Source organism: Sporosarcina sp. Y1004 (genome assembly GCF_057669665.1).
The window spans coordinates 114,630-229,972 of sequence record NZ_JBYHFQ010000001.1 but is presented as its reverse complement, the minus strand read 5'-3'; the positions used below and the strand labels follow the sequence as shown (position 1 = coordinate 229,972).

116 protein-coding genes, 3 pseudogenes and 1 riboswitch (2 of these 120 cut by a window edge) are annotated in these 115,343 nt (G+C 40.4%); of the genes and pseudogenes, 90 read left to right on the top strand and 29 right to left on the bottom strand.

The window, feature by feature from the left end; genetic code table 11:
* On the bottom strand, positions 1-230 hold the start of the coding sequence (gene rpoN / locus AC25Y6_RS01265) for an RNA polymerase factor sigma-54 (RefSeq protein WP_488141801.1). Its footprint begins 1,084 nt before the window's first position; 230 of the gene's 1,314 nt are visible here — the first part of the coding sequence; its start codon is at positions 228-230; its stop codon lies off the left edge, out of view.
* A gap of 205 nt (positions 231-435) precedes the next feature.
* Positions 436-1,539, bottom strand: a complete 1,104-nt coding sequence (locus AC25Y6_RS01260; RefSeq protein ID WP_488141800.1) for a M24 family metallopeptidase — start codon at positions 1,537-1,539, stop codon at positions 436-438.
* Positions 1,540-1,773: 234 nt separating this feature from the next.
* Here AC25Y6_RS01260 and desA point away from each other — a divergent pair, with 234 nt between their 5' ends.
* The 6 genes from desA to kynA all read left to right on the top strand — a co-directional run bounded on the left by desA (position 1,774) and on the right by kynA (position 7,652).
* Positions 1,774-2,826: a Delta(5) desaturase DesA gene (gene desA / locus AC25Y6_RS01255; RefSeq protein WP_488141799.1), complete on the top strand. Its 1,053-nt coding sequence runs from the start codon at positions 1,774-1,776 to the stop codon at positions 2,824-2,826.
* 94 nt (positions 2,827-2,920) lie between these two features.
* A complete protein-coding gene (locus AC25Y6_RS01250) occupies positions 2,921-4,051 on the top strand; it encodes a sensor histidine kinase (RefSeq protein WP_482104839.1) in 1,131 nt (376 codons plus the stop codon).
* 1 nt (position 4,052) lies between these two features.
* On the top strand, positions 4,053-4,664 hold the full coding sequence (locus tag AC25Y6_RS01245; RefSeq protein ID WP_482104838.1) for a response regulator transcription factor: 612 nt from the start codon (positions 4,053-4,055) through the stop codon (positions 4,662-4,664).
* 263 nt (positions 4,665-4,927) lie between these two features.
* Positions 4,928-6,193: a kynureninase gene (gene kynU, locus AC25Y6_RS01240; RefSeq protein ID WP_488141798.1), complete on the top strand. Its 1,266-nt coding sequence runs from the start codon at positions 4,928-4,930 to the stop codon at positions 6,191-6,193.
* Positions 6,190-6,837 (top strand): arylformamidase, encoded by a 648-nt coding sequence (gene kynB / locus AC25Y6_RS01235; RefSeq protein WP_488141797.1) that lies wholly within the window; start codon positions 6,190-6,192, stop codon positions 6,835-6,837. The genes kynU and kynB overlap by 4 nt, the downstream gene beginning before the upstream one ends.
* Entirely contained in the window at positions 6,834-7,652 is an 819-nt protein-coding gene (kynA, locus tag AC25Y6_RS01230; protein WP_482101740.1) for a tryptophan 2,3-dioxygenase, read from the top strand. The genes kynB and kynA overlap by 4 nt, the downstream gene beginning before the upstream one ends.
* A gap of 73 nt (positions 7,653-7,725) precedes the next feature.
* On the opposite strand, the gene AC25Y6_RS01225 is transcribed toward kynA, so the two are convergent.
* A complete protein-coding gene (locus tag AC25Y6_RS01225) occupies positions 7,726-9,747 on the bottom strand; it encodes a metallophosphoesterase family protein (protein ID WP_488141796.1) in 2,022 nt (673 codons plus the stop codon).
* A 176-nt stretch (positions 9,748-9,923) separates the two neighbouring features.
* Here AC25Y6_RS01225 and AC25Y6_RS01220 point away from each other — a divergent pair, with 176 nt between their 5' ends.
* From AC25Y6_RS01220 to dsdA, 3 genes are all read left to right on the top strand, one after another.
* Positions 9,924-10,091, top strand: coding sequence for a hypothetical protein (locus tag AC25Y6_RS01220; protein WP_482101738.1), 168 nt, complete (start codon positions 9,924-9,926; stop codon positions 10,089-10,091).
* Between the two features lie 113 nt (positions 10,092-10,204).
* Positions 10,205-11,092 carry a D-alanyl-D-alanine carboxypeptidase family protein gene (locus tag AC25Y6_RS01215; RefSeq protein ID WP_488141795.1) on the top strand — a complete coding sequence of 296 codons (888 nt, stop codon included), beginning with the start codon at positions 10,205-10,207 and terminating at the stop codon, positions 11,090-11,092.
* A 162-nt stretch (positions 11,093-11,254) separates the two neighbouring features.
* Complete coding sequence (gene dsdA / locus AC25Y6_RS01210; RefSeq protein WP_488141794.1) at positions 11,255-12,577, top strand: D-serine ammonia-lyase; 1,323 nt, start codon at positions 11,255-11,257, stop codon at positions 12,575-12,577.
* A gap of 109 nt (positions 12,578-12,686) precedes the next feature.
* Here the strand turns inward: dsdA and AC25Y6_RS01205 are convergent, their stop codons facing one another.
* Positions 12,687-13,421, bottom strand: a complete 735-nt coding sequence (locus tag AC25Y6_RS01205) for a YqcI/YcgG family protein (protein ID WP_488141793.1) — start codon at positions 13,419-13,421, stop codon at positions 12,687-12,689.
* A 148-nt stretch (positions 13,422-13,569) separates the two neighbouring features.
* On the opposite strand from AC25Y6_RS01205, the gene AC25Y6_RS01200 reads away from it, so the two are divergent.
* Positions 13,570-14,421 carry a dimethylarginine dimethylaminohydrolase family protein gene (locus tag AC25Y6_RS01200; RefSeq protein WP_488141792.1) on the top strand — a complete coding sequence of 284 codons (852 nt, stop codon included), beginning with the start codon at positions 13,570-13,572 and terminating at the stop codon, positions 14,419-14,421.
* A gap of 96 nt (positions 14,422-14,517) precedes the next feature.
* On the opposite strand, the gene AC25Y6_RS01195 is transcribed toward AC25Y6_RS01200, so the two are convergent.
* Positions 14,518-15,144, bottom strand: coding sequence for a flavodoxin family protein (locus tag AC25Y6_RS01195; RefSeq protein ID WP_488141791.1), 627 nt, complete (start codon positions 15,142-15,144; stop codon positions 14,518-14,520).
* A gap of 235 nt (positions 15,145-15,379) precedes the next feature.
* Here AC25Y6_RS01195 and AC25Y6_RS01190 point away from each other — a divergent pair, with 235 nt between their 5' ends.
* From AC25Y6_RS01190 to AC25Y6_RS01175, 4 genes are all read left to right on the top strand, one after another.
* The gene (locus AC25Y6_RS01190; protein ID WP_482104827.1) at positions 15,380-15,823 is read left to right on the top strand and encodes an Lrp/AsnC family transcriptional regulator; all 444 of its coding nucleotides are present in this window, start codon (positions 15,380-15,382) and stop codon (positions 15,821-15,823) included.
* Positions 15,824-16,045: 222 nt separating this feature from the next.
* A complete protein-coding gene (locus AC25Y6_RS01185; protein ID WP_488141790.1) occupies positions 16,046-17,650 on the top strand; it encodes a gamma-glutamyltransferase family protein in 1,605 nt (534 codons plus the stop codon).
* Between the two features lie 98 nt (positions 17,651-17,748).
* Positions 17,749-18,252, top strand: coding sequence for a chromate transporter (locus AC25Y6_RS01180; RefSeq protein WP_482104931.1), 504 nt, complete (start codon positions 17,749-17,751; stop codon positions 18,250-18,252).
* Complete coding sequence (locus AC25Y6_RS01175; RefSeq protein ID WP_482101731.1) at positions 18,249-18,785, top strand: chromate transporter; 537 nt, start codon at positions 18,249-18,251, stop codon at positions 18,783-18,785. Before AC25Y6_RS01180 ends, AC25Y6_RS01175 begins: the two co-directional genes overlap by 4 nt.
* Positions 18,786-18,941: 156 nt before the next feature.
* Here the strand turns inward: AC25Y6_RS01175 and AC25Y6_RS01170 are convergent, their stop codons facing one another.
* Together AC25Y6_RS01170 and AC25Y6_RS01165 are read right to left on the bottom strand one after the other, a co-directional pair.
* Positions 18,942-19,076: a hypothetical protein gene (locus AC25Y6_RS01170; protein WP_488141789.1), complete on the bottom strand. Its 135-nt coding sequence runs from the start codon at positions 19,074-19,076 to the stop codon at positions 18,942-18,944.
* Between the two features lie 75 nt (positions 19,077-19,151).
* Positions 19,152-20,453 carry a GTPase gene (locus AC25Y6_RS01165; RefSeq protein ID WP_488141788.1) on the bottom strand — a complete coding sequence of 434 codons (1,302 nt, stop codon included), beginning with the start codon at positions 20,451-20,453 and terminating at the stop codon, positions 19,152-19,154.
* Positions 20,454-20,608: 155 nt separating this feature from the next.
* Between AC25Y6_RS01165 and AC25Y6_RS01160 the strand changes: the two genes are divergently transcribed.
* The 6 genes from AC25Y6_RS01160 to AC25Y6_RS01135 all read left to right on the top strand — a co-directional run bounded on the left by AC25Y6_RS01160 (position 20,609) and on the right by AC25Y6_RS01135 (position 27,108).
* Complete coding sequence (locus AC25Y6_RS01160; RefSeq protein WP_488141787.1) at positions 20,609-20,854, top strand: hypothetical protein; 246 nt, start codon at positions 20,609-20,611, stop codon at positions 20,852-20,854.
* 89 nt (positions 20,855-20,943) lie between these two features.
* Positions 20,944-21,324: a hypothetical protein gene (locus tag AC25Y6_RS01155; RefSeq protein WP_488141786.1), complete on the top strand. Its 381-nt coding sequence runs from the start codon at positions 20,944-20,946 to the stop codon at positions 21,322-21,324.
* A 153-nt stretch (positions 21,325-21,477) separates the two neighbouring features.
* Entirely contained in the window at positions 21,478-21,882 is a 405-nt protein-coding gene (locus AC25Y6_RS01150) for a (deoxy)nucleoside triphosphate pyrophosphohydrolase (protein WP_488141847.1), read from the top strand.
* Between the two features lie 25 nt (positions 21,883-21,907).
* Positions 21,908-24,802: a DEAD/DEAH box helicase gene (locus AC25Y6_RS01145; protein WP_488141785.1), complete on the top strand. Its 2,895-nt coding sequence runs from the start codon at positions 21,908-21,910 to the stop codon at positions 24,800-24,802.
* Positions 24,803-24,977: 175 nt separating this feature from the next.
* Positions 24,978-26,381 (top strand): deoxyguanosinetriphosphate triphosphohydrolase, encoded by a 1,404-nt coding sequence (locus AC25Y6_RS01140; protein ID WP_488141784.1) that lies wholly within the window; start codon positions 24,978-24,980, stop codon positions 26,379-26,381.
* Positions 26,382-26,406: 25 nt separating this feature from the next.
* Entirely contained in the window at positions 26,407-27,108 is a 702-nt protein-coding gene (locus AC25Y6_RS01135) for a hypothetical protein (protein WP_488141783.1), read from the top strand.
* Positions 27,109-27,188: 80 nt separating this feature from the next.
* Here AC25Y6_RS01135 and AC25Y6_RS01130 read toward each other — a convergent pair whose 3' ends face one another.
* Both AC25Y6_RS01130 and AC25Y6_RS01125 read right to left on the bottom strand, forming a co-directional pair.
* The gene (locus tag AC25Y6_RS01130; RefSeq protein WP_488141782.1) at positions 27,189-27,437 is read right to left on the bottom strand and encodes a hypothetical protein; all 249 of its coding nucleotides are present in this window, start codon (positions 27,435-27,437) and stop codon (positions 27,189-27,191) included.
* Positions 27,438-27,785: 348 nt separating this feature from the next.
* On the bottom strand, positions 27,786-29,033 hold the full coding sequence (locus AC25Y6_RS01125; RefSeq protein WP_488141781.1) for a DUF4153 domain-containing protein: 1,248 nt from the start codon (positions 29,031-29,033) through the stop codon (positions 27,786-27,788).
* A 740-nt stretch (positions 29,034-29,773) separates the two neighbouring features.
* Here AC25Y6_RS01125 and AC25Y6_RS01120 point away from each other — a divergent pair.
* The 6 genes and pseudogenes from AC25Y6_RS01120 to splB all read left to right on the top strand — a co-directional run bounded on the left by AC25Y6_RS01120 (position 29,774) and on the right by splB (position 36,783).
* Entirely contained in the window at positions 29,774-30,220 is a 447-nt protein-coding gene (locus tag AC25Y6_RS01120; RefSeq protein WP_488141780.1) for an RNA-binding domain-containing protein, read from the top strand.
* A 127-nt stretch (positions 30,221-30,347) separates the two neighbouring features.
* Positions 30,348-31,688: a cyclic 2,3-diphosphoglycerate synthase gene (locus tag AC25Y6_RS01115; RefSeq protein WP_488141779.1), complete on the top strand. Its 1,341-nt coding sequence runs from the start codon at positions 30,348-30,350 to the stop codon at positions 31,686-31,688.
* A gap of 228 nt (positions 31,689-31,916) precedes the next feature.
* Positions 31,917-33,041 (top strand): annotated as a pseudogene (locus AC25Y6_RS01110) (plasmid pRiA4b ORF-3 family protein).
* A gap of 86 nt (positions 33,042-33,127) precedes the next feature.
* Positions 33,128-33,382, top strand: coding sequence for a hypothetical protein (locus tag AC25Y6_RS01105; RefSeq protein WP_488141778.1), 255 nt, complete (start codon positions 33,128-33,130; stop codon positions 33,380-33,382).
* Between the two features lie 135 nt (positions 33,383-33,517).
* Positions 33,518-35,344 carry a hypothetical protein gene (locus tag AC25Y6_RS01100; RefSeq protein WP_488141777.1) on the top strand — a complete coding sequence of 609 codons (1,827 nt, stop codon included), beginning with the start codon at positions 33,518-33,520 and terminating at the stop codon, positions 35,342-35,344.
* Between the two features lie 410 nt (positions 35,345-35,754).
* Positions 35,755-36,783: a spore photoproduct lyase gene (gene splB, locus AC25Y6_RS01095; protein ID WP_482101714.1), complete on the top strand. Its 1,029-nt coding sequence runs from the start codon at positions 35,755-35,757 to the stop codon at positions 36,781-36,783.
* A gap of 74 nt (positions 36,784-36,857) precedes the next feature.
* On the opposite strand, the gene AC25Y6_RS01090 is transcribed toward splB, so the two are convergent.
* Positions 36,858-37,352: a CarD family transcriptional regulator gene (locus AC25Y6_RS01090; RefSeq protein ID WP_482101713.1), complete on the bottom strand. Its 495-nt coding sequence runs from the start codon at positions 37,350-37,352 to the stop codon at positions 36,858-36,860.
* 142 nt (positions 37,353-37,494) lie between these two features.
* Here AC25Y6_RS01090 and AC25Y6_RS01085 point away from each other — a divergent pair, with 142 nt between their 5' ends.
* Positions 37,495-37,923, top strand: a complete 429-nt coding sequence (locus AC25Y6_RS01085) for a MarR family winged helix-turn-helix transcriptional regulator (protein ID WP_482101712.1) — start codon at positions 37,495-37,497, stop codon at positions 37,921-37,923.
* 78 nt (positions 37,924-38,001) lie between these two features.
* Here AC25Y6_RS01085 and AC25Y6_RS01080 read toward each other — a convergent pair whose 3' ends face one another.
* Positions 38,002-38,361, bottom strand: a complete 360-nt coding sequence (locus tag AC25Y6_RS01080) for a carboxymuconolactone decarboxylase family protein (RefSeq protein ID WP_482101711.1) — start codon at positions 38,359-38,361, stop codon at positions 38,002-38,004.
* Between the two features lie 181 nt (positions 38,362-38,542).
* On the opposite strand from AC25Y6_RS01080, the gene AC25Y6_RS01075 reads away from it, so the two are divergent.
* The 3 genes from AC25Y6_RS01075 to AC25Y6_RS01065 all read left to right on the top strand — a co-directional run bounded on the left by AC25Y6_RS01075 (position 38,543) and on the right by AC25Y6_RS01065 (position 41,670).
* On the top strand, positions 38,543-38,821 hold the full coding sequence (locus AC25Y6_RS01075; RefSeq protein ID WP_482104812.1) for a hypothetical protein: 279 nt from the start codon (positions 38,543-38,545) through the stop codon (positions 38,819-38,821).
* Between the two features lie 287 nt (positions 38,822-39,108).
* Positions 39,109-40,803 carry an alpha-keto acid decarboxylase family protein gene (locus tag AC25Y6_RS01070; protein WP_488141776.1) on the top strand — a complete coding sequence of 565 codons (1,695 nt, stop codon included), beginning with the start codon at positions 39,109-39,111 and terminating at the stop codon, positions 40,801-40,803.
* Between the two features lie 306 nt (positions 40,804-41,109).
* On the top strand, positions 41,110-41,670 hold the full coding sequence (locus AC25Y6_RS01065) for a signal peptidase I (RefSeq protein ID WP_482104810.1): 561 nt from the start codon (positions 41,110-41,112) through the stop codon (positions 41,668-41,670).
* Between the two features lie 153 nt (positions 41,671-41,823).
* Here AC25Y6_RS01065 and AC25Y6_RS01060 read toward each other — a convergent pair whose 3' ends face one another.
* The gene (locus AC25Y6_RS01060) at positions 41,824-42,612 is read right to left on the bottom strand and encodes a helix-turn-helix domain-containing protein (RefSeq protein ID WP_488141775.1); all 789 of its coding nucleotides are present in this window, start codon (positions 42,610-42,612) and stop codon (positions 41,824-41,826) included.
* 374 nt (positions 42,613-42,986) lie between these two features.
* Between AC25Y6_RS01060 and AC25Y6_RS01055 the strand changes: the two genes are divergently transcribed.
* From AC25Y6_RS01055 to AC25Y6_RS01045, 3 genes are all read left to right on the top strand, one after another.
* The gene (locus AC25Y6_RS01055) at positions 42,987-43,427 is read left to right on the top strand and encodes an SRPBCC domain-containing protein (RefSeq protein WP_488141774.1); all 441 of its coding nucleotides are present in this window, start codon (positions 42,987-42,989) and stop codon (positions 43,425-43,427) included.
* 158 nt (positions 43,428-43,585) lie between these two features.
* Complete coding sequence (locus tag AC25Y6_RS01050; RefSeq protein ID WP_482104807.1) at positions 43,586-44,053, top strand: Imm30 family immunity protein; 468 nt, start codon at positions 43,586-43,588, stop codon at positions 44,051-44,053.
* A 435-nt stretch (positions 44,054-44,488) separates the two neighbouring features.
* On the top strand, positions 44,489-45,700 hold the full coding sequence (locus tag AC25Y6_RS01045) for a NupC/NupG family nucleoside CNT transporter (RefSeq protein WP_482104806.1): 1,212 nt from the start codon (positions 44,489-44,491) through the stop codon (positions 45,698-45,700).
* An 87-nt stretch (positions 45,701-45,787) separates the two neighbouring features.
* Here AC25Y6_RS01045 and AC25Y6_RS01040 read toward each other — a convergent pair whose 3' ends face one another.
* A complete protein-coding gene (locus AC25Y6_RS01040; protein WP_482104805.1) occupies positions 45,788-46,102 on the bottom strand; it encodes a DNA primase in 315 nt (104 codons plus the stop codon).
* A 349-nt stretch (positions 46,103-46,451) separates the two neighbouring features.
* Here AC25Y6_RS01040 and AC25Y6_RS01035 point away from each other — a divergent pair, with 349 nt between their 5' ends.
* The 11 genes and pseudogenes from AC25Y6_RS01035 (at position 46,452) to AC25Y6_RS00985 (ending at position 52,864) form a co-directional block, all read left to right on the top strand.
* Positions 46,452-46,973, top strand: coding sequence for a SecY-interacting protein Syd (locus AC25Y6_RS01035; RefSeq protein ID WP_488141846.1), 522 nt, complete (start codon positions 46,452-46,454; stop codon positions 46,971-46,973).
* A gap of 367 nt (positions 46,974-47,340) precedes the next feature.
* Complete coding sequence (locus AC25Y6_RS01030; protein ID WP_482104804.1) at positions 47,341-47,715, top strand: immunity 22 family protein; 375 nt, start codon at positions 47,341-47,343, stop codon at positions 47,713-47,715.
* Between the two features lie 36 nt (positions 47,716-47,751).
* Positions 47,752-48,081, top strand: a pseudogene (locus AC25Y6_RS01025) (DUF4274 domain-containing protein); the annotation flags it as partial.
* Positions 48,068-48,190, top strand: coding sequence for a T7SS effector LXG polymorphic toxin (locus tag AC25Y6_RS01020; protein ID WP_482104928.1), 123 nt, complete (start codon positions 48,068-48,070; stop codon positions 48,188-48,190). The pseudogene AC25Y6_RS01025 and the gene AC25Y6_RS01020, both read left to right, overlap by 14 nt.
* Positions 48,191-48,256: 66 nt before the next feature.
* Positions 48,257-48,493 carry a hypothetical protein gene (locus AC25Y6_RS01015; RefSeq protein ID WP_482104803.1) on the top strand — a complete coding sequence of 79 codons (237 nt, stop codon included), beginning with the start codon at positions 48,257-48,259 and terminating at the stop codon, positions 48,491-48,493.
* Positions 48,494-48,536: 43 nt separating this feature from the next.
* On the top strand, positions 48,537-48,845 hold the full coding sequence (locus AC25Y6_RS01010) for a hypothetical protein (protein WP_488141773.1): 309 nt from the start codon (positions 48,537-48,539) through the stop codon (positions 48,843-48,845).
* Positions 48,846-48,950: 105 nt separating this feature from the next.
* Positions 48,951-49,802 (top strand): hypothetical protein, encoded by an 852-nt coding sequence (locus tag AC25Y6_RS01005; protein WP_488141772.1) that lies wholly within the window; start codon positions 48,951-48,953, stop codon positions 49,800-49,802.
* Position 49,803: 1 nt separating this feature from the next.
* Positions 49,804-50,154, top strand: coding sequence for a transposase (locus AC25Y6_RS01000; protein ID WP_482104800.1), 351 nt, complete (start codon positions 49,804-49,806; stop codon positions 50,152-50,154).
* A gap of 364 nt (positions 50,155-50,518) precedes the next feature.
* Positions 50,519-50,968 carry an SMI1/KNR4 family protein gene (locus tag AC25Y6_RS00995; RefSeq protein ID WP_482104799.1) on the top strand — a complete coding sequence of 150 codons (450 nt, stop codon included), beginning with the start codon at positions 50,519-50,521 and terminating at the stop codon, positions 50,966-50,968.
* Between the two features lie 279 nt (positions 50,969-51,247).
* Positions 51,248-51,766 (top strand): hypothetical protein, encoded by a 519-nt coding sequence (locus AC25Y6_RS00990; protein WP_482104798.1) that lies wholly within the window; start codon positions 51,248-51,250, stop codon positions 51,764-51,766.
* A 480-nt stretch (positions 51,767-52,246) separates the two neighbouring features.
* Positions 52,247-52,864 carry an NUDIX hydrolase gene (locus tag AC25Y6_RS00985; protein WP_482104797.1) on the top strand — a complete coding sequence of 206 codons (618 nt, stop codon included), beginning with the start codon at positions 52,247-52,249 and terminating at the stop codon, positions 52,862-52,864.
* Positions 52,865-52,959: 95 nt separating this feature from the next.
* Here AC25Y6_RS00985 and AC25Y6_RS00980 read toward each other — a convergent pair whose 3' ends face one another.
* Positions 52,960-53,490, bottom strand: coding sequence for a thioredoxin domain-containing protein (locus tag AC25Y6_RS00980; RefSeq protein WP_482104796.1), 531 nt, complete (start codon positions 53,488-53,490; stop codon positions 52,960-52,962).
* A gap of 454 nt (positions 53,491-53,944) precedes the next feature.
* Here AC25Y6_RS00980 and AC25Y6_RS00975 point away from each other — a divergent pair, with 454 nt between their 5' ends.
* From AC25Y6_RS00975 to AC25Y6_RS00925, 11 genes are all read left to right on the top strand, one after another.
* Positions 53,945-55,135: a DUF4317 domain-containing protein gene (locus AC25Y6_RS00975; protein ID WP_482104795.1), complete on the top strand. Its 1,191-nt coding sequence runs from the start codon at positions 53,945-53,947 to the stop codon at positions 55,133-55,135.
* Positions 55,136-55,218: 83 nt separating this feature from the next.
* The gene (locus AC25Y6_RS00970; RefSeq protein ID WP_488141771.1) at positions 55,219-55,635 is read left to right on the top strand and encodes a VOC family protein; all 417 of its coding nucleotides are present in this window, start codon (positions 55,219-55,221) and stop codon (positions 55,633-55,635) included.
* Between the two features lie 493 nt (positions 55,636-56,128).
* Positions 56,129-57,385 (top strand): cytosine deaminase, encoded by a 1,257-nt coding sequence (codA, locus tag AC25Y6_RS00965; RefSeq protein ID WP_482104793.1) that lies wholly within the window; start codon positions 56,129-56,131, stop codon positions 57,383-57,385.
* A 175-nt stretch (positions 57,386-57,560) separates the two neighbouring features.
* On the top strand, positions 57,561-57,932 hold the full coding sequence (locus AC25Y6_RS00960) for an iron chaperone (protein ID WP_482104792.1): 372 nt from the start codon (positions 57,561-57,563) through the stop codon (positions 57,930-57,932).
* Positions 57,933-58,166: 234 nt separating this feature from the next.
* Positions 58,167-58,874, top strand: a complete 708-nt coding sequence (gene pnuC / locus AC25Y6_RS00955) for a nicotinamide riboside transporter PnuC (RefSeq protein ID WP_488141770.1) — start codon at positions 58,167-58,169, stop codon at positions 58,872-58,874.
* Positions 58,867-59,898, top strand: a complete 1,032-nt coding sequence (gene nadR / locus AC25Y6_RS00950; protein ID WP_488141769.1) for a multifunctional transcriptional regulator/nicotinamide-nucleotide adenylyltransferase/ribosylnicotinamide kinase NadR — start codon at positions 58,867-58,869, stop codon at positions 59,896-59,898. The genes pnuC and nadR overlap by 8 nt, the downstream gene beginning before the upstream one ends.
* Positions 59,899-59,979: 81 nt before the next feature.
* Positions 59,980-60,687 (top strand): DNA alkylation repair protein, encoded by a 708-nt coding sequence (locus tag AC25Y6_RS00945; protein WP_488141768.1) that lies wholly within the window; start codon positions 59,980-59,982, stop codon positions 60,685-60,687.
* Positions 60,688-60,851: 164 nt separating this feature from the next.
* Positions 60,852-61,061 (top strand): hypothetical protein, encoded by a 210-nt coding sequence (locus AC25Y6_RS00940; protein WP_488141767.1) that lies wholly within the window; start codon positions 60,852-60,854, stop codon positions 61,059-61,061.
* Positions 61,062-61,543: 482 nt separating this feature from the next.
* On the top strand, positions 61,544-62,224 hold the full coding sequence (locus AC25Y6_RS00935) for a hypothetical protein (RefSeq protein WP_488141766.1): 681 nt from the start codon (positions 61,544-61,546) through the stop codon (positions 62,222-62,224).
* Between the two features lie 125 nt (positions 62,225-62,349).
* Positions 62,350-62,820: a GNAT family N-acetyltransferase gene (locus tag AC25Y6_RS00930; RefSeq protein WP_488141765.1), complete on the top strand. Its 471-nt coding sequence runs from the start codon at positions 62,350-62,352 to the stop codon at positions 62,818-62,820.
* Between the two features lie 1,084 nt (positions 62,821-63,904).
* Entirely contained in the window at positions 63,905-64,393 is a 489-nt protein-coding gene (locus tag AC25Y6_RS00925; protein ID WP_488141764.1) for a hypothetical protein, read from the top strand.
* A 144-nt stretch (positions 64,394-64,537) separates the two neighbouring features.
* On the opposite strand, the gene AC25Y6_RS00920 is transcribed toward AC25Y6_RS00925, so the two are convergent.
* A complete protein-coding gene (locus AC25Y6_RS00920) occupies positions 64,538-65,431 on the bottom strand; it encodes a sulfurtransferase (RefSeq protein ID WP_482104784.1) in 894 nt (297 codons plus the stop codon).
* A gap of 326 nt (positions 65,432-65,757) precedes the next feature.
* Between AC25Y6_RS00920 and AC25Y6_RS00915 the strand changes: the two genes are divergently transcribed.
* The 7 genes from AC25Y6_RS00915 to AC25Y6_RS00885 all read left to right on the top strand — a co-directional run bounded on the left by AC25Y6_RS00915 (position 65,758) and on the right by AC25Y6_RS00885 (position 73,446).
* Positions 65,758-66,198, top strand: a complete 441-nt coding sequence (locus AC25Y6_RS00915; RefSeq protein WP_482104783.1) for a cell wall hydrolase — start codon at positions 65,758-65,760, stop codon at positions 66,196-66,198.
* A gap of 330 nt (positions 66,199-66,528) precedes the next feature.
* Positions 66,529-67,143, top strand: a complete 615-nt coding sequence (locus AC25Y6_RS00910; RefSeq protein ID WP_482104782.1) for an MEDS domain-containing protein — start codon at positions 66,529-66,531, stop codon at positions 67,141-67,143.
* Positions 67,144-67,318: 175 nt separating this feature from the next.
* A complete protein-coding gene (locus tag AC25Y6_RS00905; protein ID WP_488141763.1) occupies positions 67,319-67,804 on the top strand; it encodes a DUF4306 domain-containing protein in 486 nt (161 codons plus the stop codon).
* A 158-nt stretch (positions 67,805-67,962) separates the two neighbouring features.
* Positions 67,963-70,119: a peptidoglycan D,D-transpeptidase FtsI family protein gene (locus AC25Y6_RS00900; RefSeq protein WP_482104780.1), complete on the top strand. Its 2,157-nt coding sequence runs from the start codon at positions 67,963-67,965 to the stop codon at positions 70,117-70,119.
* 127 nt (positions 70,120-70,246) lie between these two features.
* Positions 70,247-70,945: a VOC family protein gene (locus AC25Y6_RS00895; RefSeq protein ID WP_488141762.1), complete on the top strand. Its 699-nt coding sequence runs from the start codon at positions 70,247-70,249 to the stop codon at positions 70,943-70,945.
* A gap of 91 nt (positions 70,946-71,036) precedes the next feature.
* Positions 71,037-71,573 carry a GNAT family N-acetyltransferase gene (locus tag AC25Y6_RS00890; RefSeq protein ID WP_482104778.1) on the top strand — a complete coding sequence of 179 codons (537 nt, stop codon included), beginning with the start codon at positions 71,037-71,039 and terminating at the stop codon, positions 71,571-71,573.
* A 313-nt stretch (positions 71,574-71,886) separates the two neighbouring features.
* The gene (locus AC25Y6_RS00885) at positions 71,887-73,446 is read left to right on the top strand and encodes a malate:quinone oxidoreductase (RefSeq protein WP_482101672.1); all 1,560 of its coding nucleotides are present in this window, start codon (positions 71,887-71,889) and stop codon (positions 73,444-73,446) included.
* A gap of 133 nt (positions 73,447-73,579) precedes the next feature.
* Here the strand turns inward: AC25Y6_RS00885 and AC25Y6_RS00880 are convergent, their stop codons facing one another.
* Together AC25Y6_RS00880 and AC25Y6_RS00875 are read right to left on the bottom strand one after the other, a co-directional pair.
* The gene (locus tag AC25Y6_RS00880; RefSeq protein WP_482101671.1) at positions 73,580-73,729 is read right to left on the bottom strand and encodes a hypothetical protein; all 150 of its coding nucleotides are present in this window, start codon (positions 73,727-73,729) and stop codon (positions 73,580-73,582) included.
* A 350-nt stretch (positions 73,730-74,079) separates the two neighbouring features.
* Positions 74,080-74,625 (bottom strand): ECF transporter S component, encoded by a 546-nt coding sequence (locus tag AC25Y6_RS00875; protein WP_488141761.1) that lies wholly within the window; start codon positions 74,623-74,625, stop codon positions 74,080-74,082.
* A gap of 348 nt (positions 74,626-74,973) precedes the next feature.
* On the opposite strand from AC25Y6_RS00875, the gene AC25Y6_RS00870 reads away from it, so the two are divergent.
* On the top strand, positions 74,974-75,882 hold the full coding sequence (locus tag AC25Y6_RS00870; RefSeq protein WP_488141760.1) for an alpha/beta hydrolase: 909 nt from the start codon (positions 74,974-74,976) through the stop codon (positions 75,880-75,882).
* Positions 75,883-75,962: 80 nt separating this feature from the next.
* Here the strand turns inward: AC25Y6_RS00870 and AC25Y6_RS00865 are convergent, their stop codons facing one another.
* On the bottom strand, positions 75,963-76,622 hold the full coding sequence (locus AC25Y6_RS00865; protein ID WP_482101668.1) for a hypothetical protein: 660 nt from the start codon (positions 76,620-76,622) through the stop codon (positions 75,963-75,965).
* Positions 76,623-76,858: 236 nt separating this feature from the next.
* On the opposite strand from AC25Y6_RS00865, the gene AC25Y6_RS00860 reads away from it, so the two are divergent.
* Positions 76,859-78,316: a protein adenylyltransferase SelO gene (locus AC25Y6_RS00860; RefSeq protein WP_482101667.1), complete on the top strand. Its 1,458-nt coding sequence runs from the start codon at positions 76,859-76,861 to the stop codon at positions 78,314-78,316.
* Positions 78,317-78,427: 111 nt separating this feature from the next.
* On the opposite strand, the gene AC25Y6_RS00855 is transcribed toward AC25Y6_RS00860, so the two are convergent.
* Positions 78,428-79,618: a coenzyme F420-0:L-glutamate ligase gene (locus AC25Y6_RS00855; protein WP_482101666.1), complete on the bottom strand. Its 1,191-nt coding sequence runs from the start codon at positions 79,616-79,618 to the stop codon at positions 78,428-78,430.
* 120 nt (positions 79,619-79,738) lie between these two features.
* Between AC25Y6_RS00855 and AC25Y6_RS00850 the strand changes: the two genes are divergently transcribed.
* The gene (locus tag AC25Y6_RS00850; RefSeq protein ID WP_488139968.1) at positions 79,739-80,629 is read left to right on the top strand and encodes a LysR family transcriptional regulator; all 891 of its coding nucleotides are present in this window, start codon (positions 79,739-79,741) and stop codon (positions 80,627-80,629) included.
* Positions 80,630-80,871: 242 nt separating this feature from the next.
* On the opposite strand, the gene AC25Y6_RS00845 is transcribed toward AC25Y6_RS00850, so the two are convergent.
* Positions 80,872-81,693, bottom strand: a complete 822-nt coding sequence (locus tag AC25Y6_RS00845; protein WP_488141759.1) for a cytochrome c oxidase assembly protein — start codon at positions 81,691-81,693, stop codon at positions 80,872-80,874.
* Positions 81,683-82,192, bottom strand: coding sequence for a DUF2243 domain-containing protein (locus AC25Y6_RS00840; RefSeq protein ID WP_482101663.1), 510 nt, complete (start codon positions 82,190-82,192; stop codon positions 81,683-81,685). Before AC25Y6_RS00840 ends, AC25Y6_RS00845 begins: the two co-directional genes overlap by 11 nt.
* Before the next feature lie 621 nt (positions 82,193-82,813).
* On the opposite strand from AC25Y6_RS00840, the gene AC25Y6_RS00835 reads away from it, so the two are divergent.
* From AC25Y6_RS00835 to cdaS, 6 genes are all read left to right on the top strand, one after another.
* Positions 82,814-83,599, top strand: coding sequence for an SDR family oxidoreductase (locus AC25Y6_RS00835; protein WP_482104770.1), 786 nt, complete (start codon positions 82,814-82,816; stop codon positions 83,597-83,599).
* A gap of 332 nt (positions 83,600-83,931) precedes the next feature.
* Positions 83,932-86,595 carry a DEAD/DEAH box helicase family protein gene (locus AC25Y6_RS00830; protein ID WP_488141758.1) on the top strand — a complete coding sequence of 888 codons (2,664 nt, stop codon included), beginning with the start codon at positions 83,932-83,934 and terminating at the stop codon, positions 86,593-86,595.
* 74 nt (positions 86,596-86,669) lie between these two features.
* Positions 86,670-87,587, top strand: a complete 918-nt coding sequence (gene hprK / locus AC25Y6_RS00825) for an HPr(Ser) kinase/phosphatase (RefSeq protein ID WP_482104768.1) — start codon at positions 86,670-86,672, stop codon at positions 87,585-87,587.
* Between the two features lie 727 nt (positions 87,588-88,314).
* Positions 88,315-89,550 (top strand): Alp7A family actin-like protein, encoded by a 1,236-nt coding sequence (locus AC25Y6_RS00820; protein WP_488141757.1) that lies wholly within the window; start codon positions 88,315-88,317, stop codon positions 89,548-89,550.
* An 11-nt stretch (positions 89,551-89,561) separates the two neighbouring features.
* A complete protein-coding gene (locus AC25Y6_RS00815) occupies positions 89,562-90,089 on the top strand; it encodes a hypothetical protein (protein WP_482101658.1) in 528 nt (175 codons plus the stop codon).
* Between the two features lie 896 nt (positions 90,090-90,985).
* Positions 90,986-91,612 (top strand): sporulation-specific diadenylate cyclase CdaS, encoded by a 627-nt coding sequence (gene cdaS, locus AC25Y6_RS00810; protein ID WP_488141845.1) that lies wholly within the window; start codon positions 90,986-90,988, stop codon positions 91,610-91,612.
* An 81-nt stretch (positions 91,613-91,693) separates the two neighbouring features.
* Here cdaS and AC25Y6_RS00805 read toward each other — a convergent pair whose 3' ends face one another.
* The gene (locus AC25Y6_RS00805) at positions 91,694-92,254 is read right to left on the bottom strand and encodes an NADPH-dependent FMN reductase (RefSeq protein ID WP_482101657.1); all 561 of its coding nucleotides are present in this window, start codon (positions 92,252-92,254) and stop codon (positions 91,694-91,696) included.
* Positions 92,255-92,782: 528 nt separating this feature from the next.
* Here AC25Y6_RS00805 and AC25Y6_RS00800 point away from each other — a divergent pair.
* The 8 genes and pseudogenes from AC25Y6_RS00800 to wrbA all read left to right on the top strand — a co-directional run bounded on the left by AC25Y6_RS00800 (position 92,783) and on the right by wrbA (position 99,332).
* Positions 92,783-93,358 carry a histidine phosphatase family protein gene (locus AC25Y6_RS00800; RefSeq protein WP_488141756.1) on the top strand — a complete coding sequence of 192 codons (576 nt, stop codon included), beginning with the start codon at positions 92,783-92,785 and terminating at the stop codon, positions 93,356-93,358.
* 340 nt (positions 93,359-93,698) lie between these two features.
* Positions 93,699-93,805: riboswitch (TPP riboswitch) on the top strand.
* 79 nt (positions 93,806-93,884) lie between these two features.
* Positions 93,885-94,715, top strand: a complete 831-nt coding sequence (thiD, locus tag AC25Y6_RS00795; protein WP_488141755.1) for a bifunctional hydroxymethylpyrimidine kinase/phosphomethylpyrimidine kinase — start codon at positions 93,885-93,887, stop codon at positions 94,713-94,715.
* The gene (thiE, locus tag AC25Y6_RS00790; RefSeq protein WP_488141754.1) at positions 94,708-95,367 is read left to right on the top strand and encodes a thiamine phosphate synthase; all 660 of its coding nucleotides are present in this window, start codon (positions 94,708-94,710) and stop codon (positions 95,365-95,367) included. The genes thiD and thiE overlap by 8 nt, the downstream gene beginning before the upstream one ends.
* A gap of 54 nt (positions 95,368-95,421) precedes the next feature.
* Positions 95,422-96,624, top strand: coding sequence for a DUF3238 domain-containing protein (locus AC25Y6_RS00785; RefSeq protein ID WP_488141753.1), 1,203 nt, complete (start codon positions 95,422-95,424; stop codon positions 96,622-96,624).
* A 196-nt stretch (positions 96,625-96,820) separates the two neighbouring features.
* A pseudogene (locus AC25Y6_RS00780) lies at positions 96,821-97,195 on the top strand (amino acid ABC transporter permease); the annotation flags it as partial.
* Positions 97,192-97,920: an amino acid ABC transporter ATP-binding protein gene (locus AC25Y6_RS00775; RefSeq protein ID WP_482101650.1), complete on the top strand. Its 729-nt coding sequence runs from the start codon at positions 97,192-97,194 to the stop codon at positions 97,918-97,920. The pseudogene AC25Y6_RS00780 and the gene AC25Y6_RS00775, both read left to right, overlap by 4 nt.
* A gap of 105 nt (positions 97,921-98,025) precedes the next feature.
* Positions 98,026-98,643, top strand: a complete 618-nt coding sequence (locus tag AC25Y6_RS00770; protein ID WP_482101649.1) for an alpha/beta hydrolase — start codon at positions 98,026-98,028, stop codon at positions 98,641-98,643.
* A 74-nt stretch (positions 98,644-98,717) separates the two neighbouring features.
* A complete protein-coding gene (gene wrbA, locus AC25Y6_RS00765; RefSeq protein ID WP_482104758.1) occupies positions 98,718-99,332 on the top strand; it encodes an NAD(P)H:quinone oxidoreductase in 615 nt (204 codons plus the stop codon).
* A gap of 158 nt (positions 99,333-99,490) precedes the next feature.
* On the opposite strand, the gene AC25Y6_RS00760 is transcribed toward wrbA, so the two are convergent.
* Positions 99,491-101,302: a helix-turn-helix domain-containing protein gene (locus AC25Y6_RS00760; RefSeq protein WP_488141752.1), complete on the bottom strand. Its 1,812-nt coding sequence runs from the start codon at positions 101,300-101,302 to the stop codon at positions 99,491-99,493.
* A gap of 218 nt (positions 101,303-101,520) precedes the next feature.
* Between AC25Y6_RS00760 and AC25Y6_RS00755 the strand changes: the two genes are divergently transcribed.
* The 5 genes from AC25Y6_RS00755 to AC25Y6_RS00735 all read left to right on the top strand — a co-directional run bounded on the left by AC25Y6_RS00755 (position 101,521) and on the right by AC25Y6_RS00735 (position 105,595).
* Entirely contained in the window at positions 101,521-102,228 is a 708-nt protein-coding gene (locus AC25Y6_RS00755) for a DUF5058 family protein (protein WP_488141751.1), read from the top strand.
* A gap of 22 nt (positions 102,229-102,250) precedes the next feature.
* Positions 102,251-102,982: a small-conductance mechanosensitive channel gene (locus tag AC25Y6_RS00750; protein ID WP_488141750.1), complete on the top strand. Its 732-nt coding sequence runs from the start codon at positions 102,251-102,253 to the stop codon at positions 102,980-102,982.
* Between the two features lie 77 nt (positions 102,983-103,059).
* Complete coding sequence (locus tag AC25Y6_RS00745) at positions 103,060-104,277, top strand: M20 family metallopeptidase (RefSeq protein ID WP_488141749.1); 1,218 nt, start codon at positions 103,060-103,062, stop codon at positions 104,275-104,277.
* A 228-nt stretch (positions 104,278-104,505) separates the two neighbouring features.
* Entirely contained in the window at positions 104,506-104,856 is a 351-nt protein-coding gene (locus tag AC25Y6_RS00740) for a PadR family transcriptional regulator (RefSeq protein WP_482101643.1), read from the top strand.
* On the top strand, positions 104,834-105,595 hold the full coding sequence (locus AC25Y6_RS00735; protein ID WP_482101642.1) for an HAAS domain-containing protein: 762 nt from the start codon (positions 104,834-104,836) through the stop codon (positions 105,593-105,595). The genes AC25Y6_RS00740 and AC25Y6_RS00735 overlap by 23 nt, the downstream gene beginning before the upstream one ends.
* A gap of 63 nt (positions 105,596-105,658) precedes the next feature.
* Here the strand turns inward: AC25Y6_RS00735 and AC25Y6_RS00730 are convergent, their stop codons facing one another.
* The 5 genes from AC25Y6_RS00730 to AC25Y6_RS00710 form a co-directional block, all read right to left on the bottom strand.
* Positions 105,659-106,201, bottom strand: coding sequence for a hypothetical protein (locus AC25Y6_RS00730; protein ID WP_488141748.1), 543 nt, complete (start codon positions 106,199-106,201; stop codon positions 105,659-105,661).
* Between the two features lie 378 nt (positions 106,202-106,579).
* Positions 106,580-107,200: a SurA N-terminal domain-containing protein gene (locus AC25Y6_RS00725; RefSeq protein WP_488141747.1), complete on the bottom strand. Its 621-nt coding sequence runs from the start codon at positions 107,198-107,200 to the stop codon at positions 106,580-106,582.
* Positions 107,201-107,293: 93 nt separating this feature from the next.
* Entirely contained in the window at positions 107,294-108,709 is a 1,416-nt protein-coding gene (locus tag AC25Y6_RS00720) for a sensor histidine kinase (RefSeq protein ID WP_488141746.1), read from the bottom strand.
* Entirely contained in the window at positions 108,706-109,410 is a 705-nt protein-coding gene (locus tag AC25Y6_RS00715; RefSeq protein WP_488141745.1) for a winged helix-turn-helix domain-containing protein, read from the bottom strand. The genes AC25Y6_RS00720 and AC25Y6_RS00715 overlap by 4 nt, the downstream gene beginning before the upstream one ends.
* Positions 109,411-109,524: 114 nt before the next feature.
* The gene (locus AC25Y6_RS00710) at positions 109,525-110,691 is read right to left on the bottom strand and encodes a S1C family serine protease (protein WP_488141744.1); all 1,167 of its coding nucleotides are present in this window, start codon (positions 110,689-110,691) and stop codon (positions 109,525-109,527) included.
* Between the two features lie 286 nt (positions 110,692-110,977).
* On the opposite strand from AC25Y6_RS00710, the gene adh reads away from it, so the two are divergent.
* On the top strand, positions 110,978-112,519 hold the full coding sequence (gene adh / locus AC25Y6_RS00705; RefSeq protein ID WP_488141743.1) for an aldehyde dehydrogenase: 1,542 nt from the start codon (positions 110,978-110,980) through the stop codon (positions 112,517-112,519).
* 24 nt (positions 112,520-112,543) lie between these two features.
* Positions 112,544-112,906, top strand: coding sequence for a DUF779 domain-containing protein (locus AC25Y6_RS00700; RefSeq protein ID WP_482101629.1), 363 nt, complete (start codon positions 112,544-112,546; stop codon positions 112,904-112,906).
* A 53-nt stretch (positions 112,907-112,959) separates the two neighbouring features.
* Here AC25Y6_RS00700 and AC25Y6_RS00695 read toward each other — a convergent pair whose 3' ends face one another.
* Positions 112,960-113,352, bottom strand: coding sequence for a thiol-disulfide oxidoreductase DCC family protein (locus AC25Y6_RS00695; RefSeq protein ID WP_482101628.1), 393 nt, complete (start codon positions 113,350-113,352; stop codon positions 112,960-112,962).
* A gap of 199 nt (positions 113,353-113,551) precedes the next feature.
* On the opposite strand from AC25Y6_RS00695, the gene AC25Y6_RS00690 reads away from it, so the two are divergent.
* The 4 genes from AC25Y6_RS00690 to AC25Y6_RS00675 form a co-directional block, all read left to right on the top strand.
* Positions 113,552-113,734 (top strand): hypothetical protein, encoded by a 183-nt coding sequence (locus tag AC25Y6_RS00690; RefSeq protein WP_488141742.1) that lies wholly within the window; start codon positions 113,552-113,554, stop codon positions 113,732-113,734.
* A gap of 718 nt (positions 113,735-114,452) precedes the next feature.
* A complete protein-coding gene (locus AC25Y6_RS00685) occupies positions 114,453-114,869 on the top strand; it encodes a hypothetical protein (RefSeq protein WP_488141741.1) in 417 nt (138 codons plus the stop codon).
* A gap of 54 nt (positions 114,870-114,923) precedes the next feature.
* Positions 114,924-115,109 (top strand): histidine kinase, encoded by a 186-nt coding sequence (locus AC25Y6_RS00680; protein ID WP_482101624.1) that lies wholly within the window; start codon positions 114,924-114,926, stop codon positions 115,107-115,109.
* A 132-nt stretch (positions 115,110-115,241) separates the two neighbouring features.
* Positions 115,242-115,343, top strand: the start of a protein-coding gene (locus AC25Y6_RS00675; protein ID WP_488141740.1) for a biotin transporter BioY. Its footprint extends 495 nt past the window's final position; only the first 102 of its 597 coding nucleotides appear in the window; its start codon is at positions 115,242-115,244; its stop codon lies beyond the right edge, outside the window.

Sequence of the window (115,343 nt, the reverse complement as noted above, 5' to 3'; positions counted from 1 at the left end):
TCCATGGGCATCTCGGAACCGCCGAAAGAGGAAGATTGTCGATGCAAACGTTCTTCGTGGACTGGTTTCTCTTCTTTTTCCTTCAGTTCGATAATTGGGTTTTCCAGCTCCTGCTCCCTGATATATTGCTCAAGTTCATGAGTGGAATATTGTAGTAGTTCAATAGCTTGTCTTAACTCAAAAGTCATTAATAGATTCAGTTCCTGCCGTTGCTGGAGTCCAAGTTCCATGATGATTCCTCCTTTTGGTTCTGAAAAGATGTATGCGCTTTCATATAGTGTTTTTCTAATTGTAGCATAGGTAGTTCTAAATTTCGATGCAGAATTTGAATTTTCACACTAGTTCAATAGAAAAAAGCCCTTGTACGTGTTTGGTAGAGGCAATACATGAAAGCCGTCCAACGACACATACAAGAACCTATTTGTCATGAATCACTTATAGAATTTGCAGTTGTTTCGGGAACGAAGACAATACTTCCGCTTTCCCGTCTTCATTGATATAGACAATGTCTTCGATACGAACACCGCCGACATTCGGGATATAAATACCGGGTTCAATTGTAAAGACAAGCCCCACTTCCGCAATCTGCTCATTGTTTTCATGAATGGAAGGCTCTTCGTGCACTTCAATCCCCAATCCGTGCCCGACACGGTTATTGAAATACTCCCCGTAGCCACTAGTGGTGATGACATTTCTCGCTGCGATATCGAATGTTTTTACTGGTACGCCTGCTTTGACGGCATTGATGCCGGCTTCATTGGACTTCAGAACGATGTCGTAAATTTCTCGTTGTTTATCCGAAGCTTCACCGATTATGAAAGTCCTCGTAATATCAGAACAATAGCCGTCTTTGATGACGCCGAAATCAATCAGCAAATAGTCACCTTGTTGAATTTTACGTTCACCAGGAGAACCATGCGGCAATGCTGCTTTTTCACCGGTAAGCACGATAGTCGAGAAAGAAGGACCATCTGCACCGAATTTCCTCATCAAAAACTCCAATTCTGCCGTAAACTCGGATTCGGACATTCCGATTTCCACTTTCTTAATGCCTTCTTCCAAAACCTTTTCAATGATTTCAATTGCCGTCCGTAATTTTTCGATTTCTTCTTTAGATTTCTTCATTCTTTGTTTGTTAATGAATTGCTGTACATCAATGACTTGTACACCTGGGAAAAACGCCAGTAAACTAGTGTACCGATCATAACTCAGCGCTTTGGCTTCAATTCCAACTGTTTCCGAAAGCGTTTCAACCGATTCACGAACAACCTCGAAAGGGACTTGCTCGTCTGAAATCGCAATGATTGTCGTAACATCGGAGTCTAGCATAGCGGCATCCTTGTCCAATGCCGGTACGAACAGATAGGTTTTATCAGTTTGCGTGTCGATAAACAAAGACATGAATCTTTCATGGGGATCTGAGTTGAACCCGGTATAATAATAAACATTTGCTGGCGATGTAATCATAACCGCACCGATATTGTTCTCAGTGAGATGCGCTGTCAAAAGCGATCGTCTTTCTTCATATATAGTAGCCATAGTGGAAACCTCCTAAGTAGGTATTACTAATAATTATGCAAGAAGGGTATCTAGTTAGCAAATAATGATAGTCACTTGGAAATCTATGCTTGTGAATTAATTCACAATAAGTGACACTTGTCATATCGATAATCATGACATCTATGCCTTCTGTAAAGTCGGATATTTCTTTATCATTAGATTCAAGATAGTGAATCAGAAAAAGTACATCAGATTGAAGGAGGATCACTCAACATGTCTAAAGAAAAAACAAAGCAGTTACACAAAGACGTTGCCCCTTTTGCGAAGTCAGATAAAAAGAAAAGTATTATACAACTTATCAATACAGTCCCACCATTGCTAATCCTATGGTTCTTGGCTTACCAGAGTTTGTCGGTTTCGATCTGGCTAACACTTGGACTTTCTGTGATTGCATCAGGATTCGTCATTCGGACGTTTATCATCTTCCATGATTGCACGCATGGTTCATTCTTCCAAAACAAAAAAACAAATGACATCGTCGGTACCATTACTGGCATCCTTACACTGTTTGCTTATGAAAAGTGGAAACGTGAACACTCAATCCATCATGCAACAAGCTCGAATCTCGACAAGCGCGGCACAGGTGACATTTGGGTCATGACGGTTGAAGAGTATGTAGAAGCATCGAAATGGCATCGTTTTGGTTACCGGTTATACCGAAATCCAATCGTCATGTTCGGTTTTGGACCGCTTTTCCTTGTACTTATCTCAAGCCGTTTCAACCGCAAAGATGCGCGTAAGAAAGAGCGCAACAATACGTATTTGACGAACGTAGCACTTGTTGTCATTTACACAGGTATGATCTTACTTGTTGGATGGCAGGCATTCCTTCTCATTCAAGGAACAATTATGTTCGTTGCAGGAGCACTTGGAATTTGGTTGTTCTACATTCAACATACGTTTGAAGATTCATATTTCGAAGAGGAATCTGAGTGGGATTATGTGAAAGCTGCTATTGACGGCAGTTCATACTACAAGTTACCACGTGTGTTACAGTGGGCTACAGGAAATATTGGTTTCCATCACGTCCATCACTTGTCACCACGTGTTCCCAATTACAACTTGGAAATGGCACATGAATCGACACCACCTCTTCATGTGGCAACAACGATTACAATCAAAGAAAGTATTTCGTCAATCCGATACCGGTTGTATGATCCTGAGAAGAAAAGATTTATCGCATTTAAAGACGTAAAGCATATGATTAAATCAGCAAGTCCTTCTATTGATCTGAAACCGAAACGCACAAGTTTCGACCAGAAATAATAGCGAAAGCAGTCATCTCTTTAGAGGATGGCTGTTTTTTTTATCCGGAAATTTGGTACAATGGTAAGTATAGACAGGACGGTGAACGAACGGTATGCAAAGTTGGTATAGTATCTTCCCGAAAAATCCATGGGTCAGTATTTACGCTTGGGTTGTATTTTGTTTTCTTCCGTTCTTTTTCATCTTTAGATCATCTTCTCCACTTGAAATAACGATTGGCATTTCGTTGTTATTATTATTTTTCCTGTCCTACATGTTTTCATTCAAATCGAAGAGCGGACTCGTTTATATGTGGATCAGTTTTGAAATTGTGATTAACGTTGCGATGACGCTGTTATTCGGTTATGTTTATTTGTCCATTTTCACTGCATTTTTCATTGGTAATATAAAAAATCCAATTGGCTTTTTTGTTATTTACGGGTTACATATTGCGATTACAATTTTTGCGATTGTCATAGGATTCTTCATCGAAATTGAATTGTTCATCTCGCAAATCCATTTCATCCTCATTTGCGTAATTGGTACAGTGTTGTTGCCATTTAATCTTTACAACCGCAATAAACGTGAAAATCTGGTTGATCAATTAGAAAATGCGAACGAACGCATTTCAGAACTGATTATCCTGGAGGAGCGTGAACGAATTTCCCGTGATTTGCACGATACACTCGGTCAAAAGTTATCGCTGATTGGCTTGAAAAGTGATTTGGCCGGAAAGCTGGTATCTCGTGATCCGAGAGCGGCTGAAAGAGAACTGCGGGATATCAGGCAGACTGCAAGTACAGCATTGAAAGAAGTCCGTGAGTTAGTGGCGGGCATGCGGTCGATGAAGCTTGAAGATGAAGTGATTCGCATTGAGCAGATGTTGAAGGCGGCCGAAATGGATTACACAATCGAGGGCAACCCCTCATTCACCAACATTCCTGCAATTGTTGAAAGTGTATTGAGCATGTGCTTGAAAGAAGCGGTGACCAATGTCGTGAAACATAGTTTCGGAAAGACGTGCTGTGTATCGTTTGAACAATTGCCAAATGAATTCGTTATCAATGTAGCAGACGATGGAATTGGCATCACGAGAGGCGGAGAAACCTCGCCTGGTAATGGTTTGACTGGAATGCGCGAACGACTTGAGTTTGTCAACGGAAGCCTTCGAGTGGAGGGTGGCGAAGGAACGAAATTATCGATTCGTGTTCCTGCAGTCATACAACATATTATGGAGAGTGATTGACGTGATACGTATTGTCATAGCGGAAGACCAAGGGATGATGCTTGGAGCGCTTGGATCCTTGTTGAATATGGAAGATGATATGGAAGTGGTCGGCAAAGCAAAAAACGGACAAGAAGCAGTTGCCCTCGTACGGGAGCACCAGCCAGATGTCTGTATTATGGACATTGAAATGCCTGTAATGACGGGACTCGACGCCGCCGAAGCTTTAAAAAGTGAGCCATGTAAAATCATTATCCTAACGACGTTTGCCAGAGCCGGCTATTTTGAACGTGCTCGAAAAGCGGGTGTGCGCGGCTATTTATTAAAGGATAGTCCGATTGAGGAGCTCGTCAATTCAATTCGGACAATCATGGACGGCAGACGGATTTACGCGCCGGAACTCGTCGACATCGCTTACGGCGATGGGGACGAAACTGAAAACCCGCTGACGGAACGTGAAACCCAAGTTCTTAAACTCATCGCAGACGGCAAGACAACGAAAGAAATCGCAGGGGATCTATTTTTAACGCCGGGTACAGTACGAAATTACATTTCTGCAATTTTGGATAAACTCGACGTCGGTAACCGGATAGAAGCCATTTCTCGATTTAAAGACAAGGGCTGGTTTAAGTAAGTGGATACATATGAAGAAGGAGGCCGGCAGCGATGTCGGTTTTTTTGTTTTTTATTGGAGACCGCCCAAAAACCGAAGTATACCGCCCAAAACCTGGAGCAAACCGCCCGAAAATCGAAGTAAACCACTCATATCCCGGAGCGAACCGCCCGAAAACCGAAGCAAACCGCCCAAACCCCCTACACTATCCCCTCATTACACACCCCACCCAATATGTTACACTTTCACTAATAACGGAAACTTCGCACAAGGGGGAAACGAACATGTTTGGAGTCGAATATGCACAGGGGCTTGACGATAAAGACGGTTTGGCTCATTACAGGAGTGAATTTTACTTACGCAAAAACACCATTTACATGGATGGTAATTCACTCGGTTTGTTGTCGAAAAGAGCGGAGCGCACGCTGCATGACTTACTGGATTCTTGGAGAAATTTAGGCATCGATGGATGGACGGAGGGGGACAATCCTTGGTTTTATTTGTCTGAGTCGGTTGGGGAGAAAATGGCACCACTTGTAGGCGGATTGAGCAATGAAGTGATTGCAACTGGTTCTACAACGACAAATTTACATCAGTTGGCGGCCACATTTTACAAACCTTCCGGAACGAGAACAAAAATTCTCGCGGATGAACTCAATTTCCCTTCAGACATATATGCATTGAAAAGCCAACTCCTGCTTAAAGGATATGACCCTGCCGAACACCTTGTCCAAGTGAAGAGTGAGGAAGGCAGATTTTTGCGTGAAGACGATATTATCGAAGAGATGACAGATGACATTGCACTCATTGTCCTACCGGCTGTTTTGTACAGAAGCGGACAAATTCTAGACATGGAAAAACTTGCAAAGGCGGCGAACGCAAGAGGCATCCCAATTGGTTTTGATTTATGCCATTCGATTGGTTCGGTTGAACATGAATTGCATGACTGGGGAGCGGATTTCGCATTTTGGTGTACGTACAAGCATTTGAATGGGGGACCTGGTTCGGTTGCAGGATTGTTCGTTCATGACAAGCATTTCGGTAAAGCGCCTGGATTAGCAGGATGGTTTGGTTCGAAAAAGGAATCGCAATTCGATATGAATCATACAATGGATCCAGCGATGGATGCCGCGGCCTATCAAATCGGGACGCCGCATGTACTTAGTCTGGCGCCGGTTATTGGTGCGCTTGAACTGTTTGACGAAATAGGCATTAAACGTATCCGCGAAAAATCGCTTCAACTTACGGATTATATGCTGAAACTCATTCAACAAGAACTGTCTGCGCATGGTTTTGTCATTGGAAATCCAATTGACGATACGCGTGGGGGGCATATCTTATTGGAACACGCTGAGGCGGCGCGCATTTGTAAAGCGTTGAAAGAAGCCGGTGTTATTCCAGATTTCCGTGCGCCAAATGGCATTCGACTTGCGCCGGTCGCACTATACAATTCTTTCGAAGACGTCTGGCAAACGATTCAAAAGTTAAAAGTGATTATGGATGAAAAACACTATGAAAAGTTTGAGAACAAAAGGGGTGTTGTCGCATGACTGGGAAATGGATTGATATTTCACAACCATTGCATAATGAGATTGCCGAATGGCCGGGCGACACGCCGTTTTCTTACGAGGTCGAGTACTCAAAGAATGAAACAGGATCCGTCAATATTGGGAAACTATCTACTAGTACGCACATGGGAACACATATCGATGCGCCATTTCATTTTGACGATAATGGATTGAAAGTGCTTGATTTACCGATTGAATTATACATCGGACGTGCACGTGTTGTTGATGTTTCAGGAAAAGAAAGCATTGGTCGTGCAGAACTGGAAGGCATTGATTTCGGCGGGGCTGAACGGGTTTTATTGAAAACAGGAAGCCGTCCTGATCCGAACGTGTTCCCAGAGACCTTTACGTATTTACGGACAGATATTGGAGCGCTTTTGAAAGAGCGAGGCGTTCGACTTATCGGTGTGGATACGCCATCTGTTGACCCGGAAACAAGCAAGACAGTCAGTGCGCATCATGCGCTCAATGACAACGGAGTTATGATTTTGGAAAACATTGACCTCAGCAAAGTGGATGCTGGCGATTATGAGCTGATTGCACTGCCACTTCCCATAAAAGAAGGTGACGGCAGTCCTGTTCGTGCTGTGCTGCGTGCTATCGAGGGGAGTCGACAATCGTTATGACGGAAAAAGGAATTCACACAGATTTCAAAGATACGATGACATATGGGGAGTATTTGAATCTGGATACATTGCTGTCGAGCCAGCAACGCTTGTCCGGCCATCATGATGAGATGCTGTTCATCGTTATCCACCAAGTGAGTGAACTGTGGATGAAGCTGATTTTGCATGAACTCAACACGGGTATTGAATTAATTGAAAAAGACGAACTGCCGGAAGCGTTTAAAATGCTGGCACGCGTATCAAAAATTCAGACGCAAATTATTCAGGCATGGGATGTATTGTCAACGTTGACGCCTGCTGAATACATGGAATTCCGGGACAGTTTGGGGCGTGCATCGGGTTTCCAGTCCTACCAGAATAGGCTTATCGAGTTTGCCCTCGGTTACAAACAATCGCATATTTTGAAGATTTACGAGAAAGATACTGAACTTGTGAGTCGCCTTGAGACGGCTTTCCGTGCGCCGGGTATTTACGATGTAGCGATACGTGCGCTTGCGAGAGCCGGCTTCGCCATTAATCCAGAACTACTCGACCGCGATTTCTCTGTTACGTACAAAGGGGATGCGTCGGTAGCTGCTGCGTGGCTTGAAGTCTATCGCAATGTAGATGATCACTGGGATTTATATCAGCTGGCGGAGAAGCTAGTCGATATCGAAGACAGCCATCAGCAGTGGCGTTTCCGTCATATGAAAACCGTTGAACGAATCATCGGTTTTAAAATGGGGACGGGCGGTTCGTCGGGTGTCAATTACTTAAAGGCTGTTCTCGACCACCAGTTCTTCCCAGAGCTATGGGATGTACGGACAAAGTTGTAAATGGGAAAACTCCGCCAACTATTTTTTGTCGGCGGAGTTTTTTTATAGGGTGGTCAATCAAACTAAGTAGATGTCACTCCAATCTTTCAAATGAAATTTTCTCTTCGTTCACTCGAAGAAGCGAATTCTGCAAGAAATTTTCATGAATCGATAGAAATCCAATATTATTCTTTGTTTCAACAATCGCGCCATTTCTCATCGACACATAACGGAGCTCCTCTTGCCACTCCGCACTGTCCGGGCATTTAGCACCTTCTTTCCCGTTGACAATCTTCAAGTTTTCATCGCAATAGCGCTGTATTTTCTTCCCTTTTCGCTTTTGAGCATTTAGCAAAATTGCCATTCTCATACAGAATCCCCATACACCCCTAAAACTCATATTATTTGAAGGACTGCTTGTAAATTGCACAATATCGGCAACTGTACCGGTTTTAGACGTTATATGTGAAGTGACGGCAGAAGCATAATGGACGTCACCCGATAAAATAATACAGCGAGAAGGCTGCCATTTGAAAATGGTTCGGATAAAATCATTGAACCCTTTCCCGTTATATTTCCATGCTTCAAAATCGAATCCTTCATCAACCGGAATCCCTAGTGCACGAAGGGGATAGACGTATGCATGAAGAATAGATTCAATCAGACCAATGCCGTAAAAAGGCGTCGGAGAGATGATAATTAGTGGGTTGCCCTTTTTCCAACCGGATGCGACGAGCGTCTCAGACACAAAACGCCACCCCTCGGGACCGATCAGCCGAGGACTTCGGACACTTTCTTTGACCATCCAGCCTACTTTTACCGGTTGTGGCGCATCGTCAAAAGAACGCAATGTACGCGTATTTAGAAACAAGGCAGCGGGATTGGTAGGCGCTACGAAGTGCCAATAACGGAAATCCCAAAGGTGTTCCGTCCACTCTTCATATGCAGGTGTATCGGCAATAAACCCGTCGACATGATTGCCCATCGACAGTAGGAACTCCTCCGCGAACCGTTGTGGTTCATTGCCCCAACCTTGAAAAGCCCAGTAAGCGAACAATCCGTTTGTGATCACATGTTTCCCTAAAGGTGATTGTGCAACGCGATCACGCCAATTGGCCGATAAATTCCAATCGTCCGTTACATCGTGGTCATCAAAGATCATATACGTAGGAACATTCGCAAGTAATCTTCGAACCTGATGGAGCGCTCCGATTGTTTGGAGAAGGTCTTCGCTTTGCCGGTCGTATCTCGCCTTGCAGCGCGCCCATTCCGCCTCATCATCCGGCAACATGAAATGATAGCCATCCGTTTCAAGGATTTCATCAAATGAAGGGATGCAAGCGGTTTCCCATAAGCTTGGGCTCCAGGACAGTAAGTACATAGCGGCATACTCACCGAATGTCATTAGATGATTGCCGGCATTTGTAGCTGTAAATCGGCAAAACTGTTCCATGATGAATTGCCTGCCGTTGACTTGCACGGATGATATACTAAATGGTTTATCTGCAAGCCGGCTGTCCAGCTGAGTTAAATCTTCTTGTCTATTTAAGCTCCCTGCAACTGTCTGGATAACTGGGAACAAAGGATCTGCTACATCATCCGCATAGATTTGATCGCCGAGAAGGAACAGAGCGCTTGGTCGTTTCTCCAAGTCTTGCTGGGTATTCTTTATAAGTTCATCCCCTGCCGCAAGTGCATCTTCGCCTTTCCCGTGTAACTTTCTACATGAAGCATAGAGGAAGTTCGAGGTTTTACCGGCGGGGATGAAAAATGAGGGATAAGCAAGATCACCGTAAGTGATGGATTGCTCTTTATTGTCTGAAGTTAAACCGAGGCTTGCAAAGGTGTAAGAATCTATTCCATTATGGAAAAACAGGTCATACCCGAGCAACGTATCTACCGGGAAGTTTCCGTTTATTTGTACGAGGTAAATGAAAAGCTGCTGTCCAGCACTAATGGAAGAGGTGCGCGTCCTTGTAGGAAGCTTAGCCTCAGTAGAAATAACATAAACGGAAGCATCAATATCAAAAGGCTGGCTTGTTGCGATCCAAATTGTAACCGAATCGGCTTCAACTCTTCGCAAAATAGGGCCCGCAAGTATCGTTGTTAGTTTCATTTTAAGCACCGCCATTACCTGAGTTGTTCTACTAGCATATTCGCAACGGACGGGGGTGGTGTGTGCTGTTGGATCGACTCATTTAGGAAATAGAACTGTAAATGGAACATTCTTTTGAAGTGTAAAATGGTAGGATTAACGTATTGAGATAACCACTTAGAAAAGAGGGGCTAGAAATGCGTTGGATACTAATAATTGTATTGGCAATCGCGTTAGAATTCTTTGTGCGTTTTTTAACAAAAAACATGGAAGATAAAAAGAAAAGGGAGAAACTGCTTGCGCTTATTTGGTTTGGATTTGGTGCGATTTTAGTTGTGGTATGGCTAATCGGTCGATTCCTATAGATGGCATGTATAGAGAAACTTAAGGAAATCTTCATAATCACGCTAAGAGAATCTTCATGATTAGGGTTCATTATTAAGGGAATGAACCCTATCGACTGAAAAGGCGGGAAAAGATGAAGAAATTAATTTTTATACTAGTGCTAGTTATACTTAGCGTAACGGTTGTATTAAAAACGAAGGAAGCAACCCCGGAAATAGTAGAGTTAAATGTTGCTGCGAAAGCAATCATTCTAATAGATGCCGAAACAGGGAAAGTGATTTATGGAGAAAATAGTGCAGAATCGTTACCAATCGCAAGCATGTCCAAAATGATGACACAGTATCTTGTCCTAAACGCCGTCAATAGCGGCACGCTGTCATGGGATAGTACATACAATCCAAGTGAAGCAATTCAAAAAGTCATGGGGAAATCCGCAGCGGTCAAACTTGGGATGACTGAAGGCAATACTTATTCATTGAAAGAACTGTTTACTGCCATGACTGTAAACTCCGCGAACGATGCTGCAATGGCGCTAGCCGAAATGGTTAGTGGAACCGAAGAAGCGTTTGTTGAATTGATGAATAAACAAGCCAACAGTTTCAGATTGAAAGAGACAACGTTCTTCAATGCGAGCGGCCTGGATGGCGATTACATTGGCAAAGGACCTGAACAAACGAATCGTGCATCTGCCCGTGATGTTGCAGTCATTGCACAAAAGCTGATTGCCAAATATCCTGAAGTGCTCGACTTTACAAAGATGGCGAGTTTTAAAACAAGTGACGGCGCTACATTGTGGAGTACAAATTTAATGTTGGCAGGTATGCCACAAGCAATGCCAGGGATTGATGGATTGAAAACTGGTTACACAGATCAAGCTGGATCCTGCTTTGTCAGCACTGGCGTATTTGACGGGCGACGAATTATCTCGGTCGTCATGGATGTTGAAGCAAATGGCGAAGATACGACGACCCCAAGATTCGATCTAACTAGAGAGCTGATTGAGAAATTAGTTATGGAATAATGGGGAGAAATCAAATTTACTGAAAAGCAAACTCAATCATCAATCCAAAAAAATCAAGAAGAGTAGCCCTGCCACCCATGGAAGGGCTATTTTGATTGGCGATTTTAAGGCGCACATCATGATATACTGTTGTTACAAAATTGAAAAAAAGAGGCGATAAACATGATGGATAAAACACAAGTCAATGAATGGATAACAAAATTACCGCTCATCGAGCAGATGGTAGCGCGTGAAGAAGTATTGTGGCTCAATCCCTTAATCGAATCGTCAACAACAGGCCTTGTGAAAACAGGCGTGACAGCAGCAGACGTGAAAGACGCATCTGATCGTCTAAAGCGTTTTGCACCGTACATCGAGCTCGTTTTTCCGGAAACAAAAGCATCTAATGGCATTATTGAATCGCCGATTACCGCCATACCCAATATGAAAGATGCGCTTTCCAATGCATACGGAACAACAATTAAGGGAGAGCTACTCCTGAAAGAAGACAATGCACTTCCCATTTCAGGTTCTATCAAAGCACGTGGTGGTATTTATGAAATACTAAAACATGCCGAAACACTTGCGATTGAACATGGATTGATAACGACAGAAGGGGACTACAGTAAATTTGCAGAACCTGAATTCGGTAACTTGTTTGCTAAACATAAAATTGCTGTTGGCTCAACAGGGAATCTAGGTCTCAGTATCGGCATCATGAGCGCTAAACTAGGTTTCAATGTCACAGTTCATATGTCTGCAGATGCAAAGCAGTGGAAGAAAGACATGCTGCGTGAAAAGGGTGTAACGGTCGTTGAATACGCGGACGACTATAGCAAAGCTGTTGAAGAAGGACGTCGTCAGGCAGATGCAGATCCTTTATGTCATTTTGTCGATGATGAAAATTCACTCGATCTGTTCTTAGGTTATGCAGTGGCGGGAGAACGCGTTGCAGACCAGTTGAGAGCTCGAGGTACAATCGTTACTGAAGACAACCCACTTTACGTTTACCTGCCATGCGGTGTTGGTGGAGGACCTGGAGGTGTAGCGTTTGGATTGAAGCTCGCTTTCGGTGACGCAGTGAGTTGTTTCTTTGCAGAGCCAACACATTCCCCGTGTATGATGCTTGGCATGATGACCGGTCTTCACGATAATGTTTCCGTTCAAGACTTCGGGCTCGACAATAAAACAGCCGCTGACGGACTTGCGGTTGGCACAGCATCTGGTTTTGTCGGAAAAACGATGGAACCTTTACTAGCTGGCTGTTACACAATAGCAGACGGAACAATGTTCAAGTTATTGAAGCTACTTGCAGATACAGAAAGCATTCGACTTGAACCATCTGCACTTGCGGGGATGACTGGCCCGATACAAGTCATTAACAAGAATATTCCAGGCGCAAATTCCTTAAACACAACTCATCTCGTGTGGGGAACAGGCGGTAGTATGGTGCCCGAATCTGAAATGAATCTGTACTATGGGATGGCGGAAATGGAAGGGAAATGAACGGGAAATAATTCGAGCTATTTCCCGGGAAATGGACAGTATTCGGGAAATAATTGCAGAAAATAAAAAACCTCACAGAAGTGTGAGGTTTTTTAGGTTTGTATGGGATTTACTGCATCTCCTTATGTGAAAACGGACATTTACCTTGAATCGGTTCCACGTCATCGCCAATGAAAAACTGTTTCCATTCATTATGCTCCGGATCTCCAAAATGACTGATGTCGGGGTGTTTCGGAAGCTGGTCCCAAACTTCTACGCGTTCGCGTACCTTTTCACGCGACATCACACCGCCCTTTTCTGTTCCTTTCAGCCCTTCGAAGATTCGCCGCGGCTGGAAACCGAGCACCATCGCATTGCCAAGATCTCGCGTTTTCCGTTGCTTATAAGCTGGTGCATTGCCAAAAACAAAAATTGGTTCACCGTGGAAACGAAAATCCCATAAGTGGTGCGCAGGATCTCGGGGACTATCAGCAGGCCATTCAATGTCATCTGCCCCATGCAAATACTGTAATATTTCCCAGAACTGCATCCGGTAATCTTCTAAAGAGCCTTCATTTTTAAACGGTTCTACAAAAACGAAGAGACCATGTCGCTTATGCTCGGGGTTCTCGAATAGTGCTAAAAATGCCTTTAATGTCGCTGGCAAGTTGGACCAGTCGTCTTGTGTCACATATCCATAACGCAATTCACCCTTTAACTCTCCACCCATACCGAAATAACAAGGAAACGATTTGTCTGTCACCGTTTCATGGAATGTTTGGTATTCTTTCAACAACCAATCAGGTAAATCCGTTCGCTCCGCAAAATCCTCTTTTGTCAATAAAGCATTATCTAACTGAATCATTGTTTCTCCCCCAATCTACTAATTCTTTAATCTTTCACCTTCCCTCTAGTTACAGAAATTAAACAAAAAATGTTTGAAAATGAAGCATTAGGGAAACGTATAGAAGACGAAAATATAGAAAATGAAAAAATCAATTGGAGGAACGATGATGAATTCCCCTATAGAAGATACCGCGACAACTCAATGCAATACTGAATATGATACGCTTCTCCGTGTCATCCTATGTCAGCCGAAATTTATGGCTATTGAAGAAGTCATCAATGACGTACAGAAAAAGTACGAAGATGAAAATATAAACATTGAATTAGCCATGAAACAGCATAACGAATTTGAAAAACTCCTTAAAGCGCATGGAGTGGAAGTCATTAAATTGCCTTCATCCGAAAAGTTTCCAGAGCAAGTTTTTACCCGAGATATCGGTTTTACTGTGGGTGAAGATATTTTTGTAGCAGAAATGGCAAGTGATATACGCAAAGGGGAAGAGGAAGCACTTGAGGAATGGCTGGACGATGAAGATATTTCGTTCCAAACCACTACGAGTCAAGTTGAAGGCGGCGATGTCATTGTAGATCGCGGCACGCTGTTTGTCGGTATTAGCAGTCGAACTTCGATTGAGGCCGCTGAGAAACTAAAGGTGGATCTACCGGATTACACCATTATCCCTGTCCCTTTTAATGAGAAGTATTTACATCTCGATTGCGTATTTAATATCCTTTCACCTGAAGTCGCGCTGATTTTCAGAGAAGCGTTTGACCAGAGAATTATTGACTATCTTGCAGAAAACTATAAACTGATTGACGTTTCCGAAGAAGAACAATTCACAATGGGCACAAACGTCCTATCCATTGGGGACAAAAAAGTGTTCAGTCTCCCACAAAACAAACAAGTCAACGCTCAAATCCGTGCACATGGTTTTGAAGTCATCGAAGTCGAATTCGATGAAATTATTAAATCCGGCGGCTCTTTCAGGTGTTGTTCAATGCCTGTCAATCGAGAATAGAATTGATGAAAAACCTCACAGCAGTGTGAGGTTTTTGTATGTCCGGTTTTCATATTATTTTGCTAATCACCGTATTTTCATCTTAGGAGTTTTGCTTCAGCTTTCAAGCAAATTCCCTTGCGCTGGAATCGGATGTTCTTTCAGCATTCTGGCTAGATGGATTGTATTATAAGCAAGCATTTCAACATGTTTTTTAGTGAAATCATTCGTTTGCCCGGCGGCAATATAAGATGGACCAGGTCCTGCTTCGCCAACCCAATATGTATCGACATTTGGAGGGATGACAAACCCCATATGCGATAACCCATATAGAATGGAAGCGGCGGCGTGCTTTGCTCCGTCCTCATTACCTGTCACAACGACGCCACCCACTTTATTGTAATAAATGGCTTGTCCTTCCTCATTGGTCTCTCCGCTGCTTCCATACAATCTCTCAATGGCAAGCGTTGCAATACTACTTTTTTCCCCAAGCCAAAGCGGTGTCCCGATAATAAGAATATCCGCCGCCTTTACCTTTTCAAACAGTTGCGGCCACTCATCACCATCGCCCATATCAGGACTCATTCCGTAGGGAATTGTGTAATCCGTTAATCTAATGATTTCTGTTACCACATTTTCGTTGTCAAAAATTTGGCAGACCTTCTTCGCAAGGGCCTCCGTATTTGATTCCTCCTCAGAACTTTTCAATGTCGCATTCAAAATAAGTGCTTTCAACGCTCCCATCAAAATCCTCCTCTTTCCACCAATTTGTCTTCTACTCAACTAGTACCCTATGAAACCAAACAAAAACGTAAACAAATTGGCAATCTAATTGAAACGCTCACTAATCAGCGCACCTCTTGAAAGGCTGTACTTGACCTTTACTTAGCCAAAGTGCATATTGGAACTATACATTTCGAATCACATTGTACGTATTTTATATGGATAACTAGACATTGTGGTAGGGAGGAAATCGGAAATGGATGCTACCGATAAAAGAATTTTAGAGCTGCTTATAGCCAATGGACGTCTTTCTTACGTGGATATAGGTAAAGAACTTAATTTATCACGTGTTGCCGTACGTGAAAGGGTTCATAATCTCCAAGACAATGGGGTTATTGAGCGCTTTACAGTCGTCGTGAATAGTGAAAAAGTGGGGAAGGGTGTTTCAGCATTCTTCGAAGTGGACTGCGAACCCGCGTCCCTAGTGAGCGTTGCACAGGCGCTCGCCGACAATCCCTCTGTTGCTAGCTGTTATCAAATGACTGGCCCATCAACGCTTCATATGCACGTATTAGTTAATGACTTTACCGACCTGGAGAAGTTCATCAATGAAGAACTATATGCACTTGATGGAATAACGAGAGTGGAGAGTCATATCTTACTTCGGAGATTTAAAAGTCGTGCGGGCTTGAAATTGTAAATCGGACGGAAAAAAACCTATTCTCGTATAGGTTTTTTTATTTTGTGAATCGAAATAGCTATAAGTTTTATAAAAACCATGTATTGCTTTAACTGAATCTTTGTTTTATACTCGTGACAACCATATTTATAACATTTGTTAAGTGAAATTTGGTTTTTGATTAACAAATGGTTCAATAATGCACGATTTAGCAGAAAATAAAATTACCCGAGGAGGGCTTTCATGGATCACTTATATCATCCGTTCCAATCACAGCGACATACAGGATTTGCTCGAAAAGGAATGGTCGCTACATCACAGCCACTTGCAGCGAATGTAGGATTAGCCATTTTACAAAAAGGAGGCAATGCCATTGATGCTGCAATTGCAACAGCGGCAGCACTCACTGTCGTCGAGCCAACTTCAAATGGCATAGGGGGCGATGCGTTCGCACTGGTCTGGGTGAAGGATAAATTGTACGGACTAAATGCATCTGGACCTGCACCATCGACATTAACGGTGGAAGCAGTTAAAGCACTGGGTCACGATAAGATGCCGACTTACGGGATGGTTCCAATTACAGTGCCTGGAACGCCCGCCGCGTGGGCAGAACTGTCACGCAGGTTTGGAAAGCTGCCTTTGAAGGAAGTGCTGGAGCCGGCCATTCGTTATGCAGAAGAAGGTTTCCCACTCACACCTATCCTCGGCAAGTACTGGGAATCAGCCTATAAAGAGTTTAAAAAGCAATTCAGCGGAGATGAGTTCAATGCTTGGTTCGAAACGTTTGCACCAGATGGCCGTGCACCTAAAATAGGTGAAATGTGGTCTTCTCCAGGTCATGCAAAGACACTTCGAGCCATTGCGGAAACTGAAGCACGTGATTTTTATGAAGGTGAAATTGCCGATGAGATTGATACATTCATGAAAAAACATGGCGGCTTTTTATCAAAAGAAGACCTTGCTACATACAAACCGGAATGGGTTGAACCTATTTCAGTGAACTACAAAGGTTATGATGTATGGGAAATCCCTCCAAATGGCCACGGGGTGGTAGCACTTATGGCGTTAAATATTTATCAGAAACTGAGTAAACCTGAGTGGCAATCTGCTCAATCGATTCATGAACAAATTGAAAGTATGAAACTAGCATTCACAGATGGCAAGGCATTCATTACAGAAGAAGCGGATATGCCAGTCGAAACAGCACACCTGTTATCAAACGAATATGCTGAAAAACGGGCAGAGTTGGTTGGTGATGAAGCGATTGATCCAGAGCCGTACGAATTGCCGAAGGGAGGAACCGTATACCTCGCGACAGCAGACGAAGAAGGGAATATGGTATCTTTCATCCAATCCAACTACATGGGCTTTGGCTCGGGTGTTGTTGTTCCAGGAACAGGGATTGCATTTCAAAATCGAGGACACGACTTTTCGCTCGATGAAAACCATCCGAACGTTCTGAGACCAGGTAAACGATCCTATCATACAATCATTCCTGGTTTCCTCACAAAAGACGACAATGCGGTTGGTCCATTTGGTGTAATGGGAGGCTATATGCAGCCACAAGGTCATTTCCAAGTAGTCGTAAACACAATCGATTACTTGCTAAATCCCCAGGCGGCGCTTGATGTGCCTAGGTGGCAATGGACAGAAGCGAAAAAAGTGCGAGTGGAGCCAGAGTTCCCGAATCACTTGGTGCAGGCACTTAGTAGAAAAGGCCATGAAGTGACAGTCTCAATTGATGGCGGAGGTTTTGGACGTGGTCAAATCATATGGCGAGACCCAGAAACAGGCGTACTTCAGGGCGGAACTGAATCTCGTACGGATGGGGCGCTAGCAGCTTGGTAAAAGTTAACGAGACTACCCGAAGTGTCGAGAAAACGGCCGTTTCTGGAAAATGGAAGCTACAAAAAGATTTATTCGCCGCCTTTTGCAGAGTAGGCTTATTGGGTTTTGGTGGAGGACCTTCTGCAATTCCATTGTTCCATCAAGAAGTTGTACGCAAATACAAGTGGATGGATGAAGACGAATTCAGCGACACACTTGCGCTTGGAAATACAATGCCTGGACCGATTGCGACAAAGTTGGCTGGGTATATTGGCTACAAAGTGGGCGGTAAATTAGGTTGTCTCAATGCCATAATTGCCTCTGTAATCCCAACGTCTTTAATGATGATATTGTTAATTGGCATTTTGCAGACATACAAAGACATTCCATGGGTAAAAAACATGTCCGCTTCTGTTGTGCCAGTCGTGGCAGTTATGCTTGGCATACTAGCTTGGGATTTTGTCAAAAAATCCGGCGATACGCTTGGTTGGAAAAAGGCATTAACGATGTTGGTCGCCGCGGGGATTTTATTGGAAGCATTGAATATACATCCTGCATTTGTTATATTGCTCGTTCTAATATTCATCTTCCTTCCAATTCGAAATAGGAGGGGAAAAGCATGATTTATTGGCAACTGTTTCTTGCGTTTTTCATACCTGGAATACTAGGGTACGGGGGCGGACCGGCTAGCATTCCGCTCGTGGAAAACGAAGTCGTCGGTACTTATGGGTGGATGGACACCCAAGAGTTCAGTGAGGTCGTCGCTATCGGGAATTCCTTGCCGGGACCCATTGCGACGAAAATGGCTGCATCCGTCGGTTATTCAGAAGGCGGTATCCTAGGAGCGGTGGTCGCTTTATTCGCTTCCGTTGCACCTTCTTTATTATTGATGATCGGATTAATGGCAATTCTCATGAAATACAAAGACCATCCCAAAGTGAAAAGTATAACGAAGTTTGTTCGTCCAGTCATCGCCATTCTTTTGTTATTCATGACTCTCCAGTTTGTGGAGACAGCGGTCGAAGGGGTAGGGTTTCTACTCACCGGCGGCATCGCTCTGGCAAGTTTCTTGATGCTTCAAAAGTGGAATTGGCATCCAGCTTTCGTTATCATGCTAGCGCTAGGTTTTGGTGCAGTGACGGGGATTGATTGGTAATAGATCATTGTAAAAGCGTTCTTTAAAACGTCTAGAACCTTGTTATTGTAATAAACTCGGATAAACTGAAACGCATAGAAAAACGCCATTGCTGACACTACATCAGCAATGGCGTTTTCTTGTTTGTAATAGAGTATTGATACCAAAAGTAGTGTATTACTCGCGCTTAGAAGCCGTAGTGCTTGAACCTTCATACGCGACGAGTGTAACCCCTAATTTAGTCTCAAGGGCAAGTAGTTCCTCCAATTGTTCAACGTCCAAATCTGCTACTTTAACTTTATCCAATGCCATTCTATCTCTCCTTTCCACTTAAACGTATTGTCTCCGCTTCAAACGGCAATATACATGGTGAAGTGGAGAGTTGCATTAGGGGCGTGATGCATCAAACTCATCCCGCGCCTTCTTCACGATCTGCTTCAACTCATCTTCCGGAACATCCTTCAAATAGTAAGCCACTGCAGCCTTCCCAATCGCATACGTTCCGCCACTCGCGATACTTGCACTAATGGCAGACCCCGCACCCGGCAACACCAGATTCGCGAACTTACTGCCTTGCTGCGCAATCATTCGTAACGTAAAACCAGTCGCCCCAATTCCGCCAATTGAAACCAGTAGCTCCCTTGCCGTTTTAAACTCCAAATCGCGGCCAGACAAATAGGCAATGATCATCAGAAGGACGGTCTGTAGCGATAGAAGAACAGCGATATCCGTCGCGATAATCGGACTCAGTGCAACTGTCGCGGAAAGTGCCGAAAACACTTTAATGAACCGCAGCGCAATCTTTTCAGAGATTTTATTCATGCGTATCGTCATACCGAGGTGAATGGCTGCCCGTATGTCGATACTTTGTTCCAAAAAATCCAGCAGTTCCTCAATGCCATAACGGCCGTCAAATTCAATCGTCAACGCACGGCGCTCAGCTTCAGACAACTCATCAGGGTTCCGATTCCATTCGATATAAGAAGAAACAGGAATAATTGCCTCCACCTGCGCATCACGCGCTTTGAAGATACGTTGCAGCTGCGCTTTCTTCTCCTCCACCAAGTCCAGCTTGCCCTTCGGATAATCCGCGGGGTCTTTCGCGCGAGAAGGATTCAGCTCGTCGACATGCGTAAGTATGCCAACCATCGGCAAATCATATCCCACATTCAGCATGATCTTTTTAGCACTATCCACGTCAATATCGATATGCGCCCGCTCCGTCGCTTTCTGCAAAAACAGAATCGCATCCGGCCGAAATTCCTTAATAATAGCCGTAAGCTCAGCTTCAGCCGACTTGGTAAACGACTCCGATTCACCGATCCCACGCGTGTCAATGACTTCAAAATACACCTGACCATCCGATTCATATGTAAAGCGTCGCGCTTCCTTCGTCCCAATCTCAACGTCGCTCACTTCCGCAAGATATCTCCCACTCATCGCATTGATCAAACTACTTTTACCGACACCCGTCCTGCCAACCAACACAAACCGAGGCGGCCGGGGATCTTTCAAACCTTCCAGCAGTTTGTTCAAATCCTTATCATCTAGCAATACATCCATCAATTTCTCCTGCTGCGTACCCGACAACAAATTACCCGGGATTTTAGCAAGCAATTCCTCCAAGTAATTGTTCAAGTTTCCGATATGATTCATACGTTTCTGCATCTCTTCGAATTGTGGATTCATGAGGGCTAAAACTCCTTTGCGACATAGTTACTAGTTCTTTACCCGTTTTGGGGTGATTTTAGTCTGAATGAGTTCCTAAAACAATACGGTTTAAAAAGCAATGATAGGGGGATCGGAAGCATATAGATAGAAATGAAGGCAGAGGAGAATCTATTATGAAACTAACGATCAAGTATGATATCGGAGAAACGCTAGTCCAAGTGATCCATGATGATGGAGAAGTTGTTGTTAAAAGAGGAGTTTGGCTAGAAGGGGAAGGCCTTTGTGCGATTTATGATTTAGATGAAAATTGGTTTCCTTATGTCAGTACAATAAGTGAGGATTTAGGCCATATGCTTGCGACTCGATGTGTGAATGTAGTAGAGATCGAGTATGACAATAAGGTTTATACTGAAATATAATTGATTCGTAGCTCCGTGCCGTGCGAATTGTTCCTGAATCAGAATAGAAAAATCGCCTTGAAGAGAAGTATTTTAAAGGAGTGAAAAAATTGGAGTTCAAAAGTGTGTCTATTCAATTACTGGACGGTAGCGGAACGATTGTTGTTCAAAACGCAATACTGGTAGAAAGTGATAGGGTCTGTGCAATTTACGATATGGACGAAGAGGATTTTAAATTTATCTATTCAACACTTATCGAATTAAACACGATTCTCGCCACTCAAGACCTTCGCATGAAAGATTTGGAAGAAGATGAACGTTTCTGTTCTGAATGTGGGGTGGCAATGGATGAAGGGTTTGTTTTTGAATCTGATGCAACATTATATTGCAGCGAAAAATGTCTGACGAAAGTAATTACATGGGATGAATACTTAGCGATTCATGACAATGGGAATGGTGATGCTTATTGGACGGATTGGTATGACAGTTGAGGATATATGGCATACAAAGGCATATGGGAAATGAAACTCTTAGGTAAAATTAAATATATAAATGGAAACTATATGGTATGATTTATTTATATTATCAGATAAATGTATTGAGGATTTCAATTATGAAAATAAAAACTAGAATAGGTGATTAAAATTAAAAAAACAGTACACGTAGTTGGAGCAATTATTGAAAATGTCAACAATGAAATCCTTTGTGCACTACGAGGACCAGAAATGACCTTACCGAATTACTGGGAGTTTCCAGGTGGAAAGATTGAAAATGGCGAAACAAAAGAAGAGGCTCTGAAAAGAGAAATTCAAGAAGAGCTAGGATGTGTGATTGAAGTATTTGATCACGTTGAAGATACAACATACGAGTATGAAAAGGTTATCGTAAGGCTAGAGACGTTCATGTCGAAAATTATTTCTGGAACTCCAACGCTTTCGGAACATGCAGAAATAAAATGGATTTCACGAGAAGAGTTACCGTCACTAAACTGGGCGCCTGCCGATATTCCGGCAATTGAAAAGTTAACGAATCTAATCCCGAAGAAATAAAATAGCGAAGAGATGCGGTGATTATATGGAAAGTTTTTTAAGGAATTTAAATGACTCGCTGCAAGAGGGCTTCATCGACAAAAACCAAAGCAACTCCGGTAGTTTTAAACCAGAACTATTAATCAATAATGTAAAGAAAAATATAAACGTATTAAACACACTTCAGGAAGAACTTGAGACGAGTGAAGACTTCATATTTTCAGTAGCTTTTATTACTGAAAGCGGTTTGGCTACGCTGAAAACTTTATTTTTAGATCTAAAAGAAAAGGGCGTTAATGGACGAATATTAACCTCTACATATTTATATTTTAATCAACCAAAAGTGTTTAAAGAGCTTATGAAATTAACAAATGTGGAAGTACGCTTAACGCAGTTAAAAGGTTTTCATTCCAAAGGTTATATCTTTAAACATAAAACACATTATTCTCTGATTGTGGGTAGTTCCAATCTAACTGCGCATGCTTTGAAAGTGAATTATGAATGGAATGTGAAATTGACGTCCCATGAAAACGGCGATATTGTTCATCATTTTAAAAACCAGTTTGAGGATGTATGGGCAGATTCTGATCTATTAACGGAAAAATGGATAGAAAATTACGAAGTAGAATACATAAAAAATGCAGATCTTAAACTAGCTGAGCAAGTGATTGAGATGCCAGCAAATTATAAACCAAATGCAATCGAAGAATCTGTAAAAATTGTCCCGAATGCAATGCAAAAAGCAGCGTTATTACAAATACAGGCGGTTCGTGATGAAGGAAAAGATAAAGGGTTAGTTATTTCTGCAACAGGTACCGGGAAAACGTATTTGTCTGCATTTGATGTTCGAAGTTTTGCACCTAAGAGAATGTTATTTATTGTTCATCGGGAGCAAATTTTAAACAAAGCAAAAGATGATTTTCAAAGAATTCTCGGAGGAATCAATGAAGAGTTCGGATTATATGTAGGTGCTAGCAAACAATTAGATAAGAAATACCTTTTTGCTAGTATTCAAACGCTGTCAAAACAAGAAAACTTAGATCAATTTGATCCTAAGGATTTTGATTATATTCTAATAGATGAAGTACATAAAGCTGGTGCTGCTTCTTATCAGCGAGTCATTAACCATTTCAAACCACAATTTCTAATGGGAATGACAGCTACCCCGGAGCGGACGGACGAGTTTAATATCTACGCACTGTTTGATTACAATATTGCTTACGAAATAAGGCTGCAGGAAGCACTTGAAGAGGATATGCTTTGTCCATTTCATTACTTTGGCGTGTCGGACCTTGAGTTAGATGGAGTATCAGTCGATGATACAGCCGTTTTCACAAAGCTAGTTACTGACAAACGTGTAAATCACATTATAGAGAAAATTGGTTACTATGGTTTCTCAGGAAATGAAGTAAAGGGCTTAATGTTCTGTAGCCGAAAAGCTGAAGCTAGGGAATTGTCTATTGCGTTGAACAGTAGAGGGTTCCGAACCGTAGCATTAACAGGTGAAGATTCACCAGAGGATAGAGAACGCAGGATAAACCAATTAGAAAATGGGGTTCTTGATTATATTTTGACGGTGGACATTTTTAATGAGGGAATTGATATTCCTAGCATAAATCAAGTAGTAATGTTAAGACAAACTCAATCAAGCATTATTTTCATTCAACAGCTCGGACGTGGATTACGTAAGCATGAGTCAAAAAACTACGTGACGATTATCGACTTTATCGGTAACTATAAAAACAACTATCTAATTCCGGTTGCACTGTCAGGGGACAAGTCCCAAAACAAAGACAATGTCCGTCGTCGGACTAAGGACACAAGCTATATTAAAGGTGTGTCAACAGTGAACTTTGAAGAAATCGCTAAAAAACGTATCTTCAGTTCTATCAATGAAAGCAATTTGACCGCACTGAAAATTTTACGAGATGCCTATGTAGAATTGAAAAATAAAATCGGCAAAGTTCCTTACCTATATGATTTTGTAACGAATCATTCCATCGATCCCGTTGTCATTGCAGAAAAACATACGAACTATTATCAGTTTTTATTAAAGATGAAGGAAGAAGTTCCCGCTTTAACGAACTATGAAGTTAAAGTGTTAACAATGCTCTCGTTAGAAATATTAAATGGAAAACGTCTACATGAGGTTTTATTGCTAGAACAATTGATGCAACAGGAAAAGATTCGTCATGATGCTTATGTGAGTTTATTATCCGCAAATAATTGTCGGACAGATGAAGCGACGATGGATTCAGTAAAGCGAGTCTTAAATTTATCGTTTTTCACAACAAGCGTTCAAAATAAGTATGGCGGAAAGCCGCTAATCACGGAAGATGAAGATCAAAATTATACGCTAAATGAATCGATTCGTAACGCGTTAACAAGTAATCCTTACTTTGAAGAGCTAGTTCTAGACATTATTCATAGTGCAAAAGCGAAGTCAAAACTATATGAATGCAATCGGCAGCTCACGCTTTATGAAAAATACTCCAGAAAAGATGCTTGTAAGCTCCTAAATTGGAATGCAGATGAAAGTTCAACAATGTATGGATATAAGCCGAAGCATAATACATGTCCCATCTTCATTACTTATCATAAGAATGATGAAGTGGAATCCAGTGTGAATTACGGCGACGAACTCTTAAATCCGGAATTACTTAAGTGGTATACAAGAAGTAATCGATCATTGAAGTCGCAAGAAGTTCAGAAAATCATTCATTCAGACGACAATGAAATTGATATTCATATCTTCGTGAAAAAAGATGACGACGAAGGAACCGATTTTTATTACCTGGGACAAGGTTATCCCGATAAGTCCAGTGTTGAAGAGGGTAGGATGACTGATAAGGATGGCAAAGTCCTTCCGGTTGTTCATATGAATATGGTGATGGAACAGGCTGTGGAGAGTAAGCTTTATCATTATTTAATAGAGGAATGAAAATATGGATTCTGCTTGTGATAAGGGGAACCGTATCATAAGTAAGAGAGGTTTTTTAGAAATTATATAGTTAATTTTCAAGGCAGGTTAATTAAATAGTCTGTTCTTTTATTTTGTTTTTGGTAAAATAGAAATATTAAAGAAAAAATTAACAAATAGGGGTGGGGTAAAATTTATGTTGAATTGGGAAAGTCTGTTGTTAGGCGAACGGCAAAGGAAGTCCGAAAGTAAAAACCTTCCTCATAGAAATGAATTTGACAAAGATTATGAGCGAATTATATATTCTTCGTCTCTAAGAAGGTTACAAGATAAAGCACAAGTATTTCCATTACAAAATAATGATTTTACAAGAACTAGGTTAACACATTCTTTAGAGGTAGCCTCTTTGGGAAGATCATTAGCGTGGAATATAGGAGAATGGCTAATTCAAAAAGAAGTATTTAAAGATTTTGCAAAGGCTAAGGAGTTAGCCTCATTAGTAGAAGTATCATGTTTAGTACATGATTTAGGCAATCCACCATTTGGACATTATGGTGAAGATATTATTCGGACGTGGTTTGAAGGCTGGTTTAATTCTGATATCTATGAATCAGCTAGTGAAAAATTTGAAGAATTAACTGAACAACAGAAATACGATTTTCTTTTTTTTGAAGGAAATGCGCAGGCAATACGAATTTTAAGTAAATTACAATTTTTAAATGATGAGTATGGAGCTAATTTCACTCTGGCAACATTAGGGACATTAATGAAATATCCGTGGGCTTCTAATGATGAAAAAAATAAATCTCGTAAGAATAAGAAGTTTGGATACTTTTATTCGGAAAAAGAATTATTTATGGAAATCAAAAATAAAATAGGTATTGATGGATGTAGACATCCTGCGACCTATATTTTAGAAGCAGCAGATGACATTGCTTATTTAACTGCAGACATTGAAGATGCCGTGAAAAAGAAAGTTATAAACTGGGATAAGGTTTATAAAGATATAAAACATGAATTTGAAGAGATGTATCCTAAGGAATTTATAAAACTAGAAGAATTAAGAAAAAAGGCTTTATTAAATGAAGTACCTAATAAAGATTTAATAAATGTTCAAAACTTTAAAGTATATATTCAAGGGATATTAATATTTGCGGTAGTAAATAGTTTTAAAGATAATTATGACTCAATTATGGAAGGTACTTTTGAGGGAGATTTACTATCCAATTCTACGGCAAGAACTCTTTCGGAAAAACTGGGAAATGTTGCTTTTGAATATGTATTTTCTGATAAGGAAGTTCTAACTCTTGAATTAGTCGGGGATAGAGTAATATCTGACCTGTTAAATTTATTTGTTAACGCTGTTGTTAACGTAGATGGTTTAACAAAAACTAAAACAAAACATGAAAAGTTAGTCCATTTAATTTCAGAGAACTTTAGGCATATTCAACGAGTTTCTAAAAAGGGCGAGCCAACAGTGGAATTTAAAGATTTAACATTGTACAATAGACTTCAATTAGTAACGGATTTTATTTCAGGCATGACTGACGGATACGCTGTAAATTTACATCAAGAACTATTAGGAGTGAAATTACCGTAGTTATAAATTTTGAGGGGGATTTAAGATGAGTAGATATGAAGAAAATATAAAAAATCAATTAATTTATTTACTTGGAAAAGATTCTAATACTCTCAACTTCATTGAAGAATTAACTAATGTAGGAGATTTATTGTTCTTTGGAGGTTCGATAAGAGATATCTGTTTGTTTCCAGACAATCCCCCTCTTCCTAGAGATTTTGATATAGCAATAAATTTTAAAGATAAAAGTGAATTTGAAGTAATTATAAGGAAATATGATAATAAAAAAAATAGATTTGGTGGATACAAATTTAAAGTAGCAAATATTGAATTTGATGTATGGGATTTAGAAAATACATGGGCATTTAAAAATACAAACTTGCAAGCAAGCGAAGAAAATTTAGCAAAGTCCGTATATTTAAATATAGACGGGATTGTATATAACTTTAATAAATCTAAAATATATGATGAGTTATTTAGAACTTCTATAAAATCTTGTAAATTAGATGTTAATTTAGAAGCAAATCCTCAAGTTGAACTGAATTTACTAAGAGCACTTGTATTTAAAGATAAATATAAAGAAGAATATAAGCTTGATTTTTCAAGTAAGCTTAAAAGTATTTTCAAGAAACATTTAGAGGATGAATCAGCAGAATTAGTAAATAATCTTTATGACTTACAATGTACGCATTATAAGAAAGATTATTTATCAAAAGAAAAAATAAAATATGACTTACAACATATTTAAACCGTACTTCGACTAGTTACGGTGAACCGTACCATAAAAAAATGCAAAAAGCCAACCACGTATGGTTGGCTTTTTGTACGTTAATCTATTTGTTCTTTTACTGGTTTGAAAATTGATAATAAGAAAATTACTAAACCTACAACACCAATTCCTAAAATTGTGTTGAAGGAAGCGGCAGTATAGAAGCCGCTACCGAAGTAGAAAATTTCACGTAAACCTTCCGAGGTAAATCGGATTGGCACCCAAGGGCGAATGAAGTTTACGAAGAAACTTGGAAGCATTTCTTGTGGCGTCATTAGAACACCCATACCTAATAGCATAACGACCATGAATAACGTAATGGCTGGTTTGCCAATCCATGCAGTAATAGCTGATACTAATAAGTAGAAATAGAATGCCGCAAACGATACAAAGAAAGCCTAAGAGGTAGCTTGGCATGTTAATACCAGCGATCTGTGCAAGCGTTGCAACAGTAAAGCCTGAGAATAGGGCAATAATAATGCCGAATAATACTTGGCCACCAATTAGGCCTAATTTTTGTTTACGTGTTAACATTTCTTTCTTAAAGATGCTTGATGTTGCTAAAAACACGATGAAACCACCGATTAACGCACCTACCCATGCAGGCACGGCCAATAGGGTTGGCGCACAACATCCATTACATTAATAAAGCCTTTCTAATTAAAAATGAAAGGAAAAGTAAATGTAACGAAAGCTGCCCAAAGTACGTAGACAGGCAAATACTTAGTAACCGCATCTTGGATGGGCGAAGGTCCGGTCTTGCTTTGTAGAAAACGCATATAGGAGACCATAATCCAAATAAGATTTCCCCAGATTAGTATGTTTACGCCTAAAACAGCAAGTCTGTTTGGGGTAATCCCATAAGAAGAAAGTCTGAACACTATGGCTGACAAAGCCACACTGTCAATGATAAGAGCAAGAACGATTAGGGCGAAATTTATATAATCGGAAATGTTCTTTTTCTCGTCTGTGCCGCTTTCGGTAATTGAAAATATGGTAACTGCCAAGACACCAAGGAGTATTCCGTTAAATGCTATCAGGAAATTTCTGTCCAAGAATGGATTTTTTTCGACCCAAATAACCGTTATAAGATAGACCAACAAAGTGGCCAGGACAAGAGGACTAAAAATTTTAGCGATATATGGTGTAATATTCTTAGCAAGTTTAAGATTCATCGATACCAGGTAGGTAGCCACAATAGCGAGGGCGGCAGCACCAAATAACACAACATTTCTAAAATAGAAGTCTTCTATATCCAAATCGACAAAGCTAAACAACTGCATAGTCAATGCTGCTAACAGCATTCCGCTAATGGCCATGCTGGCGTAGAGTATGCAAAGTTCCAAATTGAATTTAAGATAGGCTAATCTTGTGCTGCCTATACCATATTCATTTCCTGTAAATGCTAGCCCTATCAATCCCCATAAGAATATGGGAAGGTGTAAATAAGCAAGGATAGTACTGTCATTAACATTTAATGGCAGCATATTAAGATACAAACCAGAGATTAGGAACATCAATGCAAGTGTGTAAAGAACCTTTTTATGAGGTTTATTTTTGTATACAAAATAAACTGCAATAAAAGGAAGAATCCCAAAAGCAAGGTTAATTGGGGCAATTGCTTGCTGTTCGACAAAATGGAAAATGATCCTGGTGCTTATCCCGGCCAGAATGGCTAAAATGCCCATGAATAGGAAACCTTTCTGAAGCAAGGAAGCTTTCTCTGTATGTGCCGTCTCCTTGAAATTCAATCTTTCATACCAAGCAGCAAGAACCGGCGAATCAGGGTTTTGTTCCCAGGCGTGTGAGAATGACTTCTTAAAAGCTTTGGGGTCTTCTCTAAACATTCTCTCCAGCTCACGGGGGTTAGCAATATTTTTACTAATCGAATTGTCGATTTCCACGGTTATACCTCCTCTAATAATTGTCATACTAAGTCCTACTTTCCTTTCCATTTTTCAATATAGAAAGGTTAGCCATTGATTACACCTCATATCGTTTAATCATTTTTGGTTTCATATAAGCGATTCACATATATATGGTATGTTTCATTTTAATACATTATTTATTGTTTATCAATAAATATTTATTAATTTTAGCGATATTATTGTTGTTAAAGTATGATTTAGACGAAAATATAAAACATTACTCATTACAGATATAGCTTTAAACTATTTAATTTAAGATTTATGCAACTAACTTGTCTGTTACTTCCATAATGGATAAGGACTTAACTGGAATTAAACTTTTGAGGAATAAAAGATGAATTCAAGATAAAATTGAAGTCTATGAAGAAAGAAAAACAGAAAGTCAAAATAAACGTTAGGTGCATCACGGGGAACCCTATCATAAATAAGTGAGGTTTTTTGCTTCAATAATTAGTAATTAAAAATGCTAAAGATAGCTCTGAATTGTTTAGAAAGGGAGGTTAAATGAATCATTAACCCACGGGGGCTCCATACAAGTAACAGACCAACTTAACAATTCCAAAAACCATTATAAACAGCCATGCCAAAACAAACATATAATTATATAACAGGTAGTTCCCACAAGTATATTTGTGATAAGGGACTGCCTTTTTTGTATAAGCATTCATTCATGTAATTGCATATAGATTAATTTTGCTGGAAAGGAGGAAATTCGTTTGAAGAATAAAAGCGAAATCATGAGGATCATTCAGCAATTGGATTATCATATTGCAGATGATTTTGAAGCGCAGGACTTAGACTTTAAGCAATGGAATTATAGTGCTTTGGAGGAAAACGTCAATAAAATGATTAAATATGCGGTTTGTATGGCAAATGGCGGTGGGGGCAGCGTTGTTTTCGGCGTGGCCGACAAAGTGCGGGGAATGGACAATGTTTTATTAGGGATCCCATTTGATGTAGATATAGAAGAATTACAAAAAAGGGTCTATGAAAATACGGATCCACACATAAATGCTTCATTTGATGAACTCTTTTATAATGATTATTCAACCCGGCTCTTGGTTATGAATATTTTGCCGGAAACACCTCCTTATACAATAAAGGGGGGCACAGCAAGCATTAGGCAAGGAAAAGCGTGTCTGCCTTACAGGAACAATTCGTAAGGATCGCCTTATTTAGGGCCCCATATTTTTTATTTTACAGCGCTTATGAAAATAAAGTTGTATTATTATGCATTACTTGTTATAATTATAACAACATTAAGACATTGTAGGTATAGGAGAGATTGCTATGGAAAGAAAAAATATTATTATCATAGGTGCTGCAGGAAGAGACTTTCACAACTTTAATACGTATTATCGCGGGAATGAGGCATTTAATGTTGTTGCTTTTACAGCGGCACAAATTCCAGATATAGATGGACGAAAATATCCAAGCGAATTAGCAGGTGAACTTTACCCAGAAGGAATTTCGATTTATTCACAAGATCAATTACCAGAGCTGATTAAAGAGCTACAAGTGGATGAATGTATTTTTGCGTATAGTGACATTCGTTACGAAGATGTAATGAGCATAGCTGCGATTGTCAATGCAGCGGGTGCTAACTTCACATTGCTAGGTCCAAACAGCACGATGTTAAAAAGCAATAAGCCCGTCATTTCTGTTTGCGCCGTGCGAACTGGAACTGGAAAAAGCCAAACGTCGAGAAAAGTGATCGAAACGCTACTGAAGCATGACTTAAAAGTTATTGTAGTAAGACATCCGATGCCTTACGGCGATTTAAATGCACAACGTGTTCAGCGTTTTGCCACAGTTGAGGATTTAAAGAAACATAATTGTACAATTGAAGAAATGGAAGAATATGAACCACATGTAGCACGAGGAAATATTGTGTATGCTGGCGTGGATTATGCAGATATTTTGGCTGCAGCTGAAAATGATCCAGATGGCTGTGACGTTATTTTATGGGACGGGGGAAATAATGACTTCTCATTCTTCAAGCCTGATTTAGCTGTTACTGTCTTGGACCCACATCGCCCAGGTCATGAATTGAAATACTATCCTGGCGAAGTATGCCTAAGAACAACTGATGTGGCCATCATTAACAAAGTGGATAGTGCACCAGAGGAAGCCGTTCAAATCGTCGAAAATAATATTAAATTCGCAAGTCCAACTAGCACAATCATTAAAGCTGAATCCAAGATTACAGTCGATTTTCCGGAGAGAATTGTTGGAAAACGCGTGTTAGTCGTTGAAGATGGTCCGACGTTGACACACGGAGAGATGAAACTTGGCGCAGGTACAGTTGCGGCAGAACGTTTAGGTGCGGCGGAAATCATTGACCCACGTCCATTTGCGGTAGGTACACTAGCTGACACGTTCAACAAGTACCAACATATTGGAAACGTGATTCCAGCGATGGGCTACGGCGAACAGCAATTGAAAGATCTTGAAGAAACGATTAATAATGCTGACTGTGATGCAGTGATTATTGGCACACCAATCGATTTAACACGCATCATTTCGATTAATAAACCGTGTACACGAGTACACTACGATTTAGACGAAATAAGCGGTCCGAACTTAAAAGGTATTTTGAAAGATTTTATCCAAGAACATAAACTGGTGTAATAAACATCCGGTGTCTCATAAACAATTAGAAAGACTAGCGAACCAGTTGCTAGTCTTTTTTAGGTGGCGGTGCAAGATATCATTCAATTCATACAATGAACCTCCCGCGACTGAAGTCACGGGTGTTCTTGGCTTAATCATAAACCGGAAATTAAATGATTTGTTTGTCGTTTTTCCTTGCACAGGCACCGATAACTTAGGTATCCTTCATTAAAGGAGCTGTCAATTATGCTTATTCGTTGTACGAAGAAACTTTTAGTTGAACTCAAAGTCGAACCTGAAACAGTTGAAGAGGAAAATTCACTTTTCTCTTGGCATGCAAATATAATCGTGGTCAATCGTAAGAAAGTGGTTGTGTTAGTGAATGATCATAATCGTTATGCCGTTGTGTTGTACGGCCTGAAAGCAAAAGACTTTAAGAGGTTCAACGAGATTGCCTTGCAAGGAATCCGTGAAACCTTCCAGGGAGAAGGGATATCGGACAAGGTGATTGACCAGTATTTACTTCATACTGGTGAAGTTTCCATTAAGAAAACAAAGGATCGGACTTCTGTGGCAAGGATGAATAAGGCTTGTGATAATGTATACTTCCTTGATGATTTATGGGATGTAGATTCTATTTTTCAGCCGGACATGGGTATCAGAATCAGCGCTTTTCTAGTTGGAGATGGGAAAAAAAGCTATATTCAACCGAATGAAGAGATGTATAAGGATCTTACCCTTTTTGCAGGTCAATCCATTTTTGAAGAGAAAGCAGCAATTTTAAAAGTGACACTTAAGCTTGAAAACCGTCAAGTATGGCGGCGACTTGTGGTCCCTGTAAATAAAACATTTAACCAATTGCATCAAATTTTACAGACGGCCTTTGGATGGCTAGATTACCATCTTCATGATTTTCACGTTTATGGTAAGGCGGTCAATGCAGGGAATCACATCATTGAAGGACATAAAGAAATAAACCACAAACCAATTATTAATCTTGTTTGTGACCAAGAGGCTTTTTCTTATCCAGGGGAAGTAAGCATGAAGCATGAAAAAGGCGTTTAGCTATCGGAATATATCCCTGCATACGAAAAACTGACTTACAATTATGATTTTGGTGATGACTGGAACCATGATATCGAAGTTGAAAGTATGGTAGAGAACTATGATTTCAACTATCCTGTTTGTTTGGAAGGTGAAGGGAATACACCGCCAGAAGATGTAGGCGGTGAGTATGGTTATGAAGAATTCCTCAAGATTCTTGCTAACCCCGACCACCCAGAGTATGAGCATATGGTTGAGTGGGGACGGATGCAGCGTTATCAGGATTTTGCAATTGACTCTATAAATATAGAGTTGAAGAGATTTTAAGGGGATAAATCTTCAGACGCACTAAGCGAATTTATAGTACTCGCGCAAGAAATTACAGTGAAGTTTCAACTATAGGAGGCGAGAACATGAAAAAGACATGGGAAGTAATGCACGCTGGCCATAGTATTCGTGTAGAAAACACTTGGTTTGGCGGTGAAAAGCTGTTTGTTGACGGGGTTTTACAAGACCAACAAATAGGAATTCGGTTCAGTTCAAGACTATTCGGAAAGGTAGAGATTAAAGCCGACAAATATGAATATATAAAGGTTTCAATTGGTTCAATCGTGAAAATGCATTGTCAGATCTTTGTAGACGACCGCCTTATCTATTCTTCGATGTGAATGCACAAGTTGTCAGGTGGCTGTGCAGGGAAATTTAAGGCACCTTTTATACCATTATAAATATAGATTCGCAAAAAGGAATCGGAAACGAGTACAAATTATACTGTATTCGATTCCTACTTCAGGGAGGACTTTATGGGCTTTAAAGACGAATTTAAACGTGAGATGCGTAACCTAAAGAAAGACGTAGAAAAAGAAGTACATAAAACGTGGGAGATGGATTATAGAGGGCATCGTATTGAAGTTGTAAACCAGATGAAAGAAGAGTTACTTATCATTGATGGTATAACAGTTGATAGGAAAAAAAGAAAATCTTTATTTTCCCATATTATCCCGTATTCCAAGTTATCAGGGATACTTGATCTGGCAGATGGCACAAAGCATGTCATTTCCGTTAAACTCGGTGGATATGTACGGCTTAATTGTATTGTAAAAATAGATAATGAAACGGTTTTAGACGACTCCCTGAAGTTAGACTTTCTTCCATGGGATAATAAAGAAAAAATTGTTCCCTTTATTCAACAACAAATTCAAACGCACAACAAAATAGTAGATGATCATTTACCAGATGAAGAATATTTGTATGATGAAAATCATCCACGATTGGCTGCAGGTATGTTCGATAATGTTGCAGATGACATACCTACACCATTTTACGTGAAAAAACTACTGAAGCTTTTTGAAGAACAGCTAAATCACCCTTCAAACAAAACACGAAAAGGTACATACGAAAAAATTATTTTTGACAATATGGCTAACTACAGTGATGAATTCATTGAACGATTCCAGCAAGCTCAATTTGACGAATCCCGTGTACAACAAGAGGCATTATGGCTTCTAGAGCATGCAGCACATAGAGAGGTTGTAAAGTTTTCAATCACCGTACTTGGTTGTACGAATTGTGAAAAATATAAAGAGCTATTATTCACATTGGGCATGCATGAAGAATTTACACCCTTTGTCCTATTTGCATTGAAAAATGGCACAATGCGGGCAAACAACCAGGTTTGGCTACTTGCTCAGTCCGTCCATGGTTGGGGGAAGATTGCGGCTGTTGAACAATTGGAAGCAACGACGCCAGAAATAAAAAAATGGTTACTGACAAAGGGCTGCAGAAATATAATTATGGATGAGTATTTAGCCTATAGTTGTGCCGTAAAAGGAGAACTTGATGTAGCTCTATACGAAGAAGCGATTTCGAAAGAGCTATATGATGGAGCAGGTCTTATCATCCAAGCCCTTCTTAATGAGCGTGCTTCAGAAAGCATCGAAGACTATCCATATGCAAGCTTAGTTCTTTCGCGCTTCGTTTACCATGCGCGTACGCACTGTAAAACACTTGAGGATTTTTATCCGTTAATGAAAATAAGTGAATATTTAAATGCCGATGGTGAAGTTTGGGAAGAACGGTTTAACGATCAGTGGAAAAAACAAGAGTACGCTTCTATTCAGCAAGCGATTCAACCCTTTATAAATGAACCCAAATGGCCACAGCTTGTAATGGATGCATTACAGCAAGAATACAATATGAAAGCACTTGAAATCGCCCTCTTTTATCAATTAGACGTTACGCAGAATTTGTTTGATATGTTAGAGAAATATCCCACAAACAGTGAACTATATGTAGCGGTTATGGATACAAATAATCGTAAGTATATCGAAGATGTCTGCACATTTGCGGAAACACATTTATCGTTATCGAGTCTGTCAGATGAAGAACAACATTGTCTGCAATGCATTGTTCAAGATTTGTATGGGCACGAAGGAGTGGGATTACCACTGATTCAAGCTGCTCTTGCATCAGATAATGGGAGTTTGCAATACCATGCACTCAGTGTACTAGAAGGATGGTCTCCATCGATTTCGCAACAACCTGCTTTGCAAGAAAGTATTAAAAATATTGCAATTACCACAAAAGATAAAGAAGACCGCCAGCTAGCAAAAAGATTATTGAAAAAATAATAAAAGAGATGTATTCAGTATTTGTATATTTATCTAAAAAGAACTAAATTAATTTGGTATTCCTCGATTATAGGACTTGACTCTACTATGGAATAGAGTCTAATTTCATCGGGTATATTGACAAAACCTCACTTAGCTCCATCACGGGGAACCGTACCAGATGTGAGCACAAAGTCATTTTTAAAAGGAGCGTCAAAGAATAACTCGATATCCTTGACGCTTCTTTCAACTGAATAATTACCTTCATCACTGTAATTTAAGGTACCTGGTTCTGATACAATTTCGAATTATGTTAGCACGGGTACCTTTCATCAAGTCCATTTTCATAATTTCTCACTTTTAAGACAAGCTATACAAAAAGGAGAAAGGTGATCATATGGATACTAATTATGGATTAGGTAGTTCGCGGTATGAATAAACCCTTTACACCACAGCTTGTTTATTTTGAGCCAAATGCACTTGACTATCCGCTTGGCAAAGAACTGAAGGAAAAGTTCGAGAACATGGGAATTGAAACGCGTTTTACGACATCACATAATCAAATTCGGGATTTACCGGGTGATACAGACGCTCAAAAATACCGTATCGCGAAATCCACCTTAGTCGTAGGCATTCGAAAAACGTTAAAGTTCGATACGTCCAAGCCTTCAGCTGAATATGCAATCCCGCTTGCGACTGGGTGTATGGGGCATTGTCATTATTGTTATTTACAAACAACGATGGGCAGCAAACCCTATATTCGAACTTACGTTAACGTGGAGGAGATTTTAGAAGCGGCTGATCAATACATCGAAGAACGTGCACCCGAGATTACCCGGTTCGAAGCTGCGTGTACATCCGATATTGTGGGAATTGACCATTTGACGCATTCATTAAAGAGAGCAATTGAACATATTGGTCAAACAGAACTAGGTAGGCTGCGTTTTGTGACGAAATTCCATTTTGTCGACCATTTACTGGATGCCAAGCACAATGGCAATACACGCTTCAGATTTAGCGTAAACGCTGACTACGTCATTAAGAATTTCGAGCCCGGCACTTCTCCTCTGGATAAAAGAATCGAGGCTGCAGGGAAAGTGGCAAGAGCCGGCTACCCACTTGGCTTCATCGTTGCGCCCATCTACCTTCACGAAGGCTGGGAGGAAGGCTACCACCACTTGTTTAAGCGACTTGACGAGGAATTACCGCAAGATGCAAGAGACGACATAACATTTGAATTCATCCAACACCGGTTTACGAAGCCCGCGAAAAAAGTGATTGAAAAGAACTATCCGAAAACAAAACTGGAGTTAGATGAAGAAAAAAGACGCTACAAATGGGGCAAGTACGGAATCGGTAAGTATATTTATCAAAAGGACGAAGAGGATGAAATAAAGATGTATTTATACGGCTATATGGAAAAGTACTTCCCGAATGCGAAGTTGGAGTATTTTACTTAAGCACACGAAAAAAGCGTAAGGCCCTGGGAAACTGGGGCTTTACGTTTGTTTCTTGCGCAGCGATCACTTACTGCTTATTGACTAACCAGGAGCTTAACTTTTTTAGATATTTCTTCATAAGAAGTATCCAACGACACCGCTAATTCCTTATACATCATATTTTCTATGTTTGCCAAAAGAACTCGATCATCTCCATCGAGTTTCTTTTCGTCTGCATCCGCCTCACGCTTTTTCTCCATTAACGTAACTGCCACTGAAGCAATTACAGTACGGTCTCCTGTGTTTACAAGACTTTTATATTTTTTCGTACGCTCTCTGCCGTTCTCTATCCACTCGATGCCTGGCTGTTGGAAGGAATGCAAAATCTCTTCCGCCTCTTCTTTATTTAAGACGTTCTGCATGACAATTTTTTCACTATCAATAGGGATATTTATGATTAATCTCGCATTATCAAGTGGATGCAATACATAATAGGTTCCCGTACTGTCACCATAGGTTTTTTCGCATATATCGTCAATTTGACATAATCCATGTGACGAATAAATAATTACATCTCCAATATTAAACATACCTGTTAGCCTCCAACTCTACAATCGTCAATTTAGTTTACAATTTTCATTTTACGCCAAATTCACTAAATTGTCAATTTGGTTGACAATGGAGTAGTGGTTTTATATAGTAGGTGCAAAGATATCTTTAGGGGTGAAATGGTTGGATTTGGAATTAAAAAACTTAGATTTAATAGATATATTAAGCGAACGACATCTTCAACTGAGAAAAATAACAGAAAAACGATGGAATGCCAGCAGTGATATTTATTTGTCGAATTCCGAGTGGTTCATCATGGCGAGAGTTTATAAAAAACAGTCTACGATTGCATATGTTTCCAAACATGTGGATATATCTAGGCAAGCCACCCATAAGGTCATTAAAAGTCTGGAAGCAAAAGGCTTAGTTGAAATTAACAACATGGAAAATAACAAAAAAAACAAACGCATACGATTAACTCAATTAGGCGAAGAGTGTTATGAAAAAAATGAGTCGTTGAAGGCAAATTTAGAAACAGAAATCGCAAATAAGTTAGATCCTGGACAGTTAAAAATTCTTAAAGACTTTCTGAAATTGGATTGGGGCTTATAGTTTAGGGTTTACTCAACTCATAGTTATCATACTAAAAAAGGAACAAATCCATTTGACAGGATTTGTTCCTTTTCATTGTTATAGGACGATTCCTGTAAAGTCTTCGAGGGCATCTTGCCAAATGGTTACGCCTTGGCTCATTGCGGAACCGCCGCCTAGAGCTGCAGCCACTCCGATTGCCTCCATCATTTCTTCCTCAGTAACACCCGCATCCAGGCAACCCTTTGTGTGGTAAAGGATGCAATATTCGTTATGAGCGTGCACGCTAATGGCGAGTGCGATTAGCTGTTTGTCTTTCTGCTTCAATTTGCCGTCTTCGAAACACGACTCAGTGAATGCATGAAAAGCCTTGGTCACATCCGGCAATTTTTCTGCGAAACTGCCCATGCCAACTTTGTATTCCTGTAATACGGCTTCTGAATACGTAATTTCCTCCATTTTGTACCCTCCTGTTCGAGGGTAGTATTAACTAAGGCGGAGGAAGGTATGCATTGTTTTGAGGTTAAATTAATGCCTTATTTTTAAATTGAAATAGCCTGAGCCGCGCATACTTTAAGAATAATTCACAATACTAAGCGCGCTGTAACTAAATTTATTTGGAGGAAGGGAAGAGGTAGAAATGGCTAAGCGCTCTGAAACAAGTTGGAAAAAGGATAATCCAAACACATTTTTAAGCAACTCTGTTCAAAAGGCGGATCGTGCGGTGAAGCAAGCAATGACACATCCAGAAGAAATCGCAGTTGAGCATGCTTTCAATTCGCTATCACGTGCGGACAAGGCGTTCTTACATGCAGAACAGCAGGATGAGCCGGCAAATTCAGTCCAGCAAAACAAAGAACAGCTAGATTTGATGAAGCAGCAATTAAATGCAGTCAATGGGATTGTGAATGAGCAGTAAGATGAAGCGATTACCCCCGCAGGTTTCACAAAGCTTTTGGGTGTGATTCATTTCTCGTCTTACTTACCTAGTTTAATGTACCCCTTCAAATAGGAAGAAAAACAGCAAAGAAACACTACAGCGGCTTGTTGTAGTGTTTCTTTCGTATGAACGGATAGAACCGACGAGAAATTGGGAGTAGGCATGAGGAAATGGGGTAATTTAGATATATAGAGTAGCTACCGAAACGCTCAATTGGTTACGGAAATAGCTATCCTGTGAAAAACGTGAAGGAGGAATATATTTAAATGGATAAAATGCAACAGCCCATACCAACACACCCGCCCACACTCGGACAGTATCTTTTCGACAGCTTAAAAGCGGAAGGCATTACCGAAGTTTTCGGTGTTCCCGGTGATTACAATTTCAGCCTTCTGGATACATTGGAGCAATATGATGGAATCCGTTTCATCAATGGACGCAACGAGCTGGGGGCGGGATATGCAACTGATGGTTACGGACGACTTCGTGGCCTATCGGCGCTCATTACAACTTTTGGCGTTGGCGAGATGAGCGCCTGCAATTCTATTGCGGGTGCGAACAGTGAATATGTACCTCTCATACATATCGTCGGAGCGCCCAAATCAATGGATCAGCAGGCGCATAAACTAGCGCATCATTCCCTGCTGGACGGCGATTTTGACGTATTCCGGCAAGTGTATTCGCATCTGAGCGCCTACACAGCAATCGTGACGCCGGAAAATGCCGAACAGGAGATTACAGCAGCAATCCGTATAGCTAAACAAAAACGCAAGCCGGTTTATTTGATGGTAGCTATGGATTTGGTCACAAAGCCCATCGTCCAGCGCGTTGTTCCGGAAGTGAAAAAAATCACGACATACAAACCTGCGCTTGAGGCAGCGATTCAGCAAATAACGAAATTGTTGAATGGGACGAACAATGTAGTGCTTTTATCGGATATGCTGTCGCTCCGCTATGGACTCAGAGATTCCGTTCACCAGCTCGCGTCGAATTTAAACGTACCGGCTGCTTCGCTTATGATGGGCAAGAGTAGCTTCGATGAACGCCATCCGAATTACATCGGCGTATACGGCGGAGCATTAGGAAGTGAACAGGTCAGTACAATCGTAGAAAGCGCGGAGTGTGTGATTGCGGTTGGCATGATTTGGAACGACACGAATTCCGCTAAAGAAACGACAAAGCTTGATCGTCTTCGTCTCATCGACATTCAGCCCGAGTTTGTACGGGTCGGGGAATCCATGTACGAGCAGGTGATGGCGGCAGATCTCATTGCTGCCTTGAGCGCGTGTGGTTGGTCCCGAAGTGGCGCTTTACCTCAGGTTTCCTTCCCTTATGATGAACTATCTGGCGAGCCGGAGCAGCCAATCCGGGCGGAATCTTATTATCCACGCTTCCAGCGGATGTTGACGGACAAAGACATTGTTGTGGTTGAGACTGGAACCTTTTCATACGGCATGTCACAAGTGCGACTTCCAGCAGGGGTTGAATACATTAGCCAGCAAGGTTGGCAAAGTATCGGCTATGCAACGCCTGCCGCATTCGGGGCATGCATCGCGGAACCGGACAGACGTGTGCTGCTGTTTACGGGAGAAGGTTCGCTGCAGGTGACGGTTCAAGAAATCAGCACAATGCTGGATAATGGCTGCCGACCGATTCTGTTCATCCTCAACAACAGCGGCTACACGATTGAGAAGTATTTGAATGTTTTAACGTCCAACCAGCAGTACAACGAGATTCCGGACTGGAATTATACGCAGCTAGCTGAAGCCTTTGGCGGTAAGGCGTTCACGGTTGCGGTGCGTACCAATCAAGAGTTGGATGAGGCAATTGTTGCAGCGGAGCAAGCGCAAACGAGTCAGTTGTGCATGATTGAAATGATTGTCTCTGATCCCATGGATGCACCGGATTATTTGATTCGGCTTCGCAAGCATTTAGAGGAACAGGAACGTCTGAAAGAATAGTTGTATGCTGTTATTTCAAATAAGGATATTGCATTGAGCGCACTCCGCGGAGTGCGCTTTTATAATTTTTCGATTGCAAGATTGTTTGTTGTAGGTCGGTGGAATAAATGATTCGTATTTATCATAAAGTAATGTGACCAACGACTTGGGACAATAAGTAGGACATGCTTCATACCCCCGCTTCACAAAAATACTTTTCAATACTACAACTAACGCAATGATAATTTCCCTTTCTGTGTAGGTGTATGAATCCACAAGAGATTGATAAATGACTTGATGAATTTTTAAAAAAGGAGATTTATTGCTGTGAAAAAGTATTTTAGAAGGATAGGAAGTTGTACTGCTACCTTACTAATAATTGTTGGGTTTGCTTCTATCTATTCACTATGGCATTCCAGTAATACCCCCGGGAAACCTCCTACTATATTTGGATACATGAGCTCGACCGTTTTAACTGGAAGTATGGAACCAAGCCTTAAAGTCGGGGATTTATTAGTGATTAAAACCTTTAACTCAGAGGAAGCAAAAGTGAATGACATAATTACGTTTAAAAACAGCAATAATACGTTAATAACGCACAGAATTGTAGATGTCGTTGACAAAAAGAATGACATATTCTTTCAAACAAAAGGAGATGCAAATAATATTAGCGATCAAGACCTTGTTCCAAAGGAGTTGGTTATTGGGTCGCTACAATTTCATATACCCAAAGCCGGATACATAGTAAATTTTCTGAAAAGCTCCCTCGGCCTAGCAATAGTGGCTACTTTTCTATTTATAGCTGTAACAATAAGGTGCTTTAAAAAATTCACTAACTACTATCCAGAAAAGAAGGAAGGGGATGACTGTAATACCAGTAGTTTCTAAGAGTCCGAACCAGAAGTACCTGAAAATCCGGACCCTTAAGATTAAGAACTGGAAGGATAGGTGAATCAAGATAAAAAAGTTTTGACCTTAAGAAGAGGTACCTGTCTTATAGTCAAAGTTTTTGGGTCAATTATTCCTCAGATAGAATGACTTCTAGCGGTAGAAAAACCCCTCAAATGGCACGTCATAATCCATAAATGCCTCACTAAACAAAGCCTTGTCGATGAGTTCGCGCAAGACGCCTGAATAATAACCAGGTAGATTCCTAATGTTTTTAAGCTTTGTTGTTTGAATTGAAATACGTAGTGCCTGCATGGCCAATTGCTCGAAAAGTTCCCCTTTGTCTTCATGGATACTGAATTTCAGCATTTGCAGGGACTGTTTCCGGTAGACGCCGTAAAAATTGCGTGCTAATTTACTATCTCCGATTGTTGAAGAAAGAAGAGATTTCATCTTGCCGAAAAGTGTAGCAGGAACAATTTCCGGAGGAGACGTTCTTTTAAGATCTTTATTACTTAGCGCTTTAGAAAGAAAAGCTTCGGTTTGCGGTTTAGCAGGTTCAACCCTACTGCCAGAAGGCTTTTCGGTAATCTCCGGGGTGTTCAATTTCGACTGGTCATTAGTAGGTTTAATGACATAAATGTTGGCACCTAGACCGCTCATGACAGGGCGGATATAGTGAATGCGTTCGATGATTTCAAGCTTTTCTAATTTGCGAATGGCACGTCGGACAGTTGCGTTGGATTTCTTGATGGCCTTTTCGATGGTTTCGTGTTTCAAGTGAGCGGCACCATATTTGACGGAGTACCGGCGGATCATATCGAGAACAGCCCGCTCGGTTTGATTTATTTCATTCCAGTGCGTGAGTACATGTTGTCTTGTTGCTACGTCCAAATCGTGTTTATTTGCGAAGTGTGCGTATTCCGTTAGGTAAGTTGTCATAAAGAATATCCCCTTTATTCTTTATATAGAAGAAAAGTGGGGGAAAGGAGACAACAATGTAAAAAGAATTTTTTTTATTTTATTGGATGTAGGCAGGCATGTTGAAATTTGGTTGGCTGGACGCATGTAGTCGGTCGAAGTAGTGGGATTTCCAACGAATCTATCGAGATGTCCAATTAAGTCGGTGAAATGTCCAACCAATCTCGAGAGGTTTCCAATCAACCTGCGAAAGCGTCCAACGAAGTCAGTGAAGCTAGCTCGTTGTGTTTTTACAACAAGTAGAGGCGCATTTTCACGAACAGTGCAGTTTAAGTCAATAAAATTATAACTGAAATAAATTCAGTATATAATTGCTTTTAAAGGAGGTAAGTATTATGACCAACAAACTAATTGTGAAGGCTGAAATTCATATAGAGGCAACTCCTTCAAAAGTATGGGAGGTTCTCATTAACCCGAAATTTGTAGCGCAGTGGGATGAACTACCAGAGAATTATCCTAGTGAAAATATGGGTGTGGATAGTAAAGTGGTTTGGGCGCATCCTAACGGTGGACAGACTGTTACAACGATTATTAAGACAGTAGAAATGAAGGAATTAAAAATAGCCCTATACTCATCGAATTGGGAAGTAAAACCGAATGAAGGTGATGTGGCATATCTATATCAGTTAGAAGACCTAAATGGTAGTACTTTACTAAAAATTGAAATTGGTGATTTTTCACTTTTGAAAAACGGGCAAGACTATTATGATGCCTCGGTTGAATTTGCATCTGAATCAATAAAAGCAATAAAAGAATTAGCTGAAAATCTAGAGTGAAATATAAATAATAGCTACGCCTCTTTTTAAGCTAACGGAGTGCATTAGCAGAACTATCGAGAGGCAGCCTTTATTGTTATTCAACTAAATGACAGCATAACGGAATAGTAATGTTAAAATATTACATATAAAAATTTGGAATTGAAGATGGTGGTCGTGTGAAATTAAATAATGCAATAAATACTTTGAAGTTAAATCGTTTTATGAGAACTGAAAAGGAAATTTTATTATTTGAAGAAGCGTTAGAAGAAATATCTGAAACAAATGATTATCGTATAATTGGAAAATTGATTGATGTATTAGAAGATGACACCGAACACGAAGAAGTAATGTGGGGTTTAATACACACAATAGAATATTTAGGTGAACTTTCTCCAAAAGAAAGTTTGAAGTTACAGATTAATGCCATTCCTGCTAACGTTGAAAAATGCAGAGAATGGGTAGAAATTATGCATTTTAGGATACTAAACCATGATGAATATAGAAAGTTATTTGCAGAAGTATTGAAAGAGGTTAACGTGCAAGTCCAGGAGACGATAGTTAACTTATTAAATGAAATCAAGAATGAAGACCCTGTGAAATTCAAGGACAAAGTTGAAGAGGTAAAAACAATTTTGTATAGCTAACGGCCCTTTAGTGAAATAAGGAAAATAATATGTGTCAAAAAACGCTCAAATTTCTGAGCGTTTTTATTTGCTGTTGAAACATAGATTAGTTTGATATTTAAGCTGTCAATAGCGTTTTACTCCCCATCAATCGAACCCGTTAAATCAACAGTTGGCTGCCTTTTATTTTGGAAATGTTATCATGCGTGGGTACATAAAAATTCCGTCAAATTAAAGATGGGTAATTTCGAAAATTTGTGGAATACTAACCGTTGTATCATTATGAAAACATAGTTTTTCTTGTTCTTCACACAATTCATTTACTTATGCCATTTCGTTTGATATCATCATTTAGTTGTCCGACGTCAGACGAATGTGTTGGGTAATAAATAGTGTGAATTATTGAGTTTGAAACAAAATTATAAATGGAGAAATTCCATTATAGAGGTGTAGCTGTTGAATTTATTGTGGGGACTTTTAGGGATAGTGGTCGTGTTAGGAATTGCATTTCTTTTTTCTAACGGAAAGAAATCGATTAATTACCGCACTATCGTCGTTGGTTTAATCATACAAGTGACGTTTGCATTCATCGTCTTGAAATGGGAAGCAGGTAGAGCGGGCTTGGTAGCGTTTTCCGACCTCGTGCAAAATGTCATTGACTATGCTGGCGAAGGGGTTGCATTTCTTTTCGGTCCGGCGGCGGATGTTAAAGAATTCGGTTTCGTTTTTGCGTTCCAAGTGTTGACAATCATCATTTTCTTTTCTTCCTTGATTTCAGTGTTGTATTATCTTGGAATTATGCAGATGGTTATCAAACTGATCGGAGGCGCATTATCGAAACTGCTTGGCACGAGTAAGGCGGAATCGGTGTCAGCGGCCGCGAATATATTCGTCGGTCAGACGGAAGCTCCGCTTGTCATTCGACCGTTTATCGCAAAAATGACGAAGTCAGAGCTTTTTGCAGTCATGACGGGCGGACTTGCGTCTATCGCCGGTTCTGTTATGGCGGGGTACGCACTTTTAGGCATACCTCTTGAGTATTTGATTGCGGCAAGTTTCATGGCTGCACCGGCAGGATTGATAATGGCGAAAATTTTTATACCGGAAACGGAAAGTTCGGAAGTTACAACCTTTGACATGGAAAAAGATCAGGAATCGGTGAACGTCATCGATGCAGCTGCACGTGGGGCAGGGGATGGATTAAAACTTGCCTTGAATGTCGGTGCGATGTTATTGGCGTTCATTGCGCTTATTGCTTTAATGAACGGAATGCTGGGCGGGCTGGGTAAAATAGTTGGTTTTGAGTCGTTGACGATTGAGGGGATTCTTGGTGTTTTGTTTGCACCGCTCGCGTTTGCAATCGGCGTTCCTTGGTCGGAAGCGGTTACTGCAGGGGGATTCATAGGCCAAAAACTTGTGTTGAATGAATTTGTTGCTTATGCGTCATTTGCACCTGAAATACCTTCACTCAGTCCTAAAACTGTCATTGTTGTAAGTTTTGCGCTGTGCGGCTTTGCGAATTTAAGTTCATTAGCAATTCTTATTGGCGGATTGGGTTCTATTGCACCGAGTCGCCGTCCTGACATTGCTAAACTTGGCGTGCGAGCAGTCGCAGCAGGCATGTTAGCTTCCTTATTAAGTGCTTCAATCGCTGGAATGTTCATTTGAAAATTATATTCTGAGTACCAAAAAGGACTGGATGGCCATTGTGCCATTCAGTCCTTTTATAAGCTTAGCGCTTAACATTTTTTCTGATCAACCCTCGGTGCCATCATCATCACTGCCATCCTCAATGTCTGCATCCGTATCCGTACCATCATCAGTATCTACGTCCACGTCTGTATCCGTTCCATCGTCAGTATCTGCGTCCGCATCTGTATCCGTTCCATCGTCAGTATCTACATCCACATCTGTATCGTCACTAGGATTGACATCTTCTACAGGATCATCAACATCCACATTGACATCATCGTCTTCACCGTCTCCGCAAGCTGCAAGCATCCCGACCGATAGGATTGTTGCTGCACCAAGTTTCAACCATTTCTTTTCTCCTGTTAGTTTCAAAGCCATTATAATCTCCTCCAAGTTTTTTGTCTATTTGTATAAGTGAAGCATGTCTTTGATATACCCCGATTTTAATCTCTTAATCATGTAGTCCGTTTTTTGAGTAAATAATTAGATGCCAAAAGAATACCGATTCAGTTGAATTATCATGATTTGCGGGGCGCCCCTGGAGTTGACTGAGTATAGTTTGTAAAATAAGAAGACGTCATCGTTTTAATGAAAGTTATCATCCAATATAAAGAAGGTATAGATATAGACTCGTTTTTTATCATTTGGAAATGATAATGATTATGCTATATTACTTGAAAAATTCTTAAAAAAGTGAAGGAGGATATAATTGTCTACTAAAGAAGCGATGCAACAATATTTTAGATTAAGAAGAGACTTAGCGGATGGGGGTTTAGATTTTCTATTTAAAACTCCAGTAATTGATGAAACCAATAATTCAATAATCTTTGAAGGTGAAATTAATGAAGATGAATATGTTTCATGGAAACCTGTAGAAAAAAAAGATTTACATGATTTCAAGCAATTAAAAGAGGAATTTGGAATTGAGTTTCATGAGACGATAATTGAGTATTTTAATTCATATTGGTTCGCAGAATTAGACGGTTTTATCAACAATCATTATATAAAATTAGAGCCTGTCTTACCAAGTATTGAATTAAGTTCATTTCAAGAGGTATTAAAAGGGTATAAGAAAAATCATGGGAACAGATTAGAAAACATACCTATAGGACTTGAGGGTAATGGATTGTTAGTGGTAGTTAAGAATAAATGTGGAAAAGTTTATTTAGAAGATTTTCAGAGAGGTACTTTCGATATTATTACTGAAAATATTCAGGAATTGATTTTAAATCTCAAATTTAAAAGGTGAAACTTAAAGTCTTAACTTTTGCTTGCAAAATCAGCAATTCAGTAATTATATTTAGCGTCATATGACTGTCATTTATTTAGTTAATAAAGATTAACAATCGTGTTTGTAGGGGTTAATATGAATTTAAGGTACCTAGTTCTGATACAATTACAAATTGTGTTAGTACCAGGTCCCTTTTTAATAGAGAATGACTTGGAAACAAGGTTTAGGCTCAACTAAAGTACATAATGAATTGTTAGCAATAATAGATACTTCTAACGACTATAATACATTTGTAAGACGACTTAATAATTAGGCTAATTATAGGCTAGAGGGTGGGGTTTCATCTTTACCGGAAGGTCTTAGATTAAAGTAGGAGGATACTATAATGGAAAAACGAGGATGGGTTTCTTTTTGGTTAGGTAATATTAAAGAAGAGGACTCTATAGGAGAGTATGTAGATTTAACGTATGATGAGGATGGCGAGTCTGTACCTTCCAAATTTTTTATCGATTTTAATATTGATATGGATGAAACAGATGAGGATACTATAGAAAAAGCGGTCAATAAGAATAGTAGTAGTGATATTTCCACATTATTAGCTGGGTGTTCGTATGAAGAAATTATCATCCCACAAATTAAGAAAAGTATAGACTTAAAGAAATCATATAATGCAGTAATTCTGATATATAACTTTGAGTATAACAATGAAATTACTTCAACTAATACTTTTGACTTTATTACTACTACAAATTATGAGTAAGAAAACACTTATAAGTATGGAGAATAGACTTAATTGATGGGTAACATAGAAATTACTTTTCTGGAAGAACTGCTTTATTATACGGATAAAAATTATATAATCAGTCAATTAGGTAATGTAGACAATCCACTAATACTCCATTTTTTTGCAGCAAATTATAACTGGAATAGTGGGTTTGTTGTTCCAAAAGCACTCATTGAAAATGATTAATGTGATTTAGGAACAGGATTACTAATGTTTCATTACGCAGATGGATTTCGAATGTTAGAAAACCCAGAGAAAGATTCAAATTCAGCATTAGAAGAGTGGAAGGGTTTTTTATTAAATATTTATAATAAACTAATAAACCTAAATTTTAAGACAGAAAGGACAAGGGGGGGATGCGATCCGTGCATTTTATGCGGAGTGCCACCTGCCGTTGTTACAGTTTTTCATGAAATTCAAAAGCTATAATGTAAATGTCCTCACCCGATAGAGAATGATCTGAAGACGATGGAAACATGGATTTCTGATATCGAAGGATTGTTCACAGACGGCTGGGGTGGACGGCGTAAATGCCGGACAAGGATCCGGTGATGAACTTGGCAATCTAGTAGGGGCGAATACGTCTGAAGACGAGAGAATGAAAGCACTCTATGCCGCAATGGAAAAAGAACAACATGTAAGTAATCCTGTGAATGACTACGCAATCGATCCTCATACGGGCGAATACATCATGATGAACCAAGGAGTCGTTCGTGTTTCAAAGGATTACGGACCAAAAGAACTTCAGCAGTAGGGGCAAATCCAAAATCATTATCATAATAAAAAGGGGGAGAACCATGAACATTATTAAGATATTTCTGGAATATCAATGCTATCCAATGTGGATATATAATGAACAAGGTGAATTAGTTGATAATGATTTAGTTGGAGAACTTGAGGATGAAGACGAAATTGATAATATGCTTTTAGAGATACAGAATATATACGATAGTCTATTTGAAGACAATGCTATCAACTTTGAGTTCAAAGGATTTTCAAATGAAAATGAAAAGATCGTATTTTTTAAGAAGGTAGAAAACGCTATAACCTTAATTAAAGAAAAATTAGGATATAAGTATTTAATTGAGAACAAGGTGGAAATTTAATGAAATTAAAGAATAACCTTGATTGGCTAATATGCCTTTTAAGGTTTTTTGTATAATGGTAATTTACGTTTGTGGTGATAAGAATAAGCAATAAATAAAGAATTTATGAAAAGGACGATAATCAGGTGGAAAATACACTCAAACAGATTTAGCGCAACGGACACTGGGATGGATGGCGTAAATGGCGGACAAGGATCCGGTGATGAACCTGGCAATCTAGTAGGGGCAAATACTTCTGAAGATGAGCAGTTGAAGGCACTCTATGCCGCAATGGAAAAAGAACAACATGTAGGTAATCCAGTGAATGACTACGCAATCGATCCACATACGGGCGAATACATCATGATGAACCAGGGAGTCGTCCGTGTTTCAAAGGATTACGGACCAAAAGAACTGAGCCTCATTGATAAAGCCGGGTTGGGCGTAGCTAACTTTTTATTCCTGGATGACTTAAATACAATCACGAATCGCGATGCCTCCTTCGCGGCCAAGGGATTGGCAGTAGCCTCGTTTACCCCTTTTGGGAAGGCGATAAAAGCGGGTAACGCGGGTATTAAACTTGTTAGGAAAAATCCAGTTGTGAAGTGGATAAGTCCTAAGAAAGTTGAAAATGTTACTGGTAAGGGTACGGGTAAATATCAAGTTGGAGCATATAAAGATTTTAAAGGAGTAGAAGGGCTTGATGCGCATCATGCAGGACAGAAGGCAGCAACGAAGAAATTAGTAGATAATTATGATTTAAATACTGCACCTGCAATTAATGTTCCAAAGGTGGGGCACACCATTAAAGGACCTAATGGAATAGTCTCAAGAAGTACAAAAGGAATAGATAATCCTAGACAGTTATTGGCAAGAGATATTAGGGAACTTAGAAGAGTCTATGATGACATACCGAATTCTGCTTTAAAAGAACTTATTGAATTAAACAAAAAAATGTACCCAGAAATGAGGAAATAAAATGAATGATATTTTTGTTAAATCACTTTATGATTCTATTGTTAAAGAGAACCTTCTAGTATACAAAGACTTGTATGAAACAACGAATGTTACTTCTAAAACAGATGATTATTGGAAAAAAGCTGTTGGTTTCTACGATAGTTTAACAGACGAAAATAAAGATACATGTATGAACATAATTGAACAAACTATGATTGATACTATTTCAAACATGCTAGGAGTAATTGATGGAAGTTCGACTTTAAAAGATTGTTCTTTAGAGCCTAAATTACTGCTTGATTCTATTGATACGGAAGGAGAACTGCAAGATTCCTTTTTAGAATTCATAGAAGAAAGAGAGAGTAACAGTTAATTGGATTTTTTAGTACAGAGGTCTTATAAAGAGCACATTTAAAATATATTAATAGTTTAAATGAATTCGATTACCTTGATTGGTTAAATGCCTTTCAAGGTTTCTTTTTTGTGTGGGTCTACCTAGTGCCGAATAAACCGCTTCTTATTTATAGAATAGATTTAAATAGGTCATACGTTTTAAAGGTGTTGTACGTACTATATAATTTGTTGAAACATCATATAGGGCTTACAAGGTGGAGAATGGTGGGAGCTTTAGAAATGATCCTGTATTAAAAAAGCAATACGATAACTTTAGGGGTAAATAATGGAGATGGAGAGCTAAGCAAATCGAGAAAAGCGACTTGTAAAAGGAGGAACCATATATGGATAAAGAGGAATTAACAAATTTTATAAATGATCATATGGAATCAGATGACTTTACTGGTCGAGTAGATGAAAGTCAAATCAATCTTGTCCAAAATAAGCTAGGGGTGGAATTACCAGAAAGTTTTAAGTGGTTTTTAACTACATATGGTTCTGGTGGATTATTTGGAGTTGATATTTCAGGAGTGACTAGGTCAAATAGAGCTCTTGTTGTTGTTAACACAAAGAGATATAGAGATTTAGGATTGGAAAAGGATTTAGTAGTTATCGAAAATGCTGGAGAATATGTTTATTGCCTATATACAAGCAAAATGGAGAATAATGAGTGCCCAGTAATAGCTTGGAATAGACCTGGGGGACTTGATGACTACAACACAGCAAAGAACTTTTATGAGTTTTTATCACAAAGGTTGTTGGATGCACAAGAAGCATGGGAAGAAGATATTTAAGATAGATAAATATAAAGAAATTATAACTGAAACAAAGAAACTCAAAAACTTTTGATGGTTTTACTACAAGGATTTGTATAATGATATTTTGTTTATGAAAAATGTACGATAATTAGTCGAGATGACATTTTAAACATACGAAGTATTATTACTGGTAACAAGACAAAAACTTACGAATTTAATTAGGCTAGTTGGCTTAAAAATAGAATTAGTAATGAATTACATTATATAGCTAACTACAAAGCGCGCTGTATATAGACCATAGAAGGAGACATGATTATGTTAAAAGTAACAGAGTATAAAGAAAGTAAGTCTGTGAATATTGAATATGATGTTTATACACCGATTAATATAGAATTCGGTACTTGGAATATATCAAAGGAACCAACGATATATTGGCGAACTGGGGATTTCAAGAAATCTTTAATTGAAATAGGAGTAGGGAAGTATAAAGGGAATATTCGTTCTATTACACTAACTTTAAGTGAAAACGTATACAAGATAGAAAATTCGAACTTGGATATGACAAATATAACTTTGATTAAAGGTATACCTAATTTCCAAGTTGAAGAATATGACGATGAGACGTATATAGATGAAAATAGTAAATTGAATGTATATATAGGGATTGATAAGGTATTAATTTCATTTTCGGAAAATGATACTGTGTCAATTATACAAAATGATAATGTGGGATTTGCTTTAGACATAAATAAAATGGTTTGTGGCGTTATAGTCAGTGGTATGTTAGAACATGAAAAGAATATATTAGAAGAAGCATTGAAATATAAAAAATAATTGAACCTTGATTGGCTAAATGCCTTTCAAGGTTTTTTGTATAATGGTAATTTGTGTTTGTGGTGATAAGAATAAGCAATAAAATAAAGAATTATTGAAGGTATTTTCCTAGATTTATAGAAAGTGTAGGTATGGTTTAGTACAAAGGCAGTGTGGAAATTCAGCGATTACTTTTGGGGAAGCCGATTTGGACAGAGGCGACGCCTGAGCAGAAAGTTCTTCTAATTATAACGGAAAAAAGTTCGCTATATGTTGAGGGGATGATTATAATGTAGGCGCTTTCGCTGGGGGGCATCCACAGAGCACCAAAGCGTTTATAGTGGGAATTCCGCCCTTATTCAAGCCGGCACTTTATCATTCCTCGCTTATGGCGGAAGGCCCCCCAAAAAGCGCAGCAGCGGATTCAATAGGGTTCTTTTAACATACATCTTTTAGTGATACGATATATAGAATATAAAACATTGAGGTGAGGGGGATTTCATGTTTCTAGACAAATTGAAGGATCAGTTAAATGAAGGTCAGCCCTTGTTTATAGGGGAGCAAACGGCTTTTCGTTCAGCGATTTTACTACCACTCGTTAAAGTGGAGGAAGAATGGCATATTCTTTTCGAAGTACGTTCATTCACCATGAGAAAACAGCCAGGTGATATTAGTTTTCCCGGCGGTCGAATCGACTCCACAGACCCATCCCCAATGGCAGCCGCTTTACGAGAAACGCATGAAGAATTAGGTGTCGACCCAGAAACAGTTACGATTGTAGGGACATTAAGCCCGTTCATTGCCTCGTCTTCATTTGTTATCTATCCCTTTGTAGCAATCATTGATTACAATCAAATTATCCATTCGTATAACAAAGATGAAGTTGAAGAAGTATTTACAATTCCCATTAAATGGCTATTGAACTATGAGCCTTATATGCATTTAATATCTGTGGATCCAGTGCCTTTACCAAACTTCCCGTTTGAAAAAATAATGAATGGTACTCAGTATCAATGGAGAGCTCGTTCAGTGGAAGAATGGTTTTTCGATTATGAAAAGTATACAATTTGGGGTTTAACCGCTAGGATATTAAAACACTTTATAGAAATAATAAAATGAGCATATGCATTGAAAATCACAAAGAAAAACAAGACCTCTGATTTGAGATCTTGTCTTAGTCAATCGATTGAATGAGCTATTCCTCATTGATCGTTTTATGAAATTTTTGCCAATGCCGTTTCTACAGCTTGTTTTAAATCAGCCGGTTCTAATTCGTACGTAAAACCTAATAACCTTTCACCATTGAAGAATAAAGTGGGTACAATTTTCACTTCACGTTCAATCGCTTCAGCCGTAATCGCCAAGCTAACATCAACGTTTTCAAGGCGTTCCTCTTCTTGCAAGTTGTATTTATCGACAAGCAATCGTTTTAATTCCTTATTTGATAGTTCGTGCCATTCTGGTTGTGTTTCAAGGAGTTTACCAATGACATCTAATGTTTCTGTTGGATTCGCGTTGTCGAATGTCCAGTGAATCAATGCGCCGTGGAGAAGTTCTTCGCGTGGTTTATCGTATAATTTCACAATCACTTCAATTTGACCATTTTCGATATATGTTGGCAATACTTCTTTTGCTAAATGATAAATTCTTTTAGTGCCTGGGCACGCCAAATTAATAAAAGCCTCTAGTTTCAAAGGTGCATCTGCACTGCCGAATTTCAAATGATCATTTTTAATCGTTGTCATATTCAATCTCCCTTTCAAACTTTCTGCTATAAATATATACTATATCTATAGGGATTGTAAACATTATGGTATTGAATAGTTAGTTAAGCTGTTGAATCCAATTGAAATGAAACACTAAAAATATACCTTAAGTGGACTTGTTATCGAGATGGCTTACTTGATTTGCTTTACCCGTTTAGTTCCATTTCTACAAGAAAGACTTTTGATCCGCATGTCTTTCAAAATAGACTGCTTTCCTGTCTTTAACGTAAATATTGCTATAATAAGGGCGTGTGAAAAGCTGAGCGGCGCATTACGCATTTCTAGTGATCTAGCTCCAGGCGCCAACTCCTCGGGTCATAAGTCAGTTCGACTATGCGGCAAAGAACGCCGCTCCGCCGACCTGTCTTATGCCTGTCGGAGCTGAGCAGCGCCTTACGCTTTTCTAATACTAGCTAGGGAGTTGGAATTTGAGATGAATAAGAAAGATATTGCAGCGATTCGTAAACAATTTAAGTTGGACACTGATTTACTGAAAATTACTGATATTTATAAAGTGTATATTAAGCAGGAGAGTACTGACATCTTTCATGAGGAGAGCCAGCCGTTTCCCTTGTTAGATCGGGAGGAACAAGAATTATTCCTCACCAACTTTAAAAAGGTTTTAGGTGGAAAGTTGGATGTGAAACTGTTTGAAGTCAGTTTTACGCGTCCCGCGGAAGAGCAAACGGCCCATACGCAGCAGCTTTTATATGAAGGTCTTCGTACAGACGACGTTGAAGAATGGAAAGCGGGTATGCATAGTATCACGCAGAAGATGGTTCAGGACGTCCAATATGAAAAGGACTTGGTCGTAACGTTCATTCGCGGAAATTATTATAAACCGACGAAACGAAATTCAGATGAATCCGAAATAGACAATCGGGATGAGGTGTTTACGAACCCTTTCATCCTTTGTAGCATGAATCAGACCGAACTGCCGAAACGTTCACTTGTGTTTGACTTTATCGAGAGGGAGTTTAAGTCGAGTACGATAGCCGATCCCATCATTAATCTTGCGTCTCCAATTGGTGGATTTTGGTTTCCTAGCTTTACGGATGGCGCGGCAGATGTCAATCACGTCCTTTACGCTGCAGGCAAAGCGAATAAGCCGGACATTAATTTCATCGAGAATGTACTGGACGGTGAAGATATCATGACCGCCGCGGATGACAAAGCCGTCTTCGAAGAGATTGTAAAAGAAGTGATTGGTGATGAAGTGAATACGCGGACCCTCGCCAACGTATATGAAGAAATCAATCGCATGATGGATGAGGGAGACGAGGAAGAGGAAGACGAAAGCATCCCTACCTTGGATACGAAAGAGATGGAACGTGTGTTGAAGGCATGCGGCGTGAAGAATGTGAATACGGAAAGAGTGGAAATGGCTTTTCAAAAGGTGATTGATGACGAAACGTATGAAATGAAAGCAAGCCATGTCGTTCCAAGTTACACATCCAAGTCCATCAAAATCAGCACGAAAGTAGCGGATATCGCAATCAGCCCGCAAGACTTAAGATATGTCAGACAGGTTAATTACAATGGAAAACGCTGCCTTTTGATAGAAGTGGAAGAAGACACGATGATTGAAGGATTTAAGCTGATTCAAGAAGAGCTGTTGGATTAAGCAAGAAATCTAAGGCGATCCTATGCATTAGGTTCGCATAAATGTAGCTGATAGTAAGGACATAGCTGAAAGGGGGAGCAAAATTGGGATACGTTTTAGATCACGTTGGAATTGCTGTTCGAAGCATTGATGATGCTCTTCCCTTTTACATTAATGTATTAAAAGGATTAGTGGAAGACCGTTATACAAGCGATGCACCTGGTGTTGAAGTGCATGTTGCTGTAGTCAGAACGGAAGATAAAGTAATTGAATTACTGGCACCAACCAACAAGAACTCTCCAATGGCTCGGTTTATCAAGCAACGTGGAAAAGGCGTGCATCATATTGCATACCGAGTTGACGATTTGGACATAGCAATACGCGAGGCAAGTGAAAGTGGCGTTCGTTTTCTAGAGGACACACTACGCACGAACGCACGTGGAAGAAGGCTCATTTATATTAATCCCGCCTCAACGGATGGCACTTTAATTGAACTTTGTAGTTATTCAGAGAGAATTTAATTAGAATTAAATATAAATGAAAGCACATCAGTCTGTATAAAATTGATGTGCTTTTTTTGAATGGATTATCTCCCAATCAAGCTGGTTTTCATTCAATATTAAATAATTGCATCAACTCCATTATCGAATATTCGTTTGCATGGATGAGTTCCGTTGATTGTAACGTAAGGCGGCGACTCCAGCGGGAACAGCGCGATCTGAAAGCCCCGCAGGAACGCAGTGACGAGGAGATTGAAGACGTGCCCGCGGAAAGCGTCCGCCTGGAGTGTAAATCAACCATGTTCGGATATTAATACAATATCCTTTATTATAAAATGGACTCAATTGTGGTGTATTTATGGTGAAGTTTCGGGATAGGGACCTGAACGATTGAAAGAGGGTCGTACTCAGGGAGTTTTGAGTACTTCTATTATGGAAACGACTGGAAATCTTGTCTTCAACAATGCCCGTTGCTATAATAAGATAGGTACTAACATGAAGGAGGGATTGTTAAATGATTTTAAAGAATGCAAAGCTCTATGGCCAAAAAGGTAGATGGGATATTGAAGTGGGAGACGGTATCATACAATCCATTAAACCAGCTACCGGTACAAGCGAGTCTAGTGATCTCAATAACATCAATCTAAATGGAAAAATAGTACTACCCCCTTACGTGGAGCCGCATATTCACTTGGACTACGTGCTTACTGCCGGAACCCCAAGGTGGAATCAATCGGGATCTGTATTCGAAGGGATCGAAATTTGGTCTGAAAGAAAGAAAATCGCCAATGAAACGAAAAACGATATTAAAGAACGTGCCTTGAAGGCGATAAAAATGCAGTTGAAACATGGTATACAGCATGTTCGGACACATGTGGATGTTAGTGATCCGACATTAAAAGGATTGGAAGCATTACTGGAAGTGAAAGAGGAAATTAAGCCGTGGTTGGACTTGCAACTCGTAGCATTTCCGCAAGAAGGCCTTTATACACAACCAAATGGGGAAGAACTGTTGGTTAAAGCACTTGAAATGGGGGCCGATGTCGTTGGTGGGATTCCCCACTATGAATTGACCCGTGAAGATGGGGTCCGTTCCGTGTTAAAGGCGCTTGAGCTAGCAAACAAATATGATAAATTGGTTGATATCCATTGCGATGAAATCGATGATGACCAATCAAGGTATTTGGAGGTACTCGCTGGGGAGTCGCTGAAATTAGGCATGGGTGACCGGGTGACAGCAAGCCACACGACCGCGATGGCTTCGTACAGTAATGCATACACGTACAAGCTATTCCAAACGCTGAAAAAAGCCGGCATTCATTTTGTTGCGTTGCCGAAAGCCAATTTACATTTACAAGGTAGATTTGACAGTCATCCAGTCCGTCGTGGCCTGACAAGGGTAAAAGAGATGGTAGATGAAGGGATCAATGTCAGCTTTGGACTCGATTCTATTATGGACCCTTGGTATCCGCTCGGCGATGGCAATTTGATGAATGTCGTCGATGTTGGTTTGCACGCCTGCCACATGACCGATCATAATTATATCGTAAAAGCCCTAGATTTAATCACAGTAAATGGAGCCAAAGCGCTCGGCATGAAGGACGAGTATGGCGTGAAAGAAGGAAACAAGGCGAATCTAATTGTGATTGACGCTGATTCCGAATATGAAGCGATTCGTACGCAAGCACCAGTGCTTTATTCGATGCGGAATGGGGAAATGATTGTCGAAACGAAACCCGCCGAGACAACAATGAACATATCCATTTTTTAAAATATTGTTTTGTATCTATATATGTTGAAATAAAGAATCCTACCTAGAACGCTTAATGATAGGGGACGCCTTCCGCAATAAGCCAGGCGAAAACTCACTGTCTGTCTTATTGCTTCGGCTACCTCGTTAGTCGCCTTCACCGAACTACATAATTATTATTTTAGGAGGGCGCCGTATGGAAGTTTTCGCAGAATACTTAGCGGGTATTGATGACCCACAACATCAAGCCCGAACGAAAGAAGTTTTAGAATGGGTAACTGAAAAATATCCGAGTTTAATGCCGAAAATCGCGTGGAATCAGCCTATGTTTACCGATCACGACACATATATTATTGGTTTTAGCACAGCTAAAAAACATTTGGCTGTTGCCCCTGAAAATGCAGGGATTATTCATCTCGCTGATGAAATTGTGCAGGCTGGCTATGGTCACACCCAGCAGTTGGTACGTATCCCGTGGGATGGTCCGATTGATTTTTCATTACTTGAAAAAATGATCGACTTTAATGTATTGGATAAGGCAGACTGTTCAACTTTTTGGCGTAAATAAAAAATAGATAACCTATTTAAATTACTACTATTTCTACTTTCACTAAAAGGTGTGTTAGTGATGAACTGGCTGCCTTCATGGTAGCCTTTTCTTATTGAGCAATGAAATTAAATACTTCTTAGAAATTGATGTTTTGTAAGCCTTTTGTCTATGGCATATACAAGGTTCGCCCTTAATCCTATGAAATTATCCGAGTTTGATGTTGTACTCTCTTACGATACCAATAGTTTAGAAATGAGGGCTAAAATGTTAAAAGGATGGACAATATTTGAAAAGACATGGCTAAGCTTCTTTATGGTAATTAACGTTTATCTGTTTTTCGCATTTGAAGACACGATGTTGGGATTGGTATCTTCTACATTCGGAGTGTTGTGCGTTGTGCTTGCTGGAAAAGGGAAGATATCCACTTATTACGCAGGTATCATTCAAGCGGCCACATATGCTTATATTGCATGGACGTACGGACTGTTTGGGGAAGCGATGTTAAATGGATTATTCTACTTACCGATTCAATTCATAGGTATCTACTTGTGGAGCAGAGCAAAAACAAAAGATAGTATTCGTGGAGAAGATGTTGTAGTTAAGAGGTTAATTAACAAGCAAATTCTTCAACTAACTATCATTTCAATTCTCGCTTCAATTGGATACGCTTATTTGCTAGATTACATGGGTGGACAACAAGTCAGACTAGACTCTGTGGCTGTAGTGCTTTCAATCGTTGCACAATTTTTGATGATTAAGCGATATGTCGAACAGTGGATTCTGTGGATTACTGTTAACGTACTTACGATTACACTTTGGGTTATTGTGTTGCTACAACAAGGTGGAAATGATTGGGCTATGGTACTGATGTGGTCGGCATTTTTGTTCAATTCAGTCGTCTCCTATATCAATTGGAGTAAAATTTACGAAGGCCAGAAACAGGTGACAACTCATGTCTAAGACAGTAGGTTTTATAGGCGGGAAATTTCTAATTCCACATCAAGGACATGTCTATGCCGTGATTACAGCGTCAACGAAGGTAGACGAGCTACATGTAATTGTCACATATGATACCGAATATGAACGAAACACACTATTTACGAATGCTGTATTTGAACATATCCCATACAACATCAGACTCAGATGGTGGAGGCAAATCACAAAAGACATGCCACATGTACACGTTCACGCCATTGAGCAGAAAGAAACTGGACAGTATGCTGACTGGGAAGATGGAGCGAAGAAAATAAAGTTCGCAATCACAAAGGAAATCACCCACGTATTCAGCTCTGAGCCCAAATATGATGTCTACTTTAAAGGGCTGTATCCTAAGGCCGAGCACATTGTCATCGATGCAGAACGTTTAACGTACAACATCTCGGCAACTAAGCTACGTACAGAAGGTGCCATGAAACATTGGAATATGATTCCTGATATCATCAAACCCCACTTTGTTAAGAAGGTAGTTGTCGTTGGCACAGAGTCAACAGGAAAGTCATCTCTCGTTCGCAATTTAGCTAAGTTATACAATACCAATTATGTAGAAGAGTACGGTAGGGTGTTTTATGAACAACTTGGGGATAGTGTTGTTGATGTGTCGCTTCCAACGGATTATGCAGAAATTGCAATGCAACATAAGCTTAATGAAAAGAAGCAAGCAGAGACAGCCAACAGGGTGCTGTTCATCGATACAGAAGCAAATGTGACTCAATACTACTCCGATCTATATGCGGGTCATTTCGACGGTATAGTGGACTCAATAGCCGCTAGACAGGATTTTGATTTATGGCTATTTTTAGAACCAGATGTTGAATGGATAAATGATGGCACAAGAACATTTGGCGATCGCGAAGTTAGAATGAAGAATAATGAGTCGCTGAAGAAGATGTTAAATGAGCGTGGAGTTGAGTATATATCTGTTAGTGGAAGTTATTTAGATAGATTAGAGGAATCCATGAGACATATCAATGAGTTAATCGAATAAGTGATAGTAAATGGGATAATAGTGATGGAATTGTTGGCAAACGAGTAGGGGAAAACTCTAAAAAGAAGGAAGTGCTAAACGATGAATTTAGAAATGGTTATGCAGGAGCTTGAAGCCCTTGGTAAGGAACGAATGAAAAAAATGTACATATCGAATGGTGCGCAAGAGCCGCTTTTTGGCGCGGGTACAGGCGCTATGAAACCAATCGTAAAGAAAATAAAAATTAATCAACCTTTAGCTGAAGAGCTTTATGCGACAAGGAACTATGATGCAATGTACTTTGCAGGCATTATTGCAGACCCAAAAGCCATGACTGAGTCGGATTATGATCGTTGGATGGATGGGGCGTATTTTTATATGCTGTCCGATTATGTAGTGGCTGTAACTTTGTCAGAGTCAGATATTGCACAAGAAGTTGCTGATAAATGGATTGCAAGCGGTGAAGAGTTGAGAATGTCAGCGGGCTATAGTTGTTACTGTTGGCTTTTAGGGAATCGAAAGGACGTTGAATTTTCAGCAGCCAAAACTTCCGATATGCTTGATATAGTGAAAAATACGATTCACGATGCGCCAGAACGAACGAAATCCGCTATGAATAATTTTGTATACACTGTAGGTGTTTCCTATTTGCCGCTCCATGAAAAGGCAGTTAAGATCGCAAATGAAATAGGTATCGTAGAAGTCAAACGAGACAACAAAAAAAGCAGTCTTCTCAATGCTTCCGAAAGTATTCAAAAAATAGTCGATAAAGAAAAGATTGGTTTTAAACGCAAGTATGTAAGATGTTAAAAGTAGCCTCGCATCGAGAAACGTTTTTCAATTATCCAGAGCTTTGATCCAACAAGGATTTAACGCTTTTTTGTTGAAATGGTCAAACTTACGCGGTTTAGTTTAGTAGAATACGATAGAATCTGTATAGCGTTTTGCATTGCTTAAATGAGGAGGTTTTGATAGTGCAATTATTTAAAAGTAGATACTTTATAGGGGTTTCTTGGATTTTAGTAATACTCTTATTAGTGGTATCTTTTCTAGTGATTTCAACTAGTTACTTTAATACCAAAGAAATCCGTTTATTAACTTCTGGATGTTATGAAAATAGTGGGGAAGTTTTAATAGAAATACATAATAACCTAACAAGTAAATATTCCTTTGAGTGTAAATGAGCATATTTCTCTCATTCAAGGTACAAGTGCGTTTCTACAACAAGTAGAAGCGCATTTTTGCTGACGGCAGTTTAGTTGTTAATATGGAAAAATTCGTTTGGATTGTATTAAAGCAAAGAGGAAGAACTTTACATTGGACGGTAGCGTCATTGTATTAAGTTAAGCAGGGGGTGAGATTATGGGCTTTTGGTATTTCTTACTATTACTTGTAGGATTATTTCTAGTAGTTAAGGGGCTACTTGGGAATAAAAAATACAGCCTGGTTTTAGTAGGACTATTATGTATTTCGTTCTCATTATTTATGTTTTCTCCAGGAAGTGCTGAAATCATTTCAGAGTTATTCAATTTAAATTAGCATGTAGAATAGATATTAAATTGATCAATGATAGCTATTTTTCACTAACAGATAGTTTACTTGGATAAATTATCGGAAGATTCGCTAACCAATGCATTACTGGAACAACATTCATGAATTTCTTTTTGTGGAAAGACTAAAAGGGGATAGAGGTGACTTTGTGAACAAATTTTTCAAAGTGACTCTTATTGTTTTTGGAGTGATTCTATTAGGAATAGCTATACTTGTATTTTCTTTTCTTCAGAGTATGAAGCCAGATAAAGAAAAAGAAGAAAAGGTGAAAATTCAGGCAGAGGAATATTTAGAAGATAAATTTAATAATAACTTCGAGATAGATGACATTTTGTATGATAATATGGGTAACTTTAATTTTGATTACGGTGCCAAGGTGCGGGATAAGAGAAATAATGTAACATTTTTTGTTTACTATAGCGAAGCTAAGGAAAAAATGGTGGACACTTACGCCGCTGATAAATGGGCAGATGATTTAGAACATGAAATAGGTCCTTACATTAAAGAAAAACTCGGAGAAATCACTGATTTTCAGGTCTATTATGATGACGAAGTAGGAGAAGAATTGGGTATTGATTCTGCTAATCCGGGGAGTTATAAAGATTTTAACGTTGCACCTACGATTCGTATTAATATCCCCCGAAAAAAGAGTAACGAGGATGAAAAACTCTTTAATGAGTTCATATCTTTTCTGGAAAGCGAAGACAAACTGCAACAGGGTACTGTTATTATCGGTTACGTCGCTGAAAATGGTGTGATATTGGAAGATGATGAATGGAGTAAAGAATTTCAATAACATAGATGAGTGGGATTACTCAACTCAGGGATGCGTTTCTACAATAAGTGGAGACGCTTTTTCACTAACAAGGAAGCAAATTCTTGTTGAATAATACAGAATTCAAATATAAAGGAGGTTAAATAATGGGACTTATATTGGAAAAGGCAACTGAAAACGATGCACAAGCTATTTTTGATATTCAGGTAAAAGCCTTTATGCCTTTGTTACATAAATATGAGGATTACGAAACAAACCCAGCGAATGAAACTATCGAAAGAGTACTATCGAGAATAAATCAATATAATGGTGGTTTCTATAAGATATTTGCAGACGATACCCTTGTGGGAGCTATCTGTGTTTTTTGGAGAGAAGACGTTCAATTTTGGATTAGTCCGATGTTTATTTTGCCTACTTATCAAGGAAAAGGGATAGCTCAAAAGGTTTTATATTTAATTGAAGATATGTTCCCCCAAGCAACTACTTGGGAATTAGCTACAATACTAGAGGAAGAACAAAATTGTTATTTATACGAAAAAATGGGTTATAGCAAAACAGGAGTCAGCAAGAAATTAAACGATAACGCAACTCTTATATTTTATAAAAAGGACTGTTAAAACACAAAATACCTTGTTAAGCCAACGGGCAGGTTACATACGAAATATGGGGGTGTTTACATTGAAGAATGGACGTACTGGCGGAATTATTTACTGGAAGCTGAATTATAGAAAAAATTCATGAGGACTTTATGGCTGGTACCATTCAGTGTCGTGGTAATTATAATACTGTTCACTTATTCGGAATTACCCGTTCTATATAAAATAATATCAACCTCTGTATTAATAGTTGCTTTGCTTTTTCAATTAGTCTATACGTATTCTAAGTGGAAGAGAGAAAAACAATTAGACAAATGAATCATTACATTTTTTAAGCTAATGGCAGCGTTTCTAATAAGTAGAAACCCACTTTTACTAACGGGCAGGTGTGCGGCCGAGCCTAGGTCGTATCATATAGCGGGTGGGATTCCCGTCGAGAAAGAACTAGCCATTCACTCGTAGCGAGTCTTGGAGGGCTAATGGTAACATTAGCCTTTAAGCGTAGACAGTTAGGTAGCGGGCCGAAAGCCAACTGGTTGAAGGGATTGAGCTCCATAATGTTAGTAAATCGAGAGGGCTGATGCCTTACCTGCGGCAGAAAGCTACATTTCATCCTTCGTTAAAGGCAAGAAGGATAAAACCTCTCTGGAGTCAGAGACCTTGGCACGTTACACATTGATATGATACGGCAACTCGGGAGACCCTACCGGTCTTTTCTTTATAGAAGAGTATGGTGTACAAGCGATAATAAGCAAGGAAACCAAATGCCGTTGTAGGGAGTCGGATAGCAGCGTAGTACCAATGAAGTTGGGTAATGCCGATGGAGGAAAGGCTGCTACCAAGTTATCACCCTTACTAGGGACACATTTACTACACACAGAGGTAGGGATAATAAATGGAAACAAAACTAGTAAGGATAGCAGAATTAGCGAAATCTGAGCGAAAGAGATCAGCTATATTATGTGAATGGTGACTAGGAGGAGCCGTGTGCGTAAATAGCGCAAGCACGGTTCTGTGAGGGGGGAGGAACACAATCTACCGTAAGGTAGAGAGGTTCCCTTCTACTCGACTTATTTGAAGAAAAACGATTGTAAGGAGGGGGAAAGTGAAGAAGAAACTTTGGATTTCTGTTCTAATCTTAGGAGTAGCTATAGGCATTTTCTATTCCATTGTGAAATTTAATCCGCCTTTAGAAATTGGTACTATTGCTTCGTCTGGAGATCGTAAATCAGTCGTTGTTGGAATTGGTAATAAAGGTTTTCGTGAAATTAAAGTATTAGACACTTCAGTGAACAACAATGAAGCACCATTAAAAACAAAAGTACAGGTTACTAACGCTTTACAAGGTTTCATCATATCGGATGATTATAATAATGAGGAATCAAAAGAGTATGGATTCAAAAGTTTAGAGGATGTATCTATTAAAGTGGGCACATCTCCATCTTCTAACTTTAAAAAATTAGATGCTGGCACAGCTTCTAAAAAGGATGAAATTTATGGGATTAGTGTTATTCATCATGAAGCTATAAATAAGGTTCATTTGAGGTATAGATATCTTGGGATTTCATTTAATGAAACTGTGTTCATCAATTAACGATGCAGGAAATTTGAGGAAGGACGTTTAATCAGTGTTCAACAATCGATCAGATTACTTAAAAAGAAGCATTTGCTTTTATAGCAAATGCTTCTTTAAGTCAGTATATTAAATTTGAAAACTTAACAGTTACATAACCTGTTTTTAACTAGTTTCTAGTGGTAATGATGGATCCTTTGCCCATTCAGTCAGTGAACCATCATAAACAGCTACATTCTTTTGTCCGAGTTTATTTAGTATTAATCCAGTCCATGTAGCGGCAATTGCACTGCCACAATATGTGATGACTTTTTTGTTGGGGTCCAGAGCTCCAACTTTCTCAAATATTTCACGTAGTTTTTCATCATCATATAGTTCTTTAGTTTTCGGGTCGGATAGTGAACCAAAGAATACATTAACACTTCCAGGAATGTGACCAGGTCTTCCGTAGGTGTTCACTTCACCGCTAAAATTCGCTTCCGATAAACTATCAAGAATAATAACGTTCTCATCATTTATTGCTTCTAGAACTTCTTCTTTTGTTACAAATAATTCAGATTTTCTTTCACCTGTAAAGCTTCCTTTCGGATAAGAACCGGGCTCGGTAGTTACAGGTCGGCCTTCCTCAATCCATTTTGGAAAACCTCCATCAAGCACTGCTACATTGTCAAAACCTTCGTATGATAATTGCCAAGCAAGACGTGATGCCCAATCTGATGCGATAACATCAGGAATATTGATGATTGCACCTTGATCATAAACAACTACATATGTGCCTTCTCCTACGCCAAGCTCACTAACCTTTTCGACAAATGTATCACGAGGAGGTAGGGTAAAAGAAAATTCAGAGTCCGGATCTGATAAGTCATTGTAAAGATCGGCAAAAACAGCTCCTGGTATATGTCCCTTTTCATAAGCTTCTTTTCCAGACCACACATCATAATAACCATCTTTTTCAGGGTTTTTTAAGAATGTAGTGGCATCGAGTAATCTTAAATTTGGATCATCCAATCTTTCGGCTAACCAATCTGTAGTTACAATTAAAGGTACATTACTCATTATCATCTTCTCCTTTGTCTATCTAATTTTGAAAACAGATAGGAATAGTATGTTTTATCGTTTGTAATAATATTAACATTCATCTTGACTCCTTTCAACTATACGGGTTTGAATTAATAATTTTAGATATTAGCTAGCTTAAATAGAGATTAGTAAAATAGTTTCACGGATTTATCCCATGACATTTGTGAAGTATTGTACTTAAAGTAACAGGTGCAATTGCTCAATAAGAGCAAACGCTTCTTATGTTCAAGCGTCAGTTGAATAAAGTTGTAATAATGACATCATTGTATACTTTTTTTCATACTATACCTTGGGGTGAAAAAATGGCGAGAGTAAAATACCGCGATTCAGACATTGACTTAATAGCAAGGATGATGAGAGCAGAAGCCGAGGCTGAAGGTAATCAAGGAATGTTATATGTTGGAAATGTAATCGTTAATCGTCTTGTGGCAGAATGTCCAGACTTTGTAGATTTAAGATCAATTGAAGACGTCATTTTTCAAATACAAGGAGGAAACTATTCTTTTGAAGCTGTTCAAAAAGGGAATTTGTTTTATGAACGAGCGAGACCTAATGAAAAGAGATTAGCAAAACAGACTTTGCTTTACTGGAGAGACCATCCAGCGAAATATGCCCTTTGGTATTTTAATCCGTCTGGTCCATGTCCTCCAACATGGTATGATCAACCTTTTACTGGTCAGTTTAAACAACATTGTTTTTATGAACCACTAGCTGGAACATGTGATAGTGTTTATAACGGTTAGGTTGTTTAGGAGCGATTGCTAATTCCCGAGGGTTAAGCTTTTGGTGTTAGAAATACAACGTTTTTAGTCATAGATACTTGTAACTAGCTAACAAAACACGTTCCATTCAGTTATTGAATGAGACGTGTTATTTTCATTGTCTATTACGATAGAGGAAAGAAAGAGGTAATACGGGAGATATCAGAATCGTGTTAGTTGCTTTCGCTGATAACGATTTAAATTGATAGATTATTTAATTAATAATGCATATGTTATCTTGCAAATAGTGGGATTTAGTTTAAGATAGAATTAACAAGGTTTATTTTGAGTATAAATAAAGGAGGGATAAATGTGATTGAAATTTTAAATGATGTTGCAAAAACAGAAATGAAAAGCAAAATGAATCAGCTATTTGAGGACCCAGAAGATGTTCACCTTCATGTTCTGTATAAGTACAATGGAATTGAAAATTATATTATACAGGTCTTGAATTATGTACAAGATGGCATTGCAGCAGGAGATTACGTGATTCTTATTGAGAATTCTCGTATATACCCTATTCTTCAAAAAGAACTGAGCGCTCGTTTAACAAAAGATCAAATGAAGTTCATACACTATGTAAATAGCCTGGAATTCTATTGGTCAAGTGGCAGTTATCATCCTCCTTCAATCGCTGAGTACTTTAGTAATACAATTCAGCCCTATTTGGAAAATAGTATTTCTTTCCGAGCATGGGCGCATGTCGAGTGGGCCACTATGGAAGAGCCGCTACATCTTATAGAAGATTTAGAGGAAATAGTAGACAAAGCTGTAAATCAGCTGTCGTTTCCATTAATTTGTGCGTACGAGAGAGATAAAATGCCAGACTACCTCAAAACAATTTTGATGGAGACACACCCTTACGTTCTACTAGAAGACGATTTCATTGTCTCGGACCAATATCAGTCACATGATGAAGTAAAATAAAACACGCTTTGGAAAATTTCCAAAGCGTGTTTTATTTTACCGAAGAATTGGTTTTTTATTGAATTAATAGGTGCATTTAATCCAACAAGGGTTTACGCTCAATTTTTTAAAGTGTTTGTAGTGACGGCTTGTTACTTCAATTGTAAATAATATTAAATTTTATAATATATTTGAGGTGACGAAAGTGTCTTTTAAGATTTTTATCCAATTTGGTTTGGCTTCAATACTTTTAATAGTTTCTACTGGGGCTACTTGGTATGAAGGTAGCACAATATTAGAGAAACCGTGGGAATGGAAACATACTGCAATCTTTTCTCGGGTGGCAAATGGAAAAGTAGAAAACCTAAATGATATTTTACCAATTGACCATTTTGTATATGCAGCAAAATTTGCACCTACGTTCCCTTTACTTATGTTACTAAGTGCAACGTACCTCATAATCCTTATAGGATATATTCTACTCAAACGTAAGGGTAGGATATTTTCGTACTTCTTATCTGGTATTGGCGCTTTGTTTTTGGTATTAAGTGGTTTCGTATCAAAATCTCCTACTGCTGGGTTGAAAATTTTTTTCGTTGGTTTTCTACTAATAGGAATATTAGCGTTAGCCATGGTATTGCTTAGATTCCTTAATAATAAGACTAAACTTACTTCATCTTGAACTAACATGAGCATTAATTTAAGAATCGACAGCCTTTACAGGGCGGCCGATTCTTATTGAGTATTGGAGTAAAAAATTCCCTAAAACGTAAATATATGCTAGTTTTATATAATGAATGATATAATTCGAAATAAGTAATGGAGAATGAGGGGGGTATTATGAATAATCAGATGCGCAAGGCGAATCAGGCTAAAATTAGCCAACGAAAACATATCCCATTCCGGATGAACTTCCTGTTCTTTTCAATTTTTATCCTATTTTCATTGCTCATTTTCCGCCTTGGTTATTTACAAATCGTCAAAGGTGAGGAATATTCCCTTGAGTTGGAAAAAACAGAAGAAATACCTGTCAACACAAGCGTGCCAAGGGGAAGAATTTTTGACCGCATGGGGCATATTCTGGTTGATAACGATCCCAAAAATGCCATTACATATACGAAAATGACGTCTACGAGTTCAGCAGATATGCTAAAAGTCGCTGAGAAACTTGCGGTCTTGATTGACCAAGAGACGAAAAGGATTACTACTGGGGATAGGAGAGACTTCTGGATTTTAAAGAATTCTGAGGCAGCGTCGAAAAAGGTTTCTATAAAGGAATTAGAGAAACTTGAAAAGGAAAGTACGCTTTCAAGGATCGAATTGCAGCGTGAGATTAATAGGCTAACACGTGAACGTATTACGGAAGAGGAAATTGATTCATTCACGGAAGAGGAGCTAGAAGTACTTGCGATTTACAGAGAAATGATGTCGGGCTATGCGTACTCCCCACAAATAGTGAAAAGTGGAAATGTGACGGACGAGGAATTCGCAACTGTATCTGAACGTCTAGGAGAGTTGCCAGGCGTAGATACAACGACAGATTGGGAACGTATGAGGAGATCAGACAATACGATTCTAGGGACAACTACGAGTCCCATTGAAGGTATTCCTAAATCTCGAGAGAATTATTTATTGGCACGGGACTATTCAAGAAATGACCGTGTTGGAAAAAGTTATATTGAGCAGTATTATGAAGACTTGTTAAAGGGACAAAAAACAATTGTTAAGAATATTAAAGATCGTAGCGGGCGTATCGTCGAAACGAAAACAATCAGAGAAGGCGAACCAGGCAAGGATCTTATTCTGACGATTGATAGCGAACTGCAACAGACACTTGAAAAAATTGTTTCGGATAAATTGTTGGAATTGAAAAGAGGCCCAAATACCGGAGAATTGAACAGGGCTTTCCTAGTCATGATGAATCCGAATAATGGTGAAGTTCTTTCTCTTGTAGGTAAGCAGGTTGTTACGAATCCAGAAACAGGAAAGCTCGAAATATGGGACTACGCATTTGGGACGTTCACTGCACTTCACGAAGCGGGATCAACAGTTAAGATGGCAACGATTCTTACGGGGTATCAGGAAAATTTGGTACGTATCGGTGAAACGAAGATAGATGAACCAATTAATATCGGTGGTGGTATTACAAAAAGATCACTGTTTAATCAAAACGGTAGAGTTTATGTAAATGATATTGAAGCAATCGGCAGGTCTTCGAACGTTTATATGTTCCGTACTGCATTGTCCATGGTGAATTCCCGAAATAGTTCTAAGGACTCGGGAAGTAATAGAAGAAATGCATATGATACATTCCGACAATCTTTTGCGTCTTTCGGACTTGGAACAAAAACCGGCATTGACTTACCGGGCGAGTCAGGCGGCCTGATTGGTGATAGTAATGAATTAGGTATTTTAATGGATTTAACCATTGGACAGTTCGACACTTATACAACACTTCAACTGGCTCAATTCGTCTCAACAATTGCAAATGGCGGTTATCGTATTGCTCCGAAAGTGTTAAAAGAAATGCGCGAACCATCTGAGGATGGTGAAATTCTAGGTCCGCTCATTCAAGAAACAGAGGTTAATATCTTAAATAGGATTCAGAATACGGATGCGGAAATTGATCAAATGAAGCGTGGAATGCATTACGTGTATTATGCACCTAAAGGGACGGCTGCTAAAATTTTTGAAGGAAAAGCCTATGATGGAGCTGGGAAGACGGGGACGGCGCAGGCATTTAGCTCTGGAAAGGCGACAATCAACTTATCGCATGTCGGTTTTGCACCTTACGAAAATCCGGAAATTGCTTATGCAGTCCTTATCCCGAATATTACTACAAGGCCAGGAGATCACACGAATGGCTCTCAAAATAAGATTGTCCAGCAAGCTGTAGACGAATACTTTAAATTGAAAGTAAAAAGGGCTAAAGAAGAAAATTCTACAACAGCCGAGCAACCAATAATAAAGGTTCCTAAAATAGAATCTGAAAAATAATAGTAGGGAAACCAAAATAATGGTTTCCCTACTATTTCAATAGATAAATAAGCGTAAAAAAAGTGGTCGCTATTTTACGCTTACTCTGCAGTAATTAAAGGTAGATATTCATAAGGGGGAATTTTTTATGGAGATAAAATTACTGACTTTACTAACAAATAAAATAGAAATGATGAAAGAATTTTATACGCAACATTTGGGTTTTTCAATTTGTGGGGAGAATCCAAATGGATTTCAAATTCAAATAGGAACAAGTATTTTAGAATTTACTAATGAAAAAGTAGCAGGCGACCCCTATTATCATTTTGCATTTAATATACCCGCCAATCAATTTCAGGAAGCAAAGGAATGGTTGAAAGGAAAAACTACGCTTTTATTAGAAGAGGGAGAAGACGAGATAGATTTTGTGTTTTGGTCTGCATCCGCTTGCTATTTTGAAGATCCAGCAGGAAATATAGTTGAACTTATTGCTCGGCATACTGTGAATCCAAATAGCGAAACGCCATTTTCAGTAAATAATATTTTGAATATCAGTGAAATTGGTTTAATTGTAAAAGATGCACCAAAGGTTGGAGAGGAATTGAAAAAAGTTAATATTTTTGAAAGAGATAGTGACCCTATTACAAATACTCTTTTAAATTTCATGCAAGAATATAATAATGGTGTTTTTCTTCTTCTAACTAGTATAGGTAGAAGATGGCTGTTCTCGGAAAAGAAATCAGTGATTTTCCCAATGACAATAACACTTGATAAACCATTAGTAATGGGTGTAGATGAAGAACATGAATTTTTCATTAGAAAAAATCATCATGAAGTCAATGTTTAACGAATTGTATTGCTCATTGGTAGGATTGTTTTAAGAAAATCTGTAACTGTCAGCAATGTCAGAATGGGGATTTGTATGGAGGGTATTATACATGGATGTATATATTGAAAAATTAAAAGTTACAGATGCCGAAGGTTTATATAAGTTTGAACTTGAAAATAGAACATTTTTCGAAGAAATGGTACCTTCTCGTGGAGATGACTACTATAACATTGGGATTTTTAAAAAAAGACACGAAGCTTTACTTGAAGAACAAGTTCAAGGAGGTTCGTATTTCTATTTAATTAAAGATAACGATAACGATAGTTCTATACTAGGAAGAATAAATTTAGTAGATATTGATAAATCTCAAAAAATCGGTCATCTCGGTTATAGGGTGGGGCAAGCGCATACTGGAAAAAGTATTGCCACTAGAGCATTGAAGTTATTATTAGAAATAGTAGATGACAAAGAAATAAAGCGAGTTAAAGCGAAAACAACAACTAACAATATAGCGTCTCAAAAAGTTCTAAACACCAATGGGTTCGAGAGGATCGCTACTGAGGGTGAAGAATTCGAAATGAATGGACAGAAGATAAACTTTGTTCATTATACTTGGACGATTGGAGTTTCGCCTCATTTGAACTAACTGTTGCGATTGCTCAATAATAAAAGCGGACCTTCTCTCATTGAATTCGAGAGCAAGCTCGGCTATTATCTATTTCATGAAATCCTACTCATGGCTAGTAAGCGTCAGCGTAGGCACATTTCAGCCAATTCGCTCAACTTACCTTCGCAGGAAATGATGAAATATGTCGCTTTTTCTGTATTTAATTCCTTTTAGGAAAACTTCTCCCTTTTTTATCTGTCGAAACTAGTCTATAATTAGGAAGGAATAGTATGTTTAATCATCGATGCATAATTAATATAGAGTGTGATACAGATTAATAGATACAAAAAAGGTGTGTGACGGGATTGTCCACGCTCTTTTTTGCAAATTCAAAATAAGGATGGATAAAATGAGTAGCCAAGAAACGAAAACAGACGTTATCTTAATTGGTGCTGGCATTATGAGTGCGACGTTAGGATCACTCTTGAAAGAGTTGGTACCGGACTGGAAAATCACCGTCTTTGAGAAACTTTCAAACGCCGGGGAGGAAAGCTCGAACGAATGGAATAATGCGGGGACGGGCCATGCTGCACTGTGCGAGCTGAACTACACAAGCGAAAAGCCCGACGGATCGATTGATATTAGTAAAGCGATAAAAATTAATGAAGAGTTTCAAATCTCCAAACAATTTTGGTCGTATTTGGTTGAGAAAAAACGAATCAGTAATCCAGAGGACTTTATCATGCCGTTGCCTCATATGAGTTTCGTACACGGTGAGAAAAATGTAAAGTTTCTAAAGAAACGTTTTGAAGCGATGTCAAACAATCCATTATTTCAAGAGATGGAATTTTCGGATGATCCTAAGAAACTAATGGAATGGCTTCCGCTTATTATGAAAGACCGGACAACCAATGAGCCGATTGCGGTTTCGAAAATTGACGCTGGAACGGATGTCAATTTTGGTGCGTTAACCAATAGCATGTTTGACCACTTAACGAGTCAAAACGTCGACATGCGCTACAGACAAAGCGTAGAGGATCTTAATCAGTTGAGCGATGGTTCATGGGAATTGAAAGTACGAAACGTTGATAATGGAAAAGTGGAACGCCATACTGCCAAATTCGTCTTTATTGGCGGCGGCGGAGGCAGCCTGCATTTACTACAAAAATCCGGAATTCCTGAAGGAAAAGGGATTGGGGGCTTCCCAGTAAGCGGCATGTTTATGGTTTGTAAAAATCCAGAAGTTTTGGCACAGCATCATGCGAAAGTATACGGGAAAGCTCCGGCGGGTGCACCACCAATGTCTGTTCCGCATCTTGACACACGATTCATCGACGATAAAAAATCGTTGCTGTTTGGACCGTTCGCGGGCTTCTCTCCGAAGTTTTTAAAAACCGGATCCATGATGGATTTATTAACTTCCGTAAAACCGAATAATGTCCTAACGATGTTATCGGCTGGCGTAAAAGAGATGTCTTTGACGAAATACTTGATTGAGCAAGTGATGTTATCGAAAGAAAAGCGCATGGAAGCTTTGCGAGAGTTTGTCCCGAACGCAAAAAGTGAGGATTGGGATTTAGTAGTAGCTGGCCAACGTGTACAAGTGATAAAGGATACGGAAAAGGGCGGCAAAGGTACGCTTCAATTTGGTACGGAACTGGTGAGTGCGGCAGATGGATCGATTGCTGCATTGCTCGGCGCTTCCCCGGGTGCGTCAACCGCCGTTCAGGTCATGCTTGACATCCTGGAGAAATGTTTCCCTGAACATATTGAAGAATGGCAACCGAAGATCAAGGAAATGATTCCTTCTTATGGCATGTCCTTAATGGAAAATCCAGAGCTTCTGCGCGAAATTCATGCTTCAACAGCGGAGTCGCTTGGTCTAAGTGAAAACGAGCCCGTTTATAGTTAAAATTGGTACCTCAGTTTAAAAAGACGCATTTCCGTGTAAACAACGGGAATGCGTCTTTTTTAGTTATTCAATATGAAAATTGTTGAACCAAATAAACAGTGCCTGTCACACATATGGTGAACAGGCACTGTTTTTATCGTTTTCTTTTGTTTTTCTTACCATCTAAATTTAGAAATTCGCTCTCGCTTGCAAACTCTACATCGTTTTTCGGCTTGGTATCGTATTTAGCGGCGTTTCGTTGTTTCCCTTTATCCTTATTCTTGTTTTTGTTTTCCTCTGACATAACATGAACCTCCTTTTGTAGAATGATTTCATCCTTTCTATTGTGTCCAAGGAGAAGCAATTTATGTCAGGGTGATGAAAATGAGTGCGCTCTTAGTCTTGCAAATAAATGCATTGTTCCTATTGAGTCAATTTCATAATAGAGGAAATTAGAATAAAATCCGTAGAAGGTTGATTGTAACGAGAGGCGGACGCTTTCCGCGGGCACGGCTTCAATCTCCTCGTCACTGCGTTCCTGCGGGGCTTTCAGCCAGGGAAGAGTGAACTTCTTTCTCTTCCTAGCTTTTCCCGCTGGAGTCGCCGCCTTCCGTTACAATCAACGGAACTCATCAATGCAAACGAATAATTAATTCATTTGAAAACTGAAACTTTTTTCAGCAAAACACATACTGGAATGGCTACAATAATCCCTACAATATTTTGAACCAGGTTTCCGGGAATGGAAGCAAGTGGTATCATCCAGTTGCCGAAAAGAATCCTTTCACAAACGTAATAAACGCCCAACATAAAGGGAATTGAAGCGATTGTGGCTAGTAGATTGAAAGGAATACTTTTTCCTCTGCGGCTCAACGACCAAGCAATTGTCCCAACAATATATCCTTGCAACCCACGAGCCACAATGGTAAATGGTGCCCACAATGTCCAACCAGACACTAAGTCAAATAACCCCATACCGATAGCGCCAGCGAGTGCCGCTTTTTTAGGGCCAAAAAGAATTGCTACAATAAAGAGCATAGCTGTTCCGAGATGAACTAGTCCACCATTTGCCGCAATAGGTAGTCTGATATTTAAAGTGAGGGTTGCAACGAATACGAGTGCAATTAACATTGCTGTTATTACCATATCAAAAGTGCGTGATTTTGAATAACTTGTTGTAGTCGATAGTGATGTTCTCATAGTCATAAAGCATCCCTTTCTTAGTGAAATCATTTTTGTATTCATAACTTTAGCAAATATCTGGACTATTTAAAAGTATCAATTTAGTGTGAAACGTAGGGGTCAGTTTCGTGGGTAGATTGAAAAATATGATTTTTGAATTAGATTGAGATGCTGTTTAATTTTAAATACTATAGTTCGAAACGCTTTGGGAATTTGTGTAATCTTAGTGATTTCGTCCAATTCTATCTGTTTTTCTACTATAATAGTCATAGGTCTCATGCATGCGCGGGGACAGAAAAGAAAAGGAGACTGAGTAAAATTCGAATTAATTGGAAGAAACTACTTTTTCTTATTGCGACTGTCTTCTTGCTGTTCCAACTCATTGGTAGCTTTTTTTTCTATGAGTTAGCAGTCAAGCGGGGACCGAAAGAGTTCTTGCAGAAGAATTCAGATTTAGAAGTGTCGGATCAGACAATGGACCTTTTTTTGAATGGCGATTGGATAGACTGGACGTCTGCTCAAAAATTTGAACGCCTTACGTTACCATCACGCGACGGACTAGAACTGTCAGGCTACTATTTGCCCGCATCCCAGCCAACAGATAAATTGGTTATTTTAACACATGGCTATTTAGGTAACGCGAAGCAAATGGGGCTATTTGGGCAGTATTATCATAAAGATTTGGGCTACAATCTTTTTATGCCTGATGCACGAGGGCATGGAAAGAGTGAGGGTGATTATTACGGATTCGGCTGGCCGGATCGGCTCGATTTAATTGATTGGACAGAAACATTGGTGGAAAAGCTTGGATCTGGCACTGAAGTGGCCTACCATGGTCTATCGATGGGCGCAGCAACGGTCTTGATGGCTAGTGGAGAAGAAGGGCTTCCCCGACAAGTCAAGGCCATTATAGCGGACAGTCCATATGCATCTGTCTATCAATTATTCGCGTACCAAATGAACCGAATGTTTCACCTGCCGGCTCTCCCATTGTTAGACAGCACCAGTGCTTTAACAAAAATCAGGGCTGGTTATTCATTCAGGGAGGCAAGTGCGTTGAAAGAAGTGGAGAAAACGGATGTCCCAATTCTGTATATCCACGGGAAAGGTGATACGTTCGTTCCTACGGAAATGACACAGGATTTGTATCAGAATACGTCAAGTGATGCAGAACTCTTCCTTGTCCCGGAAGCGAACCACGGGGAATCCTTTGCACTCGCCGAAGACAACTACAAAGAGAAAGTAGATCAGTTTTTGGATCGTACGATTAACTAGTTTCTTGAACAAATGATAAAACAGGCATTAGGAGAGATTTCCTAATGCCTGTTTATGTGGTTGCGTATTTTCTTTAAGCTTTACAGATTTTCATAAGAAGCCATCTTATCCATATTACTCGCAACCAAAGCAATGAGTGTGCTCGCTTCTTCTTTTGTAAAGACGAAGCTGCTTTCTTCTTTATGAAGCTCGTTGCCTTCTGACCAGAAGCGCTTGACCCTTCGGAGAACGCCATTGCCAGTAGCATTGACTACGCCGAATTGATGCGTTACTTCTATTTCATCTTCAATTTGGAAAGCGGTGACTTCAGGTGTTTCCCATTCGACGCTCAGTTCCTCAAACTCTGTATCAGTAATTTCACCCACGTAGTATTCTCCGCCATCTACTGCGTCTAAAACAAACTCCTCGTCGAGATCATCTAGATCATCATCGGTCATGAAATCATGGAAGATATCATGAACAGCGTCAATTATATCCTCAATGTCAGTAAGAATAATTCTCGTTGGCTGCTCGAATTCAAAGTCAAAAGTTTCCACGTAAAACTCTGCATTATGTGGGTCAAAATGAAGGGTACAGAAGTATTCATTTTCGCCGTCCTCCGTTTCGACAAAAAATTCGATACGTGGATGTTTGGCGCTTTGGTCAATCGCCATATGACCGACTTGATCATATTTTTCGCAAATTGAATTTAAGTGATCATGAAGCTCACTGGTTACTCTGTTAAACCATTCCATCGACATGCTTAAGTCGCCCCTTTACTTTTTTCTTCATTCAATCGTATCTTTTCCTAATTCGTGTATTTTATCAAAAAAAGTTTTGGCCATCGTAGAAGTTATTTTTCATGAGTAGTTTTCGCTGCAAAGGGAAAGGTATTATATATGTTAACAAGCAAGGGAATAGGACACAGTATTATGAAATTTCCTCGATTTGATGGATACTGATATAAAGATAGACTTAAAAAAAGGAGCAATTATACATGAGTATAGAAACAGGATGGAACTTAGATAACAGTTATGCCCGTTTGCCGAATGCGTTGTTCACTAGCATCAATCCAACTCCAGTACGCGCACCGAAGATGATCAAACTTAATGATTCATTAGCACAAGCAATGGGTTTAAACGTTCAGGCGTTGAAAAGCGAAGAGGGTGTAGCGGTGCTTGCTGGAAATGAGATTCCCGAAGGTGCATCTCCTCTTGCTCAAGCGTATGCGGGGCATCAATTTGGACATTTTAACATGTTGGGGGACGGTCGGGCTATACTGTTGGGCGAGCAAATTCTTTCTCAAGGTGAAAGGGTTGATGTTCAGCTTAAGGGCTCAGGTAGAACGCCGTACTCACGTGGAGGCGATGGACGGGCAGGAGTTGGACCGATGCTGCGCGAATACATCATTAGCGAAGCCATGTATGCGCTGGGTATTCCTACGACCCGTAGTCTGGCGGTGGTGACGTCTGCTGAATCAATCATCCGTGAAACCGAGCTGCCTGGTGCAGTTCTGACCCGAGTGGCCGCCAGTCACCTGCGTGTCGGTACCTTCCAATACGTTGCAAAATGGGGAACGATTGATGAATTACGGATTCTGGCTGACTATACACTCAAGCGTCATTACGCGGACATTGAAGCGGATGAGGACCGATACCTTTCATTGTTTCAGGAAGTCATGAAGCGGCAAGCAGAGCTCATTGCTAAATGGCAACTGGTCGGCTTTATCCACGGGGTAATGAACACGGATAATATGACCATTAGCGGAGAAACCATCGATTATGGGCCTTGCGCTTTCATGGATATCTATGACCCCGCTACGGTGTTCAGTTCCATTGATAGGCAAGGTCGCTATGCTTACAGTAATCAGCCATTAATTGCTGGATGGAATCTTGCACGATTTGCTGAAACCCTCTTGCCACTATTGCATGACAACCAGGAGAGGGCTGTTGAACTTGCCCAAGATGAGATTTCAAGTTTTACTGAGTTGTATCACGCTCATTGGCTCGCAGGTATGAGAGCGAAACTGGGGCTATTTGACGAAGAAACGCAGGATGAAGAACTGATTAATGACTTACTCAGTATGATGGAAAAGCATCAGGCGGATTATACGAATACCTTCCGCGCATTTACTTTAGATAAGCCGGAAGATACAGTCCTGTTTGGAACCCCGGACTTTGCTCAATGGTTTGAGCGCTGGCAGGCGAGGATAAGCGGACAGCAACAATCGAAAGTCGATTCGAAACAGCTGATGAAGAACAGTAATCCTGCATTAATTCCACGGAACCACCGAGTCGAAGCAGCACTGAAGGCCGCAGTGGAACAAGAAGACTATAGCGTGATGGAAAAGCTTTTGAATGTGCTTTCAAACCCTTACGAGTACTCCGATGAACAAGCTGAATTCTCTACATTGCCGGATACGACGGCACCTTATCAAACCTATTGCGGTACTTGATAGAAAAGCGTTGGAGGAATGTAATTTTCAGTGCTTTGCTCAATGCCCCGAAAGGAAATAAAAAACAAGCAATGCCAAAGAAAAATGGCATTGCTTGTTTTTGAGATAAGGTTATTTTGTAAAGTTATCGAAATAACCTTGGATGAAGACAATCGGTGTCCCTTTATCGCCGCTGCCTGATGTTAAATCAGACAGAGAGCCGATAAGGTCAGTCAGTCTTCTAGGCGTTGTGCCTTGTGATTCCATCGACCCCACAAGATCCTCGTCTTTGTTATCGATGAAGTCAGAGATTGCTTGTTTAAGGTCATCTCCTCTTAAGTGGGCAAAGTTATTATCTGCAAGGTATTTTAATTTTATTTCATTTGGCGTGCCCTTCAGGCCTGCTGTGTAAGCGGGTGATACAACTGGATCTGCAAGTTCCCATATCATACCGATTGGGTCTTTGAATGCGCCATCGCCGTAAACCATGACTTCTACATTTTTACCAGTCTTTTCTTTGAGAGTTTTCTGTATGTTATCAACGACAGGCTGGCAATTACGTGGGAATAGTTTTACGCCGTCTTCAGTAGATTTATTGGACCCTAACAGGCCATATTTTTCATTATATCCACTGCCGTCGATGGACTCGGATAATATGTTATCCAGGCTATAAATTTTTTCTACACCATTGGCTTGTAGTATCTTTTTCGTTCTGAATCTCGTGTGGATATCACACGTAAGAACACTTTTTGTATACGACAGAATGGTTTTAGGGTTATTTGAGAATATAACTTCACATTCCACGCCGTATTCGGCAATTAACGATTTATAGTAATCAATATAATCGACACCCGTAAAAGCATGGTTAATATATCCGAAATGATCGCGGAATTGTTTTTCTGTTAAGACATCTGTCCAAGGATTAACTCCTTTTTCATCTAATAAGTCTATGTCTACTAAGTGATTACCAACTTCATCAGATGGATAGCTGAGCATTAAAACAATTTTTTTAGCGCCTTTTGCAATACCGCTAAGACAGACTGCAAAACGATTTCGGCTTAAGATAGGAAACACTACGCCAATTGTATCATCACCAAATTTTGAGCTAATATCTTTAGCGATGTGATCAATCGTCGCGTAATTCCCTTGAGCACGTGCAACGATAGACTCTGTTATCGTGACGATGTCTTTATCATTTATGGCAAAGCCTTCAACTTCTGAAGCTTTTAGCACGCTATCTACAACGATTTCTTCTATATTGTCCCCTCGATTAACAATCGGGCAACGAAGACCTCTAACAACTGTTCCCACTACTCTTCCCAATAGTATCGCTCCTCGTGTCGCTTTAGTGTATTTTGAAATTCTTATCTACTTGTACTATACAACGTTTTAATGGTATAAGTAAAATGAATATATGTAATGATAGGTATAAGAGGTGCTTATATGGTTAGTAAGTTGGATTTATATAAAGTATTTTGTATGGTCGGCAAAAGTGAAAGTTTTTCTAAAGCAGCAAAAGGTCTATATATGACGCAGCCCGCTGTCAGTCAAGCGATCATGCAGTTGGAGAGAGAATTGGACACGCGCCTTTTCAATAGATCGCCTAAAGGGGTCTCTTTAACAGATGAGGGTAGCCTTCTTTTTGAATATGTAAATTCGGCGATTCATTTAATTGAAACTGGTGAAGAAAAAATGTTGGAATTTAAAAACCTAACGACGGGGGAATTAAAGATTGGTGTTGGTGATACGATTTCAAGGTATTTTTTACTGCCTTATTTAGAGTATTTCCATAAAAGGTATTCAAATATCAAGTTAAAAATTGTAAATGGCACAACATTTGAACTTTGTTCGATCTTGAAATCAGGTGGGGTAGATATTGCGATTTGTAACCTACCCATTATAGACCCTTCGCTAGAACTAAGACCCTGGTTTGAAATTCAAGATACGTTTGTTTACGGGGAGAGGTTCCAGAAAATATTATCCAATCCCGTCAGCCTGGAAGAAGTGGCAAAACTGCCATTAATATTACTTGAACGAAAATCAAATTCCCGGAAGTATGTTGAGGATTATATGATATCGAAAGGGATAAAAGTGTCCCCGGAAATTGAGTTAGGCTCTCATGATTTGTTATTGGAGTTTGCTAAAATAAATCTAGGGATCGCTTGTGTGACCAAAGAGTTTTCCGAAGAGTATTTAGCGAAAGGTTTGGTACATGAAGTACAACTCATTGAAAAAATACCTAAGAGAAGTATCGGTGTATGCTATTTGAAAAGTGTGCCGCTATCATCAGCCTCAACAAAGTTTGTTGAGATATTGGAAAAGAAACAGGTGTAACCTGGTTTACTCAATTATTCTTTCAAGGCTCAAGTCAGAGCCTCTAAACCACTACGAAAAAGACTAAGCAATGAGCCTAGTCCTCCCGCCACACTCATTGAATCTAGCTTAGTTGAGGAGTACAGTTACCAAAATGCCCAGCATTATGCCAACGATGATAGTGCCTGCAAAAATCATCCCCCGTTTCAAAGCTTCATCCTCTCTTTTACCTAATAGTTAAGTTTATTAGGCAAGCTCTGAATTTATACTTTAACCTTTTGATGTTTATGGCTGACAAAGATTTCTGCGCCTTTTCGTGGACGAACAGATTTATACCAGTGCCTGAATAGGATGAAAATGAGTAGCAGATCGACCGCGTCCCCACCGTAATACATCAGTAGGGCTCCATTCCTAGCTTGTTCTCCTGGAACGCCTTCCGGTGGGTAGGCGTAGATGAACTTGGACAGGATGCCATGACCAGCGAGGGCTAGGACAAAGACGACTGTTCTATATCGGAAACTTGAACGGTGAGAAACTGGATCTATGTATAATAAAGAAACTGTAAATAAATATCCGGCAATGAATACGTGAATGTGCACAACGACGTGGAGAAAAAGGTTTGCATGCATAACAGTATATAAATTGGTTGTATAAAGGAGCCATAACCCACCAATATTCAAGATGGAGGCGGTGATGGGGTGGGTGAAGAAACGGATCGGATGACGTTGTAACAGCCGGTTCAGTTTTCTTGCGGAATGGACATTGAGTGTGCGCAGCAGCAATGTCATGGGTGCAGCGAGTGCGATGAGCAGCGGAGCGAGCATGCCGAGAAGCAAGTGACCCACCATATGTGTCGTGAAATCGGAGTGGGATTGACGAGAGAGTGGACCGACCACTGCGGCTGCAGCGAATAGTACACCTGTAACAAAAGAAATCGTGCGTAACCAAGGCCATTTACGAAGGCGTATCCGTCGGTTGGTTGCCAAAACAGCCTCGATGTAAAATCCAACCGCAAGCAATGCCGGAATTCCAAAAAACAAATCGGTAAAGAGAAAGAAAGCGTGATTGCTCGGTTCATGATGCATGGGAAATCACTCCTATTGCTTTACGCTGATCGCGTTTAGCTTGGATGATTAGGACGATGCCGATGATAATCATAATAGCTGCGGAAATATTCCATACAAGGTCATACGGTAAAATAGTTACATTGTATCGGATTTGGTGGATGCGCATGATCTTATGCTGGATTGTTCCATCATATAGTTGGAAAGCCCCCGCGCCAAGAAGTTTTCCTCCCCACCACATCTTATGCCACAGTGCATGACGCCTTCTTAGATCGGCAACCAGGAATAGCCCCCCAACGGTCGCGAACCAGCTAAATGCGTGAAATAGCCCATCTGAAACAAGACCGACCGCGACAGTCGATTTGTCGTAAAATTTATGCCAATGGAGCAGTTGGTGGAACAAGGTTTCGTCAAGAAAAGCAACAAATCCTAATCCAAACAAGATACCCGACCAGAGATTTCGGCGTGCAAACGTTTCTCTGTTCGTCAAATACTCTTGATTGTTCTGTGTATTTTTCATAATCTCTACCTCCATCTGTACTAGTCCGTGTTCCCCCCAAGTATGACCGCAAAGGGACAATGGTAAACGGGGAAGATGGTTGTGAATCGGAGTATACACTTTGCTACTCCTTTTTCGCGCCTGCGCTCGGAAGCTCATTACCGACAGAGTTGTAGTTTTGGAAATGTAAAGACTGAGATTATAATGTAATCACTATTTGATTCTAGTTTTATTCAAGATAGACGCACTACAGGCTGCAGATTTAATCCTTGATAACGAAATGCGCTTTCCTCCTACACAGACTATCCACAAAGCCTCGAAGTGGTATTAGCAGGATTCTTGGTTCTTTCCGTGTATTGCGCCTGTTGATAAGTGTATTCAATCGTTTTATCCACAATAATGAAATGCACTTTCAACCATCCACAATGTGCATAAGTGATATTGACAGGATTTCTGATTCTGCCCATGCAATTGTTTAAATGGATATGTGCTAGGGAATAGATACTAGATAACGGGACAAAGAAAGTGTTAGTAACTTGGTGTTATTCCTTGCTTCTGATGAGAGTGCGTATATCACAGGTATGGGAAGTCTGATAAAGAAATTGAACGATTAACGAGCCAAATTCGAGAGGGGAATTCATAATGAGTAATCGATTCGATGGTAAAGTAATTTTAATTACAGGTGCAGGTTCAGGTTTAGGTCGTGTATCTGCCTTACAAGTGGTAAAAGAGGGAGCTAATGTTTCATTAGTTGACTTAAATAGCGAAGGGTTAGAGGAAACAAAAAAACTAGCGCTAGAAGTATCTTCAAAAGCAGAAGTGCTTTTAATCACTGCAAACGTCGCAGATGAAGATTCCGTTAAGAATTATGTAGATGAAACAGTTAAGAAGTTTGGTCGAATTGATGGTTTCTTCAATAATGCAGGGATTGAAGGCAAACAAAACCTGACAGAAGATTACGGTAGCGATGAGTTCCAGAAAGTCATTAGTGTTAACTTAAATGGTGTATTTTTCGGGATGAAATATGTGCTAGCCGTTATGAAAAAACAAGGATCTGGTTCTATTGTAAACACAGCGTCTGTTGGTGGGATTCGTGGTGTTGGTAATCAATCAGGATACTCAGCAAGTAAGCATGGCGTTGTAGGATTAACAAGAAACTCTGGTATTGAATACGGACAGTTCGGCATTAGCATAAATGCGATTGCACCTGGTGCGATTATGACGCCAATGGTTGAAGCGTCATTGAAACAATTAGGCGGCGACAATTGGGAAGAAGCAGGTAAAGAGTTTGTCAGTGTAAACCCTATGAAACGTTTCGGGAAACCTGCAGAAGTAGGGTATTTAGTTGCCTTCTTACTTTCGGACCAAGCTACATTTATTAACGCAACTGTAATTCCTATCGACGGTGGTCAATCTTATAAATACTAATTGAATTCAAAGAGAGTGCCTTGTTATGTTTGAAAGGCTATGAATTCAGTCGCAATACATCCGAATCAAAAATGAAGTTAGGGGGATATCCGATTAGTGGATATCCCTTTTTGTTATATGAAATCTGTCATTCAAAACAACGGCTGCCAAAAGGGACGCTGTTTTGAATGCCACAAAAAAAGATTCGAAATTTCGAGACTACTATATAGGCTTCTTTCGGTAAAGCTTTTCGCTAACAAGTGAGAAAAGATGGTGTTCATTTGGTATAATTTGTGTAACAGTAAAATGAACAAGTTATGAAGAACCAGCCAAATCGAAAGGGGGAGTGAAGCATGAAACGGTTTCCGGAAGGCATTCAATTCTGCTATGAGTGGCGTTCCTATCAGAGACGCATATTGAACGAACTGGAAAGTCATCTAGTGAATAGGAATCTGCATCTTGTGGCGCCGCCGGGATCTGGAAAAACGGTCCTCGGTCTTGAGGTTATGCTTCGGCTGGATCGCCCGACCTTGATTGTTGCGCCGACCTTGGCCATTCGGGCGCAGTGGATGGAGCGATTCACAGAGCTTTTCCTTGGAGACGAACCGCCTGATTGGATGTCTACTAATTTAAAGGAACCTGCATTTGTTACGGTGACGACCTATCAATCGTTACATAGCCTAATCTCTGGACGTGAAGAAATAATAGATAATGGTGAAGAACAGACTGACGATGAACTACTAGAAGACCCCATGACCGGAAGTGGTGAGGAGCTAATCCGTAAACTGGATCAGATTGGCTTTGGCACACTTATATTGGATGAAGCCCACCATCTTCGCACATCATGGTGGAGGACCATGATGGACGTGAAGAAGAGGCTTGGTGAACCTGTTGTCGTCGCGCTAACTGCCACACCACCTTACGATGTGGGGGCTTCAGAGTGGCAGCGTTATGTCGCATTGTGCGGACCGATTGATCTGGAAATTTCGGTACCTGAGCTTGTAAAAGCGTCAGAACTTTGTCCACACCAGGATTTCATTCATTATTCAATTCCTCAAATGGATGAAATGAAGCGTATTCTTACGTTTCGTGACGATGTGGATAAGTTCATCGAGCAATTAATCGAGGATAAAGAATTTGTGATGTATCTCGAACAACATCCGTGGATAGCAGAACCTGAAGCACATGTTGAGCAGATTTTGTCCAGTCCAGGTGTTTTCTCCAGTATGCTTTTGTTCTTAAAAAATAACAATTCACAAGCGTATGCCCATGCCCTCCCTATCATTGGGATGAAAGATGAGCAAATGCCGGAGTTGTCGCTTCCTTGGCTTGAAGAGTTGCTCACGGGCTTGCTATTTCATATGGATGATAAAAACGTCATTTTAAAAGACATACGAAAACGTCAAACGCGTATCGGAGCGGTGGAACGTCGGAAAGTCGTACTCCTTTCAAACGCGTCCATAAAGAGAGGGTTAATACATAGTGCATCAAAATTGAAGAGTATAGAAGAAATTGTGAAGGCAGAGAAAGCGCTTCTCGGCGAACAGCTCCGCATGGTTATTTTGACAGATTACATTCGAATTGCGGATATGCCGTTAAAAAAAGGGGATGAGCTTCCATTTGCTCGCCTTGGTGTCGTACCGATTTTTGAAGTGCTGCGTAGAAACCTCGGTCCACTCATTAAGCCAGGTATCCTGACTGGCTCGATTGTCGTATTGCCGGTGAGTGCATGGTCCATATTTGAGGAGGAAGCAAATAACCGTGGGGTGACTGTCGTTGCATTACCACTTGAAGTTGATGCGTCCTTTATCCGAATTGAGGTGGGCTCGGCTGATCGACAACAGATGGTTGCGATAATGACTGAAGTTCTCAAAAGGGGCGGCGTGGATGTGCTAACCGGGACGGCCGCTCTCCTTGGAGAAGGATGGGACGCACCCTGCATAAATTCACTTATTTTAGCCTCTAATGTAGGTTCTTTCATGCTGTCCAACCAAATGCGCGGACGTGCGATTCGAACAGATCGAAATGATCCCGCTAAAACGTCTTCCATCTGGCATCTGGTCTGTGTAGATAGGAGTGATACAGGCGGAGGAGCAGATTATGATAATCTAACTCGGAGATTTCAATCCTTAATTGGCATAGGAGCAAAGCGCGATATTATCGAAACGGGCATTGCTCGACTGGAGATTGGGGCTCCTCCAGGTACAATGGAAAGCGTTAACATATTAAATCGTGAAATGACTCAACGCGCGGGCAAACGAGACACTTTTTTCGTCCGTTGGCAAAGAGCCATCGATGGAGGCCGTGAAATGACCGAGGAAATCGTGGCAGATAAACAATCCTTACCGCGTCCATATTATCTGGATAACACGTTGAGAGGTCTTTTGTGGATCACGGGCTTTATCGCTTTAGAAGCAGTAGTTGATTTCAGCAATCTTTTCCGAAATCTTGGTGCCTTTTCGTTCGGTGAAGGAATGGCGATTGCGACAGTACTCGGCCTCCTTTTCGCAGCACCTTCTTTCTATAAAACGGTGAAGTTGTATAGCAAGCACCCTTCCGTTGAAGCGAGCATGAAAGAGATTGCGGAAACTGTCTATGCATCCATGCTTCATGCAGGTGCTGTTAAAACACCTCTCCATAAGAATATGATTAGAGTGACGCGAGACGGCGCAGGAACATACACATGCTGGCTTGAAGAAGGGACGACACATGAGAAGACGATCTTCATGACTGCATTGAAGGAGTTTCTTGAACCCATTGAGAATCCACGATACATTCTAATACGTAAGGCAGGAAAGCTTTGGAAGAGGTCTGATTATCATGCTATCCCACAAATAATCGGACAAAAGAAAGAATATGTTAGCTATTTCTTGGAAGAATGGGAACGACGGGTTGGAAAGTCTGACTTCATCTACACCAGAACTGTCGAGGGTCGTCTCAAACTGCTGGAAGCGAGGTTGAAGGCGTTATCCAGTTCGTTCATACCGAAAGTAGAACGGACCAGTGGATGGCGGTAAGAAGACATAAAGTCGATTTAAGGAGAAGCGCCAAATGGTAGTGTAGTAAGAAGAATGTAAAATGGAGGCTGTTCATGAGAATAATAACGATTGAAGAGATAGTTAATACATTTTCATTAGAAGTGTTGAGCGGACAGGACCAATTGCATCGTATTATTAAAAAGTCTAAAGTACGTCGGCCGGGATTAGAATTTATGGATAAATTTGATTTCATCGCAACTGGTTATGTACAAATTTTAGGGAAAAATGAGATAAATTATCTGCATACGCTAACCATTGAGGAATGTAAGCTCAGGATTGGGAATATTGTTCAATACGCGCCTCCTTGCATTATTATCACGTCAAAGCAGGAAGAGCCATTAGGTCTGATTCAGTACTGTACGGAAGAAAAGATCCCTGTGTTGCGCACACGTGATTCCACGGGGGAGCTGAGCGCGAAGATGGATGGATATGTTGTGAAAGCAATGGCTCCGGAGATAGCGATTCATGGCGTTTGTGTCAATGTATCAGGGATAGGTGTTCTGCTACGTGGCAATTCGGGTGTAGGGAAGAGTGAAACAGCGCATACGCTAATAGGTCGGGGACATCGGTTGGTAGCGGACGATATTGTCGTGCTGAAAAAGCTGAGTCCACAAACTTTGCTTGGTACACATGATGACAATAACAAAGAATTCCTTGCATTGCGTAGTATTGGTTTGTTAAATGTTGTGCGCTTATATGGAAGAGCAGCTTTTCAAGAAGAGACACGAATTTCACTAGATATTGAATTGATCAAATGGAAGGGGAGTGACTTGAATAACGAATTGGAATTGGAAGAGAAGTTCGTAGAATACATGGACGTTCAAATCCCTCACATTCAAATCCAACTTCAGCCAGGTCGAGATATCTCGGGTCTAATTGAAGCGGCAGCGAATAACTGGTATTTAAAACAGCAAGGTTATAGCGCGGCGGAAGAGTTCATGAAACGGATTGAATCGGATATCGAAAAATGACAGGTACTTGTGTAAAAACAATCGTGAATGTTTGAACAATCACGATTGTTTTTTTGTATTTTGCAAAGGTGTATTGGCAGTGCAGATTGACAGAGGCTATTAGAGACGCTTTAACGTAGTTTTAGAGAGTTCGTAGAGATTCATATGATTTTTAGTAGAGAGGCACGTTAAAGAGGGTCCTGGGAGGTCGTTTTTGCTGACAAAGTGATTGATTCACTCCAATATTGATAAGGAATCCATGCGAAATCCACATATGTGCGTAATATAGCAGTTTAACTTCATTCAGTATAAATCATTTACTTTTATGAGTTATAAGGTAAATGTGAATAAAGCCCCAATCTAGTTAATATTTAAGTAGCAATCAAGCAAAGGATTGATTGATTTTTGAACCGCATGGTAGGGAGGGGGAGTGTGAAGTAGCTTACCCTGAAAATGCAATAAGTCTTGTATGCATTAATAGTTATGTTGTACACGTCAATAGTATCATTGTACACAATAGCGTATACAAGGGTAAACAATAATGTATACGTGTATACAAACGAGTACACATCCACAAGATACAAGTGTTTACAAAAGAAGAATAGAAGTATACTCAAATGTATACAGGTTTACATGGGTGTTTACAATATTACAATTGTATGTTAAATGGTAAAGTGGGATTGACCTGTCTCTGAAATTCAGATACTATTTTAGTAGTAAGATATGTTTTATAGAAGGGATGATTTAATTGACAGAATCTCGCATTGCAGCAATTGACGTAGGAAATGATTCATTGAAAGCAATTTTCGGTAAGGTAGAACTAGAACTCAATATTCCTAATGTAATTGCACAGGATATTGCAGATCGTCCAATCATCGGAATTGAAGAACTCGACAACCAAGAGCCTGCTGATGGCATTCATATTCGTTTGCACTCGCCAACATTACATGATAATAACGCTATTTATCGGGTCGGGAATTTAGCGACGAAAAGTGGTAACTCTACAGAGTTGGACCCGGGAAGTAACAAATCCGAAGAAGATCAAACCTTGGTCATGATGTTCGCGGCACTTGCATTAGATGCAGCGCGTGACGAGAATAAAGCCATTTTCAAGCGCAATAATAATGTTATCGAAGCTACGTATACTCTTGGCACAGGTCTTCCACTTAGGGAAGTAAAAGAAGGGAAAGATGTTGGCTATCGTTCTCAACTGCTTGGCTCTATTCACCAGGTGGAGTTTTTAGTTACACCTAAATACCAAGGCCTAAAGGTTAATATTAAGTTTGATGAAGTGAAAGTCTATCCAGAAGGTTTTGCGGCGTTTATCAACCTTGTAATGGATAATGATTTAAATATCATTAATAAAGAACTAATTGATAAGCAACTTCTAATTCAAGATATCGGGGGCCTCTCAACAGATGTGGCAGTCATTAAAAACCGTAAAGTAGATGATGATAAAGCACAAGGATTCAACCTAGGCGTATCAGAGTCACTAGATGCAATCCGGGAAGAAATCTATGCTAGACATGGCGTAGAGTTGGATAGCCGATTAGATGTAGTGGACATTATTACGAAGAAAAATGACCGCAATCACATTATGGTAAAAGGAAGCCGGACAAGTGTGCATGACATTGTTGACCGTATTCTTATGGATTTAGCGAAAAAACAATACCGTCATTTGCGTAATGTATGGGCAAGAAACTCGCAATCAGAGATTTGTTATTTTATCGGCGGAGGTTCTATTGTACTTAAAGACTATCTAAAAACATTGAATAATAGTTTGGATGGCTTTAACATCGATTTCTTTGAAGATGAAAAAGAAAGCGTTTGGATGATGGCTAATGCCTATTACAAGCTAATTTCAGACTTCGCTAGAAAGAATCAAAAAGTTCAACCACAACAAACACAACAACAACAACAACAACAACAACAACAACAACAACAACAACGGAAAGCCGAAGAAAAGTTCGTTAAAACAAAATAGGGTGAGAGTGCATGAGTGAAACAGGATTAAAAAGGGGTCAGCCCATTACATTTCGTATCCCGTCCGATACATCTGACCACACATTAAAGCAATTGCAAAAGTTGAAAGAAGTTGAACGAAGAAACTTTTCCAGCAAAATTGCTGAATTTGTGATAGATGGTGTGAATGATTCTCTTGTAAAGCACAGGGAAACCATCGTCATTCCGCTGCCAAAAGGATTAACTAAAGCGCAACGGGATTGGCTCAAACATGAACATTCTGAAGCGTTGCTTGGAAGTATTGTTTATCAGCTGTTGTCCGATCCAAACCGTACAGCTGCCCTCTTTGCTTCGCTTAACAGTAATGCATTAGAGGTGGATGATGCTTTATATCTCCAAGAAGAAACGGTCATTGAAGAGAAGTTCTTCATAAATAATGATGCGGATGACGATTTGGACAACTTTGACTGGGAATCGTTAAAACAAACGCAAAGCACGCCTGTCGAAGAGGAAGAAGAGCTAGATCCTCTTGCTGACTTCCTTGCTCAAATGAATAAGTAACAAGTCTTTAAAGGTCGCCTGTTCTCCTTATGTGGAGAGTAGGCGGCCTGTTTTGTATCTACATAGATGGATTAGAGATCCCGTTAATACCGCTTCGTCGCTTTGTGGATGCCTCCCGCGATAAGCCGGAAAGGAGAGCACTTTCAGTCTTATCGCTCCGGCTACCACGAAGACGCGCCTTCGCTGGATAGTCCATGTAAGAAAGTGCATTTCGTTATTAGGGATGAGAATTGCAACCTGTAGTGGCGTAAACCGAGTGAATGCATTTAACAACAGTATCAATAAATGGAATGAATCAGAGATCCTGCTAATACCACTTCGTTGCTTTGTAGATGCCTCTCGCGATAAGCCGGAAAGAAGACCAGGGGGGATTGAACTGCATCCCTCTATCAGTCTTATCGCTTCGGCTACCACGAAGTCGCGCCTTCGTTGTAGGATCTATATAAGAAGGCACATTTCGAAGTCGGAGAGGAGATTTGCAATCTGAAGTGTATCTTTCTTCAATGAAATTAGTATCTAATAGTACTCACATTATATCTCAGTCCATACATCTAAAAATCACTCACTCAATAATAAGCACCCCAGCGCAGGCGCGGCAAAGGGGTAGCCGAAGCCCTGAGACTGGATGCGAAGCGTTAATCCAGGCTCAGGGCCAGAGGCATCCCAAAAGCGCCAAGCGGTCTACGACCCATACTTCGAATCACAACTCTCTCAATATCAATTTTCATTACTTTTCCCGGGAAATTTTGAATGCGAATAATAGAAGAAATACAGTAAAAGCGTATCCTACGGGGATGTAATGCTGGAATTGGGGTAAACTATGCTACTAAACAAAAAACAAATGGAGTAGATGGAGTTTGACAAAAACGCTATCAAATGAAACGAGGTGTATTAACATAGACCAAATAAATTGTGACTTTACCCCACTGAAAGAACAATTAATAAAGGGGCTAGAGAATGTTTTGGTTCAAGTTAATCATGGAATAAAAACATTGAAAAGTGATGACTATTGTCTATTAGGAAAACTTGCTGATATTAAAGGGGAGTTTGAAAAAGCGGAAGCTGTTGCTGCATCTTTTTATCTAAATTGTTATTTGTCACCATATACTGACAAGTACTTAGCGATATCTACTAGCATTCAACGCCTTTCAAACCAAAGACATGGTGCATTGATTGTGATTGAGCGAGAGAATCACTTGGATTCTTTCATACGCTCTGGAACGCCCATCGGTGCTACATTGACTCACTCTCTATTGGAATCTCTCTTTTATCCGGGAAATCCTCTTCACGACGGCGCTGTATTGGTTCGTAATAATCAAATTTTTTCTGCCGCAAATGTTTTGCCTTTATCAAACATAGTTGTCGGTGAAAAAAAGCTAGGTACACGTCATCGGGCTGCGATTGGTTTATCCGAAGTAAGCGATGCTTTAGTGTTGGTAGTTTCCGAAGAGACAGGGAAAGTTTCTTTTGCTATAAATGGAGAAATTCATCCTATTATTACTTCAAGCGCACTATTCGTATAATTTCGGGGAAATGAATTTAGTGAGTTAAAATGAAAAAAGGTGTGAAAGGATGAGTAGTCATCCTTTCACACCTTTTGACTATTAAGAACGTAAAGTTTTTAAAGCGCCGCTCCAAGCAAGAACTTGGTCAAGCATTGTGTTAGCGTTACCAGCATGGTAGTCAGCAGGTTTGAACACGCTCATGTCTTCGAAATCTGACATTAGTGAGAATGTAACTGCCGTACGTACGTCAGCAACTTGTAGCTCACCTAAGATTAGACGAAGGTTTTCGTGTGCACGCGTACCACCTAAGCTACCATATCCAACAAACCCAGCTGCTTTGTTGTTCAATTCTGGGTTCAAGTAGTCAAGTGCATTTTTAAGTGCTCCACCGATTGCGTGATTGTATTCAGGAGTTACGAAAATATAGCCGTCGAAAGAAGCCATTTTTTCTGACCATGCTTTAATTTGAGTTTCAGCATCAGGTTGTGCGTTTGCTGAGCCCAAAAGTGGAAGGTTATAATTTGCAAGATCCACAATTTCATATTCTGCGTCATTGCGTTTTTGTGCAAATTCGTTCATCCATTTTGCAACAGCATCACCATTACGACCTACACGTACACTACCTTGAACAATACCGATTTTTAGTTTTGCGTTAGTCATTGTTATTTCCTCCTCATTATTCTTGCCAAATAGTTTATTGAAAAAACCCATTACTTACACCGCCATTACTATTCTTTGTTGGAAAATGTGAATGAAACACGAATATCTGCAATTGGATTACATCAGAAGATCAACCAATTTGAATTTACTGTGCTACCATTCCGTTCTTAATTTGATGCGTACTTCGCCATGACGGGACTTATGTAATTCTCTGAGAAGTGAAAAGTTCAATTTAAATATAGTATCTCCAACTTAATTTAAATTGAAAGTCCTTCTATGATGTAAATGAATTGTATAGTCACCTAAAGCTAGAATCCAAAATAATTAATTGGAAAGTGGTTCCAAGAAAGTTATATAAGAGGTGCTATCTTGAATTCGAGATAATTTAAGCTTAAGCCCTTTAAACTTATTTGTCTACATATCTGCTTTGCTAGCTAAATGAGTCGTTTTGTAATTGCATGATACCTGAAATGTTTCCTTTTCAGACTACGAGGGAAAATAGAATAGTATGTAAGGGGGGAATCAGAAATGGGGAAAACGATATATGTTGTGCGCCATTGCTCAGCCGAAGGGCAGGAACCGGAGGCGGATTTGACTGCAGAGGGCATATTACAAGCGGGGCATCTTGCAGACTTCTTCGATGAAATTGAAGTGGATCGGATTATTACGAGCCCATTTAAGCGTGCACGTGAAACAGCCAAGCCTCTAATGGAAAAGAAAGGTTTGTATGTCGAGGTTGATAGCAGACTGAAGGAGAGGGTGTTGAGTTCGACTGCGTTTAGGGATTGGTTGATAAAACTCGAGGATACCTTTTTGGACCTTCACCTAAAATATGATAATGGGGAATCTTCAAGAGAGGCTATGTCGCGGATATGCGATGTAATTGATGAACTAGGTGAGGAATCAAAAACGGTGCTCGTAACGCACGGGAATTTGATGGCATTGTTGTTAAGATGCCATGATGAACACTTTGGTTTTGAAAAGTGGCAAGCACTAACCAATCCAGATGTCTACGTCGTTCACATTAATGACGAAGCCACAACCGTGGAACGACTTTGGAGTAACAAAAGCGGAGGTCGCCTGCAAGACGCGACAAGCACATGACAAGACTGCGAAGCGGCGCACTATGTCCTGTCTAGCGATGAAAAAACAGGCCGATGGAGTCTTGGCCTGTTTGGTAGTTTGATATATTAACCCATTGTAAGACTAGTAACAATGACTAGTGCGATAATAACGAGTGCCCCAAAAAAACTGAACCACATGGATCGGTCGGGATTATTCGGTCTGCTGTCTGCTTTATGCATACAAATGCGCCTTCTTTCGATATTGTATTTTTAATTATACTCTTCCTGGTCTATTAAAGAAGTAAACACGCTCCTAAATAATATACTTATCAGTCTTCTTAGAGCGGGTATGGTACACTAAATACAAAGCTGAATAGTTCAACAACCACTGGGGGAGCCTTTTTTAAGGCTGAGACGTGCATGGATGCGCGGACCCTTGGAACCTGATCCGGATTATACCGGCGTAGGAAAGTGGGTACGCCTTTTAGCACTATGTAAATGGCCAGCCGCTTCCTAACGTCATCGGAAAGCGGCTTTTTAATATATATAAAAGGATGGCGAATTGAATGGTACAAGTGGCATTGACGATTGCGGGATCGGATAGTGGTGGCGGTGCGGGTATTCAAGCGGACTTGAAGACGTTTCAGGAATTGGGTGTTTTCGGTACGTCAGCACTTACAGCAGTTACCGCGCAAAACACTTTTGGCGTTTCGGCGATTCAACCAATTGATTTGAACATCATTGAAGCGCAAATAAAGGCGGTAATGGAGGACTTCGAAGTCACAGCCATTAAGACGGGAATGTTATTTTCTTCAGAAATTATTCATACAGTGGCAGATGCTCTTCGTTTGAATAGAATTCCGCTGGTTATCGACCCGGTGATGATTGCAAAAGGCGGTGCTTCATTATTAAAAGATGAGGCGGTTATTGCATTAAAAACCGTTCTGGTACCGCTTGCGGCCATTGTAACGCCAAATATCCCGGAAGCGGAAGTAATTGCGGGAATGGAGATAAAGTCTGATGCGAATATGGAAGAAGCGGCGAAACGTATATTGGCTTTGGGTGCTCGTGCAGTCCTCATTAAAGGGGGGCACCGCAAAGAAGCGTTATTCGCGGAAGATTTGTTTATGGGAGCGGATGGAGAACGATTTTCAGTTCGCTCGCCTTGGGTAGATACGAAAGATACGCACGGAACGGGGTGCACCTATTCTGCTGCACTGACAGCTTTTCTCGCAAATGGGGAACCTGCTGCGAAGGCGGTGGTTTCTGCGAAATGTTTCATTCACGCGGCTATTGAAGATGGACTAGGAATTGGTGGAGGTCACGGCCCTACGAATCACTGGGCGTATGGGCGACGTGAAAAAAAGATACTTGAAGGGGTTGTAGTGAATGGATAAGCGGACTGTAAATCTCTATTTCATCATGGGAACTACGAATTTGGCAGGACTCGACCCACTGTTCTTATTGGAAGAGGCGCTAAAAGGTGGTATCACATGTTTTCAGTTACGTGAAAAGGGGCATGGTGCTTTACAGGGTGAAAAACTGAAGTCTTTTGCTATCTCGTGTAAGCAATTGTGCGGACAATATAATGTGCCGTTCATCGTCAATGATGATTTGGATCTGGCAATTGAGATAGATGCGGATGGCGTCCATCTTGGACAGGAAGACGGAGATGTTATTGCGGTGCGCAAGAGGGTCGGCGAAGGCATGCTCATCGGTGTTTCTACCCATAATGTGGAGGAGGCGCTAGCCGCATCTGATGCGGGGGCAAATTACATTGGCCTTGGTCCTGTTTATGAAACGACGTCGAAAAGTGATGCGCAACCTACCATTGGGGTTGAAATGGTAAGTGAAGTAGCAGCTCTTTTGCCTGGGTTACCTATCGTTGGTATTGGCGGTATTACAGAACGTAAGGCGGGTGCAGTTATTAAGGCAGGAGCGTCCGGTGTAGCAGTGATTTCTGCGATTTCGGGAGAAGAAGATCCTGCGGAAGCGGCAAGTCGAGTGAAAGGGGCAGTGCTTCTTTCATTAACTGGCATCGAAATGTGATGTTTAACCATGCGTAAAATACACCACACTTCTGAATAGGACGGAGGCGTGTTTATGAAAAAGAAAGCATTTGAGATACAATCCGTGTTGCATAAGCCAGATTTGATTTATTTCACATGGAATGATGTAGGTGGGACCTATAATGTCTATAAAGACGGATGCCATTTATATGAAGGAACCGTGCCTGAATTTAGCGACGGTGATTTCAAACATGGCAAACTATATAATTATTCCATTGAACGAGTCGAAGATGGAAATGTTGTCGACGTTATTGTATTGCAAACGCCTGCTTTTGCTGAAGAGAAGGAACTAGAAAATCCACTCCAATTCCTTATTATGACAACCATCGTTGCAAAAACGCAAATTGCGCTTTCTTGGGAAAGAATTAAAGATGTAGACGAATATGACGTTTACCGAAATGGAACATACATGGCGACGGTAAAGGGAAATCGCTATATCGACCGGGACTTTTCGTTGGATGAAGTTTATGTATATTCCATCGAGTCCAAGCGACCACTCGTGAAATCGGAAGAACGGTTTAATGTCTTTCAGTCCGTTGTTTCCTCTGCTTTCGGGTTAGTGAATCCGAAGTCGTCGAAGGAAGAAGCGGCGGTTGAAAGGTTTTCGGTAGTAAAAGTAATAGGCGAGGCGAATAAACTGCTACTCCCCGTCCAAGATCGAGTGCAGTTACCAAACGCGGATAAGTGGCATTTTAGATATACGACTTTTCTGGAAGACGAATGGGTGATGAATCCAAACCTGTTATCACGGAATCGGTATTTCAAGGGGGATGACAGAGGGTTTGACCCAAATGGGGATAGCTATCGTACCCGTGTGGACATCGACCTCGAGTACAATCTCAAGGACTCTCCGCTAACGTTCACGAGGGATGTGGGTCCTTCGGTTGCTTATTCTGTTTTGAAGCGCTTTCGAGAACAGGAAACAGCGTCTAGCGAAGGGATTTCATTGGAGCGTACAGACCACAAGAAAGGCGAGTCCGGATTCCATCTTACCCATGCTGTAGGCAATCCTTTAACGACAGCTCCTGATATCGATTATGAAGTACGTGCCGTTATGCGGCGGGATGGTATGTATGACTTATGTGGCTATCACGATCAGGCACCCAATCATGAAATCTATTTGATTCGCGGTGAAGGGGAAACGTGGGCACCGATTCATCAGGCCGAGAGTAAAGGTCTTGCTTGGATGTCGGGTGTAACGGCATGGCAATACTGGCGAATATCTAATTTTGAATAGTAAACACATGCCCGTTGATTAACTAAAAATAGCCAGTAAATAACGTGCACACATACTGGGCACTACTTGCAGAATTTCATTTGGATTGCTTTGAATTGAACAACTTCTATACGCTTATCGAGAGGTCTAAATAAGTAGGTATGCGACTTCGTCGCATCCCTACTTATTTTTTCGGTAATCTTATGGTGTCTGTTCATCCGTCGCATTGAATGCGGGTGCCTACTTCTCTGAAATTATTCGCGCGGGCATTCAGTCAATCGACAAAGGGCAGACGGAAGCAGCAAGGTCTCTCGGTCTCACACAAACGCAAACGATGCGTTCTGTTGTGTTACCGCAAGCTTTCAGAAGAATGTTGCCGACTATTACGAATCAGTCTATTATCAGTTTCAAAGATACTTCACTTCTGTCCATTATAGGAATTGCAGATATTGTACAGAAAGGGAAAGTACAGGCAAGTGCTACGTTCATGCACTTTGAAATCTGGCTGACAGTTGGTATCATATACTTCATCATCATCTATCTGTTGTCGCTGCTTGCCAGCTTCTTCGAAAGGAGGTTTGTGCTTAGATGACTATTATCCAAGTAACAAACTTAAAGAAATCATTCGGTGACCTTGAAGTACTGAAAGATATCAATGTTGAGATAAAGGAACGTGAAGTGGTCTGCGTTATCGGTCCTTCTGGTTCTGGAAAAAGTACATTTTTACGCTGTTTGAATCGTCTGGAAGACATCACTGCGGGTCGTGTTGTCATTGATGGATTAGATATCACAGATTCGAAGCAAGATATCAATAAAATACGTGAAAACGTCGGTATGGTATTCCAGCAATTTAACTTGTTCCCTCATATGACAACGCTTCAAAATATCATGCTTGCCCCCATGAAACTGGGTAAAGGTGATAAGAAATCGATTGAAAAGAAAGCATTAGAGTTATTGGCGAAAGTTGGTCTGTCCGATAAGGCGCAGACGTATCCAGGCGAGCTTTCAGGTGGTCAAAAGCAACGTGTGGCAATTGCTAGGGCGCTTGCAATGGATCCCAAAATCATGCTGTTCGATGAACCAACTTCTGCGCTCGATCCTGAAGTGGTTGGCGACGTACTCGCAGTTATGAAACAACTTGCTTTGGAAGGTATGACGATGATTGTTGTAACGCATGAGATGGGCTTTGCGCGTGAAGTAGGAGATCGTGTCATTTTCATGGACGGCGGTTATATCGTAGAAGAAAATATACCTGAAGAAATTTTCGGAAACCCTCAAGAAGTAAGGACGCAAGCATTTTTGAGTAAGGTACTGTAAGAATTCAGCTGAATAGAAAACAAGTGAATGGGAAAGCTTAATAGGCTTTCCTGTTTTTTTTTGCTTGAAAATCAGCGGTGTACATGGTGGAAGGAGTGGTGGATTTTGAAGCATATCTATAAGCCTGGGGAAGATTCATCTAAACCAGTCCTGCTTTTGTTGCACGGCACGGGAGGTACGGAACAGAATTTACTCGGACTTGCAGAGTCAATCGACCCGAATGCAGGGGTACTTGGCGTTCGAGGGAATGTCCTTGAAAACGGCATGCCCCGTTTCTTCCGTAGGTTAGCAGAAGGTGTATTTGATGAGCAAGATTTAATCTACCGTACGAATGAATTGCATGATTTTATTGACAAAGCTGCAAAGGAAAATGGTTTTGATAGGTTAAATGTCATCGCAGTTGGTTATTCGAATGGAGCAAACATCGCGGCAAGCCTGCTGTTCCATTATGCCGATTCTTTGAGAGGTGCAATTCTTCACCACCCGATGGTTCCGAGACGGGGCATTAATTTGCCTGACTTAACTGGCATTCCGGTATTCATCACCGCCGGAAAAAACGATCCGATTTGTCCTGCAAAGGAATCAGAAGAACTGGATGAACTGTTGGCGGGAGCGGGTGCAGCGACGGAAGTCCATTGGGAGATGAACGACCATTCGCTGACGCACACAGAAGTGGATGCAGCGGTGGAATGGTATAAAAGAGCTTTTGTGCAAATGAAATGAGGCTTTTGAAATGGGTTTTTTAGACATGTTATTCGAAAAAGCCAACTACAATAACGACAGAGGAGACGGTAACTATGACGAAAACGGCAATCGTATACTATAGCATGGGTGGTACGAACTACCAATTGGCGCAATGGGCAGCAGAAGCAGCAAAAGAAGCAGGATCTGAAGTGAAAGTGATAAAAGCTCCGGAGACAGCGCCACAAGCCGTAATCGATTCAAATCCTGGGTGGAAAGCGCATGTTGAAGCGACAAAAGATGTTCCAGTTGCTACGCCAGAAGACCTTGCCTGGGCGGATGCAATTATTTTTAGCGTACCGACACGTTTCGGTAACATGCCGGGTCAAATGAAGAACTTCTTCGATACGACAGGCGGTTTGTGGGCACAAGGCAAGCTTGCCAATAAAGCAGTAAGCGCAATGTCTTCCGCACAAAACCCGCACGGTGGCCAGGAGGCGACAATTCTGTCACTATACACGACGATGTACCACTGGGGAGCAATTGTTGCGGCGCCTGGTTACACGGATGCAGTTGCCTACGGAGCTGGCGGAAACCCATATGGAACAAGCGTAACCGTCGACCAAGACGGAAAAATGGTGGATGGCGAAGCGGCGATCAAAGCGGCAGTTGCTCATCAAGCGAGACGAACGGTGCAAGTTGGAGAAGCGATGAAAAGCATGAACGCATAATACAAAAAGCCGACCTTCGATGAACTACACTCCAAATATTAGGTGGTGTAGTTCATTAATAGGTCGGCTTTTTTGTGTTTGAAAATTCTTTTGTTTTCATCTGGAGGGGTGACCGACCAAATATCCGGTCGGTATATTCTCGTATCCTAATGTTAAATTCATAAGTAAGTCGTTCGCAAATGACAGGCTAGGTGAATCTTCAAAGAGTCCTCATTGTTGTTTAAGTCCAGTTGCAGTAAATGTTCGATTTTTCGTATGCGTTGGTACAGTGTGTTGATGTGAATATGTAGTTTCTCGGCCGTTTTTGTAGCAGACCGGTTTGATTCGAAATAGGAAAGTAAGGTTTCCTCCAACTCAGTTTTGTGTTCGTTCGCGTTCGTTAGGGGAAGAAAGACTTCAATGACAAATTGTCGGATCTCCTCAGGCGATTGGTTTAAAAAAAGCTTGTTCAATCCGATGTCTTCATAACGAATTATATCCAGGTGGTTACGTGAGGCCAGGTAGGTCAGTGTTTTATTGGCTTCTTCATACATTTTTTTTGTGGCGTGCAAGCCATTATAAATTGCACTAGTGCCTGCACGGAAAGAAGGTTTACCCCTTGTGTCCCACTCTTGTTTGATAGCTTGGAATTTCTGGTGAAAATTAGAGAAATAATCCGGATTGGTTAAGGAAGCAAAGAAGATGACTCGGTTTTGTAATCCGTAAATCATTGTTCCTGTCATGGGCAATTCGCTCTTTAATTTTAGAATTAAGTGGTGGATCTTGATTTCTAGTAGCTGTAAATCCGAGTAATTTGGTATTTCAAAAATTGTCATGAACCAATGGGAAGTAGCGTTTAGGTTGAAGTTCTGTGCGAGCGCGTCAAGGTGTTCAGCGTTTTGAGCGTTAAGCAGTGCCAGGAATTGTTCGTGTGTCTTTTTATAAAAGTATTCAGTGGCAGTTTGATTTTTGATTAACTCTAAAGCTAAAATGGAACTTCCCTGTTCGAGCACAATCCGATCCGGTTCGGATATATTCTCGTCAACGTCAATTATGAAACAACCAAGAAAGATGGAGCCATTATGAATAGGGTGCAAATAATGGGTTGTTGCAAAAGGGGAATCCTCCTTTAAGTGAATTGGTTTCCTTCTGTTTGAAAAGATTTTTTTAAGTTCGAAAGGATCGTAATTGGGTGTTTCATTAAGATTGTACAAATAGAATTTGTCTTCGATAACGTTGAAAAAGTTGACGGGTGAATCAATCAATTGGTTGAATTTGTGTATGATTGCCTCCAGGCCATTATTCTCTAATGAAATAGTCGTTAACGCCTCATGTACTTCGTGTCTTTTTTGAAGTTGGTTGTTATGCTCCTCAAGCTGTGCACTCAGTTGTGTAATTGTATCAATCTGCTGAGTCGCTTCTGAAAAATACTGTGCATTTTGAATAGCGATAGCAGCTTGTTCGGCAAACGCTTGCAATAAAAGAAGGTCATGTTCATCCAACACTTTTTTTAGATGTCGTTGGTGGGTGATCATGATTCCAATCCTTTTATTTTCGATAGAAATAGGAACGCAAATAAGGGCTTCAGGAAAGCTTGCGGATGATGTGATATGATCATAGTTTTTTTGGGAAACACCATTATGATTCATTGCCTCGAATATTTCTTCCTTAGAATTGAATATCCGACCTATTCCATCCTCAAATACTTTCCCTGTAATGGATTCTCCAATTTTTACTTTGAAATTGTAAATATTATCGCTAAATCCGATTAGCGCTTTTGGGATTAACCGCTCTGATTCTTCGTCATACAGCATTAAATAACCCGCACCTGTAGCTGGAATCACCTTAAGTGCATTCCGCATAATCTTTTGCAAAACTTCATCAAGGTCTAAGCTTGAAGTAATAGAACGGATGCTATCGACCAAAATTGTAAGTTCAACGTCCCTAAGCTTCCCATGTAATATAGGATTATCCATGTTGCTTTTAGTCATATGAGACTCCCCCAAAACATCAAAGTGTAGATATATCCATAAATATAAATGAAATTATGTATAAACCTCTATTGTTATCAATCTACTCTCAGTGTATAGTAGGGAACATAAAATGAAAAGATTAAAGATTCTAAAAAATGAAAGCGCTTTATAAAGGTATATTTTATACTGCTTTGAAAACCTGGGGTAGTGACTAGAAAAAATGAGGAGGAAAACAGATGGAACAAGTAATGAATTTGGCAAACAGTTTCCCGATTTGGCTGATTGCATCGCTCGTTATTGGGATTGTTATCTTTCAAGCAATTGTCTTTATCAGGCTCGCTTCAAAAACAGCGCCTGCTGTTGGGTTGACAAACCAAGAGGTGAAATCGGTAGTGCGGACGGGAGCAATTAGTTCGTTAGGGCCATCTTTTGCGATTGTTATTGTAGCAATTTCCTTGATAACCTTTCTTGGAAATCCGGTGACGCTCATGCGAATTGGAATCGTCGGATCTGCACCGATTGAAACTGTTGGGGCGAGCTTGGGAGCGCAGGCGGCCGGATCGGAACTGGGTTCGTCGACTTTTACTGAAAAAGCATTTACAACAGCGGTCTGGGTCATGTGTCTCGGTGGTATGGGCTGGCTATTAGTTACAGCACTATTCACGAAATCACTGGGAAAATTTCAAGAGAAAATCGCTGGAAATGGAAAAAACATTCAAATGTTAAGTGTTGTTTCGACTGCGGCGATGATTGGTGCTTTCGGTTATTTTGGGGCAGGTCAAATGGTGAAAGGACTTAATGAGACAGTGGTATTTATCATTGCATTTCTTATCATGCCGATTATCATATGGGCTTCTAATAGGTTTAAATTGAGCTGGTTAAGAGAATGGTCACTCGGATTAGTTATTGTCGTCGGTATATCGGTGGGGCTTTTATTAATGTAACGAGGAAGGCGGGAGAACGAGCATGGCAATTGTGAACGAAGCAAAAACGGAAGTGGTGTTACAAGAGGCTATACAGACGAATGAAACAGGTGGGGCAATCGATTTTGCAACATTTCATGCTAAGTCGCATTTTTGGGGACGTTTGACGATTTGGAGCGTTATTGCATTAACGCTCGCTTTGCCTTTATATCTATCATTCGGTCTTAATTTTCATCCGGGATGGTCCCCGATTTTGTCAGGGTTCCTTGCCTATGCATCCATTGTTGCGGTTTTGTGGTTTGTTGAACCCATTAGTTATTATCCGGTTTTAGGCGTTTCAGGCACCTATCTCGCATTTCTGACAGGTAACATAGGAAATATGTGCTTGCCGAGCGCGTCGATCGCTCAAAGTGTAGTCGGTGCGGAACCTGGCACGAAAAAAGGGGAAGTGACAGCGACGCTCGCTATAGCGGCTGCTTCTATCGTTAATACGGTTGTTCTCGTGTTCGCCATCCTATTCGGTTCATATCTAATTGCATTGTTACCGGAATCATTAACCGCCAGTTTCCAGTTTGTCTTGCCGGCCATATTCGGTGGAGTTATTGCTCAATTTGCCATTAAGAAACCGCTATGGGGCATCGTTGGGTTGGCTTTTGGACTTCTGGTTAATTTGGGTCCGGTGCCGGCTTCATTGAAAACGTTCCTTTGCATTTTGGGGACAGTTGTCGGTTGCATACTACTTGAAAAGTTAAAAAGTAAGAAAGCAGTAAAATAAATGAGGATGAACAACTAACATTGGTATGAGACAATGCATGTATTGGTTTTATTGAAAAACAAGGAGGAATGACACAAATGAGTCAAAGCGTGCAAGAAGGAATTCAAACAAAACGTCAATTATTGGATCTGCTTGATAGTCGTAAAGACGAGATGGTAGCGATTCGCCGCCATTTACATGAGAATCCTGAACTGTCTTTCAAAGAAGAAAAAACTGCACAATATATCGCTGATTTTTATAAAGGAAAAAATGTAGAGGTTCAGACGAATGTTGGCAATGGATATGGGATTATCGTAACCATTAAAGGAGACAAGCCTGGTAAGACAATCGGGCTCCGTGCCGATTTTGACGCACTGCCCATTCATGAAGAGGCTGACGTGCCGTTCAAATCGAAAAATGAGGGTGTCATGCACGCGTGTGGTCACGACGGACATACTGCCTATATGTTAATTCTTGCAGACTGCCTTATTCAAATGAAATCATCCATTGCCGGTACGATTAAAATTATTCACCAACATGCGGAAGAAACACCGCCGGGCGGAGCGAAGAGTATCGTCGAATCAGGTGTGCTTGACGATTTGGATTTGGTTTTCGGTACGCACCTATTTCCAACCCATCCATCGGGAACGGTCGGTTATCGAAGTGGCTATTCAATGGCGGGAAGAACGTATTTCAAGCTAGTGATTCAAGGAAGTGGGGGGCATGGTTCTTCTCCGCATCACGCGAATGATCCTATCGTTGCGGGTGCCCATTTCGTAACAGCTATCCAGACCATTGTCAGCAGGCGTTTGAATCCATTTGAAATGGGTGTTGTTACAATCGGTTCGTTTGACGGGAAAGGTTCATTCAATGTCATCAAGGACAGTATCGAACTTGAAGGCGATGTGCGTTATATGAACGGAGAAACGCAGGAGTTGATTTCCAGGGAAATTCATCGCATTGTAAGCGGCATTGAGGTGGAGTTCGACGTGAAGTGTGACTTGACGTATACGGCTGATTATCCCGCACTCTACAATGATCCGACGGTAACCGCGGAGGTTGTTTCTATTCTTGAGAATTCAAATGACCCGGATATCAAGGAAGTAGTGGAGTTCCCAGTGTTCTCGGGATCGGAAGACTTTTCGTATTACTTGGAAAAAGTACCTGGCGTTTTCTTTAATATCGGTTGTAAGCCAAAAGGGGTAGATAGAGCATTCATGAATCATCATCCGAAGTTTGAAATTGATGAAGATGCCCTTATTGTTTCCGCGAAATCGGTTGCCGAAGTTGTTTGCAGCTATTGCAATATCGATTAATCATATAAAAGCCGACCTGCGATGAGTTGCTCTTCCAATTGTTAGATGATGTCTAACAATTGGGGGGCAGTTCATTAATGGGTCGGCTTTTTGGTGCGTTCAATTTAAAAGCAAGCGCCCTCTCCATTTGAATACCAAAAAAACACTAACGTGTTATACAAAGTAGTGGACATATAAAAATGTGCATGCTAAGGTGTTATACAAGGTAGTGAAAAGGAGAGGAGATAGATGGCTTCATCGAGTCAAATGTTAAAAGGTATATTGGAGGGCTGTCTTCTCGCAATTATAAGCAAAGGGGAGACGTACGGATACGAGATGATTGAAGAGTTGCAGAAGTATGGGTTAACGATGGTGAGTGAAGGGAGTATTTATCCGGTCCTTATGAGAATGCAGAAAGATGGGCTTGTATCGACAGTTATGCGTCCCTCTCCAAACGGACCTAAACGTAAATATTACTCACTAACGGAAGCGGGTAGCGCCGATATTGATGATTTCAAAGAACGATGGCATGAGCTTTCAATGGGCGTGAATTTATTAATGGAGGAGGGGGAGCAACATGAAGTTATCAAAGAGAAGTGATGAGTTTGTAAAGAATGTTCGATTATATTTAATAACATCCGGTAAAAATGAGGCTGAGATTGAAGAGGTGGCAGGGGAACTCGAAGATCATCTAGCTGAGCTCGAACGTCGCGGAAAGGATGTGGACAGCATTACAGCTGGATCACCGGCTGTGTATATGAAGTCGCTTGAAAGAGAAATGACGAATGATTATGCATCTTGGCTGAAGTTCATTCCAATTTTAAGTATTTTGATTATCGCCTATTCTGTAATGGGCTCAGCACTAAATAACAGATTTGAGCTGGATATTATTCAGTTGATTGGCATACCGATTGTTGTTATCCTCTCACTTATTGTCTACTGGGTACTGTTCAGAAATGTAGCGAAAAAAGAACTGAACGGTAAGAGAAATATAGTTCCCGTGCTCGTAGCAGTAATCGTTGTAAATTCTCTATTCATCGCTGTTGCATTGATAAGTGCGATTCTTTTTGAACCATTATACATTGCTACAATAGGTATGAATAAGTTTTTCGTCGCAGTGTGTCTACTCGTCTTTATTGTCGGGGCGGTCTTTCTGAAATCATGGATTGTCATCATCATTCCGATACTTCTTTTCGGTCCGGAATTTGTCCTCAACTTTACATCTTTAAGTGAGGGGTGGAAGCTTGGAGGTGGATCCCTAATTTCGATGATCCTTATCCTGGTCTTTATCGGGTTACATGCACTGAAGCTTAAACAGAAGGAATCTGCTAATGGGTGAAGAAGATTAAAGTTAATACAAAAAAAAGCCAGACCTCACTACAGGTTGGCTTTTTTCATGCGTTCATTTCGTTGCCGCTTTCCGTGGCCAGATGAAATACGTAATAGAAATTACAAAGTCAATGCCTAGTACAAGCCCCCATGTATTTAATGTTGCGGACAGTATTTCGGTTCTCGCCGGGTCGCTGATAAAATAAATCATGGCAATCAGGAAAGCACCGCCAATGATATACGCAAGCAGATGCTGCATTGAACCCTTCATCGAGTGACGAGCATGTTCATAGCCGATTTTACGCGGCGGTTTTGCACCTGTTTTTTGAACATAATAACGAAAGCGTTCATCAGCCCAGCGAATCATGCTTTTACCGAACGCAATGGATGAACCGAGGTATATGGCCGCTATGGCGTGCACTTGCGTCGCAGTTGCTCCATTATAAAGATCAGTTGCCGTGACTATTAGTAAAATCAAGTCGATTACAGGCGTTAGGGCCAGAAAGAAGAACCCAAGCTTTTCGCGTTTGAAAATATAGCGTGTGATGAGTCCGAGAGCAATAACGACCCAGAAACCAATTTCACATGCCACAATTGTCCAGGCAATGAAGTTCATAGCAACACCTCTTTTAATCTAGTTGGAATAATTAGTTTAATCATATCACATTGACTCTATGGTTAACTGAAGCTATTTTATTACAGGTATGCAAAAAAGAACGGAAAAGCCGATTAGACTTTGCCGTTCTCCCATCATTTATTCGAGTAAGCCTAGGCATACTGTGCGTACGGTTCAGCGCTAGTAGCGAGTGCGTCTTCTTCGATGTCGAAGTTACCGTGGTGATGTGACCATTCCGTATTTATTAAGACATCTCGATAATGGTATAGAAGTTAGTTCAATCCAAAGCGATCCAAAAATAACTGTACTCGTAGTACCCGGTATTTGATTAATTTATTTACTGGTTAAATTTTAGTTAATCAACAGGCGGGGTATTGTTTATTCTTTTGATAACGAATTTTCGATTTCGTACGCTGATCTTGCTTTATCCAACCACTCGACATACTTAGCTTGTAATTCCTGGTCGGATAAAAGTAATTTTATTGTCTCTTTGTGATCAGCCAAGACTGGTTCAGCTTCGCCTTCTACTTGGAAAGACGCTTTATTCTCTTCGAAGTAGGCCTTAATTTTCTCGTCTGTTATATCTTTACCTGGTTCTAGCACTTTTTGGATGGACAAAAATTCTGTAATGTCTTCTTTAAATTGTTTTTCAGTCACGCCGATTTGCTCCAGTGCGGTAGTGAATGCCTCTTGCCCGCCACCACTTTCAACGTATTTCGCAAGTTCCGCCTCTACTTCTTTATCAGTAACTTTAACCTTTTTCTTCTCCAACTCAAGTGCAATCACTTTTTTGTCAATCATAGAATCGAGTGCTTCTTTTCCGGAAGATTGAACGAGTACGTCATACAATTCATCTTTCGTTATTTTTTCATCACCGACCGTTGCTACCGTTTCATCTGTAGCTTTTGTTGCTTTAGCTTCTTGCGAACAGCCCGTTGCCACAAGCATAATTGCGAGCAGGGCAACTGCCATTAAGAATAAGTTCCTTTTTTTAGTCAAAATTAATTCCTCCAGTAGTTGATGTAAATTCATCCTACAGGATAGATATGAACAAACTATTAACAAGTCTGAAATGGGAAATAAAACAAGTATTTACTTTTCGTTTAGGTGTGGAAATGACATAGTGAACTTTGTACCTTGTCCTTTTTCGCTGGTCACCTTAATTGTTCCATTGTGCATCCTAACTAAACTCTTCACAATCGACAAACCGAGGCCGAATTCACCATATGGATTGGTTGTCCGTGACACAATCGCTTTATAAAACCTGCCCCAAATTTTCTCGATATCTTCGGGGTCGATGCCGATACCGGTATCTTCAATTTCAATGACAGTATTTTCCTCGCTTGTGTAGCCTCGAAGGTAGATAGCGCCACTTTCGGTGAACTGGATACTGTTTTTCGTAATATTGATCAATATCTGTGTGAGTCTATCGTAATCCGCATGCACGAACACGTCGGGTTCAACAGTAACGATAATTTTATTATTCCTTTCTGCTGCAACACCTTCGAGCTGATCCTGAATGATTTCCAGCAATTCAATAAGCTGGATGTCTTGTTTGATCAATGTGACTTGGTTTGAACGAATTTTCTCGTAGTCTAGGTTTTCATTGACAAGCCGAATGAGTCTCATTGTCTCGTTCGTGGCTAGTTGCAGGCCTTTCACCTTTTCGGCTTCCGGTATCATATCGTTTCTTAAGCCTTCGATGATGCCTCTAATTGTCGTAAGAGGGGTCCGTAATTCATGGGATACATCAGCCATAAACTGGCGTCGTCTGTTCTCAAGATTTTCAATCTCTTCCATAGAAGCATCTAATTGCTCAACCATTTCGTTAAAATCCCCGGCAAGTTCACCGATTTCGTCAACATTCGACCACGGTATCCGCACCGAATAATCGCCTTGTGCAACCGCGGATGTAGCCAATTGAAGTCGTTTAATCCTTCTGACGTGGAAAGTCGATAAAATCCAACTAAGAAGTAGCGAAATTGCCAGTGCGATAAACGTCGTAATTAGCAAATAAGAATTCATCTGTGAAATAACTTCCCGAGAGCCTTTGATAGGGGATGTTAATAGGATCCCACCGACAAACTGCTGCCCACGAATGTAAGGTAGGAGAACGAATGTAACGGCTTCATTGAAACGTTTAAAGTCTTGCTTAACGATAATTGTCTTACCGTTTTTGATGTTTCGCCATTCTTCTTCACTTAAACTAATGAGCGGCGTATTTATGCCCGTTGAATAAATGATGGCTGACTTTTCATCGAACAAGCTATATTGGATATCGCGACTGTTCAGGACATCTCCGTATGAGTTTAAAATACGGTCCGAATTTCGCTGGTCCTGTTTGATGTCTCGTAAAATAGACTGCCCGTATATAGATAGTTCTTCTGTTTTATTGTCATATACAAATCGCTCAACATAATGAGAAAACAGTAAGCTTAATAGTAAAAATGCGATGACAATGACACTGAAGTGACTCATAAGTTGCTGGTAGAGGTATTTGATTTTCATTTGGTGACGTCACCCGCAGTTTCGTCGAATCGGTAACCAACGCCCCATACTGTATGGAAAAAAGGAAGTTCTTCTGTTGCGATTTTCGTCCGAAGCCTCTTGATATGTACATCTACAGTTCGATCGTCACCGTAAAAGTCATAGCCCCAGACATTGTCGAGCAGCTGCTCGCGTGAGAAGACTTGTTTTGGATGTTGGGCAAAGTGAATCAGCAAATCAAATTCTTTTGGAGTTAGGTTCTGGATTCGCACGCCATCCCGTAAAACTTCGCGTGTGTTTGGATTAATTTTGAAATGTGCTGTTTCGACAATGCCGTCTTCTAACGGTTTTTCTTGTAGTGTCGAATACCTCCGAGTCACGGCTTTAATGCGGGCCATGAGTGCCAGTGGACTAAATGGTTTCGTAACATAGTCGTCCGCGCCCATTTCGAGCCCGAGTACCTGGTCTGATTCGCCGTCTTTTGCGGTCAGCATAATAATGGGTGTCGCAATAGCCTCCTGTCGAAGTTTACGGCAAATTGAAATACCGTCCATTCCGGGGAGCATCCAGTCAATGATGAGACAATCCCAGCCGTCCTGCTTTGCAAGTTCAAAACCTTCCAAACCATTTTTTACGAATGAACCATCTATTCCTTCTTTTGAAAAAAACAACTCAATCATCTTGGAGACACTTTCGTTGTCTTCAATTACTAAGATTTTCATTGCAATACACCTCCTTACGCATTGTGTTCTACTAAACCTAAATCGAAATGGGGAAATTTGCAATTGCAAACACCTCTCCCTTGGCTAGAAGGGAGAGGTGAATGGCCGTATATTTTAATTTGCCGTGGAGACGTTGCTTGTAAGTGTAACTTCAATCGTTTTCAATTCTGCACCCCGATAAATTGTAAATGTTGCCTTGTCACCGACAGAAAGGTTGGAATACAAGAACTTTCGCAGATCCGCCGAGCCAAGAATTTCGGTACCATTTATCGAAGTTATGACATCTTCTACACGCAGTCCAGCTTTTCCTGCTGCCGATTGCGGATCGATTGAAGCGACAATCACGCCGCCTTTCACATTCTTAGGAAGGTTTTGCAAATACGTGCGTGGTACTTGCTTGAAATCTGCTAGTCCGATGCCGATGTAAGGACGTTCAACTTCACCGTTCTTCGTCATTTCTTCGATTAACGGGACAACTTCATTACTTGGAATTGCAAAACCAAGTCCTTCAACGCCACTTTCGGAAATTTTTAGGCTGTTAATACCTATTACTTCACCGGCACTATTCAGAAGAGCACCACCACTGTTCCCTGGATTAATCGCCGCGTCCGTTTGGATGACGTTCATTTCCCACTCACCGGCAGATGTCTGCACATTAATGGAACGATCGACCGCACTCACAATACCTTGTGTGACTGTACCGGAGAAGTCGAGGCCGAGTGGATTTCCGATTGCTATGACTTCATCACCAGCACGAAGCTTGTCAGAATCGCCGAACTCCAAGGAGTTTTTTGCGTACTTCGCATCGATTGTCAAAACCGCAAGATCACTTAGCGCGTCTTTACCTATCAGCTCAGCTGTCGCAACTTCTCCGCCTTCCAGTGATACTTCGATTTTCTCTGAACCTTCAATGACGTGGTTGTTTGTCACGATGAACGCTTTGTCCCCATCTATTTTATAGATAACGCCCGAACCGGTACCAGCTTGGGTACTTTTGGTTTGTTGCGAAAATGGGTTTTGCGCATTTTGATAATTAAGAATCCCGACAATTGCATCCGATGAATTTTCGACCATGTCGGAGAGTGATGTGGTTGTTGTCGCAGACGTTTGTTGCACATTATATGGAGCCGTTTCCGTAGTCGCGGGCGGTGACTCTGTCTGACTCGTCTTCAGAAAGTCTGTATTTGTAACAACTGCTATCGTCAATACGGAACCGATAATGCCAGCTCCGATGGTTGATAAAAATCTTTTACCTGATTTATTTTTGTTCTCTGTATCCATAATATCTTCCTCCTATTTAATCGATTAACCTAATCATAATAGGTAGATATGAACAAATTATTACGGAGGCACTAATAATTGATGAACATGTCGAATGATTTTTTGAGTTTAGTAGTTGAAATAATTAGTATAGTCTGACAGAATGAGAGGACAAGCTTCATTCTTTATGCCAGAAGATGTGTAAGCGCATACACTAATTTAATTCGGGTGGAAGTGCATACCGCAGAAGTTTGCAACGTATAGTGGCATTGCGTGTGAAAATCAGCTCACGGGGAGGAATGGTTAAATGGTACAAGCAGTAGAAAATGAGGTTTATGCATTTCCGAACACAAAAGGTGCAAAAGTGGATTTCAAGGAACGCTACGATAACTACATTGGCGGAAAATGGACAGCGCCAGCCAAGGGTGAATACTTTGATAATGTGACGCCGGTTACGGGCAAAGTATTTACACAAGTGGCACGTTCAACTGCAGCGGATATTGAACTAGCGCTGGATGCGGCACATGCTGCAAAAGACGCATGGGGTAAAACGTCAGTTACAGATCGCTCAAATATATTGCTCAAGATTGCTGATCGGATTGAGCAAAACTTGGAAATGCTTGCTGTTGCCGAAACGTGGGATAACGGAAAGGCAGTCCGTGAAACATTGAATGCGGATTTGCCACTTGCTATCGATCATTTCCGCTATTTTGCCGGTGCTATCCGGGCACAAGAAGGCGGAGTAAGTCAAATTGATAATGATACTGTGGCGTACCATTTCCATGAGCCGATTGGTGTCGTTGGACAAATTATACCTTGGAACTTCCCGATTCTAATGGCCGTGTGGAAACTCGCACCGGCACTCGCAGCAGGTAACTGTGTCGTGTTAAAGCCTGCTGAACAGACTCCGGCATCGATTCTCGTTCTCGTCGAACTAATTGGAGATCTATTGCCGCCTGGCGTTCTCAACGTCGTGAATGGTTTCGGTTTGGAAGCAGGAAAGCCGCTTGCATCGAGCCCGCGCATTGGTAAAATTGCGTTTACAGGTGAGACAACAACAGGACGTCTAATCATGCAGTATGCTTCACAAAATGCGATCCCTGTCACTCTTGAGTTGGGTGGTAAATCACCGAATATTTTCTTTGAAGATGTCATGGAAGAAGACGATGCATTCTTGGATAAAGCGGTGGAAGGGTTTGTCATGTTCGCTCTTAACCAAGGGGAAGTATGTACATGTCCTTCACGTGCTTTGATCCAGGAATCGATTTACGATAAGTTTATGGAGCGTGCAATTGAGCGGGTAAAAGCGATTAAAACAGGAAATCCACTAGACCCGACTGTCATGATGGGCGCGCAAGCCTCGACTGAACAGCTCGAAAAAATCCTTTCTTATCTGGATATCGGAAAACAGGAAGGCGCAGAATGCTTAATAGGCGGGGAGCAAAACAAGTTGGAGGGCGACTTGGAAGGCGGTTACTATGTCAAACCGACTGTCTTTAAAGGCAACAATAAAATGCGCATTTTCCAGGAAGAAATTTTCGGGCCGGTTGTGTCCGTTACAACATTCAAAACCAAAGAAGAAGCACTTGAAATCGCGAATGATACGCTATATGGCCTAGGTTCTGCTGTTTGGACACGCGACATGAACACAGCTTACCGTTTTGGCCGCGACATCCAAGCAGGCCGTGTCTGGACGAACTGTTATCATATGTATCCGGCTCACGCTGCATTCGGTGGATACAAGGCGTCGGGAGTTGGACGTGAAAACCACTTAATGATGCTTAGTCACTATCAGCAAACAAAGAACATGTTAGTGAGTTATAGCGAAAACAAACAAGGGTTCTTTTAAGCGGTAAGAAAGGAGGGAGTGCGGATGACGGCGACGGAACGCGTCCTCGCAACTGACGCTGCACTTGAACTCATTGCGTTTTTAAAGGGAAAACACGGACCGCTGATGTTTCATCAGTCGGGTGGGTGCTGCGATGGTTCATCCCCCATGTGCTATCCGGACGGTGAACTAATACTGGGTGACCAGGACGTCCTTCTTGGCTACATTGGTGAAACACCGTTTTATATGCACAAAAACCAGTTCGAATACTGGAAGCATACACAGTTGATTATAGATGTTGTCCCGGGTCGCGGAGGCATGTTTTCACTTGAAGGAGTAGAAGGCAAACGTTTTCTGACTAGGTCACGCGCATTTACAGCTGAAGAGAATAAAGAACTGCAGGTTTAAATGAATAACGAAAGAGGGACCCGGAGAATGTCTGGGTCCCTCTTTCGTGTTAGTCAAATAAATCGCTTGCGCTCATCGGGAGATGGCAGCATGCAGGCATCCTCTTTTTTACCAAACCATTTATAGCGATTCGCAGCGAAATAATCATAAACGCCGTTACGTATTATAGGCGGCACGAGTATAAATAGAAATAACAGATGCCATAGCCCATCCAACTTTTTCGCAATATGTAGCGCGGCAGAAGACTTCGTGTAAACCCGACCATTTTCAATTAGAACCAGGCTGTCTATCTCATCTGAAATGGCATATTGTTTACGAAGTTCCACCCCTTTTTCACTTTGCAATGAAGTGAAATGGAAATGGGCTGAAGGATCCCGCTTTATGATAAATTGCACACTTGCATCACAGAAATTACAATCGCCATCAAATAATATAATTCTTTTCATTTAGGAACCTCCTCGTTTAGCTATGCTATGTATTTATAGTATATCCGTTGCGGTCTCTAAAAAAACATGCAAGACTTAAAGGTTTACGTATTTCTGAATATTTAGTATAATGGTAGAAAGAGAAATCGAATGTTGTTGTATGTATAGCTATATTCCAGTGTAGTTCGCCACGGTTAAAATTGTGAGGAGGATGATATAAATGGAACGCTTATCTGTGGAGTCGTCTGAAATGGAACTTAGGCACAATCCGGATTTCATTGCTAAGTTAAAAATGATTGGTGAAGGAAGTCCGATTTATGATGCGCCTGAAGAACTAGATGTAAAAAGGAAAGAGCCCCACGTATTCGATGACGATAAAGAAATCCCGATTGAAATCCAATAACTAAACCCTACTCTAACGCCTGAAGCTAGACAACCCGAAAAGCAACATCCCGTTAATTTGAGGAAGTTGCTTTTTTAATGCTCTGATTTTTATACTAATCGACCATTAGTAATAGTGGTGAATTAGATAGGTTGAAATAAAGATTTCCTCCTATAACGCTTCGGCGCTCTGGGGATGCCTCTCACCGTAAGCCTGGATTACCGCTTCGGCTACCCCTTTGCCGCACCTTCGCTGGGGCGTTCATTATTGAGAGGGTTGTGAGTTTGAGATGTATGGACTGAGATTATAATGTGATTACTATTTGATACCAACTCATTGAAGAATGACGCACTACAGGCTGCATGTCTTTACCCTGATAATGAAATGCGCTTTCCTACATAGAGACTATCCAGCGAAGGCGCGTCTACATGGTAGCCGGAGCGATAAGACTGAAAGTGATCTCCTTTCTGGCTTATCGCGGGAGGCATCCACAAAGCGCAAAGCGGTATTAGTAGAATTTCCGCTTTGTTCCATGTATTGATATTGTTGTTAAACTCATTCTCTCGGTTTATGGAACTAACGGTTGTCATTCTAATCCCCGACAACGAAATGCGCTTTCTTAAATAGACTATCCAGCGAGAGGCATCCGCAAAGCGCCGAAGCGGTATTAACGGAATTTCTAACTCTATCCATCAAAAAGATCTGATATTCGCTACCGCCCGTAGAGTCTATCGCCCGTTTGTCCTCCTACTTTTCACATCTAATAGAAGGAGGAGGTGATAGTATGATGCAACAAGGTAATTGGCATCACGGTAATCAAATGCATCACGGCCATCAAATGCATCACGGCAATCAGATGTGCCCAGGCAATATGATGGGTGCCGGGCAGGTGCAACCGGTCGTATGCCCAACGCAGTATCGTTGTCACGATCAATTTGTTCCACAAGAAGTACCTTTTATCCATCCGATCGTTAATGTGAATCGGGTTCATACCGTTCAAATTCCGCGTCACTATTACACAGAAACGACACAAGACGTTATGGGTCAAACACTGCCCGCCCAACCTGGTTATGGTCCGGGCATGGATGGCTATGGTCCGCAAGTAGGCGGTATCGGTTCACGGCCAGGCTGTGGAAGACGTCGTCGTCGTAGATAAGGTAGAATTATGGTAGAATAAAACTACCATAACTCTATACAGTAGGTGAATTTGTTGAAGGCTTTTAAATTTGTCATTCCCATTATGTTACTTGTCGGCGGATTCGGCTGGATGAAGTTGACGAAAGAATACCAGGAAGTGCCCGAGTTAACGCGCTTGGCTATCATAATTGGTGCGATGATTGTGAGTGGGGTCATTTCTTACTTTTTATTTCCAAAAGATGAAGGCGAAAAATCCTAAATCGATCGATGGCAAATATGCTGTCGGTCTTTTTTTATGCAGATTTGTGTCAACAATTAATAATATTGAGTTGACACATAATGTGTTATCTACTATTCTATTAAAGATAACACAAACTTAAGGGGTGTACTTATGACAACAGTTGCAGTAAAAACAAACACCAAAAGTGTAATGAGCCCACTAACACTTGTCTACAGTGGCATGTTCGCAGCACTGATGATGATTGGAGCCAAT

What these genes read in the sequence shown, in the direction of transcription:
- AC25Y6_RS01260 (WP_488141800.1), bottom strand. Translation starts at nt 1,539, where the DNA reads ATGGCTACTATATATGAAGAAAGACGATCGCTTTTGACAGCGCATCTC.
- desA (WP_488141799.1), top strand. Translation starts at nt 1,774, where the DNA reads ATGTCTAAAGAAAAAACAAAGCAGTTACACAAAGACGTTGCCCCTTTT.
- AC25Y6_RS01250 (WP_482104839.1), top strand. Translation starts at nt 2,921, where the DNA reads ATGCAAAGTTGGTATAGTATCTTCCCGAAAAATCCATGGGTCAGTATT.
- kynU (WP_488141798.1), top strand. Translation starts at nt 4,928, where the DNA reads ATGTTTGGAGTCGAATATGCACAGGGGCTTGACGATAAAGACGGTTTG.
- kynB (WP_488141797.1), top strand. Translation starts at nt 6,190, where the DNA reads ATGACTGGGAAATGGATTGATATTTCACAACCATTGCATAATGAGATT.
- kynA (WP_482101740.1), top strand. Translation starts at nt 6,834, where the DNA reads ATGACGGAAAAAGGAATTCACACAGATTTCAAAGATACGATGACATAT.
- AC25Y6_RS01225 (WP_488141796.1), bottom strand. Translation starts at nt 9,747, where the DNA reads ATGAAACTAACAACGATACTTGCGGGCCCTATTTTGCGAAGAGTTGAA.
- AC25Y6_RS01220 (WP_482101738.1), top strand. Translation starts at nt 9,924, where the DNA reads ATGCGTTGGATACTAATAATTGTATTGGCAATCGCGTTAGAATTCTTT.
- AC25Y6_RS01215 (WP_488141795.1), top strand. Translation starts at nt 10,205, where the DNA reads ATGAAGAAATTAATTTTTATACTAGTGCTAGTTATACTTAGCGTAACG.
- dsdA (WP_488141794.1), top strand. Translation starts at nt 11,255, where the DNA reads ATGATGGATAAAACACAAGTCAATGAATGGATAACAAAATTACCGCTC.
- AC25Y6_RS01205 (WP_488141793.1), bottom strand. Translation starts at nt 13,421, where the DNA reads ATGATTCAGTTAGATAATGCTTTATTGACAAAAGAGGATTTTGCGGAG.
- AC25Y6_RS01200 (WP_488141792.1), top strand. Translation starts at nt 13,570, where the DNA reads ATGAATTCCCCTATAGAAGATACCGCGACAACTCAATGCAATACTGAA.
- AC25Y6_RS01195 (WP_488141791.1), bottom strand. Translation starts at nt 15,144, where the DNA reads ATGGGAGCGTTGAAAGCACTTATTTTGAATGCGACATTGAAAAGTTCT.
- AC25Y6_RS01190 (WP_482104827.1), top strand. Translation starts at nt 15,380, where the DNA reads ATGGATGCTACCGATAAAAGAATTTTAGAGCTGCTTATAGCCAATGGA.
- AC25Y6_RS01185 (WP_488141790.1), top strand. Translation starts at nt 16,046, where the DNA reads ATGGATCACTTATATCATCCGTTCCAATCACAGCGACATACAGGATTT.
- AC25Y6_RS01175 (WP_482101731.1), top strand. Translation starts at nt 18,249, where the DNA reads ATGATTTATTGGCAACTGTTTCTTGCGTTTTTCATACCTGGAATACTA.
- AC25Y6_RS01170 (WP_488141789.1), bottom strand. Translation starts at nt 19,076, where the DNA reads ATGGCATTGGATAAAGTTAAAGTAGCAGATTTGGACGTTGAACAATTG.
- AC25Y6_RS01165 (WP_488141788.1), bottom strand. Translation starts at nt 20,453, where the DNA reads ATGAATCCACAATTCGAAGAGATGCAGAAACGTATGAATCATATCGGA.
- AC25Y6_RS01160 (WP_488141787.1), top strand. Translation starts at nt 20,609, where the DNA reads ATGAAACTAACGATCAAGTATGATATCGGAGAAACGCTAGTCCAAGTG.
- AC25Y6_RS01145 (WP_488141785.1), top strand. Translation starts at nt 21,908, where the DNA reads ATGGAAAGTTTTTTAAGGAATTTAAATGACTCGCTGCAAGAGGGCTTC.
- AC25Y6_RS01140 (WP_488141784.1), top strand. Translation starts at nt 24,978, where the DNA reads ATGTTGAATTGGGAAAGTCTGTTGTTAGGCGAACGGCAAAGGAAGTCC.
- AC25Y6_RS01135 (WP_488141783.1), top strand. Translation starts at nt 26,407, where the DNA reads ATGAGTAGATATGAAGAAAATATAAAAAATCAATTAATTTATTTACTT.
- AC25Y6_RS01130 (WP_488141782.1), bottom strand. Translation starts at nt 27,437, where the DNA reads ATGGTCGTTATGCTATTAGGTATGGGTGTTCTAATGACGCCACAAGAA.
- AC25Y6_RS01115 (WP_488141779.1), top strand. Translation starts at nt 30,348, where the DNA reads ATGGAAAGAAAAAATATTATTATCATAGGTGCTGCAGGAAGAGACTTT.
- AC25Y6_RS01105 (WP_488141778.1), top strand. Translation starts at nt 33,128, where the DNA reads ATGAAAAAGACATGGGAAGTAATGCACGCTGGCCATAGTATTCGTGTA.
- AC25Y6_RS01100 (WP_488141777.1), top strand. Translation starts at nt 33,518, where the DNA reads ATGGGCTTTAAAGACGAATTTAAACGTGAGATGCGTAACCTAAAGAAA.
- splB (WP_482101714.1), top strand. Translation starts at nt 35,755, where the DNA reads ATGAATAAACCCTTTACACCACAGCTTGTTTATTTTGAGCCAAATGCA.
- AC25Y6_RS01090 (WP_482101713.1), bottom strand. Translation starts at nt 37,352, where the DNA reads ATGTTTAATATTGGAGATGTAATTATTTATTCGTCACATGGATTATGT.
- AC25Y6_RS01080 (WP_482101711.1), bottom strand. Translation starts at nt 38,361, where the DNA reads ATGGAGGAAATTACGTATTCAGAAGCCGTATTACAGGAATACAAAGTT.
- AC25Y6_RS01075 (WP_482104812.1), top strand. Translation starts at nt 38,543, where the DNA reads ATGGCTAAGCGCTCTGAAACAAGTTGGAAAAAGGATAATCCAAACACA.
- AC25Y6_RS01070 (WP_488141776.1), top strand. Translation starts at nt 39,109, where the DNA reads ATGGATAAAATGCAACAGCCCATACCAACACACCCGCCCACACTCGGA.
- AC25Y6_RS01060 (WP_488141775.1), bottom strand. Translation starts at nt 42,612, where the DNA reads ATGACAACTTACCTAACGGAATACGCACACTTCGCAAATAAACACGAT.
- AC25Y6_RS01055 (WP_488141774.1), top strand. Translation starts at nt 42,987, where the DNA reads ATGACCAACAAACTAATTGTGAAGGCTGAAATTCATATAGAGGCAACT.
- AC25Y6_RS01040 (WP_482104805.1), bottom strand. Translation starts at nt 46,102, where the DNA reads ATGGCTTTGAAACTAACAGGAGAAAAGAAATGGTTGAAACTTGGTGCA.
- AC25Y6_RS01035 (WP_488141846.1), top strand. Translation starts at nt 46,452, where the DNA reads ATGCAACAATATTTTAGATTAAGAAGAGACTTAGCGGATGGGGGTTTA.
- AC25Y6_RS01030 (WP_482104804.1), top strand. Translation starts at nt 47,341, where the DNA reads ATGGAAAAACGAGGATGGGTTTCTTTTTGGTTAGGTAATATTAAAGAA.
- AC25Y6_RS01010 (WP_488141773.1), top strand. Translation starts at nt 48,537, where the DNA reads ATGAACATTATTAAGATATTTCTGGAATATCAATGCTATCCAATGTGG.
- AC25Y6_RS01005 (WP_488141772.1), top strand. Translation starts at nt 48,951, where the DNA reads ATGAAAAGGACGATAATCAGGTGGAAAATACACTCAAACAGATTTAGC.
- AC25Y6_RS01000 (WP_482104800.1), top strand. Translation starts at nt 49,804, where the DNA reads ATGAATGATATTTTTGTTAAATCACTTTATGATTCTATTGTTAAAGAG.
- AC25Y6_RS00995 (WP_482104799.1), top strand. Translation starts at nt 50,519, where the DNA reads ATGGATAAAGAGGAATTAACAAATTTTATAAATGATCATATGGAATCA.
- AC25Y6_RS00990 (WP_482104798.1), top strand. Translation starts at nt 51,248, where the DNA reads ATGTTAAAAGTAACAGAGTATAAAGAAAGTAAGTCTGTGAATATTGAA.
- AC25Y6_RS00985 (WP_482104797.1), top strand. Translation starts at nt 52,247, where the DNA reads ATGTTTCTAGACAAATTGAAGGATCAGTTAAATGAAGGTCAGCCCTTG.
- AC25Y6_RS00980 (WP_482104796.1), bottom strand. Translation starts at nt 53,490, where the DNA reads ATGACAACGATTAAAAATGATCATTTGAAATTCGGCAGTGCAGATGCA.
- AC25Y6_RS00975 (WP_482104795.1), top strand. Translation starts at nt 53,945, where the DNA reads ATGAATAAGAAAGATATTGCAGCGATTCGTAAACAATTTAAGTTGGAC.
- codA (WP_482104793.1), top strand. Translation starts at nt 56,129, where the DNA reads ATGATTTTAAAGAATGCAAAGCTCTATGGCCAAAAAGGTAGATGGGAT.
- AC25Y6_RS00960 (WP_482104792.1), top strand. Translation starts at nt 57,561, where the DNA reads ATGGAAGTTTTCGCAGAATACTTAGCGGGTATTGATGACCCACAACAT.
- pnuC (WP_488141770.1), top strand. Translation starts at nt 58,167, where the DNA reads ATGAGGGCTAAAATGTTAAAAGGATGGACAATATTTGAAAAGACATGG.
- nadR (WP_488141769.1), top strand. Translation starts at nt 58,867, where the DNA reads ATGTCTAAGACAGTAGGTTTTATAGGCGGGAAATTTCTAATTCCACAT.
- AC25Y6_RS00945 (WP_488141768.1), top strand. Translation starts at nt 59,980, where the DNA reads ATGAATTTAGAAATGGTTATGCAGGAGCTTGAAGCCCTTGGTAAGGAA.
- AC25Y6_RS00930 (WP_488141765.1), top strand. Translation starts at nt 62,350, where the DNA reads ATGGGACTTATATTGGAAAAGGCAACTGAAAACGATGCACAAGCTATT.
- AC25Y6_RS00920 (WP_482104784.1), bottom strand. Translation starts at nt 65,431, where the DNA reads ATGAGTAATGTACCTTTAATTGTAACTACAGATTGGTTAGCCGAAAGA.
- AC25Y6_RS00915 (WP_482104783.1), top strand. Translation starts at nt 65,758, where the DNA reads ATGGCGAGAGTAAAATACCGCGATTCAGACATTGACTTAATAGCAAGG.
- AC25Y6_RS00900 (WP_482104780.1), top strand. Translation starts at nt 67,963, where the DNA reads ATGAATAATCAGATGCGCAAGGCGAATCAGGCTAAAATTAGCCAACGA.
- AC25Y6_RS00895 (WP_488141762.1), top strand. Translation starts at nt 70,247, where the DNA reads ATGGAGATAAAATTACTGACTTTACTAACAAATAAAATAGAAATGATG.
- AC25Y6_RS00890 (WP_482104778.1), top strand. Translation starts at nt 71,037, where the DNA reads ATGGATGTATATATTGAAAAATTAAAAGTTACAGATGCCGAAGGTTTA.
- AC25Y6_RS00880 (WP_482101671.1), bottom strand. Translation starts at nt 73,729, where the DNA reads ATGTCAGAGGAAAACAAAAACAAGAATAAGGATAAAGGGAAACAACGA.
- AC25Y6_RS00875 (WP_488141761.1), bottom strand. Translation starts at nt 74,625, where the DNA reads ATGAGAACATCACTATCGACTACAACAAGTTATTCAAAATCACGCACT.
- AC25Y6_RS00865 (WP_482101668.1), bottom strand. Translation starts at nt 76,622, where the DNA reads ATGTCGATGGAATGGTTTAACAGAGTAACCAGTGAGCTTCATGATCAC.
- AC25Y6_RS00860 (WP_482101667.1), top strand. Translation starts at nt 76,859, where the DNA reads ATGAGTATAGAAACAGGATGGAACTTAGATAACAGTTATGCCCGTTTG.
- AC25Y6_RS00850 (WP_488139968.1), top strand. Translation starts at nt 79,739, where the DNA reads ATGGTTAGTAAGTTGGATTTATATAAAGTATTTTGTATGGTCGGCAAA.
- AC25Y6_RS00845 (WP_488141759.1), bottom strand. Translation starts at nt 81,693, where the DNA reads ATGCATCATGAACCGAGCAATCACGCTTTCTTTCTCTTTACCGATTTG.
- AC25Y6_RS00840 (WP_482101663.1), bottom strand. Translation starts at nt 82,192, where the DNA reads ATGAAAAATACACAGAACAATCAAGAGTATTTGACGAACAGAGAAACG.
- AC25Y6_RS00835 (WP_482104770.1), top strand. Translation starts at nt 82,814, where the DNA reads ATGAGTAATCGATTCGATGGTAAAGTAATTTTAATTACAGGTGCAGGT.
- AC25Y6_RS00830 (WP_488141758.1), top strand. Translation starts at nt 83,932, where the DNA reads ATGAAACGGTTTCCGGAAGGCATTCAATTCTGCTATGAGTGGCGTTCC.
- hprK (WP_482104768.1), top strand. Translation starts at nt 86,670, where the DNA reads ATGAGAATAATAACGATTGAAGAGATAGTTAATACATTTTCATTAGAA.
- AC25Y6_RS00815 (WP_482101658.1), top strand. Translation starts at nt 89,562, where the DNA reads ATGAGTGAAACAGGATTAAAAAGGGGTCAGCCCATTACATTTCGTATC.
- AC25Y6_RS00805 (WP_482101657.1), bottom strand. Translation starts at nt 92,254, where the DNA reads ATGACTAACGCAAAACTAAAAATCGGTATTGTTCAAGGTAGTGTACGT.
- AC25Y6_RS00800 (WP_488141756.1), top strand. Translation starts at nt 92,783, where the DNA reads ATGGGGAAAACGATATATGTTGTGCGCCATTGCTCAGCCGAAGGGCAG.
- thiD (WP_488141755.1), top strand. Translation starts at nt 93,885, where the DNA reads ATGGTACAAGTGGCATTGACGATTGCGGGATCGGATAGTGGTGGCGGT.
- thiE (WP_488141754.1), top strand. Translation starts at nt 94,708, where the DNA reads ATGGATAAGCGGACTGTAAATCTCTATTTCATCATGGGAACTACGAAT.
- AC25Y6_RS00785 (WP_488141753.1), top strand. Translation starts at nt 95,422, where the DNA reads ATGAAAAAGAAAGCATTTGAGATACAATCCGTGTTGCATAAGCCAGAT.
- AC25Y6_RS00775 (WP_482101650.1), top strand. Translation starts at nt 97,192, where the DNA reads ATGACTATTATCCAAGTAACAAACTTAAAGAAATCATTCGGTGACCTT.
- wrbA (WP_482104758.1), top strand. Translation starts at nt 98,718, where the DNA reads ATGACGAAAACGGCAATCGTATACTATAGCATGGGTGGTACGAACTAC.
- AC25Y6_RS00760 (WP_488141752.1), bottom strand. Translation starts at nt 101,302, where the DNA reads ATGACTAAAAGCAACATGGATAATCCTATATTACATGGGAAGCTTAGG.
- AC25Y6_RS00755 (WP_488141751.1), top strand. Translation starts at nt 101,521, where the DNA reads ATGGAACAAGTAATGAATTTGGCAAACAGTTTCCCGATTTGGCTGATT.
- AC25Y6_RS00750 (WP_488141750.1), top strand. Translation starts at nt 102,251, where the DNA reads ATGGCAATTGTGAACGAAGCAAAAACGGAAGTGGTGTTACAAGAGGCT.
- AC25Y6_RS00745 (WP_488141749.1), top strand. Translation starts at nt 103,060, where the DNA reads ATGAGTCAAAGCGTGCAAGAAGGAATTCAAACAAAACGTCAATTATTG.
- AC25Y6_RS00740 (WP_482101643.1), top strand. Translation starts at nt 104,506, where the DNA reads ATGGCTTCATCGAGTCAAATGTTAAAAGGTATATTGGAGGGCTGTCTT.
- AC25Y6_RS00735 (WP_482101642.1), top strand. Translation starts at nt 104,834, where the DNA reads ATGAAGTTATCAAAGAGAAGTGATGAGTTTGTAAAGAATGTTCGATTA.
- AC25Y6_RS00730 (WP_488141748.1), bottom strand. Translation starts at nt 106,201, where the DNA reads ATGAACTTCATTGCCTGGACAATTGTGGCATGTGAAATTGGTTTCTGG.
- AC25Y6_RS00720 (WP_488141746.1), bottom strand. Translation starts at nt 108,709, where the DNA reads ATGAAAATCAAATACCTCTACCAGCAACTTATGAGTCACTTCAGTGTC.
- AC25Y6_RS00715 (WP_488141745.1), bottom strand. Translation starts at nt 109,410, where the DNA reads ATGAAAATCTTAGTAATTGAAGACAACGAAAGTGTCTCCAAGATGATT.
- AC25Y6_RS00710 (WP_488141744.1), bottom strand. Translation starts at nt 110,691, where the DNA reads ATGGATACAGAGAACAAAAATAAATCAGGTAAAAGATTTTTATCAACC.
- adh (WP_488141743.1), top strand. Translation starts at nt 110,978, where the DNA reads ATGGTACAAGCAGTAGAAAATGAGGTTTATGCATTTCCGAACACAAAA.
- AC25Y6_RS00700 (WP_482101629.1), top strand. Translation starts at nt 112,544, where the DNA reads ATGACGGCGACGGAACGCGTCCTCGCAACTGACGCTGCACTTGAACTC.
- AC25Y6_RS00695 (WP_482101628.1), bottom strand. Translation starts at nt 113,352, where the DNA reads ATGAAAAGAATTATATTATTTGATGGCGATTGTAATTTCTGTGATGCA.
- AC25Y6_RS00690 (WP_488141742.1), top strand. Translation starts at nt 113,552, where the DNA reads ATGGAACGCTTATCTGTGGAGTCGTCTGAAATGGAACTTAGGCACAAT.